This window comes from Bradyrhizobium sp. 141, from assembly GCF_023074055.1.
Classification (GTDB): domain Bacteria; phylum Pseudomonadota; class Alphaproteobacteria; order Rhizobiales; family Xanthobacteraceae; genus Bradyrhizobium.
In genome coordinates, this window is the sequence record NZ_JADPKR010000048.1 from 1 (window position 1) to 98,376 (window position 98,376).

The 98,376-nt window shown below is 63.4% G+C and carries 107 protein-coding genes and 2 pseudogenes; 47 read left to right on the top strand and 62 right to left on the bottom strand.

What is annotated here, in order from left to right; translation table 11 throughout:
• Together IVA81_RS13825 and IVA81_RS13830 are read left to right on the top strand one after the other, a co-directional pair.
• Positions 1-272: pseudogene (locus tag IVA81_RS13825) on the top strand (hypothetical protein); the annotation flags it as partial.
• A gap of 151 nt (positions 273-423) precedes the next feature.
• Entirely contained in the window at positions 424-1,644 is a 1,221-nt protein-coding gene (locus IVA81_RS13830; protein WP_247318448.1) for a hypothetical protein, read from the top strand.
• Here the strand turns inward: IVA81_RS13830 and gmk are convergent.
• The 9 genes from gmk to IVA81_RS13875 form a co-directional block, all read right to left on the bottom strand.
• Positions 1,577-2,236 carry a guanylate kinase gene (gene gmk, locus IVA81_RS13835; RefSeq protein WP_247318452.1) on the bottom strand — a complete coding sequence of 220 codons (660 nt, stop codon included), beginning with the start codon at positions 2,234-2,236 and terminating at the stop codon, positions 1,577-1,579. The genes IVA81_RS13830 and gmk overlap by 68 nt on opposite strands.
• A 3-nt stretch (positions 2,237-2,239) precedes the next feature.
• Positions 2,240-3,127 (bottom strand): YicC/YloC family endoribonuclease, encoded by an 888-nt coding sequence (locus IVA81_RS13840; RefSeq protein ID WP_247318455.1) that lies wholly within the window; start codon positions 3,125-3,127, stop codon positions 2,240-2,242.
• A 115-nt stretch (positions 3,128-3,242) separates the two neighbouring features.
• Positions 3,243-4,523, bottom strand: coding sequence for an endolytic transglycosylase MltG (gene mltG, locus IVA81_RS13845; protein WP_247318472.1), 1,281 nt, complete (start codon positions 4,521-4,523; stop codon positions 3,243-3,245).
• 125 nt (positions 4,524-4,648) lie between these two features.
• Entirely contained in the window at positions 4,649-5,914 is a 1,266-nt protein-coding gene (gene fabF / locus IVA81_RS13850; protein WP_247318492.1) for a beta-ketoacyl-ACP synthase II, read from the bottom strand.
• A 107-nt stretch (positions 5,915-6,021) separates the two neighbouring features.
• On the bottom strand, positions 6,022-6,261 hold the full coding sequence (locus IVA81_RS13855) for an acyl carrier protein (RefSeq protein ID WP_008130699.1): 240 nt from the start codon (positions 6,259-6,261) through the stop codon (positions 6,022-6,024).
• A gap of 314 nt (positions 6,262-6,575) precedes the next feature.
• Positions 6,576-7,313 (bottom strand): 3-oxoacyl-[acyl-carrier-protein] reductase, encoded by a 738-nt coding sequence (gene fabG / locus IVA81_RS13860; protein WP_247318495.1) that lies wholly within the window; start codon positions 7,311-7,313, stop codon positions 6,576-6,578.
• 14 nt (positions 7,314-7,327) lie between these two features.
• Entirely contained in the window at positions 7,328-8,287 is a 960-nt protein-coding gene (gene fabD, locus IVA81_RS13865; protein WP_247318498.1) for an ACP S-malonyltransferase, read from the bottom strand.
• A gap of 189 nt (positions 8,288-8,476) precedes the next feature.
• Positions 8,477-9,502, bottom strand: a complete 1,026-nt coding sequence (locus IVA81_RS13870; protein WP_247318500.1) for a fatty acid desaturase family protein — start codon at positions 9,500-9,502, stop codon at positions 8,477-8,479.
• 3 nt (positions 9,503-9,505) lie between these two features.
• Positions 9,506-10,213 (bottom strand): TetR/AcrR family transcriptional regulator C-terminal domain-containing protein, encoded by a 708-nt coding sequence (locus IVA81_RS13875; RefSeq protein ID WP_247318503.1) that lies wholly within the window; start codon positions 10,211-10,213, stop codon positions 9,506-9,508.
• Positions 10,214-10,552: 339 nt separating this feature from the next.
• Here IVA81_RS13875 and rpsF point away from each other — a divergent pair, with 339 nt between their 5' ends.
• The 4 genes from rpsF to rplI all read left to right on the top strand — a co-directional run bounded on the left by rpsF (position 10,553) and on the right by rplI (position 13,055).
• Positions 10,553-11,056 (top strand): 30S ribosomal protein S6, encoded by a 504-nt coding sequence (gene rpsF, locus IVA81_RS13880; RefSeq protein ID WP_212086282.1) that lies wholly within the window; start codon positions 10,553-10,555, stop codon positions 11,054-11,056.
• Positions 11,057-11,061: 5 nt separating this feature from the next.
• Positions 11,062-11,301: a 30S ribosomal protein S18 gene (gene rpsR, locus IVA81_RS13885; protein ID WP_007592020.1), complete on the top strand. Its 240-nt coding sequence runs from the start codon at positions 11,062-11,064 to the stop codon at positions 11,299-11,301.
• 132 nt (positions 11,302-11,433) lie between these two features.
• Positions 11,434-12,405 (top strand): DUF2232 domain-containing protein, encoded by a 972-nt coding sequence (locus IVA81_RS13890; protein WP_247318506.1) that lies wholly within the window; start codon positions 11,434-11,436, stop codon positions 12,403-12,405.
• Positions 12,406-12,455: 50 nt separating this feature from the next.
• On the top strand, positions 12,456-13,055 hold the full coding sequence (gene rplI, locus IVA81_RS13895) for a 50S ribosomal protein L9 (protein WP_247318508.1): 600 nt from the start codon (positions 12,456-12,458) through the stop codon (positions 13,053-13,055).
• A gap of 37 nt (positions 13,056-13,092) precedes the next feature.
• Here rplI and IVA81_RS13900 read toward each other — a convergent pair whose 3' ends face one another.
• The 3 genes from IVA81_RS13900 to IVA81_RS13910 all read right to left on the bottom strand — a co-directional run bounded on the left by IVA81_RS13900 (position 13,093) and on the right by IVA81_RS13910 (position 15,251).
• Positions 13,093-13,560, bottom strand: coding sequence for a PaaI family thioesterase (locus IVA81_RS13900; RefSeq protein WP_247318510.1), 468 nt, complete (start codon positions 13,558-13,560; stop codon positions 13,093-13,095).
• An 11-nt stretch (positions 13,561-13,571) separates the two neighbouring features.
• Positions 13,572-14,168: a TetR/AcrR family transcriptional regulator gene (locus IVA81_RS13905; protein WP_247318527.1), complete on the bottom strand. Its 597-nt coding sequence runs from the start codon at positions 14,166-14,168 to the stop codon at positions 13,572-13,574.
• 105 nt (positions 14,169-14,273) lie between these two features.
• On the bottom strand, positions 14,274-15,251 hold the full coding sequence (locus tag IVA81_RS13910) for a hypothetical protein (protein ID WP_247318529.1): 978 nt from the start codon (positions 15,249-15,251) through the stop codon (positions 14,274-14,276).
• A 277-nt stretch (positions 15,252-15,528) separates the two neighbouring features.
• On the opposite strand from IVA81_RS13910, the gene IVA81_RS13915 reads away from it, so the two are divergent.
• The 3 genes from IVA81_RS13915 to alr all read left to right on the top strand — a co-directional run bounded on the left by IVA81_RS13915 (position 15,529) and on the right by alr (position 20,374).
• The gene (locus tag IVA81_RS13915; RefSeq protein WP_247318548.1) at positions 15,529-16,779 is read left to right on the top strand and encodes a cyclopropane-fatty-acyl-phospholipid synthase family protein; all 1,251 of its coding nucleotides are present in this window, start codon (positions 15,529-15,531) and stop codon (positions 16,777-16,779) included.
• Positions 16,780-17,541: 762 nt separating this feature from the next.
• A complete protein-coding gene (locus IVA81_RS13920) occupies positions 17,542-19,050 on the top strand; it encodes a replicative DNA helicase (protein ID WP_247318551.1) in 1,509 nt (502 codons plus the stop codon).
• Positions 19,051-19,096: 46 nt separating this feature from the next.
• The gene (gene alr / locus IVA81_RS13925; RefSeq protein ID WP_247318942.1) at positions 19,097-20,374 is read left to right on the top strand and encodes an alanine racemase; all 1,278 of its coding nucleotides are present in this window, start codon (positions 19,097-19,099) and stop codon (positions 20,372-20,374) included.
• Positions 20,375-20,523: 149 nt separating this feature from the next.
• Here alr and IVA81_RS13930 read toward each other — a convergent pair whose 3' ends face one another.
• Complete coding sequence (locus tag IVA81_RS13930; protein WP_247318554.1) at positions 20,524-20,745, bottom strand: cysteine rich repeat-containing protein; 222 nt, start codon at positions 20,743-20,745, stop codon at positions 20,524-20,526.
• Positions 20,746-20,785: 40 nt separating this feature from the next.
• On the opposite strand from IVA81_RS13930, the gene IVA81_RS13935 reads away from it, so the two are divergent.
• Positions 20,786-21,556: an exodeoxyribonuclease III gene (locus IVA81_RS13935; protein ID WP_247318573.1), complete on the top strand. Its 771-nt coding sequence runs from the start codon at positions 20,786-20,788 to the stop codon at positions 21,554-21,556.
• A 16-nt stretch (positions 21,557-21,572) separates the two neighbouring features.
• Here the strand turns inward: IVA81_RS13935 and IVA81_RS13940 are convergent, their stop codons facing one another.
• Complete coding sequence (locus IVA81_RS13940) at positions 21,573-22,388, bottom strand: DUF4886 domain-containing protein (protein WP_247318577.1); 816 nt, start codon at positions 22,386-22,388, stop codon at positions 21,573-21,575.
• A 660-nt stretch (positions 22,389-23,048) separates the two neighbouring features.
• On the opposite strand from IVA81_RS13940, the gene IVA81_RS13945 reads away from it, so the two are divergent.
• Both IVA81_RS13945 and IVA81_RS13950 read left to right on the top strand, forming a co-directional pair.
• Entirely contained in the window at positions 23,049-24,080 is a 1,032-nt protein-coding gene (locus tag IVA81_RS13945; protein ID WP_247318580.1) for an AraC family transcriptional regulator, read from the top strand.
• Between the two features lie 381 nt (positions 24,081-24,461).
• Positions 24,462-26,069, top strand: a complete 1,608-nt coding sequence (locus IVA81_RS13950; protein ID WP_247318583.1) for an ABC transporter substrate-binding protein — start codon at positions 24,462-24,464, stop codon at positions 26,067-26,069.
• Positions 26,070-26,491: 422 nt separating this feature from the next.
• Here the strand turns inward: IVA81_RS13950 and IVA81_RS13955 are convergent, their stop codons facing one another.
• Positions 26,492-26,689 (bottom strand): hypothetical protein, encoded by a 198-nt coding sequence (locus IVA81_RS13955; protein ID WP_247318587.1) that lies wholly within the window; start codon positions 26,687-26,689, stop codon positions 26,492-26,494.
• A 1,372-nt stretch (positions 26,690-28,061) separates the two neighbouring features.
• Here IVA81_RS13955 and IVA81_RS13965 point away from each other — a divergent pair.
• Positions 28,062-28,268, top strand: a complete 207-nt coding sequence (locus tag IVA81_RS13965) for a DUF1127 domain-containing protein (RefSeq protein WP_247318593.1) — start codon at positions 28,062-28,064, stop codon at positions 28,266-28,268.
• Positions 28,269-28,418: 150 nt separating this feature from the next.
• On the opposite strand, the gene IVA81_RS13970 is transcribed toward IVA81_RS13965, so the two are convergent.
• Positions 28,419-29,195 carry an ion channel gene (locus tag IVA81_RS13970; protein ID WP_247318596.1) on the bottom strand — a complete coding sequence of 259 codons (777 nt, stop codon included), beginning with the start codon at positions 29,193-29,195 and terminating at the stop codon, positions 28,419-28,421.
• Between the two features lie 127 nt (positions 29,196-29,322).
• On the opposite strand from IVA81_RS13970, the gene IVA81_RS13975 reads away from it, so the two are divergent.
• From IVA81_RS13975 to IVA81_RS14055, 17 genes are all read left to right on the top strand, one after another.
• Positions 29,323-29,556 carry a hypothetical protein gene (locus IVA81_RS13975; protein WP_247318598.1) on the top strand — a complete coding sequence of 78 codons (234 nt, stop codon included), beginning with the start codon at positions 29,323-29,325 and terminating at the stop codon, positions 29,554-29,556.
• Positions 29,557-29,781: 225 nt separating this feature from the next.
• Entirely contained in the window at positions 29,782-30,522 is a 741-nt protein-coding gene (locus IVA81_RS13980) for a FadR/GntR family transcriptional regulator (RefSeq protein ID WP_247318600.1), read from the top strand.
• A gap of 54 nt (positions 30,523-30,576) precedes the next feature.
• Positions 30,577-31,476 carry an NAD(P)-dependent oxidoreductase gene (locus tag IVA81_RS13985; RefSeq protein ID WP_247318603.1) on the top strand — a complete coding sequence of 300 codons (900 nt, stop codon included), beginning with the start codon at positions 30,577-30,579 and terminating at the stop codon, positions 31,474-31,476.
• Positions 31,477-31,486: 10 nt separating this feature from the next.
• Positions 31,487-32,170 carry an amino acid ABC transporter permease gene (locus IVA81_RS13990; RefSeq protein ID WP_247318620.1) on the top strand — a complete coding sequence of 228 codons (684 nt, stop codon included), beginning with the start codon at positions 31,487-31,489 and terminating at the stop codon, positions 32,168-32,170.
• 7 nt (positions 32,171-32,177) lie between these two features.
• Positions 32,178-32,846, top strand: coding sequence for an amino acid ABC transporter permease (locus IVA81_RS13995; protein WP_247318623.1), 669 nt, complete (start codon positions 32,178-32,180; stop codon positions 32,844-32,846).
• Position 32,847: 1 nt separating this feature from the next.
• A complete protein-coding gene (locus tag IVA81_RS14000; RefSeq protein WP_247318944.1) occupies positions 32,848-33,606 on the top strand; it encodes an amino acid ABC transporter ATP-binding protein in 759 nt (252 codons plus the stop codon).
• Positions 33,607-33,625: 19 nt separating this feature from the next.
• Positions 33,626-34,420 carry a transporter substrate-binding domain-containing protein gene (locus tag IVA81_RS14005; RefSeq protein ID WP_247318638.1) on the top strand — a complete coding sequence of 265 codons (795 nt, stop codon included), beginning with the start codon at positions 33,626-33,628 and terminating at the stop codon, positions 34,418-34,420.
• Between the two features lie 63 nt (positions 34,421-34,483).
• On the top strand, positions 34,484-34,930 hold the full coding sequence (gene rpiB / locus IVA81_RS14010) for a ribose 5-phosphate isomerase B (protein ID WP_246924695.1): 447 nt from the start codon (positions 34,484-34,486) through the stop codon (positions 34,928-34,930).
• Positions 34,931-34,942: 12 nt separating this feature from the next.
• Positions 34,943-35,860 carry a ribokinase gene (locus IVA81_RS14015; protein ID WP_247318641.1) on the top strand — a complete coding sequence of 306 codons (918 nt, stop codon included), beginning with the start codon at positions 34,943-34,945 and terminating at the stop codon, positions 35,858-35,860.
• A 57-nt stretch (positions 35,861-35,917) separates the two neighbouring features.
• On the top strand, positions 35,918-36,646 hold the full coding sequence (locus IVA81_RS14020; RefSeq protein WP_247318643.1) for a sulfite exporter TauE/SafE family protein: 729 nt from the start codon (positions 35,918-35,920) through the stop codon (positions 36,644-36,646).
• Positions 36,647-36,662: 16 nt separating this feature from the next.
• Positions 36,663-38,108, top strand: coding sequence for a DNA repair protein RadA (radA, locus tag IVA81_RS14025; protein WP_247318646.1), 1,446 nt, complete (start codon positions 36,663-36,665; stop codon positions 38,106-38,108).
• A 166-nt stretch (positions 38,109-38,274) separates the two neighbouring features.
• A complete protein-coding gene (locus IVA81_RS14030) occupies positions 38,275-38,904 on the top strand; it encodes a CvpA family protein (protein WP_246926558.1) in 630 nt (209 codons plus the stop codon).
• A gap of 27 nt (positions 38,905-38,931) precedes the next feature.
• The gene (gene purF, locus IVA81_RS14035; RefSeq protein ID WP_247318649.1) at positions 38,932-40,455 is read left to right on the top strand and encodes an amidophosphoribosyltransferase; all 1,524 of its coding nucleotides are present in this window, start codon (positions 38,932-38,934) and stop codon (positions 40,453-40,455) included.
• Between the two features lie 15 nt (positions 40,456-40,470).
• Positions 40,471-40,617: a hypothetical protein gene (locus IVA81_RS14040; protein ID WP_247318654.1), complete on the top strand. Its 147-nt coding sequence runs from the start codon at positions 40,471-40,473 to the stop codon at positions 40,615-40,617.
• 120 nt (positions 40,618-40,737) lie between these two features.
• Positions 40,738-41,478 carry an SDR family NAD(P)-dependent oxidoreductase gene (locus tag IVA81_RS14045; RefSeq protein ID WP_247318657.1) on the top strand — a complete coding sequence of 247 codons (741 nt, stop codon included), beginning with the start codon at positions 40,738-40,740 and terminating at the stop codon, positions 41,476-41,478.
• Between the two features lie 79 nt (positions 41,479-41,557).
• The gene (locus IVA81_RS14050) at positions 41,558-42,706 is read left to right on the top strand and encodes a hypothetical protein (protein WP_247318660.1); all 1,149 of its coding nucleotides are present in this window, start codon (positions 41,558-41,560) and stop codon (positions 42,704-42,706) included.
• 167 nt (positions 42,707-42,873) lie between these two features.
• Positions 42,874-44,100 (top strand): ABC transporter substrate-binding protein, encoded by a 1,227-nt coding sequence (locus tag IVA81_RS14055; RefSeq protein ID WP_247318663.1) that lies wholly within the window; start codon positions 42,874-42,876, stop codon positions 44,098-44,100.
• Between the two features lie 181 nt (positions 44,101-44,281).
• Here IVA81_RS14055 and IVA81_RS14060 read toward each other — a convergent pair whose 3' ends face one another.
• From IVA81_RS14060 to IVA81_RS14090, 7 genes are all read right to left on the bottom strand, one after another.
• Positions 44,282-45,538: a TCR/Tet family MFS transporter gene (locus IVA81_RS14060; RefSeq protein WP_247318665.1), complete on the bottom strand. Its 1,257-nt coding sequence runs from the start codon at positions 45,536-45,538 to the stop codon at positions 44,282-44,284.
• Positions 45,535-46,917: a ribosome biogenesis GTPase Der gene (gene der / locus IVA81_RS14065; protein ID WP_247318669.1), complete on the bottom strand. Its 1,383-nt coding sequence runs from the start codon at positions 46,915-46,917 to the stop codon at positions 45,535-45,537. The genes IVA81_RS14060 and der overlap by 4 nt, the downstream gene beginning before the upstream one ends.
• 49 nt (positions 46,918-46,966) lie before the next feature.
• Complete coding sequence (locus tag IVA81_RS14070) at positions 46,967-47,518, bottom strand: hypothetical protein (RefSeq protein WP_247318672.1); 552 nt, start codon at positions 47,516-47,518, stop codon at positions 46,967-46,969.
• A gap of 27 nt (positions 47,519-47,545) precedes the next feature.
• A complete protein-coding gene (locus IVA81_RS14075) occupies positions 47,546-48,199 on the bottom strand; it encodes a tetratricopeptide repeat protein (protein ID WP_247318702.1) in 654 nt (217 codons plus the stop codon).
• Between the two features lie 165 nt (positions 48,200-48,364).
• Positions 48,365-49,957: a class I adenylate-forming enzyme family protein gene (locus tag IVA81_RS14080; RefSeq protein ID WP_247318946.1), complete on the bottom strand. Its 1,593-nt coding sequence runs from the start codon at positions 49,955-49,957 to the stop codon at positions 48,365-48,367.
• A gap of 72 nt (positions 49,958-50,029) precedes the next feature.
• Complete coding sequence (locus IVA81_RS14085; protein WP_247318705.1) at positions 50,030-50,614, bottom strand: NnrU family protein; 585 nt, start codon at positions 50,612-50,614, stop codon at positions 50,030-50,032.
• A 64-nt stretch (positions 50,615-50,678) separates the two neighbouring features.
• Entirely contained in the window at positions 50,679-51,329 is a 651-nt protein-coding gene (locus IVA81_RS14090; protein ID WP_247318708.1) for a queuosine precursor transporter, read from the bottom strand.
• 135 nt (positions 51,330-51,464) lie between these two features.
• Here IVA81_RS14090 and IVA81_RS14095 point away from each other — a divergent pair, with 135 nt between their 5' ends.
• Positions 51,465-52,421 (top strand): TIR domain-containing protein, encoded by a 957-nt coding sequence (locus IVA81_RS14095; RefSeq protein WP_247318711.1) that lies wholly within the window; start codon positions 51,465-51,467, stop codon positions 52,419-52,421.
• A gap of 48 nt (positions 52,422-52,469) precedes the next feature.
• On the opposite strand, the gene IVA81_RS14100 is transcribed toward IVA81_RS14095, so the two are convergent.
• Together IVA81_RS14100 and IVA81_RS14105 are read right to left on the bottom strand one after the other, a co-directional pair.
• The gene (locus IVA81_RS14100; RefSeq protein WP_247318714.1) at positions 52,470-53,045 is read right to left on the bottom strand and encodes a hypothetical protein; all 576 of its coding nucleotides are present in this window, start codon (positions 53,043-53,045) and stop codon (positions 52,470-52,472) included.
• Between the two features lie 218 nt (positions 53,046-53,263).
• Complete coding sequence (locus tag IVA81_RS14105) at positions 53,264-54,886, bottom strand: peptide chain release factor 3 (RefSeq protein ID WP_247318716.1); 1,623 nt, start codon at positions 54,884-54,886, stop codon at positions 53,264-53,266.
• A 171-nt stretch (positions 54,887-55,057) separates the two neighbouring features.
• On the opposite strand from IVA81_RS14105, the gene sugE reads away from it, so the two are divergent.
• Positions 55,058-55,372 carry a quaternary ammonium compound efflux SMR transporter SugE gene (gene sugE / locus IVA81_RS14110; RefSeq protein WP_247318720.1) on the top strand — a complete coding sequence of 105 codons (315 nt, stop codon included), beginning with the start codon at positions 55,058-55,060 and terminating at the stop codon, positions 55,370-55,372.
• Here sugE and IVA81_RS14115 read toward each other — a convergent pair.
• Both IVA81_RS14115 and IVA81_RS14120 read right to left on the bottom strand, forming a co-directional pair.
• Positions 55,365-56,372: an inorganic phosphate transporter gene (locus IVA81_RS14115; RefSeq protein ID WP_247318723.1), complete on the bottom strand. Its 1,008-nt coding sequence runs from the start codon at positions 56,370-56,372 to the stop codon at positions 55,365-55,367. The two genes, sugE and IVA81_RS14115, sit on opposite strands and share 8 nt — an antisense overlap.
• Before the next feature lie 72 nt (positions 56,373-56,444).
• Positions 56,445-57,089 (bottom strand): DUF47 domain-containing protein, encoded by a 645-nt coding sequence (locus IVA81_RS14120; protein ID WP_247318725.1) that lies wholly within the window; start codon positions 57,087-57,089, stop codon positions 56,445-56,447.
• 32 nt (positions 57,090-57,121) lie between these two features.
• Here IVA81_RS14120 and IVA81_RS14125 point away from each other — a divergent pair, with 32 nt between their 5' ends.
• From IVA81_RS14125 to IVA81_RS14150, 6 genes are all read left to right on the top strand, one after another.
• Positions 57,122-58,309, top strand: a complete 1,188-nt coding sequence (locus IVA81_RS14125; protein WP_247318729.1) for a tyrosine-type recombinase/integrase — start codon at positions 57,122-57,124, stop codon at positions 58,307-58,309.
• A gap of 27 nt (positions 58,310-58,336) precedes the next feature.
• Positions 58,337-58,753: a hypothetical protein gene (locus IVA81_RS14130; RefSeq protein WP_247318731.1), complete on the top strand. Its 417-nt coding sequence runs from the start codon at positions 58,337-58,339 to the stop codon at positions 58,751-58,753.
• Positions 58,754-58,775: 22 nt separating this feature from the next.
• On the top strand, positions 58,776-59,231 hold the full coding sequence (locus tag IVA81_RS14135; RefSeq protein ID WP_247318734.1) for a hypothetical protein: 456 nt from the start codon (positions 58,776-58,778) through the stop codon (positions 59,229-59,231).
• A gap of 25 nt (positions 59,232-59,256) precedes the next feature.
• Positions 59,257-59,424, top strand: coding sequence for a hypothetical protein (locus IVA81_RS14140; protein WP_247318737.1), 168 nt, complete (start codon positions 59,257-59,259; stop codon positions 59,422-59,424).
• A 23-nt stretch (positions 59,425-59,447) separates the two neighbouring features.
• Positions 59,448-59,687, top strand: a complete 240-nt coding sequence (locus IVA81_RS14145; RefSeq protein WP_247318740.1) for a hypothetical protein — start codon at positions 59,448-59,450, stop codon at positions 59,685-59,687.
• Between the two features lie 596 nt (positions 59,688-60,283).
• Positions 60,284-60,499 (top strand): hypothetical protein, encoded by a 216-nt coding sequence (locus IVA81_RS14150; protein ID WP_247318741.1) that lies wholly within the window; start codon positions 60,284-60,286, stop codon positions 60,497-60,499.
• Positions 60,500-60,539: 40 nt separating this feature from the next.
• Here the strand turns inward: IVA81_RS14150 and IVA81_RS14155 are convergent, their stop codons facing one another.
• From IVA81_RS14155 to IVA81_RS14185, 7 genes are all read right to left on the bottom strand, one after another.
• A complete protein-coding gene (locus IVA81_RS14155) occupies positions 60,540-62,327 on the bottom strand; it encodes a glycosyl hydrolase family 28-related protein (RefSeq protein ID WP_247318744.1) in 1,788 nt (595 codons plus the stop codon).
• A gap of 6 nt (positions 62,328-62,333) precedes the next feature.
• Positions 62,334-63,587, bottom strand: coding sequence for a hypothetical protein (locus tag IVA81_RS14160; RefSeq protein ID WP_247318747.1), 1,254 nt, complete (start codon positions 63,585-63,587; stop codon positions 62,334-62,336).
• 2 nt (positions 63,588-63,589) lie between these two features.
• Positions 63,590-63,937, bottom strand: a complete 348-nt coding sequence (locus IVA81_RS14165) for a hypothetical protein (protein ID WP_247318750.1) — start codon at positions 63,935-63,937, stop codon at positions 63,590-63,592.
• A 167-nt stretch (positions 63,938-64,104) separates the two neighbouring features.
• Positions 64,105-64,422 carry a hypothetical protein gene (locus tag IVA81_RS14170; RefSeq protein ID WP_247318753.1) on the bottom strand — a complete coding sequence of 106 codons (318 nt, stop codon included), beginning with the start codon at positions 64,420-64,422 and terminating at the stop codon, positions 64,105-64,107.
• Positions 64,423-64,535: 113 nt separating this feature from the next.
• Positions 64,536-65,111 (bottom strand): hypothetical protein, encoded by a 576-nt coding sequence (locus IVA81_RS14175; protein WP_247318756.1) that lies wholly within the window; start codon positions 65,109-65,111, stop codon positions 64,536-64,538.
• Positions 65,111-65,290, bottom strand: coding sequence for a hypothetical protein (locus IVA81_RS14180; RefSeq protein WP_247318949.1), 180 nt, complete (start codon positions 65,288-65,290; stop codon positions 65,111-65,113). The genes IVA81_RS14175 and IVA81_RS14180 overlap by 1 nt, the downstream gene beginning before the upstream one ends.
• Positions 65,287-66,054 (bottom strand): hypothetical protein, encoded by a 768-nt coding sequence (locus IVA81_RS14185; protein WP_247318772.1) that lies wholly within the window; start codon positions 66,052-66,054, stop codon positions 65,287-65,289. The genes IVA81_RS14180 and IVA81_RS14185 overlap by 4 nt, the downstream gene beginning before the upstream one ends.
• Before the next feature lie 314 nt (positions 66,055-66,368).
• Here IVA81_RS14185 and IVA81_RS14190 point away from each other — a divergent pair, with 314 nt between their 5' ends.
• Complete coding sequence (locus tag IVA81_RS14190) at positions 66,369-68,666, top strand: hypothetical protein (protein ID WP_247318775.1); 2,298 nt, start codon at positions 66,369-66,371, stop codon at positions 68,664-68,666.
• On the opposite strand, the gene IVA81_RS14195 is transcribed toward IVA81_RS14190, so the two are convergent.
• The 27 genes from IVA81_RS14195 to IVA81_RS14320 all read right to left on the bottom strand — a co-directional run bounded on the left by IVA81_RS14195 (position 68,656) and on the right by IVA81_RS14320 (position 94,255).
• Positions 68,656-70,827 carry a hypothetical protein gene (locus IVA81_RS14195; protein ID WP_247318778.1) on the bottom strand — a complete coding sequence of 724 codons (2,172 nt, stop codon included), beginning with the start codon at positions 70,825-70,827 and terminating at the stop codon, positions 68,656-68,658. The genes IVA81_RS14190 and IVA81_RS14195 overlap by 11 nt on opposite strands.
• A 39-nt stretch (positions 70,828-70,866) precedes the next feature.
• Positions 70,867-74,487: a hypothetical protein gene (locus tag IVA81_RS14200; protein WP_247318781.1), complete on the bottom strand. Its 3,621-nt coding sequence runs from the start codon at positions 74,485-74,487 to the stop codon at positions 70,867-70,869.
• Complete coding sequence (locus tag IVA81_RS14205) at positions 74,484-77,669, bottom strand: phage tail tip lysozyme (protein WP_247318785.1); 3,186 nt, start codon at positions 77,667-77,669, stop codon at positions 74,484-74,486. Before IVA81_RS14205 ends, IVA81_RS14200 begins: the two co-directional genes overlap by 4 nt.
• Positions 77,670-77,676: 7 nt before the next feature.
• Entirely contained in the window at positions 77,677-78,117 is a 441-nt protein-coding gene (locus IVA81_RS14210) for a hypothetical protein (RefSeq protein WP_247318790.1), read from the bottom strand.
• On the bottom strand, positions 78,117-80,429 hold the full coding sequence (locus tag IVA81_RS14215) for a hypothetical protein (protein WP_247318792.1): 2,313 nt from the start codon (positions 80,427-80,429) through the stop codon (positions 78,117-78,119). The genes IVA81_RS14210 and IVA81_RS14215 overlap by 1 nt, the downstream gene beginning before the upstream one ends.
• A gap of 6 nt (positions 80,430-80,435) precedes the next feature.
• Positions 80,436-81,062 carry a hypothetical protein gene (locus tag IVA81_RS14220; protein ID WP_247318794.1) on the bottom strand — a complete coding sequence of 209 codons (627 nt, stop codon included), beginning with the start codon at positions 81,060-81,062 and terminating at the stop codon, positions 80,436-80,438.
• Positions 81,063-81,174: 112 nt separating this feature from the next.
• Complete coding sequence (locus tag IVA81_RS14225; RefSeq protein ID WP_247318797.1) at positions 81,175-81,690, bottom strand: hypothetical protein; 516 nt, start codon at positions 81,688-81,690, stop codon at positions 81,175-81,177.
• A 32-nt stretch (positions 81,691-81,722) separates the two neighbouring features.
• The gene (locus IVA81_RS14230; RefSeq protein WP_247318799.1) at positions 81,723-82,226 is read right to left on the bottom strand and encodes a hypothetical protein; all 504 of its coding nucleotides are present in this window, start codon (positions 82,224-82,226) and stop codon (positions 81,723-81,725) included.
• Between the two features lie 29 nt (positions 82,227-82,255).
• Complete coding sequence (locus IVA81_RS14235) at positions 82,256-83,230, bottom strand: major capsid protein (RefSeq protein WP_247318814.1); 975 nt, start codon at positions 83,228-83,230, stop codon at positions 82,256-82,258.
• A 23-nt stretch (positions 83,231-83,253) separates the two neighbouring features.
• Complete coding sequence (locus tag IVA81_RS14240) at positions 83,254-84,054, bottom strand: hypothetical protein (protein ID WP_247318848.1); 801 nt, start codon at positions 84,052-84,054, stop codon at positions 83,254-83,256.
• Positions 84,055-84,255: 201 nt separating this feature from the next.
• On the bottom strand, positions 84,256-85,839 hold the full coding sequence (locus IVA81_RS14245) for a portal protein (protein WP_247318854.1): 1,584 nt from the start codon (positions 85,837-85,839) through the stop codon (positions 84,256-84,258).
• Positions 85,840-85,841: 2 nt separating this feature from the next.
• Positions 85,842-85,976 (bottom strand): hypothetical protein, encoded by a 135-nt coding sequence (locus IVA81_RS40465; RefSeq protein WP_256469337.1) that lies wholly within the window; start codon positions 85,974-85,976, stop codon positions 85,842-85,844.
• The gene (locus tag IVA81_RS14250; protein WP_247318855.1) at positions 85,942-86,424 is read right to left on the bottom strand and encodes a hypothetical protein; all 483 of its coding nucleotides are present in this window, start codon (positions 86,422-86,424) and stop codon (positions 85,942-85,944) included. The genes IVA81_RS40465 and IVA81_RS14250 overlap by 35 nt, the downstream gene beginning before the upstream one ends.
• Positions 86,421-87,914 (bottom strand): hypothetical protein, encoded by a 1,494-nt coding sequence (locus IVA81_RS14255; protein WP_247318856.1) that lies wholly within the window; start codon positions 87,912-87,914, stop codon positions 86,421-86,423. The genes IVA81_RS14250 and IVA81_RS14255 overlap by 4 nt, the downstream gene beginning before the upstream one ends.
• Positions 87,915-88,466: 552 nt before the next feature.
• Entirely contained in the window at positions 88,467-88,931 is a 465-nt protein-coding gene (locus IVA81_RS14260; protein WP_247318857.1) for a hypothetical protein, read from the bottom strand.
• Positions 88,932-88,995: 64 nt separating this feature from the next.
• A complete protein-coding gene (locus IVA81_RS14265) occupies positions 88,996-89,523 on the bottom strand; it encodes a hypothetical protein (protein ID WP_247318859.1) in 528 nt (175 codons plus the stop codon).
• Positions 89,524-89,547: 24 nt separating this feature from the next.
• Positions 89,548-90,093 (bottom strand): hypothetical protein, encoded by a 546-nt coding sequence (locus tag IVA81_RS14270; RefSeq protein WP_247318861.1) that lies wholly within the window; start codon positions 90,091-90,093, stop codon positions 89,548-89,550.
• Positions 90,090-90,299 (bottom strand): hypothetical protein, encoded by a 210-nt coding sequence (locus IVA81_RS14275; RefSeq protein ID WP_247318863.1) that lies wholly within the window; start codon positions 90,297-90,299, stop codon positions 90,090-90,092. The genes IVA81_RS14270 and IVA81_RS14275 overlap by 4 nt, the downstream gene beginning before the upstream one ends.
• The gene (locus IVA81_RS14280; protein WP_247318874.1) at positions 90,296-90,472 is read right to left on the bottom strand and encodes a hypothetical protein; all 177 of its coding nucleotides are present in this window, start codon (positions 90,470-90,472) and stop codon (positions 90,296-90,298) included. Before IVA81_RS14280 ends, IVA81_RS14275 begins: the two co-directional genes overlap by 4 nt.
• 115 nt (positions 90,473-90,587) lie before the next feature.
• Positions 90,588-90,770 carry a hypothetical protein gene (locus IVA81_RS14285; protein ID WP_247318878.1) on the bottom strand — a complete coding sequence of 61 codons (183 nt, stop codon included), beginning with the start codon at positions 90,768-90,770 and terminating at the stop codon, positions 90,588-90,590.
• Complete coding sequence (locus tag IVA81_RS14290) at positions 90,757-91,602, bottom strand: AAA family ATPase (protein WP_247318894.1); 846 nt, start codon at positions 91,600-91,602, stop codon at positions 90,757-90,759. Before IVA81_RS14290 ends, IVA81_RS14285 begins: the two co-directional genes overlap by 14 nt.
• Complete coding sequence (locus tag IVA81_RS14295) at positions 91,602-92,279, bottom strand: hypothetical protein (RefSeq protein ID WP_247318897.1); 678 nt, start codon at positions 92,277-92,279, stop codon at positions 91,602-91,604. The genes IVA81_RS14290 and IVA81_RS14295 overlap by 1 nt, the downstream gene beginning before the upstream one ends.
• Positions 92,280-92,438: a hypothetical protein gene (locus IVA81_RS14300; RefSeq protein ID WP_247318900.1), complete on the bottom strand. Its 159-nt coding sequence runs from the start codon at positions 92,436-92,438 to the stop codon at positions 92,280-92,282. It abuts the gene before it with no gap.
• Positions 92,438-92,893, bottom strand: a complete 456-nt coding sequence (locus IVA81_RS14305) for a DUF1064 domain-containing protein (RefSeq protein ID WP_247318903.1) — start codon at positions 92,891-92,893, stop codon at positions 92,438-92,440. Before IVA81_RS14305 ends, IVA81_RS14300 begins: the two co-directional genes overlap by 1 nt.
• Entirely contained in the window at positions 92,893-93,456 is a 564-nt protein-coding gene (locus IVA81_RS14310) for a hypothetical protein (protein ID WP_247318904.1), read from the bottom strand. The genes IVA81_RS14305 and IVA81_RS14310 overlap by 1 nt, the downstream gene beginning before the upstream one ends.
• 127 nt (positions 93,457-93,583) lie before the next feature.
• Positions 93,584-93,928: a hypothetical protein gene (locus IVA81_RS14315; protein WP_247318905.1), complete on the bottom strand. Its 345-nt coding sequence runs from the start codon at positions 93,926-93,928 to the stop codon at positions 93,584-93,586.
• Between the two features lie 81 nt (positions 93,929-94,009).
• Entirely contained in the window at positions 94,010-94,255 is a 246-nt protein-coding gene (locus IVA81_RS14320; RefSeq protein WP_247318906.1) for a YdaS family helix-turn-helix protein, read from the bottom strand.
• Between the two features lie 47 nt (positions 94,256-94,302).
• Here IVA81_RS14320 and IVA81_RS14325 point away from each other — a divergent pair, with 47 nt between their 5' ends.
• From IVA81_RS14325 to IVA81_RS14360, 8 genes are all read left to right on the top strand, one after another.
• A complete protein-coding gene (locus tag IVA81_RS14325; RefSeq protein WP_247318923.1) occupies positions 94,303-95,070 on the top strand; it encodes an XRE family transcriptional regulator in 768 nt (255 codons plus the stop codon).
• A 160-nt stretch (positions 95,071-95,230) separates the two neighbouring features.
• A complete protein-coding gene (locus IVA81_RS14330) occupies positions 95,231-95,467 on the top strand; it encodes a hypothetical protein (protein ID WP_247318925.1) in 237 nt (78 codons plus the stop codon).
• Positions 95,464-95,628 carry a hypothetical protein gene (locus tag IVA81_RS14335; protein WP_247318927.1) on the top strand — a complete coding sequence of 55 codons (165 nt, stop codon included), beginning with the start codon at positions 95,464-95,466 and terminating at the stop codon, positions 95,626-95,628. The genes IVA81_RS14330 and IVA81_RS14335 overlap by 4 nt, the downstream gene beginning before the upstream one ends.
• Positions 95,615-95,818 (top strand): hypothetical protein, encoded by a 204-nt coding sequence (locus IVA81_RS14340; protein ID WP_247318929.1) that lies wholly within the window; start codon positions 95,615-95,617, stop codon positions 95,816-95,818. Before IVA81_RS14335 ends, IVA81_RS14340 begins: the two co-directional genes overlap by 14 nt.
• A complete protein-coding gene (locus IVA81_RS14345) occupies positions 95,815-95,997 on the top strand; it encodes a hypothetical protein (protein WP_247318930.1) in 183 nt (60 codons plus the stop codon). Before IVA81_RS14340 ends, IVA81_RS14345 begins: the two co-directional genes overlap by 4 nt.
• Positions 95,998-96,208: 211 nt before the next feature.
• Complete coding sequence (locus IVA81_RS14350) at positions 96,209-97,129, top strand: PD-(D/E)XK nuclease-like domain-containing protein (RefSeq protein WP_247318933.1); 921 nt, start codon at positions 96,209-96,211, stop codon at positions 97,127-97,129.
• 2 nt (positions 97,130-97,131) lie between these two features.
• Complete coding sequence (locus IVA81_RS14355) at positions 97,132-97,320, top strand: hypothetical protein (protein WP_247318936.1); 189 nt, start codon at positions 97,132-97,134, stop codon at positions 97,318-97,320.
• A 7-nt stretch (positions 97,321-97,327) separates the two neighbouring features.
• Positions 97,328-98,251, top strand: coding sequence for an AAA family ATPase (locus IVA81_RS14360; protein ID WP_247318938.1), 924 nt, complete (start codon positions 97,328-97,330; stop codon positions 98,249-98,251).
• 28 nt (positions 98,252-98,279) lie between these two features.
• Here the strand turns inward: IVA81_RS14360 and IVA81_RS40660 are convergent.
• A pseudogene (locus IVA81_RS40660) lies at positions 98,280-98,376 on the bottom strand (IS21-like element helper ATPase IstB); the annotation flags it as partial.

Sequence of the window (98,376 nt, forward strand, 5' to 3'; positions counted from 1 at the left end):
GCGGTGGGGGCGGCGGTGGGTTTGACGGCGCCTGGATCGTCACCAGCGTCGGCTGCGGCGGCTCGACGAGCGGCGCGGTTGTGGTCACCTCGGGCAGAGTCATTGGCGAGGGCGTGAGCGGAACCGTCAGCCCGAGCGGCTCGGTCAGCACGCGTGGCCAAGGCCAGGGCGTGACCTTCACGGGCTCCGGACGTCTCGGCGCACGCAGCGGGTCCGGCACCTGGCGCCGCTCCGACGGCTGCGGCGGAACCTGGACCTCAGCCAAGCAATAACGCGGGCAAAACACCGATTTCGCGGCGGAACCAACGCCGCGCAGGCCCGATTCAAGCCACATCCTCTCCGGATTTGCGGCTCATTGCCACCCAAGTGTTTGATGACAAAGGGGTGGTTAAGAGTTGCGTCATGCGTAACCGGGAGACCAGGATGGGCAACCGCACCGCAAAATTCGTATCCGCGCTGGTCGGCAGTGTCGTTGCCGGCCTGCCACTGGCCGCCGTGTCGCAGAACGCGCCGGACACACCGAGCACGGCCAACGCGGCTGCCGACTGTCTCGCCTCGCCGAAGGGCGCCGCGCCGCAGGGGCAGCACTGGTACTATCGCGTCGAACGCACGACCAAGCGGCAGTGCTGGTATCTGCGCGCCGCCGGCGCCAAAGCCTCCCAAACCGCGCAGGCGACGACCGACGCACAAGATACTGATTCAACCGCCCCGCAAGCCGTGCAGAACGCGCGAGCCGAATACGTTGCCCCGCAAGGTGCCGCGCCGGCTGCGCCGAACATGACCGCGCCTGCGCCGGTTGCGGCGGGCGCGCCGCCGGCCGCGCAACAGCCGGCGGCTCCTCTCGCCGAGACGGGGCAGCAGCCTGCCGTCGCCACGCGCTGGCCCGATGCTGCCATGCCGGCCGCCTCCCCCGCACCACAGCCGCAGCCGGCCGCGCCGCCGAGCGCGAAGCCGGCAAAGGCACCCGCCCCGATGGCTCCCGCCGCGGCAGAGAGCAGCGCCGACAAGCCGACCGGCTCGCTGCAGATGCTGCTGCTCGTGATCGGCGGCGCGCTGGCGCTCGCCGGCGTCCTCGCCAGCCTCATCTACCGCTTCGCCGGCGGACGCCGACGCGCCCAAGCCGCCGACCGCCGCGGGCATTGGGACGATTGGACGCCGCAGGACCATGACGCAAGCCGCGCGCCCTGGCTCGGTGCAACGCCGGCCGTCACGCCGCGCGCAGAGCCGCGCCCGGTCGACTTCGATGAAGCTCGGCCGCCGCAGACCGCGCAAATCGCTGCATTCACCAGGGAGATCGGCAGGATCGCGGCCCAATCCACCTCCATTCGCAATGCGGCCGCAGAGCTCGACAAGGCCGACATCTTCAACGCAGAGTTCGAGATCGAGGCATCGCCGCCACGGCTCGCTGCCAAGGACGCCGCCAAGGACGCTGCGAAGCACGCCGATGACCAAAAGCCTGCTGCTCAAGGCCAAACGAAACGCGATGAAGACGGTCAAGTCGAGGAAGCCGTCGACGTCGACGTGATCACCGCGATGCTGGAACGACTGGCGAAGCAAGGACCCCGGCTGCCGCAGCCTAGCCCTGAAGCTGACCTTGCAGACCTCGTACAAAGCCAACGAGCCCAGTCCGCCTCTCGCGCTTGAGGCGCTCGGCCTTCAGGATCGACTGCACCTCGGCGAAGGCTTCGTCAACGTCGTGGTTGATCACGATGTAGTCGTACTCGGCCCAGTGGCTCATCTCGTGGCTGGCGCGGCTCATGCGCTTGCGGATGACCTCGTCGGAATCCTGCGCACGCGAATGCAGGCGCTTTTCGAGATCGCTGACCGAGGGCGGCAGGATGAAGACGCTGACGACATCCTCACGGGCCTTGTGCTTCAATTGCTGCGTGCCCTGCCAGTCGATGTCGAACAGCACGTCCTGCCCGGCTGACAGCGCCGCTTCGACGGGGCCACGCGGAGTGCCGTAGCTGTTGTCGAACACCGTCGCCCATTCCAGCAGCTCGTCGGCCTTCACCATCGCCTCGAACGTGGCCTTGTCGACGAACGTATAATCCTTGCCGTTGACCTCGCCCGGCCGCATCGGCCGCGTGGTCGCGGAGACCGACATTTTCAGGCCGGACATACGGTCGATCAAGAGACGCGACAGCGTCGTCTTGCCCGCGCCCGAGGGCGAGGACAGCACGAACATCAATCCGCGCCGCTCGACACCGTCAGTTCCGTGACCGCCCGTCGTCATCGATCACTCCAGATTCTGGACCTGCTCGCGGAACTGCTCGACCACGTTTTTCATGGCCAGCCCCGTATTGGTCAGCTCGATGTCGTTCGACTTCGAGCAGCAGGTGTTGACCTCGCGGTGAAATTCCTGCGCCAGGAAGTCGAGCTTGCGGCCGATCGGGCCGCCTTTGCCGATCAGCTCGCGCGCCTGCGCGATGTGCGAGGCGATGCGGTCGAGCTCCTCGCGGATGTCGGCCCTGGTGGCGATCAGGATCGCTTCTTGCATCAGGCGGTCGGAATCGAAACGGTCGGAGGTGTCGAGCAGGCTCGCGATCTGTTCAGCGAGCCTGGCCTTGATCGCCTCCGGCTTGCGCCCGGGCGCGGCTTCCGCCTTTTTCGCCAGCTGCTCGACCTCGTCCACCCGCTGGATCAGGATCTGTCCCAGCGAAGTGCCCTCGCGCTTGCGCATCGCGACGAGCTCGTCGAGGGCCTTGTCGAAGGCCTCCGCGGCAGCGATACGCGCGGCCTTGTCCTCTTCCTCGTCGCCGTCGGGCTCGGCGACCTCGACGACGCCCTTGATGGCGAGCAGACCGTCGATGCTCGGGGCCACCGCGTCGACCTTGCCGGCGATCATTGCGGCGGCTTTCAGGACGGCGTTGAGCACGTCCTCGTTGACGCGAACCGTGGCCGCGGCGTTGGCGCGCTTGACGGTGAGATTGGCGTAGACGGTGCCGCGCGAGAGCAGCTCGCCGGCGCGTTTCTTGGCGTGGGCCTCGAGCTCGTCGAACCCCTGCGGCAGCCGCACCCTGAGGTCAAAGCCCTTGGCGTTGACCGACTTCAATTCCCATTCGAACGTGTACGGCCCGCTAGCGCCGTGGCTTCGGGCAAAGCCGGTCATGGACGACAGCGCCATCAGGTCAAATTCTCCAGGAACACAGGATTCGCGAGGCATCAAGCCACGCGAATCTTAAGACTATTTTGCGGGAAAGTGGAATCCGCAAAGTCCCGCAGGCAGGTCTGCAACGCGCCTAGCGCTGGACCACCGGCGGCGAGGGTTGCACCGCGCCTTGCCGCGCCGGTGCGGGATTGGCTGGATTGGCAGGTCGTGACGGCTGCTTTTTCTGCTGGTTGGGCCGCGCCGGCGTCGTCGCTGTCGGCGTATCGGCGGCGCCGGGCGCGGCGGCGGCGGGCGGCGGCGCATCCTCGGCCGGCTCCACCGTGTCGTTCTGGATCTGCTTTTCCATCGCGCGGAGCTTGGCCACGTTCTTCTGATGCGCGTCGTAAGTCTCGGTGAAGGCATGCCCGCCGGTGCCGTCGGCGACGAAATAGAGGTCGCGGGTGCGGGCCGGATTGGCGGCGGCCTCCAGCGAAGCGCGGCCGGGGTTGGAGATCGGGCCCGGCGGCAGGCCCTCGATCACATAGGTATTGTACGGCGAAGGCTGCGTGATCTCGCTGCGCTTGATCGGCCGGCCCAGCGTGCCCTTGCCGCCGACGAGGCCATAGATGATGGTCGGATCGGACTGCAGCTTGATGCGCTGCTTCAGGCGGTTGACGAACACCGCGGCGACGCGGCTGCGCTCGTCGGGCTTGCCGGTCTCCTTTTCGACGATCGAGGCCAGCGTCACCAGCTGCTCCGGCGACTTGACCGGAATGTCCTGATTGCGACGCTCCCAGATCTCGGCGAGCACACGCTTGTGCGCCTGCTGCATGCGCTGGACCACCTGCTCGCGCGGGGTGCCGCGGGGGAACTTGTAGGTCTCCGGCAGCAGCGTGCCCTCGCGGGGCAGCTCGCGCACGCTGCCGGTGAAGATGTCGTTGTCGGAAAGGCGCGCCACGATCTGCTCGGAGGTCAGGCCCTCCGGAATGGTGACCGCATGCTGCACCACCTTGCCCTCGACGATGGTGGCGATGACGTCGCGCAAGGATGCGTTCTTCTGGAACGAATACTCACCCGGCTTGAGGTCCGAGCTCGCCTTCAGCGCGGCGACGCTGGCGATGAACACCCAGGGATTGATGTCGGTGACGCCTTCCCGGTTCAGCGTCTCGGCGATGTCACGCTTGCCGGCGCGCTGCGGGATGTTGACGATCTTGTCGTCCTTGAGCGGCCCGGGCGCCTCAAGCACCTGCCGGCCGTAATAATAGACGCCGCCGGCGCCGAGCATGGCGATCAGCAGAAGGGTGATGATGGCGTTGCCGACGACCACGAAAGGATTGCGCGCACGCTCCGATCGCTTCGGCGGCGGCGGGAGTTGCTCGGGCTCGAGCGCTGCCCGCGGACTCCGGGGCGAAATGGGCGGCCTTTCACTCATCGAAACAACCTGAATCCTGCCGGTTCAATCGCGACCTGACAATCGCTTGCCCTGCCAAATGCACGCGCCCACTTCTATGACTATCGCCGAATACGGCAAAACGGTGGATTCGTCTCAAACGCAAACTAACTGGCCAAACGCCGGACGATTACCGACGCATTGGTACCGCCAAAACCAAACGAGTTCGACAGGGCGACATTGACCTCTCGCTTCTTCGCCGTGTGCGGCACGAGATCAATCGCAGTCTCCACCGACGGATTGTCGAGATTGATGGTCGGCGGCACGACATTATCGCGAATCGCGAGAATGGCGAAGATCGCTTCGATCGCACCGGCGGCGCCGAGGAGATGCCCCGTCGACGACTTGGTCGAGGACATCGCAACCTTGGAGGCGGCGTTGCCGAGCAGACGCTCGACGGCCCCGAGCTCGATCTCGTCGCCGAGCGGCGTCGAGGTACCGTGTGCGTTGATGTAGTCGAGATCGGACGCCGTGAGGCCCGCGCGCTTGAGCGCCGCCGACATGCTGCGGAAGCCGCCATCGCCATCGGGCGACGGCGAGGTGATGTGGTAGGCATCGCCCGACAGGCCGTAGCCGATGACCTCGGCATAGATCTTGGCGCCGCGGCGCCTGGCATGCTCGAGCTCTTCCAGCACGAGGACGCCGGCGCCCTCGCCCATCACGAAGCCGTCGCGGTCCTTGTCATAGGGACGCGAGGCCTTCGCGGGCGTCTCGTTGAAACCGGTCGAGAGCGCGCGCGCGGCGTTGAAGCCGGCAATGCCGATGCGGCTGATCGGCGACTCGGCGCCGCCTGCGACCATGACGTCGGCATCGCCCAGCGCGATCAGGCGGGCGGCATCGCCGACGGCGTGTGCCCCGGTCGAGCAGGCCGTGACCACCGAATGGTTCGGTCCCTTCAGCCCATGTGCGATCGAAACGTAGCCGGACGCGAGATTGATCAGGCGGCCCGGAATGAAGAACGGCGACACCCGGCGCGGTCCGCGCTCCTTCAAGAGGATCGCGGTCTCAGCGATGCCGCTGAGGCCGCCGATGCCGGATCCGATCATGGTTCCGGTCGCACACTTGTCTTCTTCGGACTCGGGGTGCCAGTTGGCGTCGTCGAGCGCCTGGCCGGCTGCGGCCATGCCGAAGATGATGAAGTCATCGACCTTGCGCTGGTCCTTCGGCTCCATCCACTTGTCGGGATTGAAGGTGTCGTTGGTGCCGTCGCCGCGTACGACGGTGCAGGCGTATTTTGTCTGAAGATCGGAGACGTCGAAGCTCTCGATCCGGCGCGCGCCGCTTTCGCCGTTGAGGATGCGTTTCCAGGTCGGTTCGACGCCGCAGCCGAGCGGCGACACCATGCCGAGACCAGTGACGACAACCCGCCTCATATCCGAAAACTCCGCATCGAAAGACTCACGGCCAATAACAAGAAACCGGCTGACCGCTGGGAAGCGGCCCGTCCGGTTTCAATGTTGTCCCCGCGAAATGAAGAGCCTTAGCTCTTCGCGTTCTTCTCGAGAAACTTCGTGGCGTCGCCGACGGTGAGAATCGTTTCCGCAGCGTCGTCCGGAATCTCGCAACCGAATTCCTCTTCGAACGCCATCACCAGCTCGACGGTGTCCAGACTGTCGGCGCCGAGGTCGTCGATGAAGCTCGCAGCGTCGACAACCTTCTCGGGTTCAACACCAAGGTGTTCGACCACGATCTTCTTAACCCGTTCGCCAATGTCACTCATTGCTTAACCTCGTGTTGTTCCCTGTAGACCCGACCCCCCGGGACGATACGAGCCGTCGTGGTCGTTTTACTTGCCTTCGCTTACGAACTTTAGATTTGGCCCCATCCTAACCGATAAAGGGCCCGGCGAACGACGGCCAAGGCTCCGCATCGCCAATATACAGGGTTTCAAAAACCTGCAATGGCGTTCTTTGCCCATCCGTTGAGCGTCCGGTTATCATACTTCAATTGCCTTGACTACAAGCCTCATTTCGCTCCGGAAACGGCCGTTTGCCGCATCTCGCACCGCCCGTATGGGCAGTGCGGAACGTAGCATCAGATCATGGCCATGCCGCCATTGACATGGATAGTTTGCCCGGTGACGTAAGCCGCTTCGTTCGAACTCAGGTAGACGGCGGCCGCTGCGATGTCCTCGGGCGAGCCCAGGCGGTTGGCCGGAACCTTGGTGAGAATCGTTTCGCGCTGCTTGTCGTTGAGCGCATCCGTCATTGGCGTCTTGATGAAGCCGGGCGCGATGCAGTTCGCGGTGACGCCGCGCTTGGCGTATTCGGCACCCAGCGTCTTGATCATGCCGATCAGGCCGGCCTTCGACGCCGTGTAGTTGCCCTGCCCGGGATTTCCGGTGACGCCGACCACGGAGGTGATGGCGATGATGCGGCCGAAGCGCTTGCGCATCATCAATTTGGTCGCGGCGCGCGCCAGGCGGAAGGTCGCGGTCAGATTGACATTGATGACCTCCTCCCAATCCTCGTCACGGAGCTGCACGAAGAGATTGTCGCGGGTGATGCCGGCATTGGCGACGAGGATGTCGACCTGGCCCATCGCCGCTTCCGCAGCAGGCACCAGCGCCTCGACCTCGTCGGCCTTGGAGAGATTGCAGGGTAACACAAAGGCGCGCTCGCCGAGCTTGCCGGCAAGCTCATCCAGCACCTCCTTGCGCGTTCCAGAAATCGCGACGGTGGCGCCCTGGGCGTGCAGCGCCTGCGCAATCGCGCCGCCGATGCCGCCGGTCGCGCCGGTGACGAGCGCCTTTTTGCCTGTCAGATCGAACATCGATAACAACTCCTCTAGGCCTGCTTCGCAGCGGCCAATGCATCCCTGGCGGCGGCAACGTCGTTGGGACCGCCGACCGCGACGCCGACGGCACCGTCCGCAATGCGCTTGACGAGACCCGTCAGCACCTTGCCGGCGCCGATCTCGAAGAAGCGGGTGACACCCTGCCCCGCCATATAGACAACCGACTCGCGCCAGCGCACCGTGCCGGTGACCTGCTCGACCAGTCGGCGGCGGATCTCGTCGGGATCGGTGATGGCGCTCGCCAGCACGTTCGACACCAGCGGGGCGGCCGGCGCCTTGATCGTGACCTTCGAGAGCGCATCCGCCATGGCATCCGCGGCCGGCTGCATCAGCTTGCAATGGAACGGGGCGGACACCGGCAGCAGCATCGCGCGCTTGGCGCCCTTGGTCTTGGCGATCTCGACGGCGCGATCAACCGCAGCCTTGTCGCCCGAGACCACAACCTGTCCGCCGCCATTGTCGTTGGCGGCTTGGCAGACCTGCCCCTGCGCCGCTTCATTGGCGACCTCCATGGCGGCCTCGTAGTCGAGACCAAGCAGCGCGGCCATCGCGCCGGCGCCGACCGGGACTGCCTTTTGCATTGCGAGACCGCGGGTGCGAAGCAGGCGGGCGGTGTCCGAAACCGTCAGGCTGCCGGCCGCAGCCAGCGCCGAATATTCACCGAGCGAGTGGCCGGCGACGAAGGCCGCGTCTCGTCCCACGGAAAAACCGGCCTCAGCCTCCAGCACGCGCAGGGTGGCGACAGACACCGCCATCAGCGCCGGCTGGGCGTTTTCGGTGAGCTGGAGGGTTTCGGCCGGACCATCCCAGATGATGGCCGTCAGCTTCTCGGAAAGCGCGGCATCGACCTCGTCGAACACGGCGCGCGCCACCGGAAAAGCGTCGGCCAGGGCCTTGCCCATGCCAACCGCCTGGGATCCCTGCCCCGGAAATGTGAATGCTGCCGTCATCGGCGCTCCCTGCTTGTCCGGCACGATCCCTCCTAAGAACCGGCAGCCGATTACGCGCGGCCTTGGGCTACGGTTCCTTGAGCCATGGTTCCGGATCATGCTCCAAAGGGGGCCGTAGACACTGTCCGGGGCCGAACTGTCAAGCCGAGATGGGAACTCTGGCCGGCATTCAACTGGGGATACGGCCCCTCAAAACCCGCCGGCGGTCTGGTTGGCGTCGACCTCTGCCCCCGCCTGCGCGCGGCGCGCGCTGTTCACCAACTGACCTGGCCGGTCGTCGCGGTCGGGCTTCGCCGTCGCCAGCCGCAGCACCGCTGCATAGCCCGGCTGCACCTCCATGCGGCCGGCATGCCGGCTCGCGCTCAGCAGCCGATGCACCTTCGGCAGATTGTAGCAAGGCACATAGAACAGCAGATGATGCTCGAGGTGATAGTTCACGTAGTACGGCGCGATGAACAGGCGCTCGAGAACATTGGCATGCGTGGTACGGGTGTTGCGCAAGGGATCGCTGCTGTCGGGGACGACGGCGTGCTCTGCAATATTACGGATGCGGGTGATGACCATCATCCAGGTCAGCAGCGGCAGCAGCCATAGCAGGGGATAGGCCCACCACACGCCGGCGGCCGCAAGCGCGGCGAACATCACGGCATTGACGAGGCATTGCGGGCCGAGCTTGTCCCAGAAATGCGTCAGGCGCCGGCGCCACGGCCAGTCCTTCGAGCCGAGCGCGTTGAGCAGCTGCGCCTTGCGCTGCTGGTAGCCGGTCTGTCCGGTGATATCGCGAATGAACTTGCGGCGGTAGCTCAGCTTCGTGATCGGAAACGGCGCCGACAGCACGAGATCGGGATCATCCTCCTGCTGCGTGCGCGCATGGTGCTGAAGGTGGTAGCGCCGGTAGCTGCGCGTCTCCGCAAACAGCGGATAGGCACAGAACCACTGGCTCAGGGTCAGATTGGTTTTCTCGTCGGCGGACAGGCAGCCATGGGCGCCGTCATGCATCAGGATCGCTAGGCCCAGCTGGCGCGAGCCGATAATCGCGACGGCGAGGACGTAAGTGACCGGATTGGGCCACCATGCGACCAAAGCAATCGCGCCAATGATCAGCGCCCAGGCGTGCGCGATCAACGCAACACCTTTCCAGGTCACACGCTCTCGCACGTCGGCAAGTTGATCGTCGGTCAGGAAATCGCGGGCACGCATGCGAAGCGCGGTCATGGCCTAGCCTTCCTCGTTCGAATTGCCTGATGCGTCGCGCTCCTCGACGAGGCGCAGGCGCGCGGCATCGCCCGTGGATTTCGCCTGCTCGCCGAGCACGCGCAGCATCTCGGCGCACAGCGCCTCGGGCGAACGGCCCATCGCATAGCCTTCGAGGATGACGCCGATGGCGACGGCCCAGAACCGCCGCGAGCTTTCGTCGGGCGCGCGCAGCGAGCGCCAGCCGTGCCGTGCCACCTGGTCGGCGTAAGCGCGCGCGCCTTCGCCGTGCAGGCGCTCGATGGTGCGCTCGACGAGCGGTGCAAGATCCTGGCGGCGCCGCGTCAATGTCAGCGCTTCGGCGAAGAAAGCGACTGAATCGCTCGCCGTCACGGTCTGTGCCAGCGCCTGCGTGTAGTCCCACGGCGTGCGCGCCTTCAAGGCCGCCTGCTCGGTGGCGCGCGCCAGATACAGCAGCTCGCGGCAGGCGCATTCGACGAACAGCGCCTCCTTGGTGCGGAAGTAATAGGTGATCTGGCTTGGGAACGCATCCGCGGCGGCGGCGATGTCGGTGATCGCCGTGCCAGACAGCCCCCGCTCCCGAAATAGCGGGCTCGCAGCATCCAGCAGCAGCGAGCGCATCTTGCGGCCGGCCGATCGTGTGGCGCGCACGGCGTGCTTGGGGTCGCCTGCCGACGCGTCAAACGGAGCCTGGACCGAATCACCCGTCATCAGCACCTCCCGATCCTTTGTTTGTATGGCATACAAACAAAGAGGTCAAGCTGATACGGGAGGATGGGCTTCGGCCGCCCCATGTCGGCATCATCGGGCCGAAAACGGGGCGCTCCAACCTTGCCAAGTCAGCCAAAATCCGTATAAGGCGCGCATCCGCAGACCCCGGCCGGGAGCTGAACGGACGGTCTCAGCAAATCATTCGTGATTTTGGTGTGGCAGGGCCAGTCGGCCCGTCGTCCCGTGTTTCCGCCTTCTGAGCTTAATCCCAGAGTCCTTTCCGAAGGCCTCTTAAGGGCTTGACGCCGGGCGATGCGCCAACATGAGGAAAGGACCACCATGGCTCTTTATGAGCATGTTTTTCTCGCGCGTCAGGACGCGAGCACGCAGCAGGTCGAAGAGCTGACTGCGCAGATGACCGGCATCGTCGAGGGTCTCGGCGGCAAGGTCACCAAGACCGAGAATTGGGGCGTGCGCTCCCTCACCTATCGCATGAACAAGAACCGCAAGGCGCACTTCGTGCTGCTCAACATCGACGCGCCGTCCGCGGCGATCGCCGAGATCGAGCGCCAGGAGCGTATCAGCGAAGACGTGATCCGCTATCTCAGCGTCCGCGTCGAGGAACTCGAGGAAGGCCCGTCCGCGATGATGCGCAAGGCCGACCGTGATCGCGAACGTGACGATCGTGGCGGCGGCTTCCGCGGCGAGCGTGAAGGCGGCTTCCGTGGCGACCGCGAGGGCGGTTTCCGTGGTGGCGATCGTGACGGTGGTGGCTTCCGCGGCGACCGCGGCCCGCGCCGCCCGCGCGAAGAAGCTGAAACCACGACGACGGATGGGGAGTAAGAACAATGGCTGAAGCTGGTGCACGCCGCCCGTTTTTCCGTCGTCGCAAGAGCTGCCCGTTCACGGGCGCCAATGCTCCCAAGATCGACTACAAGGACTCCAAGCTGCTGATGCGTTACGTCTCCGAGCGCGGCAAGATCGTGCCGAGCCGCATCACCGCGGTGTCCGCGAAGAAGCAGCGTGAGCTCGCCCGCGCCATCAAGCGCGCGCGGTTCCTGGGCCTGTTGCCCTACGTCATTCGCTAAGACGACCAATTCGACCGGCGGCCGTTGAGCCGCCGGTCGCCACTTTTTCGAACTCATAAGGCTTCCGGGTCGTCCGGTCGCCGATGGTTGGGGCAAGCCGCCTCTAACCGCTCGAAGGGAGCGGGACAGCTGATGATGGCCTTTGTGCTGATAGCTCTGATCGCCGGCGCTGCGTCGGCCCTGATGTTCGCCTCGATTATTTCGGGCGCGCTGATTTCGCTCGTCCTGTTCTATCTCGCACCGCTGCCGCTGATGGTCGCCGCGATCGGCTGGGGACCGCTATGCGCGAGCCTCGGCGGCATCGCTGCTGCGATCGGCCTCGGCGCCCTGTTCGGCCTGCCCTATTGCATCGCGTTCGCCGTCACCGTCGCGCTGCCGGCGTGGTGGCTCGGCCATCTCGTCCTGCTCAGCCGGCCGGCGGAACATGTCGCGCCAGACGCCTCCACCGAACCGCCCGCCGAGCTCGAGTGGTATCCGGTCGGCCGCATCCTGTTGTGGCTCGCGGGCTTCGCCACACTGACCACGATCGCCGCGCTGCTCACACTCGGAACCGACGCCGAAACCATCCTCGGCACGCTGCGGCGCGGCCTGATGCGTCTCCTCCGGGCCACCGACCCGCAAACCTCCGGCGAAGCCAGTCAGTTCGTCGACGCGCTGGTGCGCATCGCACCGGCCGGAGCCACCATCATCGCGATGATGACGCTGACCCTCAACCTCTGGCTCAGCGCCAAGGTCACGGCGACGTCGGGCCGGCTGCGGCGCCCGTGGCCGGACATGATGACGGCGGAGCTGCCGCCTATGACGCTGGTGGCGCTCTGCATCGCGCTCGCCTTCTGCTTCACCAGCGGGCTGCTTGCGATCGTCGCACAGATCACCGCGGCGGCGCTGATGATGGGTTATGCGCTGACCGGCTTTGCCGTGCTGCATACGCTCACACTGGCGCTGAAGAGCCGCACGTTCTGGCTCGGCTCGACCTACGTCGTCGTGGTCGTGTTCGGATGGCCCGTGATCGCGATGGTGATCCTCGGCCTTGCGGATGCCGTGTTCGGCTTCCGCGAGCGTTTCCTGCGCAGCCGGCAGCCGCCGCCACTGCCGACCCCTTAAGTCAACCCCCGGAACTGAAACCTACAAACCACTTCAAAAGGAGAACGAATATGGAAGTCATTTTGCTGGAACGCGTCAACAAGCTCGGCCAGATGGGCGAAGTCGTAAAGGTTCGCGACGGCTATGCCCGCAATTTCCTGCTCAAGCGCGGCAAGGCATTGCGCGCCACCGCCGACAACCGTTCCAAGTATGACGGCATGAAGGCCGAGCTCGAGGCCCGCAACCTCCAGGCCAAGGGCGAGGCGTCCAAGGTTGCCGAGAAGATCGCAGGCAAGAACATCATCGTGATCCGCCAGGCTTCCGAAGCTGGCCAGCTGTTCGGCTCGGTCACGGTGCGTGACATCGTCATGGCGTTCGAGGCCGACGGCATCCACCTCGACCGTCCGCAGGTGCAGCTCGACGCGCCGATCAAGACCATCGGCAAGCACACGGTCACGGTTGCCGTTCACCCCGAGGTCGAAGTCGAGATCACCGTCACGGTCGCGCGCAGCCAGGACGAGGCCGAGCGCATCAACCGCGGCGAGGACATCTCGACCCGTAACGAGGACCGCGACGCGGCCGCCGAGGCGATCGCCGCCGCCGGCGAGTTCTTCGATCCGGAAGCCGAGCACGACGAAGCCGAGCCGGCGCCGGCCGCGGAAGAGAAATAAGCCTCGCATTCGCGCGAGACCACGAAGCCCGGCTGCCTCAGGCAGCCGGGTTTTTCGTTTTCATGGCCACGTCCTCGCTCAACATCGCGATCGAGGCCAGCGCCGTTGCGGTGTGCTTCTCGACACCGTCGCTGACGCAGAACACGTCGGCCGCAACCACCGACACCTGACGGCCCGGCTTGATCACACGGGCACGGCAGATCAGCTTCTCGCCGACCGCGGGCGACAACAGATTGAGCTTGTATTCCGCCGTCAGCGCCGGCTGGCCGCGCGAGGTGGCGGCAGCGATCGTGGTGGCGTTGTCGACCAGAAAGGCGGTGACGCCGCCGTGGAAGAAGCCGTGCTGCTGTAGCAGCTCCGGCCGGCGATCCACGGCAATCGTGCAGGTGCCGCGCGACAATTCGGACAGCTCGGCGCCGACCAGGTTCATGAAGCCCTGCCGGCCGACATTGGCATGGATGTGCTCGGCGACGGCCGCGAATTCGGGATCTGCTTCGGCACGCATGCAGTCTCTCCTTATTGCTTGTTGATGCGATCGAGTGGCCGTAGCGCACGGATGGCGCAGGCGATCAGCGTGTCGGCCTCGCTGCGCGGATCGGTGCGGTCGCGTCCCGACAAAAAGGCGCGGCAGAAAATCTGCGCCGGGCCGATCAGCTGGCTGACGAACATCACTGGTTTCATCGGCAAGAGTTCGCCGCCAGCAACCAATGGCGCCCGCCAGCGCTCGATACCCTCCGCAAGGCGCGCATTCTGCGCGCGCTGGGCGTCGCGCAAATCCGCACCCCACTCGCTCCGGGAAATCTCGAAGAGGTAGCGCGCCTCACACCGGCTTGTCACGACCCAGTCGAGATGCGCCCGGATCAAGCGATCGATGCCCTGCTCCGCATCGGGCACGGGATCGAGCGCAGCCAGCACCGCGACGTGATAGTGCTGCAAGACCTCCAGGAACAGCGCACCAGCGAGCTCCTTCTTCGAGCCGAAGGCGTGAAAGAAACTGCCATTGGAGGCGCGCGCCCGGGTGCGGATCGCCGCGACCGTCGCAGCTTCGAATCCGACGCGGTCGAACACGATCAGCCCGGCTTCCAACAGGTCGTCTCGCACGCTCGCCGTCATCGACATCTCCTAGAGTATTACTCTAGAGCAATACTCTAACCGTGGTCAATGCGATGCGGGGGCCGCGATGAACGCAGCCCCCGCCTGTCGATCAAAAATAGCGGCTTAGCGCGAGATCGGCGGTGCCGGCGGACCGGACGACCCGGCTGGCGCTGCAGGCGGGGCTGCAGCGGTTGCGGGCGGCGCCGGCTCCTGTGGTTTGGCCGCCGGTTCGGAGCTGGCCGCAGGCGCGGCCGGCTTGGGAGCAGCCTCTTCCGCCGCCTTGGGTGCGGCCGGCTCGGCAGGCTTCGCGGCGGTTGGGGCAGCCGGTGTTACCGGCGGGACCGGATCAGGCCGCAGTGCCGGAGCTTCGCTGCCGCGGGGCTCAACCTTGGCGCTGTCCGGCTTGGCCTCAACGGGCTTCTCGGACGCCTTGCTGCTGTCCGGCTTGGCCTCATCGCGGCCGGGCTCGACCTTGGCCGCGTCGGGCCTTGGCTCGCTCTTCTTCTCTTCAGTGACTGGCGCGGTGGCGTCCACCTTCGGCGCCTCCTCGGTACCGGGCTTGCCGCGGCGCTTGCCTTTGCGACCCTCGGGCGATGCCTGTCCCTCGGGCTTGGCGCTATCCTTCGCTCCCTCCTCGGCCGGCCGCGCAGCACGCTTCTGGCGCGCGCCCTCTGCCGCGGGAGCAGCCTCGCCGTCCGGCCTGGCGGCGTCCTGAGCGCGCGGGCGGCGGCCCTGATGCTCGCCCGCCTGTCCCGGAGCGGTGTTCGCTTCCTTCTCCTTGGCGCCGTCCTTCTTGTCCTTCCCGTCCTTGGCCTGGTAGCGGGTGTCGGTGGCCCCGTTGGAGACGAGATAGGAGGCGAGGATCCCCGCCATGTCCGAGCTCGTGGTGTAGTGCTGGCGCAGGAAGCCCGGCAGCGAACCCGGCGCGACGGACTTCAGAAGTCCGCGCGGGCTCTTGTGGCAGGCATTGCAGGTCTGCGCGAAAAGCTGAGACGGGGTCTTGCCGGCCTCGAGGTTGGTCGCCTGCGCAAAAACGGTATCGGCGGCGCCAAAGCCGATCAGAAGCAATACCGTCGCGAGGCTGAGCGCTCGGCTCGACATTCCCATCATCTCCATTGAATTCCGAGGGGTGCAGCCGGCCTCCGGCGCAGCGGCGGGTCACCTTTTATCCGATTGAGCCGCGAATGGAAGCAGCCTCCATGCGCAAGGATGTGATTAAGCGCTTTTCGAATATCGGCTGTGAACTCAGCGCAATAGCGCAGCCGCCCCTCCCTCCCCAGATTGGATGCAAACGCATAGGAACCGCTGCGCCGCCTGGGCGTCAGATCTGAAGGCCGGGTTAGTCGCATCTTTCGGGTTCGCTCGAGAGGAAATGTCGATGGACCGTTTGTTGCGTAGATTCCTGTCCCAATTCATCCGCCGCGGGTCGATGACGGTGACCGGCGCAAGCGGGGTGAAATTCGCCGTCGGCGACGGCGCCGGCGTTCCGGTTGCGGTGCGCTTCGTTACCCCGGACGCCGAGCGGAAGATCCTCGTCAATCCCGAGCTCGGGCTTGGCGAGGCCTACATGGACGGCGAGTTCGTGGTCGAACGCGGCACCATAGCTGATGCCCTCGCGGTCCTGCTCGATCAACCCGACCTGTTGCCGCAGTGGGCAAAACCCTGGTGGCATCTGCGCTATCTGACGCGGCACCTGAAGCAGTTCAATCCGCGCTCGCGCGCCCGCGACAACGTCGCGCATCACTACGATCTCGACGCCCGGCTCTATTCGCTCTTCCTAGACGCCGACAAGCAGTACAGCTGCGCCTATTTCCAGACGCCAGCGACGACGCTCGACGATGCGCAGCTCGCCAAGAAACGGCACATTGCCGCCAAGCTGCTCATCAAGCCCGGCCAGCGCGTGCTCGACATCGGCTCGGGCTGGGGCGGGCTCGGGCTCTATCTCGCCGAGATGGCCCGCGCCGACGTCACCGGCATCACGCTCTCGACCGAACAGTTGCAGATCGCCAATGCACGCGCCTCCGAAAAAGGCTTGACGGGCTCGGCCAGATTCCTGCTCCAGGACTATCGCGACATCGCCGGCCCGTTCGACCGCATCGTTTCGGTCGGCATGTTCGAGCATGTCGGCGCCCGCTTCTACGACACCTACTTCCAGCGCTGCGCCGAGCTGTTGAGCGAGGACGGCGTCATGCTGCTGCATTCGATCGGCCGTTCGCAGGGCCCGGATTCGACCAATCCCTGGATCGCCAAATACATCTTCCCCGGCGGCTACATCCCCGCTTTGTCGGAGGTGCTGCCGGCGATCGAGCGCGCGGGCCTGCTGATCTGCGATATCGAGATCCTGCGCCTGCACTATGCCGAGACGCTGAAGGCCTGGCGGGAGCGCTTCATGGCGCGGCGCGAGGAGGCCGTGCAGCTCTACGACGAGCGGTTCGCCTTGATGTGGGAATTTTATCTCGCGGCCTGCGAGATGACGTTCCGCAAGCAGAACATGATGAACTTCCAGATCCAGGTCACCCGCCGCCAGGGCGTGGTGCCGACGACCCGCGACTACATGCCGCGTGAGGAAGCCCGGCTGCGGGCTCGCGAAGGCGCGACCAGGCCGAGGCTGAAATTGGCTGGTGAATAGGTCCTAGTGACGCAGGGTCGAAATCTCGGAGGAGCGGAAAAGCGCCGTTAACGCCAATTGCGCCCGCAGTTCGGCCAGGATTTCGGGTGCGACAGGCTGGCGACGCACTTCGGGCCGTTCAGCGTGCTCCATGGCCGCAATCAACCCCGACAGCCAAAGCCGGCTAGCTGCCTCGCTTCGCCCGATCTGGTGCTGCCGTTCTGGCCGCATCGCTTGCCTCGTTCCCTGTTGGCGGACCGCGGGAGACAATTCCCTGCCCGTCCACCTGTTCCGGTCATACCCCCGAAAGAATCCGGGAAGATGTGATCCACTTCACATAAGTCTGGTCGGCCCTGGCTTAGACCGTCGCCATGAGCAAAGAGACCCAAACCTCATTCGACGTGCAGGACGACCTCCGCACCGATTACGCCCTGATCGTTACCGGCGTCGGGGCGGCTCTGGTTGCGCTGGTCTACCTCCTGCTGGTCTGAACCGAGCCGAAAGCTCCCAGGGTTGCGTCAATTCGCGCGCTATCCGGTACGTCTGCGCGCCAATCCATTAGGTTCACGGCTTCAGGAATTTTCCATGGCGCGGTCGCGGCTGCTTCCAGGCCGCACCGGTTCCGCGAAAATCCGTCAAGCGCGGTGCGTGCTGCGACCGCCAATCATCCACCATTTTAACTGAGCGGTTGATAGCGGTCAGCTTTCGCTTCCGCTTTGCACCGAGGCGGCGCTTTATCCCGGCCCCGCATCCGCCCAAGAAAATTGCTAAGCACGTCCGACCATGGCCCTGACTGATTCGAACGTTCTCAAACTCGCGCCCGACGCAGGAACTCCCGCCTATCGGAGCGCGCCGCACAATATCGAGGCGGAACAGAGCCTTCTGGGCGCGATCCTGGTCAACAACGACGCCTTCTACCGCGTCTCCGACTTCCTGGAGGCGAAGCATTTCTTCGAGCCGCTGCACCAGACCATCTTCGAGACCGCCGGCAGCCTGATCCGGATGGGCAAGATCGCGACGCCCGTCACGCTGAAGACGTTCCTGCCCGCCGATACCGATATCGGCGGCATGACCATCGGGCAGTATCTTGCGCGGCTCGCCGCCGAAGCGACCACCATCATCAACGCGCAGGACTACGGCCGCACGGTCTACGACCTGTCGCTGAGGCGCGACCTGATCGGCATCGGCGAGGACATGGTCAACGTCGCCTATGACGCGCCGGTCGATTTCCAGCCGCGGGCGCAGATCGAGGACGCCGAGCGCAAGCTTTACGAGCTCGCCGAATCCGGCCGCTATGACGGCGGCTTCCAGAAATTCTCGCAGGCACTGGCGGTCGCGGTCGATCTCGCCGCAAAAGCGTTCCAGCGCGACGGCAAGCTGTCCGGCATCTCGACGGGCATGCGCGACCTCGACACCAAGATGGGCGGCCTGCAGAGCTCCGACCTCATCATCGTCGCGGGACGTCCCGGCATGGGCAAGACGTCGCTGGCGACCAACATCGCCTACAACGTCGCCCAGGCCTATGTTCCGGAGCTCCAGGCCGACGGCACCATGAAGGCTGCCAATGGTGGCGTGATCGGCTTCTTCTCCTGCGAAATGTCGGCCGACCAGCTCGCCACGCGTATCGTGGCCGAGCGCACCGGTGTTCCCTCCTCCCACATCCGCCGCGGCGGCATCTCGGAAGCCGATTTCGAGAAGATCCGCGAGGTCTCGATCGAGCTGCAGTCGCTGCCCTTCTACGTGGACGCCACCGGCGGCCTGTCGATCGCGCAGCTGATGGCGCGGGCGCGCCGGCTGAAGCGCCAGAAGGGCCTCGACCTGCTCGTGATCGACTACATCCAGCTGCTCTCGGGCTCGGGCAAGCGGAGCGATAATCGCGTGCAGGAAATCACTGAGATCACGACCAGCCTGAAGGCACTGGCCAAGGAGCTCAACGTTCCCGTCATCGCGCTGTCGCAGCTCTCGCGTCAGGTCGAATCGCGTGACGACAAGCGGCCGCAGCTCTCGGATCTGCGTGAATCCGGCTCGATCGAGCAGGACGCCGACGTCGTGCTGTTCGTCTACCGCGAGGAATATTACCTCGCGATGAAGGAGCCCCGCCCAGGCACGCCTGAACACGAGAAGTGGCAGCTTGACATGAGTCTTGCGCACGGAAAAGCCGAGGTCATCATCGGCAAGCAGCGCCACGGTCCGACCGGCACCGTCGATTTGGCGTTCGAAGCCTCGGTCACGCGGTTCGGCGACCTCGCGCCTGACAGTCAGGTGCCGGCCCGCAGCGGCAGCGACTACTGAGTTCCTTGAACCAGAACGGCCTCTTGCGTAAAACGGCGCCATGACAATGGCGTCCGACCCGAAAATGAACCCGCAATCCGGCCTTCTCTCCGCGGAGGCCAATCAGGCCGCCGCGCTCGCAGCCTATGGCGGCGTGCTGACCGTCGATCTCGACGCCATCATCGCCAACTGGCGCAAGCTCGAGAAGACGGCGGTGCCGGCCGAGTGCTCGGCGGTGATCAAGGCCGACGCCTATGGCTGCGGCGCCGCCGAGGTCGCGCGTGCGCTGAGCAAGGCCGGCTGCAGGACCTTTTTCGTCGCCACGATCGACGAGGCGCGCAAGGTGCGCGCGGCCGTCCCGGAGCCCACGATCTACGTGCTCGGCGGCTATTTCCAGAACACCGGCGAGCACTACGCCAAGATCAATTGCCGGCCGGTAATCGGCGATCTCAACGAGCTCGCGGAGTGGGACGTGTTCTGCCGCCGCACCGGCTGGACCGGGGGCGCAGCGGTGCACATCGACACCGGCATGAACCGGCTTGGCCTTACACTATCGGAAGCGCAGGCCATCATCCCCCGCATCAACGCTGGCGATCACGGCATCACGCTGGTGATGAGCCATCTGGTCTCCGCCGAGCAGCTCAACAGCCCGGTGAACGCCAAGCAGCTCGCGGCCTTCCGCGCTATCGCCAGCGAATTCTCCGGCGTGCCGGCGGCGCTCGCCAATTCCTCCGGCATCTTCCTCGGCGCGCCGTTCCAGTTCGACCTGGTGCGGCCGGGGGCTGCGCTCTACGGCGTCAACCCGACGCCGGAGGCCGACAATCCGATGCAGCCGGTGGTCGATCTCAAGGCGCGCATCGTGCAGACCCGCACCATCGAGCGCGGCGAGAGCGTCGGCTATGGCGGCACCTGGACTGCGCGGCGGCCGACGAAACTGGCGATCATCGCAGTCGGTTATGCCGACGGCTATTTCCGCGCCGCCAGCTCCAATGACGGCACCCGCGGCGCCGAGGTCATCGTCGCCGGCAAGCGCTGCCCCGTCGCCGGCCGCGTCTCCATGGATCTCATCGCGATCGACATCACCGATCTGCCGCCGAATGCGGCGCGGCGCGGCCATATGGTGACGCTGCTCGGCGAGGGCATCACCGTCGATGAGCTCGCGCATCATTTCGGCACCATCGGCTACGAGGTGCTGACCAGCCTCGGGCACCGCTATGCCCGGCTCTACAAGGGCGGCAATGTGGAAGAGCCGCTGGTCAAGCCGGCTGCCGCGACCGGAGCCGAGCAGCCGCCCTCACCGCCGCCGGTCGAGCAGCCGCCGGCCCCGCCGCCGCTGCCGGGCTAGTCCCGATGAAGACTCTCGTCCCCCGCACGCAGCGCAGTGCGCCGTGCGTCGCGGCGTAGTGCGCTGCAGAGCCGGGACCCATTTCTCTACATTGCGTCGTGCCGCCTTCTGGGTCCCGGCTCGCGCTTCGCGCGTCCGGGACACGAGACTTACTTCTTCTTCCTGCTGTCCAGCGTCGTCTTGCAGGTCGCGCTGAGCTGGTCGCGCTTGTCGTTGAGGCAGGCAATGACCTTGCCGCCGCCGGGCGCGATGCCGGCGCAGAATTTGTCGTAATCTGCCTTGCACGCACCGCGCGGGTCCGGCGATTGTGCCGACGCGAGCCCGGAGAACGCGACAGCGACGACGATAGCGGCAAAGTTCAACTTGGACATTGTATCTCCGGGTACGGAAGGCAGGAGCCGGTAGCTCTACATGAAGATCGCGACATTCAACATCAACAACATCAACCGCCGCCTGCCCAATCTCTTGGCATGGCTGCGCGCGTCGAAGCCCGATGTCGTCGCGCTTCAGGAATTGAAGGCAAGTGATGGCGAATTTCCGGCGGCCGCGATCGAAAAGGCCGGCTATGGCGCGGTATGGTGTGGACAGAAAACCTGGAACGGGGTCGCCATCCTCGCCCGCAAGGCCGAGCCCATTCTCACCCGCGACCGCTTGCCTGGACGAACTGGCGATCACGAAGCGCGCTACATCGAGGCCGCCGTGCGCGGCATCATCGTCACCAGCATCTATCTGCCCAACGGCAATCCGCAGCCGGGACCGAAATTCGACTACAAGCTCGACTGGTTCGCACGTCTCAGGCGCCACGCCAGGACCTTCATCAAGCAGGATCTGCCAGTGGTGCTCGCCGGCGACTACAACGTCGCGCCTGATGAGATCGACATCTATCCGACGCGCTCATGGGACAAGGATGCGCTGATCCAGCCGAAGAGCCGCGCGGCTTTTGCCTCATTGGTCGAACAAGGCTGGTGCGATGCGATCCGCGAGCTGCATCCGGAGCAGCGCATCTACACGTTCTGGGACTACAAGCGAAACCGCTGGCCGCGCGATGCGGGCCTGCGGCTCGATCATCTCCTGCTCAGCCCTGCCCTTGCCTCACGGTTGGCCAAGGCGGGTGTCGATAAGCAGGTCCGCGGCGAGGATGGCGCCAGCGATCACGCGCCGACGTGGGTGGTGTTGAAATAGCGGCGATTTCCTAAGTTCATCGCCCGTAATATTCCTGCACCGTATCCCATGCCGCCTTCTGCAGCAGCTGTGTCGTCTCGGCATCCAGCCCCATGACGTAGGCATTGCCGACCGGAGAACGTCCCGTCAGCGCGGCGAACGTCACGCATGCCGCCAGATAGGTGCCCGCCGGACTGGGATGTCGCTTGTCCGGCGCGTAGAGATTGAGCTCCGGCTGGAGCTTGCGCACGCGCGCGAAGGCAAGGCCAGCAGGAATGACCAGCGCATCATTGGCATTGCCGGCCGTCGTATAGGCCTCGGCCAATGTCTCCGTCATCTCGGGCTTATCGGCATAGGCCCAAGACATGAACAGCACCGGCCGCATGCCGTGAGCGCGGACGATCTCGCTGTCCTTCCCGGCGAAGGTCGTGAACGCATCCTTCAATTGCGGATGGATCGGACATTGGCTGCAATCCATCATCACGACGGCGTCATACTGCCGGCCAGGCTTGTTGAAGATAACGTTGTTCTGCTCGTCGAAGGAATAGGCGCCGAGGCCGCCCGGCCGCAGCAGATTGTCCATATCGTGCCAGTCGAGGCCGGAGCCGCCGATAGTCACCATGGTGTTGCGATAGGCCGCCTTGTTGGCGGGATCGGCAGCCCGCTCCATGAAGGTGAGATGCCCGGGCATGCCGTTGTTATAGTAAAAGAAGCTGTTACCGACGAACAGCGCGGCCTTGGGAAAATCCGGTCCGAGCGAAGTCACCTTCGGCTTCGTCTGCGCGTGGACATTGAAGCAGGCTGCAACGACGAGACACATTGCGAGCATCACTCGCGCAAAGAGACGCATCATGGTTTCCTCCCCATTTCCAGGGCCGGAACCAAATCAGTTTTTCAAAATGGCCTCAAGAGCACGAACGTGCAGCGGTCATGCGCCTAGCTCACCCCAAGTTCTTGCCGTCGATGAGGTGCAGCGTATCACGCTGGAAAGCGCCTCCGTCACTTCGAAAACCGTCTCACCGCCATGACAAGCTTGCCGCTTGCGGGACAGTCCAAACAAAAACATGAAAAACAACCCCATGCACAGTAGCCGACCACTGCCGGATCAATAAGTTGCGTATATTCCGAAATTGAGTTTGACTCGTCGGGCAAAACACTTGCAGGATGTCACCATCGAAGAATTTCAGTGCGCCGCCGGCAGTACATCGACGGGAGGTCCTGTCGGTGCCTCAAGTCCAATAAAATCGCGCCGTTGAGATGCACGCTTCCCCCTCCTCTTTCTGGCTTCATGCCGCGTGATTTCGCGAATGCATTTTTGCATGCTGGCGCGCGCGACTTTAGTGGCGAGCCCAGCACTGCCCGCAAGACCTGTTCGTGACTGTTCGGCGCGGCCATCCAACCGTGGCGGCAGCTATCCGGAAGTCGCGAAAACGAGAGACTGGAGCCCGGAGGCCTGCTACAAGGTTGAGCCGCGGTGGTCCGGCAACCAGATGAACCGCGAAAGGGGCTGGGAATGCGCGAACCGACCGGAGGCCTTCTCAGCCGCTACGAAATATTTGCCAGCAAGAACCTGGACGAGACGTACGCTTTCATGGAGCGCGGGGCGCATTTCTTCGAAATGTCACCGCGCGATTCCGGCACACTCGACCTCGTTTCGCGTATGGTTTTTTTGCCCAACACCAACATGGGTCGCATCTACTATGGGTCTGCGGTTTTGGCGGGGGCCCGAGATCTTGGGCGGCCGGAGCGTTTCCTGATCAGCATTCCTCTGCGCGGCAGTTCCGAGTTTGCTAACAAAGCACGCAGTCTTGAATGCAGCCCGGCCCGCTCATTCGTCGTCTCCTCGACCGAAGAATATACCATGCGGTCAGCGGCCGAAAGCGACCGGTTAACGCTCCACATCACCAAAGCCGCCGTGATGACGCAGCTGGCAGCGTTGCTTGGCGACCAACCGGGACGAAGGCTGGAGTTTCTGCCAGAGCTCGACTTCGGCACGACGCATGGGCGCAGCCTGCGCCGCCAAGTGCATCTGGCCATCGCCGACCTGGACGAGGCGGGACCGGAGGGGGCCAGTCCCCTTATGCTGAATATGTACGAGCAACTCATTATCACGGGATTGCTGCTCAATCAGGCCAGCAACTACACTGCCGCCCTGAACCGCCTGGAAAACAAGAATGGGCCGGGGGATGTGAAGCGCGCCATCGATTTCATGGAGGCGCATTTGCATTTGCCGATTACGTTGGTGGATATTGCCAAGGCATCTGGCGTCCCTGGACGAACATTGCTCGAGCATTTCAAGGATCATCGCAGCGTCTCGCCGATGCGCTACTTGCGCAACGCCCGGCTTGCCAAAGCTCGCCAGGCACTTTTGGGCACAGACTGCGCTGCAAGCGTTACCCAAATTGCAATGGAGTGGGGCTTCAGTCATTTGGGACGTTTCGCGATCGAGTATCGCAACCAATTTGGTGAAAGCCCGTCGAATACTTTGACACGCAGCCGGGCCGGCCGCCCGATCCCGCCCAAAAAACCCGCCAAGGGTCGATAGCGCCGCTTTAGAAGTCGGCCAGTCGCGTCCTGGTCTAATCCGCCAGGCAGAAAGGTTCAGCCCCCACTCCGCAGCCGCGCCACGAACGGGCTGCCCAGGCCAATTGAATCATCTGCTTGCGTCCTTACGCCGACGTGAACCGGGGGGCTTTCCATGCAGTCCGTGTTTAACGCTCCGCACAAAAGCCCCGCTAAAGGGCCTGTATCGGGGATTGGGTGGGCCGCGCTCGGGCGAGATCAGCGAAGAACAGTGGCGCGAAAAGCACAGGAGCGACGGACAAAACAGCCCGCGCGCCAGGGACAGCAAGGGGTGAAGAGCGTTCATTGTCCGGGATCTTACGTATACACACTTTTCAACTGGGATCTCTTCAGGAGACGTAGGATGTTTCGGATTTCGCGCAGGAAACGTCTCGCCATCACATTGAGTACCCTCCTGTCGGTCCTTGCATGCTCGCCACCGCTTAGTCTCGCGGCGTTCGCCGCCGGTAAGACCATCACGGCCGTGATGCATTCGGATCTGCGCATCCTCGATCCGATCTTCACCCCTGCCTACATCACGCGTGACCACGGCTACATGGTCTACGATACCCTTCTCGCAACCGACGCTAATTTCGATGTCCAGCCTCAGATGGCAGACTGGAAAATCTCCGACGACCGGCTCACCTACACCTTCACTCTGCGCGACGGGCTGAATTGGCACGACGGTACGCCAGTGACCGCAGAAGATTGCGTGGCGTCGCTCAAACGGTGGAGCAAGAGTGACGGGATGGGCCAGAGGCTGATGGATTCCGCCGCGAGCCTCGAGGCTACCGACGCGAAGACAATCACGCTGAAGCTTAGGGAACCCTACGGGCTCGTGCTGCAATCGATCGCAAAGCAGTCGACGCTAGTGCCATTCATGATGCCCAAGCGGCTTGCCGAGACGCCACCGGACAAGCAGATTTCCGAGCAGATCGGGTCAGGCCCTTTCAAGTTCGTGCAAACCGAGTTTCGGCCAGGTGTAAAAGTCGCTTACGAAAAAAACGCCGCCTACGTGCCGCGCAAGGAGCCGCCGAGCGGGACCTCTGGCGGCAAGATAGTGAAGGTCGATCGCGTCGAGTGGATCACGATGCCTGACGCGCAGACTGCCATCTACGCCCTGCAGTCCAACGAAATCGATTTTGTAGAAAGTGCGCCCGTTGACCTGCTGCCAAGCCTTCAAAAGAACAACGATATAGAGATCAGAACTCTGAACAAGGACGGCTTTCAGACATACGGACGTATGAACTTCCTGCTGCCGCCCTTTGACAAGGTCGAGATACGCCGTGCCGCGCTTCTGGCAATCAATCAGAAGGACGTGCTGGACGCGCTGGTCGGAGATCCCAAAAACTATAAGATCTGTGGTGCAATCTTCATCTGCGATACGCCGCTCGCATCCGATGTCGGTTCAGCGAGTTTGGTCAAGGGCGATGGCATTTCGGAGGCGAAGAGCCGCTTGGCAGCAACCGGGTATGACGGCACACCGGTCGTCATCCTGGCACCCAATGAATGGATGCTGAAGCCGCAGCCAACCGTCGTTGCTCAACTGTTGCGCAAGGCAGGGTTCAACGTAGACTTGCAGGCGACTGACTGGCAAACAGTTGTGAGCCGTCGAAACAGCCAGAAGCCCGTCAATGAGGGCGGCTGGAACATGTTCTTCACGACCACGGCCGCTTCCGACATGATGAACCCCCTGGTCAACAATGCAGTCAATACAAGGGGCAAGATAGGCGGTTGGTTTGGCTGGCCCGAGGACGCCAAGATCGAGCAACTCCGCGATGCGTATGCGCGCTCGTCATTGCCCAGCGAGCAGAAGAAGATCGCCGAGGAGATCCAGAAGGAAGTCTACGATCAAGTGATCTATATCCCGCTTGGGCAATATGTGAGACCGAGCGCTTGGCGGAAATCGCTTTCCGGTGTGCTCGATGGCCCCGCTACCCCGCTATTTTGGAATGTCGATAAGTCGAAGTGATGAATGATCGCGCGTCTGTAGGAGTATGCATCCCTGTGGCTTCGGCTCCTGCGACGCATCCGTGAAAACGGGTACGCGCGCCTCTTCTGCCTCCTACTCAGGCGTCCGCTCTTCCGCAAAAGCGACAAGGAATTTAGCTAGACCGATCGCAAGGCTATGCTTCGCAAGCCAGAGTAGGAAGGCTGTTGTGGTACTTCGAGCCCTACCCCTTCCCTCAGCTTCAGCTGCTCAATCGCACAACAAGCATACCGTCTCAGGCCGGGAATTCGCGGTCTCAACTGCTGAAGCGCGTCCCCAGATTGCCAAGGCGACGATGTGAACGATGAGAAATGCGGCTGCTACGGCCAACAGCCAACCCATTTCGCCTCGGGCCTGGGGGCGGCGGACCATCAATCTTCCTTGACCCGTCGAGCTGCCAACGGTCATTCCCGTTCTCCGGAATCCTGTTTGAGTTCGTGTGTGAGCAGGTGCGCATACTGGCGCACGACGCGACTTGCGTGCCGCCGCCGCGACAAGTGTAACGCCGACATGATGAAAGCGAAGATGCGACGCTTGTCCGGTTCGACCAGGCGACCATGAACCTTGGGGGCAGCTTCAGGTGGATAGGAGATGGTGCTCATTGTCCAAACCGATCGGCTAGAAGAATCCGGCGCTGAGATCGAGCCCGTAAGTCGTCGACAAAAGCCAAACGAAGAGGACCGCTCCGCAGAACAACACGAGCTGTTTGAGCGCATAGGCCTGTAATGAAGATGCAGGAAATGCCCGGACAAGAGCGTTCGTAACGGCGGTGGTTGTAAGAGCTCGCATGATAATCTCCAGGCTAGTGACCGGGCTTCAGCGAGCGTCGCGCCTCGTCGACGAGCTCGCAGTGCCGTTGCCGACGCCGGCGAATTTCTTTTTCCCAAAAGGCCCAGGTAAAACAGGCGCCAAGGCAAACTGAAATCAGATGAGCAGAAATGCAGATCCCCCGCGGTCTGGATCATGAATGCCCTATGCAAATAGACTCTCAGCTCCGTGCGAATGGGCGCAACGCAGAATCGATCAGGGAATATTGATCCCCGGCAACGGCCCCGTGGGGTCGATTGATGCTTTTGCGGGTGGCTGCTGCGAGAAAGCCGCGATTGCAATCAATACAAAGCATGGCAGGGCGATGAAAAATCCGAGACGCCATCGGTTGGGCTCCGCCCGGTCGTCGGGCGTCGCGAGGCGGCGCGTGCCAGTTGCGGTAGGCATGGTGGATCTCCGAATGTTGTGACGATGAGAAGGCAGCCCTCCAGACGCATCTCCGGCTCCGCTCCTCTGAGCTCCTGCTTGAAGAATCTCGAACTTGCCAAGATCTAAGTATGCCGTCGCATGCGCGGCTATCCGGTTGTGGCGGCCTTTATCCGGATTTCGCGGAAAACGAGAGACTGTGAAGCCATTCATGCCATGAAGTTCGGACGAACTGGCGTTGGCCAACACAAAACTCAGCTTCGAATGCAGCCCGACGCGCTCTGACGACGGAGCCTACGTCCCTGCGGCATCTCGAGGTCGAGTGAGAACTCCAGCCTCTGTTGCGGTTCATCACCGAGTAGATGCGACTGAGCCTGTTGCTGGCCAGGTTGGCGATGCGTGAAACAATGTGGCGGGCTGCATCTTACGGTCGATTGCAAGAATTGCGCTCAGATCGCACGTTTTCCGCGAATTTCGGATAGTTGGCGCCGAAATCGGATCGCAACATGGGATTCACAGGACTAATTCTTGCGAGCGAGGCGCTCGCTGTTCGCCTCATTGCAAGCCGAGAGAATGCACAAGAGCCTGAACCTGCGGCAGGCGCCACGCTCCGCCCCGAGAGGAATGAACCGGATTGCCGCGCCTTCGGCTTGTTGCGCGGCGACCACGAACGAGTTTTGGGAGTTCTGAGACATGCGATCGCAAGCTTTGCCGATCTCGACGCCCCGATTGGCGCAAACCCCGGTTCTCGAACGGCCAGCCGTCGTACCGGCAACGGGATTGACCTTCGAGGATGACGGCCTTCGCATCCGCGCGATCTTCAGTCTACCCGCCACATGGTGGCGGCGGTCTCGTTTCAGGGCAGAGCTGCGCGCGGATCTCAGAGACAAGCCCGAGTTTCTCCGCGACATCGGCATCGGCGTGTACGAAGCGCAAGCCGAGGTGGCGCGGTATTTCTGGGAAGCATTGATAGTTGAGCGCCGATAGAACACGGATTAGAGAACCGGCTCACCGCATTGACAGCTTGCCTCGATCGGCGTGACCCCTCCCCGTTTGTCAGGAGAGGGTCATAGCCAGCCCCTGCTGGAACATGCTGTCAGCAGCGACGTCCACCTGCGTCGCCGGCCCGAGAGCTCCTCAGGTGGCGCCCTCGTCAGGAATATTGAGAACGGTGCCACAGGCCTTGCAATGCACGGCGTCGGCATCGTGCCTCTGGAGCCCGCAAGCCGGGCAAGAAAATCGCACCTTGTGCGGACTGAGCAGCGCGCGGGCGAGATTGAAGAACAGAGTTACGCCGAAAATCATGATCACGACGGTGATCAAACGACCGACCGTGCCCGGCAAGGTAATGTCGCCAAAGCCTGTCGTTGTCAGCGCCGTGACGGTGAAATACAGGGCATCGGCGTAGTTCCGGATCTGATCGTTGCGAAACTTCTGGGTCTCGTAAACGATCCCAGTCATGACGAATATGAACACCGCCAGGTTCGTCACGGCGAAGATGACGTCTTCGTTGCGCCGAAAGAACGGAGAATCGATACGCAACCTCACCAGCATCTGGTAGTCGCGCAGCAGTCCCAACGTTCGCAGGATCCGGAGAAAGCCTCCCGCCTCTCCGGCTAGCGGTGCCAGGAAGGACACGATCGCAACCATGTCAGCCCAGGTCGCGAGTTGAGTAAATTTTCGAAACGGATGCCGATCGACGAGGAGCCGTGCCGAGAAGTCGGCAAGTAACGTTACGCCGAACAAGACATCGAGCGTCTCAACAATCTCGCTGGGCTGCAGGAAGGAGGTTGCGATGATGAACAGCACCGTCACGATATCGAAAGCGAGCAGAGCGTAGCGGAAGCGGACGCCGCTCGGCGTGGCGCCCTCGTAAAGGCGGCGGACGTTGCTTCTGAGAGACGTGAAGGTCACTGAATCATGATCGCGGTTTGCATGGATGATTGCAACTCGGACAGCGCGCCGCAAGATCCGACCAAGTCCTGGCCTCTCTGGCTGGACTCGTCCGTTGGACAGACGATCTAGGAACGAGGATCGCCACGTGGCGTTCAGTTCTCTTTCTTTGGGGGCTGAAATGCTCAAAGCCGAGGAATGCCGGGAGTTCGCCGAGCAATATCGAGCGCGCGCCAACGATGGAAGATCGGCGACTCGCCTCGCCAATGTTCTTCTGAGCGTTTCCAATGCCCCTCTCGCTCTGGCGAGACAATTGGACCTCCTCGCGTCGGTCGAAAGCCAGGAGAGCGCGAGGATTGCCAACCAGGCCATGCCGGGCTGAGCCGTGTCCTGAACAAGAGTGCCTGTCGGGCGCGCGACGCCGACATCGCCCCACGCGGAGCTGAACCGAGAGCGAAGCTCAGCGGCGACATTCGCGCGACCGGCGTCCTGTCATGCAGCCATAGAGCCGTTTGGGATCTTGTCCAAACTGTCCGATCCAAGCCTCTTGACGTCCGCGCATTGGTCATCATACTGGTCTGACCACGATCAGACCAAAGAGACAGGGATGGAACTCAAGCGGGCCACCGACGGCGAAAAAGGGTTCGAGAAGGTGTTTGCCTTCTTGCGCGAGCGCCTGCTTGCGGGCTCGCTCAAGCCTGGCGATCGCCTGATCTCCGAGCGCGAGCTCGCTACCCTGCTCGGCGTCAGCCGACCCATCGTCCGCGAGGCGCTGCGCGCCCTCACCGTGCTCGGCATCGTCGAGATCCGCGACCGCATCGGCACCGTGGTGACGCGGCCGGACGTGTCGGTGCTGAACGACTTCTTCACCTTCGCGCTGGCCCAGCACGCGGACATGCTCGACGACGTCATGCAGGCGCGCGTCGCGATCGAATGCCAGGCGGTCCGCCTCGCCTGCGAGCGCGCCAACATCGCCGATTTCGAACGGCTGCAGCGCGCGCTCGCGAAGATCGGGGAGACGATCGACGAGGCAGATGCGGGCGGCATGGCCGACTTCGACTTCCATCGTGCCATCGTCGTCGCCTCGCATTCGGAGACGCTGACGGTCCTGCACGCTTCGTTGGCGGGCCTGTTGACGCATTCGCACCGCAGCCGCCGCGAGCTGGTGCAGGCCTTCCCGTCGGTGAAGACCTATCTGATGGACGATCACCGCCGAATCTTCGAAGCGGTCATTGCGCGCGATCCGGAGCGCGCGGATGCGACGCTACGCAAGCATTTTGCGATCGGCGACGAATACCGCAGACGCGCCGTCGTCGGCGATATCGACAAGACCAGCGCTTCGGGCTGATCGCGGACTTCCAATCGATCAAGAAGCCGATCAAACAAGAAACGGACTGATGACATGGGACGGAACGACAAGGGCAATGTCGGCTTCATCGGCATCGGCACGATGGGCCGGGAGATGGTGCGCAATCTGCTGGTGGCCGGACACGCGGTCCGCGTCTTCGATCTGAACGAAGCCGCGCTGGCCGACAGTATCAAGGAAGGCGCGACGCGCGCCGAGAGTCCCGCCGATGCCGCGCAAGGCACCGATATCGTCATCACCATGCTGCCCGACACGCCCCATGTCGAGGCGACCATTTACGGTGGGCACGGCCTGCTGAAATCCCCGCCTCCCGGCAAGCTCATCGTCGACATGAGCACGATCTCGCCGGTTGCCGTTCGCCGCATCCATGCCGATCTGCAAAAAGCCGGCGTCGGCTTCATCGACGCGCCGGTCTCCGGCGGCCCCGTGGGCGCCCAGAACGCTGCGCTCTCGATCATGGCCGGCGGCGATGCTGAAGCCTTTGCCAAAGCAGAGCCGTTCTTCCGTGCGATGGGTACGACCATCACGCATGTCGGCGCATCCGGCGCCGGCCAGACCGTCAAGCTCTGCAATCAGCTGATCTGCGGCATCAACATTCAGGCGATCTGCGAGGCGCTGGCGCTCGGCCGTGCCTCCGGCCTTGATCTCAATCTGCTGCGCCGCGTGCTGCTCGGTGGCTCCGCGGCCTCCTGGATGCTCGACAAGCTCGGCTCCGCGATGATCGCGGGCGACGTCTCGGCCGGCTTCCGCATCGATCTGCAGCTCAAGGACCTCCGCCTGGTGCAGGAGCACGCGCAGGCGCTGAGCGTGCCGCTCCCCGGCACCGCGCTTGTCACCAGCCAATATGTCGATGCGCGTGCCCACGGCGAAGGCAGCAACGGCAATCAGGCGCTGTTCCGCGTCTATGACCGCATGACCAACCAGGTAACCGGCTGAATCTAACACGATGAGCCTCCAACTCGACTTTCCCGCGGTGCTGGAGCGTTGGCCGAGTTTTCTCGCCGGCGCCGCTCTCACGCTGGAGCTTGCGGCCTTCGCGACGGTGCTCGGAGCCCTGTTCGGCACGCTCGCGGCGGTCGGACGCGGCACGCACAACGCGCTGATTGCAGGCGCCTGCAAGGTCTATGTCGAGACCATCCGCAACACGCCCCTCTTGGTCCAGATATTCCTGGTCTATTTCGGCCTCGCCAGCCTCGGCCTGAAGTTCTCCGCCTTCACCGTGGCCGTGGCCGCGCTGACGATCAATGTCGGCGCCTACACCGCCGAGATCATGCGTGCCGGCTTCGAGGCGATCCCGCGCGGGCAGATCGAGGCGGCCGAAGGCCTGGCGCTGTCGCGTCTGCAGATCTACTGGCACATCATCCTGCTACCGGCGATCGAGAAGGTCTATCCGGCGCTGACCAGCCAGTTCGTGCTGCTGATGCTGGCCTCCTCGGTCTGCTCGCAAATCTCGGCCGAGGAGCTCACGGCCGTTGCCAACTACATCCAGTCGGACACCTATCGCGCCTTCGAGACCTACATCATCGTCGCCGTGCTCTACGTGATCCTGTCGCTGGTGATGCGCGCCGGCTTCTGGGGCCTCGGCCTCGTGCTGTTTCCGCGCCGGCGCCGGCTCGGCACGCCATTGTGAGATGATCATGGGCGGACATCTCAACATCAATCATCTGATGTTTTTGGGCCAGGGCGCGCTGTGGACCATTGGCCTGTCGGCGATCGCGCTGATCGGCGGCGGCATCGTCGGCTTCGTGATCGCGCTGGCGCGGATCTCGCCGCTCAAATCCGTGCGGATCGCCAGTGCCCTCTATGTCCAGCTCATCCAGGGCACGCCGCTGCTCGTCATCCTGTTCCTCGGCTATTTCGGCCTTGCCGCCATCGGTTTGCAGGTCTCGCCGTTAGCTGCCGCCGGCGCCTCGCTCACGCTCTACGTCGCCGCCTATCTCGGCGAGATCTGGCGCGGCTGCATCCAGTCGGTACCGAAGCCGCAATGGGAGGCCGCGGAGGGCCTCGCGCTGAGCCGGACCCAGCGCATGATGAAAGTGATCCTGCCGCAGGCGATCCGCATCGCGACGCCGCCGACCGTCGGCTTCATGGTGCAGATCATCAAGAACACCTCGCTCGCCTCCGTCGTCGGCTTCGTCGAGCTGATGCGCTCTGGCCAGATCGTCAACAACTCGCTGTTCGAGCCGTTCGCCATCTACGCGATCATCGCCGTCACCTATTTCGCCATGTGCTATCCGCTGTCGCTGTTCAGTCAAAGATTGGAACGGCGGATGGGGCGTGGCCGATCCAACCTGGCGCCAGCCTGACATGCAGCAGAACGCACCCTCCTCCGAACCGATCGTATCGCTCCGCAACGTGCAGAAGAGCTTCGGCCCGCTCCGTGTGCTCGACGGCGTCTCGTTTGCCGTCGAACGCGGCGAGGTGCTGGCGCTGATCGGCCGCTCCGGTTCCGGCAAGAGCACGGCGCTGCGCTGCATCGACCGCTTCGAGAAGGTCGACGCCGGCGAGATCGTCGTCTGCGGGCACCGTGTCGACCGTCCGGATGTGAACTTGCGCGCGCTGCGCCAGGATGTCGGCATCGTGTTCCAGAGCTACAATCTGTTTCCGCACCTCACGATCGAGCAGAACATCACGCTGGCCCCCTGCGCCGTGAAGGGCTTGTCCGGCTCGCAGGCCAAGGATCTCGCACAAAAAGTGCTGGCGCAGGTCGGACTTGAGGAGAAGCTGCATGCCTATCCCGAACAGCTGTCTGGCGGCCAGCAGCAGCGCGCCGCGATCGCCCGTTCGCTGGCGATGCAGCCGAAAGTGATGTTGTTCGACGAGGTCACTTCCGCGCTCGATCCCGAACTCACCGGCGAAGTGCTGAAGGTGATCGAGCAATTGGCGGCCGATGGAATGACCATGGTGATGGTCACCCACGAGATGGGCTTTGCCAAGGGGATCGCCGACCGGATCGTCTTCATGCATCGCGGAAAGGTCCACGAGACCGGCGCCGCTTCGATCCTGACGTCGCCGACGACGCCAGAGCTCACGCAATTCGTGGGCACTGGAAACTTAAAATCATAACAGGAGAGGAGAACTAGGGATGACCAACAAGACATTGCTGGGGACAGCGGCCGCGCTGTGCTGTTTCCTCATGATGGCCGCCACGCCGGCATCGGCGGACCTGCTCGACGACATCATGAAGGCGAAGAAGATCCGCATCTCGACCGACCTCGCCATCCCGCCCTCCGGCATGATGGATAGCACCATGAAAGCCACCGGGTCCGACGTCGAAGTGGCGCAGCTGCTCGCCAAGGACTGGGGGCTCGAGCTCGAGTTCATCCAGACCACCGGCGCGACCCGCATCCCGAACGTCCTGACCGGCAAGGCCGACATCATCATTTCGACCCTGTCAGTGACGCCGGACCGCGCCAAGGTGATTGACTTCACCAAGCGTTACGCAACACTGCAATCCGATGTCGGCTGCCTGAAATCATCGACCGTCAAGGACTGGCCCGACCTGAAGGACAAGTCGATCGGCGTCTCCCGCGGCACCACGCAGGACACGACCCTGTCCAACATGAAGGACAAGGACCTCAAGATCGCCCGTTACGACGACGATGCCACGATGGTGACCGCGGCCGTCTCCGGTCAGGTCGACTGTGTCGCCTCGTCCGCGACGATCATCAACCAGATCGGCGTGAAGAACCCCTCGCGCGTGTTCGAGTCCAGGATTCCGCTGGCGACGTTCGACCTCGCCATCGGTCTCAAGAAGGGCGAGCAGCACCTGATGGACAAGCTCAACGCCTGGATCACCGAGAACGTCAAGAACGGCAAGCTCAACGCAATCTACAAGAAATTCCACGGGGTCGAGCTGCCGCCCGACATGCGCAGCTGAACCAAGAGCCGTGACAGCCGCACGCGGCTGTCACGGTCCATGCAAGATCAAGAAGGACATTACATGCGTCTCGTCATCGGATCCGACCACGCCGGTTGGCCGCTCAAGCAGACCGTCATCGACCACATCCGCAAGCTCGGCCACGACATCATCGACGTCGGCTCCTATGACGACAGGCCGGTGGATTTCCCCGACATCGCGCGGGCCGTGGCGCAGAAGGTAACATCCGGCGAAGCCGCACGCGGCATCATGGTGTGCGGCACCGGCGTCGGCGCCTCGATCGCCGCCAACAAGATGAAGGGCATCCGCGCCGCCGTCTGCCACGACGTCCATTCCGCCCATCAGAGCGTCGAGCATGACGACGTCAACGTCATGTGCATCGGTGCTCAGATCGTAGGCGCCTGGCTCGCGGTAGATCTGGTCTCGTCCTACCTCTCCGCCGAATTTTCCACCGACGAGGATTTCCGCCGCCGCGTTGAGAAGCTGCGCGTCATGGACGAGCAAGGCTGACGCCTGCCCGCCATGATCCTGGTATTCGGATCACTCAACATCGACCTGGTCGCGCAGGTGCCGGTCATTCCCGGCCCTGGCCGGACGGTGCTCGCGCCGTCCTACCGGACGCATTTCGGCGGCAAGGGCGCCAATCAGGCCGTCGCCGCCGCGCGGATCACGGGACCTGGACGCGTGCGCATGGCGGGCCGCGTCGGCCGGGACGGATTTGGTGACAGCGCGGTCGAGAACCTGCGGGCGCACGGCGTCGACACCGGTCTCGTCGTCAGGACCGACGAGCCGACCGGCTGTGCGTTCATCACGGTCGATCAAGCCGGAGAGAACGCAATCACGGTGGCGAGCGGTGCCAACATGACTGCGAGCGCCGGAGATCTTGCTGCCGCGCTGCCCCATTCCGGCATCGTGCTGGTGCTTCAGATGGAAGTGCCCTTTGCGCAGGCGCTGGAAGCTGCGCGCGGAGCCGCATCGGCCTCCGGCACCGTGATCTGGAATCTCGCGCCCGTGCCGGACAAGATGACCCGGGAGATGGTGACGGCGCTTCTCGCCGTCACCGATTATCTCCTGGTCAACGAGCACGAGGCGCTCGACGCGGCCGCCGCCATCGGCCTCGCCTTCGCCGACTACGAAGCTGCAGCCGCCGGGCTCGCCAGAGCCGGCAACCTCACCTGCATCGTCACTGCCGGCGCGCAAGGCGCGCTGGCCGTGACGGCCGACGGGACCCGCCAGCGCGCCCCCGCTCCGCGCATCACGCCGGTGGATACGACCGGAGCTGGCGATACCTTTGTCGGCGCGTTTGCGGCCATGCTCAGCGAAGGCATGTCGCTGCACCGCGCGCTCGAGGTGAGCTGCGAAGCCGCCGCATTGAAATGCCTCAAAGCCGGCGCCCAGACCGGCATGCCGATGCGCAGTGCGATAGGTTCCCTCGCCTAGCACGGATCGCCCGCATCGCTGGCCACGGCTAAACTCTCCCGATTCGTGGAGACTGCCTTGGCCTTCCTCTTCGTCCTCGCCGTCGGCCTCGTCGCCGGCACCATCTCAGGCATCGTCGGCACGGGATCGTCGATCATGCTGATGCCGGTGCTGGTCTATGCTTATGGGCCGAAGGAAGCCGTGCCGATCATGGCGGTCGCCTCCGTGATGGCGAATTTTTCGCGCATTCTCGCCTGGTGGCGCGAGGTCGACTGGCGGGCCTGCGCGGCCTATTCGGTGACGGGGATTCCGGCCGCGGTGCTGGGCGCGCGCACGCTGTTGGCGCTGCCTGCGCATACCGTCGATCTCACCATCGGCATCTTCCTGATCGCGATGGTGCCGGTGCGGCACTGGCTGGCGCGGCACGACCTCAAGGCCAATCTCTGGCACCTCGCCGTCGGCGGCGCCATCATCGGCTATCTCACCGGCATCGTGGTCTCGACCGGCCCGCTTAGCGTGCCGCTGTTCCTGTTCTACGGGCTCAGCAAGGGCGCGTTCCTCGCAACCGAAGCTGCCTCGTCGCTCGGTCTCTACTTCGCGAAGTCCGTGACCTTCGAACGTTTCGGCGCCCTGACGGGCGATGTCTTCATCAAGGGCCTGGTCGCGGGTTCCTCGCTAATGTCGGGCGCCTTCATCGCAAAGCGCTTCGTGCTGCACCTCAAGCCGGAAACCTTCCGGCTGGTGATGGACGCGATCATGGTCGCGGCGGGACTCTCCATGCTATGGAACGCGACACACTCCCCCTGAGCACGATTGACGCCCGATGGCCAAGAACACCCTCTCCTTCGTCTGCCAGAACTGCGGCGCGGCCTATAACCGCTGGCAGGGCAAGTGCGAGTCCTGCGGCGAGTGGAATACGCTCGCCGAGGAGGACACCAGCGGCAGCGTGCCGGTGTCGATCCGCTCCAAGCGCAAGGGGCGAACGTTCGCGCTGGAGAGCCTCGCCGGCAAGAGCCCGGACGCCCCGCGCCTGTCCTCGGGAATGAGCGAGCTCGACCGCGTCACCGGCGGCGGCTTCGTCCGCGGCTCGGTGCTGCTGGTCGGCGGCGATCCCGGCATCGGCAAATCGACGCTGCTGACGCAGGCGACCAGCCTGCTGGCGCGCGCCGGCCACCGCGTCGTCTACATCTCCGGCGAAGAGGCAGTCGCGCAGGTGCGCTTGCGCGCCGAACGGCTCGGGCTGTCGGACGCGCCAGTGCAGCTCGCCGCCGAAACCTCTGTCGAGGACATCGTCTCGACGCTGTCGGAGGGCGCGGTGCCCCGGCTGATCGTGATCGATTCGATCCAGACCATGTGGACCGACACGGTGGAATCGGCGCCCGGAACGGTGACCCAGGTGCGCGCCTCGGCGCAGGCGCTGATCCGTTTCGCCAAGAGGACGGGCGCGGCCATCATCCTGGTCGGCCACGTCACCAAGGACGGCCAGATCGCCGGTCCCCGCGTCGTCGAGCACATGGTCGACGCGGTGATGTCGTTCGAGGGCGAAGGCTCGCAGCAATTCCGCATCCTGCGCGCCGTGAAGAACCGGTTCGGGCCGACCGACGAGATCGGCGTGTTCGAGATGACGGGCCTGGGCCTGCGCGAGGTCACCAACCCCTCGGAGCTGTTCCTGTCCGAGCGCGATCTCGGCACGCCCGGCACCGCAGTCTTCGCGGGTATCGAGGGTACGCGGCCCGTTCTGGTCGAATTGCAGGCACTGGTGGCCCCAACCTCACTCGGCACGCCGCGGCGCGCGGTGGTCGGTTGGGATCCGAGCCGGCTGTCGATGGTGCTGGCGGTGCTGGAGGCCCATTGCGGGGTCAAGCTGTCCGGACACGATGTCTATCTGAACGTCGCCGGTGGCCTGCGCATCCACGAGCCGGCGGCCGATCTCGCCGCCGCGGCGGCGCTGGTGTCCTCTCTGGTTAATGCGCAGTTGCCGACCGATGCGGTCTATTTCGGCGAGATCTCGCTCTCCGGCGTGGTACGCCCGGTGGCGCAGACCCCGGCCCGGCTGAAGGAAGCCGCGAAACTCGGCTTTCAGCGCGCCGTGCTGCCCGAATCAGCCCGCGGTGAGGCCGGCGGCGATGCCGGATTGACGCTGAATGCGGTCAACAGCCTGACGACATTGGTGGCCGAGATCGCCGCCCGCGGCTCCCGCCGGGGCGAATCGAACGCGCCGGCCGAGAAAAATGCCACACCGGCAAGATTCCGCCGTGGAGAGGGTTAGGTGGAGGTGACGCCGGAGGCCCCCGCCGCTATACAGCCGTCACAAAAGCAGCATGGGATTGCGTGGTTGCGGCCTTGCCGGGAACGCCGTCTGCCCCTCTTTTAAGGCAGCGGCCAAACACCGATTCGCTGAGCACCTTTGAAGTACGAGCGGACCAGACCAGCCGATGCCAGTTACCATCCTCGACCTGATCCTGCTCGGTGTGATGCTGATTTCGGGCCTGCTTGCCTTGGTCCGCGGCTTCATGCGCGAAATCCTGTCGATCGCAGCCTGGGGCGCCGCGGCGATCGTGACGCTGTATTCGTTCTCGAAGCTGCTGCCGACCGCAAAGACCTACTTCAATAACGACACCGTCGCGACCGTGGTCGTGATCGCCGGCGTGTTCGTCGGTACCTTGGTTGTGGTCTCCGTGATCACGGTCCGGATCTCCGACATGATCCTGGATTCGCGCATCGGCGCGCTGGACCGAACCCTGGGTTTCCTGTTTGGCCTCGCTCGCGGCCTTTTGATCGTGGTCGTCGCCTACCAGTTCTTCATCTGGCTGGTTCCCGACAAGCAGCAGCCGGATTGGGTCCGCGGCGCAAAGTCCCGAACGGTGCTTGATTCGACGGGAGATTGGCTGAAGTCGCTCTTGCCGGATGACCCCGAGAACACCATCTTGAAGAGATTCAAGAAAAACAAACCAGATGATGATCAAGCTGATTCCGAGCAGCAGCCTTCGGGCAGTGGCGACGGATACAGTAAACCTGCTCGTGACAGTTTGAAGAAACTGATCGAGAAACCTGCGGCGCGTTGATTGCCCCTAAAGAGAGGCGTGGACGAGATGCGACACCCTGACCAGGACGCCCAACTTGATCTCGCCTTGAACCGGCCCTCCGGGCCTGCCGCGATCGAGCTACAGGACGACCTGGAGGGGGATACGCTGCGCGAGGAATGCGGCGTCTTCGGCGTCTACGGTCACCCCGACGCCGCCGCCATCACCGCGCTCGGCCTGCACGCCCTTCAACACCGCGGCCAGGAAGCCGCCGGCATCGTCTCCTACGACGGCAGCCGTTTTCACTCAGAACGCCGGCTCGGCCTCGTCGGCGACACCTTCTCCCGCCGCGAGGTGATCGACCGCCTGCCCGGCAACATGGCCGTCGGCCATGTCCGCTACTCCACCACCGGCGCCACCATCCTGCGCAACGTGCAGCCGTTGTTCGCCGAGCTCAATGCCGGCGGCCTCGCGGTCGCCCACAACGGCAACCTCACCAACGGCCTGACGCTGCGCCGCGAGCTCGTGAGGCACGGCGCGATGATGCAGTCGACCACCGACACCGAAGTGATCCTGCACCTGGTTGCGCGCTCCCGGCGCGGCCGCTTCATCGAACGCTATGTCGACGCGCTGCGCGAGATCGAAGGCGCCTATGCGCTGGTGTCGCTGACCAACAAGAAGCTGGTCGGCGCGCGCGATCCGCGCGGCATCCGTCCGCTGGTGCTCGGCGACCTCGACGGCTGTCCGATCCTGACGTCCGAGACCTGCGCGCTCGACATCATCGGCGCGCGCTTCGTCCGTGACATCGAGCCCGGCGAAGTCATCGTGTTCGACGAGAACGGCCAGGACATCCACAAACCATTCCCCCCGATGGCGCCGCGCCCCTGCATCTTCGAATACATCTACTTCTCGCGTCCGGATTCCATCGTCCACGGCCGCTCGGTGTATGAAGTGCGCAAGGCCTTCGGCGCGCAGCTCGCGCGGGAGAGCCATGTGCCGATCGACGTCGTGGTGCCGGTGCCGGATTCCGGCGTGCCCGCCGCGGTCGGCTACAGCCAGCATTCCGGCGTGCCGTTCGAGCTCGGCATCATCCGCAACCACTATGTCGGCCGCACCTTCATCCAGCCGACGCAGGCGATCCGCGAATCCGGCGTGCGCATGAAGCATTCGGCCAACCGCGCCGCGATCGAAGGCAAGCGCATCATCCTGATCGACGACTCGCTGGTGCGCGGCACCACCTCGAAGAAGATCGTGCGCATGATGCGCGATGCCGGCGCCAAGGAGGTGCACTTCCGCCTCGCCTCGCCGCCGATCCTCTATCCCGATTATTACGGCATCGACCTGCCCGACCGCGGCGGTCTTCTGGCGGCGACGCATTCGCTGGAGGAGATGCGCGAGATCATCGGCGCCGACTCGCTCGCCTTCCTGTCGATCGACGGCATGTACCGCGCCATGGGCGAGCCCGGCCGCGACCCCGCCAATCCGAAATTCTCGGATCATTGCTTTACCGGCGCCTATCCGACCCACCTCACCGACCAGACCCAGACCGAGCAGCAGCCGCGGCAATTGTCGCTGCTGGCGGAAGCGAGCTGACGCGAGGGCGCGACGATGCAAGCCATCTTCGCAATCGTTGGCGGTCTGATGTTGGTCGGATTTATCTGGTTTGCCTTTCGCCAAGGCAGCAAGGTCACCCCGGACGATCGCCCGGATCGAAGCGGGCAAACCAACTATGGCGGCGGTGGCGGAGATAGCTAGCGCGGCCTTCGATCGAGACAGTTCCGGAAAATGCCGACTCTCGCCAGCGCTGGATTGAGAGAGCCTAAATTCCGTCATGGCCGGGCTTGTCTCGGTCATCCACGCCTGTAAAACCCCGCCATGACAAAACCCCTCTCCGACCGCATCGCTCTCGTCACCGGCGCCTCGCGCGGCATCGGCTATGCCACCGCGCGTGCGCTGGCCAAGGCCGGGGCGCATATCGTGGCGGTGGCGCGCACACAGGGCGGGTTGGAGGAGCTCGACGACGAGATCCGGAAGGACGGCGGCAGCGCCACCTTGGTGCCGCTCAACCTCACCGATTCCGACGGCATCGCGCGTCTCGGCGCCGGCCTGCACGAGCGCTACGGCAAGCTCGACATTCTCGTCGGCAATGCCGGCGTGCTCGGGCCCTCCTCGCCGGTCGGCCATATCGAGCTGAAAGCCTTCACCGACGTGATGGCGATCAACGTCTCCGCGAACTTCCAGCTGATCCGCTGCATGGAGCCGCTGCTCAAGCAGTCCGACGCCGGCCGCGCCGTGTTCATCACCTCGGGCGCCGCCAACAAGGCCACCGCCTATGTCAGCCCCTACGCGGCGTCCAAGGCCGCGCTGGAGACGCTGGCGCGCGCCTGGGCGCAGGAGACCGCGAACACGAAGCTGCGCGTCAATCTGTTCAACCCCGGCCCGGTCCGCACCCGCATGCGCGCCACGCTGATGCCGGGCGAAGACCCGGCGACGCTCGATCTGCCCGAGCAGGTCGCCGAATTCATCGTGCCGATGTGCGCGCCCGATTGGACCGAGACCGGCAAGTTCTACGACTACAAGACCCGCAGCCTGATGAGCTTCCGTTCGCCGGCCTGATTGACTCGACTGCCTCCCCGCGATTGACTGCCCGCGCTTAGGCGGCAGCAAGCCGTAAAGCCAAAAATGGGAGGTCGCCATGGCTCCGTGGCACGATCGCGCAGACCTTGCGCGTGCGCTCGCAACTGTCTCTCACGCCGCCTCCATCCTGATCGCAGCCATCGCGTTTGTGCTTCCTGGCACGGCGAGCGCGGGTGACGTGCCGACATTTGCGGTCGATGCCGCCTGGCCAAAGCCGCTGCCCAACAACTGGATCCTCGGCCAGGTCGGCGGCATCACCGTCGACTGGCAGGGCCACATCTGGGTGATCCATCGCCCGCGCTCGCTCACCGACGACGAGAAAGGCGCAAGCCTCACCCCGCCACGCTCGAAATGCTGCGTGTCGGCGCCGCCCGTACTCGAATTTGACGTCGACGGCAACCTGCTGCGGTCCTGGGGCGGTCCAGGCCAGGGTTACGAATGGGTCGGCCGCGAGCACGGCATCGAGGTCGACGAACGCGGCTTCGTCTGGGTCGGCGGCAACGCCGACAACGACAATGCGATCCTGAAATTCACGCTCGACGGCAAGTTCGTCGCCCAGATCGGCAAGATCGCGCCGAGCCTCGGCAGCAACGATACGACACAGCTCGGCAAGCCCGCCGAAACCGCGATCGACAAGGAGGCCAACGAAATCTACGTCGCCGACGGCTATGGCAACCGCCGCGTCATCGTGTTCGATGCGACCACGCTGGCGTACAAGCGGCACTGGGGCGCATATGGCAACAAGCCCGAGGACACCAAGCAGGCGCCTTACGACCCTAAGGCGCCGGTGTCGCAGCAATTCGGCAATCCCGTCCACTGCGTGAAGCTCGCCAATGACGGGCTCGTCTATGTCTGCGACCGCATCAACAACCGCATCCAGGTGTTCAAAAAGGATGGCAGCTTCGTGAAGGAGTTCTTCTTCGAGAAGAACACGCTTGGCAACGGCGCGGTATGGGACATCGCGATCTGGCCCGATCCGAAGCAGACCTATTTGCTCAGCGCCGACGGCGAGAACAACGAGATCAGGGTCATCAAGCGGGAGGACGGCAGCGTGGTCGGCAGCTTTGGGCACAGCGGCCGCAACGCCGGTCAATTCCACTGGGTGCACGCCATGGCGATCGACGCCAAGGGTAATGTCTATACCGCCGAGGTCGACACCGGAAAGCGCATCCAGAAGTTCAAGCTGACGTCCGACGCGCTCAAATAGCGTCTGGACGCATTTTGCCCAAAAGTTAACCGAAGGATGACGCTTCGACGCAGCGTCATCCGGCTTTAGGCGCATTGCCGCCTGCCGTGGGACAGGCTAGAGCCATCGGAAGGACCAAGGCTCCGCAAGAGAGCCGTCCGCATATTTGACAATGGAGGAAACCTTTGATGACGACGACGTTCGCACGCCGCTCCGCGGCCCTTCTGGCCTGTGCCGCTTTCAGTTTTGCCACATCCGCCTTTGCCCAGGACAAGACCGTCAAGATCGGCGTGCTCAACGACATGTCGAGCCTCTATGCCGACATCGGCGGCCCGAACTCCGTGGTCGCAATCAAGATGGCGGTCGAGGATTCCGGCCTGCTCAAGAAGGGCTGGAAGATCGACGTGCTCAGCGGCGATCACCAGAACAAGCCCGACGTCGGCGTCAACATCGCCCGGCAGTGGATCGACAACGATAAGGTCGATGCGATCGCGGACACGCCGAGCTCCGGCGTCGCGCTGGCAGTCAGCAACCTCGTCAAGGAAAAGAATGCGGTGCTGCTCAATTCGGGCGCGGCCACCGCGGACCTCACCGGCAAGGCCTGCACGCCGAACACGGTCTCCTATACCTACGATACCTACATGCTCGCCAACGGCACCGGCAAGGCGCTGACCAAGGCGGGCGGCGACAGCTGGTTCTTCCTTACCGCCGACTATGCGTTCGGTCACGCGCTGGAACGCGATACCAGCGCCGTCGTCACCGCCAATGGCGGCAAGGTGCTCGGCGGCGTCAAGCACCCGCTCAACACGGCGGACTTCTCGTCCTTCCTGCTCCAGGCGCAATCGTCGAAGTCCAAGATCATCGGTCTCGCCAATGCGGGCGGCGACACCACCAACGCCATCAAGCAGGCGGCCGAGTTCGGCATCGTCCAGGGCGGCCAGAAGCTCGCCGCGCTGCTGCTGTTCATCAATGACGTGCACTCGCTGGGCCTCAAGACCGCGCAGGGCCTGACCTTCACCGAATCCTTCTACTGGGACCTGAACGACAAGACCCGCGAATGGTCCAAGCGCTTCTCGGCGCTGGCCAGCAAGAACGCGATGCCGTCAATGACCCAGGCCGGCAATTACGCGATGGTGCTGCACTATCTCAAGGCAATGGAAGCGCTCGGCGGCAATCCCCATGACGGCGCCAAGGTCGTCGCCAAGATGAAGGAGCTGCCGACCGACGATCCGCTGTTCGGCAACGGCCCGCTGCGCCAGGACGGACGGCGCCTCATCCCGGCTTATTTGTTCGAGGTGAAGAAGCCCGAGGAGTCGAAGGGACCGTGGGACTATTACAAGCAGATCGCCACGATCTCCGCGGAAGACGCCGCCAAGCCGCTCAAGGATAGCGATTGCCCGCTGGTGAAGAAGTGACCGCATAGCGGTCGCGCGCTATCTCCGTAACATCATGCCCGGGGCTCGCCCCGGGCATTTGCGTTTTTGCAACGGAAAACGCTGCCGTAGGGTGGGCAAAGCGAAGCGTGCCCACGATCCCTTTGAATGCGGAACGAGATGGTGGGCACGGCGCAAGGGCGCCTTTGCCCACCCTACGAGACTACGAGACTGTCCTTATCCCACCCAGCGACCGCACCGCGATCGCCACGCAGACCACCATCAACGCCGCCGCAAGCAGGAACGGCGCGCCGGGCAGATGCAGCGGCGCGCTCGCGCCGATGAAATAGGAAAAAGTCAGCGTGAACAGGAACGGGCCGACGAGCTGTGACACGCTCTGCACGCTCGCGGTCGCGCCCTGCAGCTGACCCTGCTGATCGGGCGCAACCAGCCGCGTCATCAGCGCTTGCGACGCGGCACCCGAGATGCCCCACAGCGCCAAAATGGGAATCCCGATCCAGGATAGCGGTCCGGTCGGCGCCGCGCCGAGGACCACGAAGCCGAGCGCGCCACAGCACAGGCCCAGCAGCAGCGCGTTCCGCTCGCCGAGCACGCGCACGATCGGGCCGATGGCGAGCCCCTGCACCACCATGGCGCAGATACCGACCATCGCCAGTGTCAATCCCACGGTCTTGGAATCCCAGCCGTAGCGGTAGGTCGCATAGAGCACGAAGGTCGAGGGCAGCACGACATGCGCAACCTGCGCGATGAAGTTGACGACCGACAAAGCGGCCAGCAGCGCGTTGGATCGCAACAGACGCAGCGCCCCGACCGGACTGGCGCTTCGCCAGCGGAACGGCGCGCGCTTGTCGGGCGCGAGCGATTCCGGCAGGACGAAGAGCCCGTAAAGCGCATTGGCGAAGCTGAGGGCTGCCGAGGCCCAGAACGGCAGGCGCGGATCGATGTCGCCGAGCAGGCCGCCGAGCGCCGGCCCCAAGATGAAGCCCGCGCCGAAGGCCGCGCCAATCCTGCCGAAGACCGCCGCGCGCCGCTCCGGCGGCGTGATATCCGAGATGTAGGCGAATGCGGTCGAGATGCTCGCCGAGGTGATGCCCGAGATCACCCGGCCGATGAACAGCCAGACCAGCGACGGCGCTAGCGCCATCAGCACGTAGTCGGCAGCAAGCCCGAAATTCGACAGCAGCACCACCGGCCGCCGTCCGAAACGGTCCGACAGCGCGCCGAGCAAGGGCGAGAACACGAACTGCATCAGCGCCCAGGCGGTGCCGAACAGGCCGAAGATGCGGGCTGCATGCGCGGTGTCGTTGTCGACGAAGCTCTCGATCAGCTTGGGCAGGATCGGCATGATCACGCCGAGCGCGAGCATGTCCAGCAGGATGGTGACGAAGATGAAGGCCACCGCGCCGCGCCGGACCGGCGGCGCGCCTTGCGCTGTCGCCTCGCCGGCCTCGTTGCTCACGACGGCCGCTTGCGCTTGTGCGCGAAGGGATTGGCCTTCTCGCGCAAGGTGATGCGCACCGGCGTGCCCGGCAACTCGAACGTCTCGCGCATGGAATTGATCAGGTAGCGCAAATAGGACTGCGGCACCGCGTCCGCGCGCGAGCAGAACAGCACGAAGCTCGGCGGGCGCGCCTTGGTCTGCGTGATGTAGTTCAGCTTCAGCCTGCGGCCGGACACGGCGGGCGGCGGATTGGCCTGCACCGCCTGCTCGAACCAGCGGTTGAGCGCCGAGGTCGACACGCGCCTGTTCCAGAGCGCATAGGCATCCTGGATCGCCTGCATCAGGCGATCGATGCCCTCGCCCATCAGGCCGGAGACCGCCACGATCGGCACGCCCTTGACCTGCGGCAGCAAGTGATCGGCATCGCGGCGCAGGCCCGAGATCGCGCCGCCCCCCTTGCTCTCCATCAGGTCCCATTTGTTGACGGCGAGCACGACAGCGCGGCCCTCGCGCTCGATCAAATCGGCGATGCGAAGATCCTGCTCCTCGAAGCGGTTCTGCGCATCCATCATCATCACGACGACTTCGGCAAAGCGCACCGCGCGCAACGCGTCGGCGACCGAGAGCTTCTCCAGCTTCTCCTCGATGCGCGAACGCCGGCGCAGGCCGGCCGTGTCGAATACGCGAAAATCGCGGCCCTTCCAGTTGATCTCGACCGCGATGGAATCGCGCGTGGTGCCGGCCTCCGGGCTCGTCAGCAGACGCTCCTCGCCCAGCAGATGGTTGATCAGCGTCGACTTGCCAGCGTTGGGACGGCCGACAATGGCAACCCGGATCGGGCGCGTCGCGGCCTCTTCCTCCGAGAGCGGCTCGTCGTCCTCGGTCTCGTCTTCGTGGACGGGCTCCGGCATCAGCTTGGCCAGTTCATCGTAGAGCTCGCCCATGCCCTCGCCGTGCTCGGCCGAGATCTGAATGGGATCGCCGAGGCCCAGCGCAAACGCCTCCATCGCGCCGGCATCGCCGTGCTTGCCCTCGCTCTTGTTTGCGACCAGCAGCACCGGCTTGTTGGCCTTACGGGCGAAATCGGCAAAGGCGCGATCGGAGGGCGTGAGGCCGACGCGGGCATCGATGACGAAGAACAGCGCGTCCGCCTGCGCGATCGCGGTCTCGGTCTGCTCCTGCATGCGCGCGGTCAGCGAGCCCTTGGCGCCCTCGTCGAGGCCGGCGGTGTCGATGATGGTGAATTCGAGATCGCCGAGCCTGGCCTCACCCTCGCGGCGGTCGCGGGTAACGCCCGGCAGGTCATCGACGAGCGCGAGCTTCTGTCCGACCAGGCGGTTGAACAGCGTCGATTTGCCGACATTGGGCCGGCCGATGATGGCGATCGTGAAGGACATCGGTCATTCGTGCGCTGCCGGGGCGGCGCCTGTCAACGTAAGGGAAAAATCAGCGCGAGAAGCTGCCGCTCGGCAGCGGCGCCGGGAAACCACCCTGCGACTGCTGCTGGGTGGTCTGGGTGGGTTGCGCCTGCTGGACCGGCTGGTCCGGCGGCGGCGCAGTGGTGCGCTTGCGGACGATCTTGTGCTTGGGCGGCGGAGCGGCCGTGGCCGGCGCCGCCTCCGGCTGGGCCTCGCCGTCAACTTCGCCCGCAGGCGCCTCAGCCGGCGCGACTGCTGCGGCAGCGGGCTGCCTGGTCTTCTTGGCATGGGCCCCCTTCGCCGGCTTGGCCGGCTCGGGCGGCGGCTCCGCAGGCAAAGCCGCGACCGCAGGCGCGTTCGGATCGGGCTGCTGCTGCGCGCCCTTGTACATGTCCTTCGGGACGCCCTGCTCGAGGCCGGGCACCCCCTCCGGGAAGACCGGCTTGCGGTCGCCCGGCAGCTTCTTCTTGGTGTCGAGGAAGTCGAGCATGTCGCTTGGATCGAAGCTGGAGCAACCGCCCAGGACGCCCGTGAAGGCGATCAGGACGGCGGCTGCGATCAAGCGTGGCGTGCGGCGCATCTTGTGTCTCGTTCTAGAGGGCCGTCGTCAGCTCTTGGCGACGGGCGGCAGCAGGGCCTGGAGAGCCTCGGCGCGCGAGCGCAGGCCGGGCGGCGTTTCGCCGTCTTCGCCAATCGCGTCGAGCCATTTGCGGGCCGCCGTCATGTCGTTGTTACGCCAGGCGGACAGCGCGAGCATCTCGCGGGCGCTGTGGCGGAAGGTCGACTTGGGCGCGGCGGATGACTCCAGCCGCTGCTGCATGTCGGCATAGCTGGCGCTGTCGAGCAGCAGGCCGGCGGCGCGGATCTTCGCCAGATCCTGCCACTCACCGCCCACGCCACGGTCGGCAGCAAGGTCGTCATACATCTTGGCGGCGGCTTTGGGATCGCGGTTAGCGGCCTCGGCGGCGGCGCGCAGCCGCGCCAGGGTGCGATAGCCCGACGGCGCCTTGGCGGCGAGCTCGGTGAAGGCGGCCTCGGCCTCCGCGTGCTTGTCCTGCTCGGACAGCTCGGAGGCCTTCTCGAAGGCGGCGCCGGCCTCGGCGGCCTTCCTGGCCTCCAGGTACCTATAACCCTGCCAGCCAGCGGCGGCGGCTACGACCAGCACCATCAGGGCGATGAAGACAATCGAATACTTGTCCCACAGCTTCTTGAACTGTTCGCGACGTACTTCCTCGTCGACTTCGTCAAATAATTCAGACACTTATGCTAATCCCATGCCCATCCGGGTGCGCGCGCCGAAGCGTCCGCGTCAGGAATCCCGTCCCCGCGTGGCGGCGAGGTACCCTAACGATATGGCGCTGGCAAGGCAAAGCGAGCCCGATCAAGGCGTTAACTACCCGGGAGAGCCCGGGTGCGCCTGCCCGGTTCAGGCTTCCAGGAGCTCCCGCAGTTGCCGTTTCAGCACCTTGCCGTTGGCATTGCGCGGCAGTGGGTCCGCCGTGATCGCCATGGTCTCGGGAACCTTGTAGTCGGACAGGCGCTCCGCGCACCAGGCACGCAGTGCCTCGCCGGCGACCGGCGCGCGCGTCACCACCACGGCGTGAACGCGCTCGCCCAGCACCGGGCAGGCCTTGGCGATGATCGCGCTCTCGACCACGGCGGGGTGGCTGGCCAACACGGATTCGACCTCGGCCGAATAGATCTTGAGGCCGCCGCGATTGATCATGTCTTTCTGCCGGTCGAACACGCGGACGAACCCTTCCGCATCGACCGAACCGAGATCGCCGGAGTGCCAGAAGCCGGCGGTAAAGCTCTCGGCGGTCGCCTTCGGGTTGCTCCAATAGCCCTTGATGATGGAGGCGCTCTGGATCCAGAGTTCGCCGATCTCGCCGTGAGGCAGTTCGCGCCCATTCGGATCCACCGCCACGATGCGCGCGCCTGGACACGGCAGGCCGACGCTGTCGATGTGGCTCTCGGTCAACTCGCCGGGCATGATCGTCGAGGGCGACGTCGTCTCGGTCGCGCCGTAGCAATTCATCAGCTTCAGGCCGGGAATCTTCGCCTTGAGCTTCTCAATGGTCGCGACCGGCATCGGCGCGCCGCCAAAACCGCCGATGCGCCAGCTCGACAGATCGTAGCTGTCGAAATCAGGCTGCAGCAGGCAGAGATTGTACATCGCCGGCACCATCACCGTGTAGGTGACGCGCTCGCGCGCGGCGAGCTTGAGGTAATCGACCGCCCTAAACTCGGGCATGATGATCAGCGCGCCACTGCTGCGGATCATGGTCGTGATGTTGGCGACGACACCGGTGACATGGCCGAGCGGCACGGCCGCGATCGAGCGGTCGGCCGCCGTCAATTGCAGGCAGGACACGAACACCATCGAGGAATGGACGATGTTGCAATGGGCCAGCATCGCCCCCTTCGGCTTGCCGGTCGTACCCGAAGTGTAGAGGATCATCGCGGTGTCCTCCTCGCTCACATCGACCGGTGCCGGTGCCGGAGCGTTGTCGGCGAGCGCGGCGAAGCGCGCGCGGGCCGGATCGTCGTCGATGGCGATGCGGTGGATCAGATCGGGCACGTCCTGCGCACCGGGCAGCCGCTCGGCGAGCGCCCCCTCATGGATCAGGATCTTCGCGCCGCAATCGGCGAGGACATAGGCGATCTCCGGCTTCTGCTGGCGCGTGCTGAGCAGCACGGTCACCAGCCCCTCATGCGCGGCGGCGAACAGGAGTAGCGGAAATTCGATGCGGTTGCCGAGCAGGATCGCGACGCGATCGCCGCGCTGCAATCCCAGCTTGCGAAAACCCGATGCGATCCGCGTCGCCTGCTCCACCGCCTGCCGCCAGCTCAGCCGGGCATTGCCCGCGATCAGCGCCTCGCCATCGGCGTTGCGGGCGCAGGCGTCCGCAATCATCGCCCACAGGTTCGCCGGCCGGTCGCAAAAGGCCGGCACCATCCGATCGCCAAAGCGCGCCTCGAGCCGCAGCGGCGGGATCTGAGATTGCGACCAGTCCATCGGAACGTCCTCGGCTTGTCGTTTTGTCACCTTCCGCGCACGGATAGCTGGATCACGTCTTGTGCTGACCGGCTAAACGCCGATGACGGGAACGCCGATCACGACCGGATGGAACGCGAAGGCCAGCGCGAGATAGGCGACCAGACCGACTGCGACGGCGATCAGATCGTTGGTGGCGCCGCCCACCGGAATCGGCGGGCCGCCGGCGTCGGTGCGATGCTTCAGCGAGATGCGATCGAACACCGCCCAGCCCAGGAACGAGCCGAACAGGATGATAGATCCGAGATCGCCATTGGCGAGCAGATGCGCCGCCGCCCACAGTTTGACGCCGGCCAACATCGGATGCTTCAGCGTCGCATAGATGCGGCCGCGCAAATAAGAGGCGACCACCAGGATCACCGCGGGCAGCATCAGCGCGACCGCGATGTGCTTCATCGCCTTCGGCGGATACCAGACATCGATCCAGCCGGAGCTGCGGTAATGGGCGAAGCCCCAGATGATCAGCGCGAGCCCCGCGAACGAGACCAGGGTGTAGAGGATCTTGTAGGTCCCCTCGCCCAGCCTCGCGATTGCCTGCGCGCGCGCTTCACGCTTGGTCGTGAAAATATGGGCCGCAAAGAACAGCACCAGCCCCAGGACCATCACCAGCAGACCCATGACATCCCCTTGCGTCAGACCGTACTCAATCAGCTATCATCTTCACCCCGCGAAACGCAATGCATCAGTCCTTCTCGGCCAGCTTGCCGCTTCGCGCTTCGATCCAGTCTCGTCCCATCGAGATGCTGAACTTCACCAGAGGCGCGGCAATTGTGGAGAAGAGCAGCTTGATCAGATACTGACCAACGATTGTCGGCATGACGACGCCGGTACCGTAGAATGCAATCGACACAAATATGACGGTGTCCAGCAGCTGAGCCAACATCAGGCTGAGCCATGCCGACAGCACCACGGACCTCTTGCCGAATGCCGTCTGGCGCAACCGGAGGAAGAACGACAGGTCGAAGTGCTGGCTCACCATGTAGGCGATCCAGCCTCCGATCCAGATTCGAACGGACGAGCTGACGACCGCTTCGAAATCCTGCTGGTGGTGCCAGCCTGGAGCTGGCGGGAGATAGGCGGCAAACTCGAAATAGACGGCAGACAAGGCCATGCTGAGCAGGCCGAGATTGATCACCCGCCTGGAATACTCCCTGCCGAACAGCTCAGCGATCGTGTCGACAATGATGAATGTCAGCAGATAGCTGAAGACCGTCGCACTGGCGTCCAGGCCAAAAGGCAGCGCGAACAGTTTCGAGCCGGCGACCGTGCTGGTGATCAGCAGCGACGAATGGAGTGTGAGCAGAAATAGGAAATAGCTGGTCCTGGCGTCCATTGAATAACGGCCCCGGGGCAATCAGGCGTTGATAGGTCAAAGCTACGAGCCACAACCCCGAAAGACAACTTCTTGTTGAATTCGGCGTCCGGCGGAATATGATCTCGACATTGCAGATAGATTGGGCGGTTTATTATGGCCGACAAAATCAGTTTCGACGCCAGAATACTGGATTTTCTTCGAGCCTCCCACGGCCGTTCGCAGGAGGCCATTGTCGTCAATTTCCTGGAGACGGCAATCGCCATCAGCCCAGCAGCCGATGCGGGATCGGTCCTGATCGACCATCCCAAAATGGAGAGGCTGGTGCTCTTCAACGAGGACGATTTCCTGTTCGACAAGGAGCTGCTGGATCCCCGGCAGCGGAACAGCTTTCCACCGACGCTGGGCTACCGCGGCACCATCGCCGGCAGTTGCTTCCGCACGGGCACGCCGACTGTCTTTTCGCGCGCGCAAGGCGGAGAGTTCTTCGGCGACAGCCCCATCCAGAACATGGTCTGCTTTCCGATCAAACTAGGAAAAGGCCGCGAACCGTTTGGTGTCGCTTGCTTCCATAACAATATCCAGGAAAAGGTGTTCTCCTCGGAAGATATGCGCGTTCTGGAAGCCTATACCGACATTCTTGCTCTGGCCCTGCATACGCCGCACCCGGAGCTTCAGCTCGATCGTAACGTCTTCATCGTGCATGGACGGGACGAGAGGAGCCGGCAGAAACTGGAATCGATCTTGCGGCAGAACAAGGTCAATCCGAAGGTACTGCTGCGGGAAGACAAGAATGCAACGACGATCCTGTCAGCCCTGGAAGAGCTGATCCGAACATGCAAGGCAGGCTTCATCCTTGCCACGCCCGACGACGAAGGACGCCTGGGAAAACCCAACGAGCAACTCGCGGCGCGCGCGCGAGAGAATGTCATCTTCGAGATGGGGATGCTCTTCGCCAAATTCCGCGCGTTCGATCGGGTCGCCGTCCTGCTGAAGAAACCGCTGAGACTGCCATCCGATCTCAACGGGCTGACCTACGATGAATTCGACAGAATGGAAGAACTCGAATCCACCATCGTGCGCAAGCTGGACAACTGGAAATTGCTGAACTGACAAACCTGCCACGGTGGCCATGCCGCTGGGGCTGAACTTGATGGCGGGTCAGTTCGGGAATTGCCTGTTGTCGACATAGCGGATCGCAATCGGCCGGCCCGCCAGCGCGCCGCCAAGGCCGCTGGTGAACTTCAGCGGCAGACATGCGTTCAACGATGCGTTGATGGCGTTGAGATAGGTCGTGCGGGTCTCAGAGGGCACGCCTGCGGTCGCGTATGTGAGGCGCGGCGGGCCGATCAGGCCACCCGCCTTGTTGAAGCTGAAGCGCACCGACATCTGCATGCCCGCGCGAGCCTTGTCAGATGGCGGCGACCAGCAGCTTCGCAGCTCGGCGAAGAGATCGCCGATCGTGTCGAGATCGTGACCTGGCTTGCGGTATTTGGCGCGGTCGGCATCGGACGGCACGCTCTCGATCGTAAGCTGGAGGTTCTGGCCGTAGGGGTAGTCGATCTCGGGAATGCAGGGGCCGGGCTCGAGCGGGCTGCAATAAGACGGCGTGCAGGGCCGGCCGTCGAGCACGCTGCACGGCTCGTGCGAGAATGGAATCGGATTGATCTGGCGGGGCCGCGCGTCGGCGGCAACCGGGACCGCCAGCAGGAGAAGGACGAAGATGCCGCGCGACATTGAGTGAGCTCATAACGCCCCAGGAAAAGGTGGCGTTGTCCATGAACGCGTCAAGCCCACGCGTGTTCACATGCCCGCCTTCAACTCCGGTGTCGTCGTCCGGCTTGACCGGACGACCCAGTATTCCAGAGACGACATTGATTGAGCCGAGAGGCCGCGGCGTACTGGATGCCCCGCCTGCGCGGGGCATGACAGCGGGGAGTGTGGCTGTAGGCGCCCTACCCCTTCTTCTTGACGTCCTTGACGTTGGTGAACTCGATGCCCTCGGCGCGCTCCCTGGTGTAGCCGAGATAGAACTCGTTCCTCGCCAGATAAACGGGATCGCCGTCGACGTCGTCGGCGATGCTGGAGGTGTTGGCGGCGATGAAAGTATCGAGCTTCTTGCGGTCCTCCGAGGAGACCCAGCGCGCCAGCTGGAATTCGCTGACCTCGAACTCGACCGGCAGGGAATATTCCGCTTCCAGCCGCGCCTTCAGCACGTCGAGCTGCAGCGCGCCGACCACGCCGACCAGCGCCGGTGCACCGTCGCGCGGGCGGAACACCTGCACCACGCCCTCTTCCGACATCTGCTGAAGCGCTTCCTTCAGCTTCTTCGCCTTCATCGCGTCGGTGAGACGGACGCGACGGACGATTTCCGGCGCGAAGCTCGGCACGCCGACGAAGTTGAAATCCTCGCCCTCGGTCAGCGTGTCGCCGATGCGCAGCGTGCCGTGATTGGGAATGCCGACGACGTCGCCGGCGAAGGCTTCATCCGCGACCGAGCGATCCTGCGCGAAGAAGAATTGCGGACTCGACAGTGGCATGCTCTTGCCGGTGCGCACCAGCTTGGCCTTCATGCCGCGGCTGAGCTTGCCCGAGCACAGGCGCGCGAAGGCGATGCGGTCGCGGTGGTTCGGATCCATGTTGGCCTGGATCTTGAACACGAAGGCGCTCATGCGCGGATCGGTGGCCTCGACCTTGCGCTGGTCGCTGTCCTGCGCGCGCGGCTCGGGCGCGAACTTGCCAAGGCCTTCCAGGAGGTCGCCGACGCCGAAATTGCGCAGCGCGCTGCCGAAATAGACCGGCGTCAGATGGCCCTCGCGAAACGCTTCCAGCTCGAACGGTTTCGAGGCCTCGGTGACGAGCTCGAGCTCGTCCTTGACCGCGGAGACATCGAGATTGGCGTTGAGCTTGGCGAGCTCGGCGATCTCGATCTGCTGCGCCGCGCCGGTCTTGGCGCCGCCGCCTTCGAGCAGGCGCACACCGCCATTGGCGACGTCGTAGGTGCCGAGGAAGTCACGGCCGCGGCCGACCGGCCAGGTCATCGGCGTGGTGTCGAGCGCCAACGTCTTCTCGATCTCGTCGAGCAGCTCGAACACGTCGCGGCTCTCGCGGTCCATCTTGTTGATGAAGGTGATGATCGGAATATCCCGAAGACGACACACCTCGAACAGCTTTCGGGTGCGCGCCTCGATGCCCTTGGCGGCGTCGATCACCATCACGGCGGAATCGACCGCCGTCAGCGTGCGATAGGTGTCTTCCGAAAAGTCCTCGTGGCCCGGCGTGTCCAGCAGGTTGAACACGAGGCCCTCGAATTCGAAGGTCATCACCGAGGTCACGACCGAGATGCCGCGCTCGCGCTCGATCTTCATCCAGTCCGACCGCGTGTTGCGCCGCTCGCCCTTGGCCTTGACCTGGCCGGCGAGATTGATGGCGCCGCCGAACAGCAGCAGCTTTTCGGTCAGCGTGGTCTTGCCGGCGTCGGGATGGGAGATGATCGCAAAGGTGCGCCGCCGCGCCACTTCAGCGGCAAGCGGGGAACGGGCCGGCGATTCGGCGGTGCTGGTGGCGATGTCGGACATGGCGGGAGCGTGTGGCAGGGAAACTGGGCCTGATCAAGCCTCATTTGGTGATTGCGGAGCTCCCCGGCCAGCCCCATATCGGGCCCTGACAAGATAGTCTGGGGAGGGACGGCCCTCCCGCTCATCAGCCTATAGCCGCGGGGACGACCCTGCCTTGAACGGAGGGTCGTCATGGCCTGGAGCATCCTGTTTGTCGCCGGTCTTCTCGAGATTATCTGGGCAATCGGCCTGAAATATACCGAAGGCTTCACCAGGCTTGTTCCGTCCGTCGTCACGCTCGCGGCCATGGCCGGCAGCGTCATCCTGCTCGGACTTGCTCTCAAGTCACTGCCCGTCGGAACCGCCTATGCAGTCTGGACCGGCATCGGCGCCGTCGGCACCGCGACGCTGGGCATCGTCCTGCTTGGCGAGCCGGCCACGGCCCTCCGTCTTGCCAGCATCGCCCTGATCGTCGCCGGGATTGTCGGGCTGAAGCTCGTTACTTGACAAAGATCTTGACCACCCACCAGGTCAGCGCCGCGACGATGGCCGAGGCCGGGATCGTGATCACCCAGGCGTAGACGATCGAGCTTGCGACGTTCCAGCGGACCGCCGAGACGCGGCGGGCGGCGCCGACGCCGACGATGGCACCAGTGATAGTGTGGGTGGTCGAGACGGGAACCCCGAGATAGGTCGCCATGAACAGGGTCACGGCGCCCCCCGTCTCGGCGCAAAAGCCCTGCATCGGCGTCAATTTCGTGATGCGCAGGCCCATGGTGCGGACGATGCGCCAGCCGCCCATCAGCGTGCCCAGCGCCATCGCCGCCTGGCAGGATAGCACCACCCAGAACGGCACCGAGAACTCGCTGCCGAGATGGCCCTGCGAGTACAGCAGCACCGCGATGATGCCCATGGTCTTCTGCGCGTCGTTGCCGCCATGGCCGAGCGAATAAAGCGAGGCGGAGGCGAATTGCAGGATGCGGAAGGCGCGATCGACCGCGAATGGCGTCGAGCGCACCGAGGCCCAGGACACGATCGCCACCAGCATCATCGCGAGCAAAAAGCCGACCAGCGGCGACAGCACGATCGCCAGCACCGTCTTGGTCAATCCGCTCCATACCGCGGCCGAGATCCCCGCCTTGGCCATGCCGCCGCCGACCAGCCCGCCGATCAATGCGTGCGACGACGAGGACGGGATGCCGAGCGCCCAGGTCACGAGGTTCCAGACGATAGCGCCGACGAGCGCCGCAAAGATCACCTGGGCATCGACGATCGAGGGATCGATGATGCCGGTGCCGATGGTCTGGGCAACGTGCAGCCCGAACACCATGAAGGCGATGAAATTGAAGAACGCGGCCCAGAATACCGCGAATTGCGGCCGCAGCACGCGGGTCGAGACGATGGTCGCGATCGAATTGGCCGCGTCATGCAGGCCGTTCAGGAAGTCGAACAGCAGCGCGACGGCGATCAAGCCGACCAGGACGGGAAGACCCAACGCAGCATCCACGGCGCGGCCCCTGCCCTAAAGTTGGCGCATGATCGGAACGGAAAACCGCTGCACACTTTTCCGGATCATGCGCTAAACCTGCTCGATGACGATGCTGTTGATCTCGTTGGCAACGTCGTCGAAGCGATCGGCTACCTTCTCGAGGTGGTCGTAGATCTCGGCGCCGACGATGAAGTCCATCGCGTTGCCGTCGCGATGCTTGAGAAACAGCTCCTTCAGCCCGATGTCGTGGAGATCGTCGACGCGGCCCTCCAGCTTGCCCAGCTCTTCCGTGATGGCGGTCAGCATGGCCACGTTCGGGCCGATCGATTGCATGAGGGGCAGCGCACGGCCGACCAGATTGGCGCATTCGATCAGAAGCCCGCCGATCTCGCGCATCGGCGGCTCGAAGCTGCGGACCTCGAACAGCATCACGGCCTTGGCGGTCTGCTGCATCTGGTCGATGGCGTCGTCCAGCGACGTGATCAGGTTCTTGATGTCGCCGCGGTCGAACGGGGTGATGAAGGTGCGACGCACCGCCGTCAGCACCTCACGGGTGATATTGTCGGCGTCGTTCTCGAACTGGTTGACGCGCTGGCAATAGACCGGCGTCTCCTCACCCCCGTTCAGCATGCCCTGAAGCGCGATCGAACCCTGGATCACGGTCTGGGCATGCCGGTCGAACAGGTCGAAGAACCGTTCTTCCTTGGGCAGGAAAGCGCGAAAGAGCCGAAGCAACGAAATTCTCCTTTAGATCAAGGGACTAAGACATGACAGATTCTGAACAAGGTGCAAGCGAATGCATGAACGACTCGCGAACATGCACCGAAAGTGGTGCAAAACTGACGCACGGTTGTTCAGGGGATGTTCTCGATTATGCCGAGCTCATCGCGTGGCAGCCCTTCCCGCCCTATCCCCTCTACCTGCAAGATCTTCCGCCGGCGATCCAGCCCTTCCCGGCTGACACCTTGGGCTGGCTCATCGAGCAATATCAGACGCACCCCATGTCCTCGTTCCACGAGTGCCGCTACCACACGCGGCAGGGCCGGCTGGGGCTCATGAAGCGCCTTCAAGGGCAGTACGGCTGGTTCCTGCTGAGCGAGATCGGCGGCCCTGAGTTCAAGCGCTGGCACGCCCGCTGGCGCGGCGACGGCAAGGTCTCGATCGCCCACGCCTTCATCAGCCAACTCCGCACGGTAGCGGGGTTTGGTATCGCCATGCTGGCCAACCGCGAATGTGAGCGCTTGGCGTTGGTGCTGAGCAAGCTGAAGTTCGAGCAGGGCTCGCCTCGGACGGAGATCCTGACTGCGGAGATGGCCGAGGCCCACCGGGCAAAGGCCCATGAATTTGGCTGGGAGGCAATGGCAATGGCCCAGGCCTTTCAGTTCGAGCTGATGCTCAGGCAGCGCGATGTATTGGGCGAGTGGGTGCCGTTCTCGGAGCCCGGCATCTCCGATGTCGTCTACCCGAAGCTCGGGAAATGGGGCCGCGGGCTACGCTGGGAAGAAATCGACGACAACATGATCCTCCGGCACATCACCAGCAAGAAGCAGAAGAAGATCGAGGTCGATCTCCGCAATGCTCCGATGGTGATGGCAGAGTTTTCCATCTACTGCGAAGGCAAGCCGGCCGACCAGATCACGCGCGCCGATCTACCCCGCACGGGGCCTTGTATTTTGAACGAGCAGACCGCTTTTCCATTCAGCGCCAACGAGTTCAGGCGAAAATGGCGGATCGTGGCCAACGCCTGCGGCATCCCGAAGACCGTCCGCAACCAGGACAGCCGAGCTGGCGCGATCACCGAGGCGACGGAAGCCGGGGCGGACATCGAGCACGTGAAGCACGCGGCGACGCACAGCGACATTTCGCAGACGCAACGCTACAGCCGCGGCGCCGCGAACAAGATCGCAGGAGTCCAACAGAAGCGCCTGGCACACCGCTTCCGGACGGCCGGCTAGTCCGATGTGAGGAATGAGGAACCCACCATGAAGAAGCATTTCGTTACGTTCTACAGCCCCGGCACCTTCGTGTCTGAGGAGTCGAGTAAGCCGATCGAATCCTGGGACGTGAATAAGGCCATGGAGATGGCCCACGATGTCGTGGAGCGCTACGGCGCCACCCCTTACGGCTTCCGGTTCACCACCCGCGGACGCGGTGACGCCGACATGGACAGCAATCGGATTGGCGAAAGCCAGTTCTATCATCTCGGCGGGAAGGTCGAGACCTTGGCCCAGGTCGAGGCGCGGAACGACCCGAAGGAAGAAACCCTTCGCTGGAACATGCGCACCAATGGCTATGACAAGATCGTGGTCAACGACAACTCGTACCGATCGGTCCACCCTCTCGGTAAGGACGACGTAGTGCTGGATTGGAAGCCACGCCGCAAGAAGAAGACGGCCTGATGTTCCGACGAGGAGAACGATGATGCCCAATCTAGACCTTATCGAGCACCAGCCTCACTGGCGCATTTGGCTGGTGGCCAAATTTTCACGACTGATGGGAGTGACAGTCCATGTCGAAGGTATCCCGTTCGGTTCAGGGCGGCTTCGCAAGGAACGAGAGAAAGCTGAGGGATTGGTGGGATCGTCAATCGGGGAGACCATCCCACGCGACCGCCTCGCCATCGAAACTGCGCGCGCCGACGACAACGGTAGAAGCTGCGCTGAGTTCTGCCGGGCACTCCAACGGATCGCCCAAACCACGAGCGAAGACCAAACCCGCGAAATCGCGCTGACTGCGCTGCGCATGCCATGGCTCTGGATGGGGCCTGGAGAACGCATTGGTGAAAGGAACTTGGAGTGGATAAAGGCCAACAAGGGCGCCCATCCCGAGAACATCGCCAAGGTCGCAGACGAGGCGTTGGCGACAATTAGGGGTTAATCGTTCTGGCGGGGAGAGAGAGACGATGACGCTGACAACATCGGACCAAACCGAACAGGATCGGCTGTTCAAAATTAATCTTGAGAAGGCAATCGACAAGCTGGATCTCGGCATTGTCCGACGAGCCCGCATGCCGCCTCTCACGCTCGACGAGATGAAGGCGCTGCGGCAATTTTACCGCCAGCACGGGTAAATGGTGCGGCAAGGAGAATCAAAGTGACGAAGAAAGACGCGCCGTTGCCGTGGACTGTCACGGCGAACAGTTGGCAGTACACGACGATCTACGACGGCAATGGCGATGTAGTTTGCCGGCTGGATCTGGAGGATTGGGGCGTTACCGAGGACAATCAAGACGAGCTCGAAGCGCTTCAAGCTCAAGTCGCGGCCCTGATCGTCGCCGCCGCGAACCAATCTGGGGGTGTTTCCGTGCCGAATGGGGAACATCGTGGCGGTTGATTGCGGCCCCGTAAAGCGATGGCAGGAAGGCAATATCCTTTGGGCATCCAACGACTTTATCACGATGGCTTACGTTGAGGCGGACGATCCGCGCAAGGTAGGCCATCTGGGATGGGAGGGGCCGGATGAGATTTGCGTTCAATACATCGGCCCGAAAGAAGCCGCGCTTTGGCGCAGATGACCGACAACCACCGGAGCCCCCCATGAGCAACTGGCCTATTGGATGTCATTCGCCGAACTCCTGTGCCCGGCATAGGCAGTGCATGTACGTTCGTTGCAGACACGAGGCGGATGAAAATCTAAAGTCAGACATCGACAAGGCCGTAGCAACTGAAGAAGCACTGCGGGCCATTGAGCGGCGGCTTCAGAGTTCTTGAGCAGGGACCGACTATGCGCTTCCGATTATGGCTTGCACGGCAGATCGCACCAGACGGCTACGTTGTGGTGCCGCAAGAGGCTACCAAGGCAATGATCAAGGCCGCCTGCGCGTCCATGTCGCCAGGGAAGCGGCCGACGCAGGAATGGGTGCCGGTAACGATGAAGCACCAGATCCGGTACAAAGCCATGATTGCTGCTGGGCAAGGAGGGAAAGTGCCATGACGGACGAGCAGACACGGCAGCTCGCGGACGAACTGTTCAAGCACGTGGCGGCAAAGGCCGAATGCATGATGTGCGGCAAGACGCAGCCTGCGCTCGGATGGTTTTGGATCGGTCACGGCGAGGAAGATATCGAATTCCTGTGCTCGGAGGAGTGCTACGAACAGCACACCTTCGACTCGTGCGAGGACGACCCACTTCCACGCTCCCCCTGAGCCACTACCGATCCGATCCCTTGAAGGGAGTGGACGGGCTTTAACCGTACTGCCCGCCAGTCGCCGTAGACCCGGCAGTGCTACCCGGCAGATAGGACGTGTTGCCCGTATAGGTCTCGATAATCCCGCCCATCGTCGCGGAATACCTTGAACCTGTGACGGTCCCCGTGAAGGTGCCGTTGACCTCGATCTGTCCTGCGTCGGACGCCTGGAACGTCGTCGTATAGGTGCGCGTACCGAAAGCCAGGGTACAGAAGAACGAGATGTACCCGCCGAAAGAGGCAATTGCGAACTGCGTGGCGTTCCCCGTCACTGTGATGGTCTGTCCGCTGCAATCGATGAACCCGCCCGCATTGGCAAAAAGCTGACAGCCGTTAGCGACGGCGCCGAGCGTAAGACCCGAGCCAATGACAACGCGGCCACCACGCACCGAGATGCCACGAGCGGCAGTCGCCCCGGTATTGGTGGTCGTGATGTTCTGGATCGTGAACTGCGTGCCCTTCGGACACTCGATCGTGCCGCCGGAGGAAGTTGCGGACGTAATGGTGGCGGTGCCGCCGCCGTCGAGGACCAGCTTTGCCGCGCTCGTCTGCCCCGTCGTGACAGGAATCGTCACCTGCTCCGAGAACGACCCGCTGCAACTGACGGTGATGCCAAAGCCGTTGAAGTCGAGCGTGCCGATAACCGACATGGCCTTTGCGATCGTCAGGAACGCAGAACCGGAAGTCAGGCCATTGTTGCTGTTCGAGCCGGTCGAGGAATTGACGTAGTAGGTCCGATCCGCAGCGAGCACTTCCCGCGCCTGCCCGGTCATCACCGTGCCAGAGCCGGCGGTTCCTATCGTCAGATACGGGCCGATGACATAAAGCTTGGACTGCCACGCCGCCGGCAGGCTGATCCATGTCGTGTTGACAAGGGTCGGGAACTGGCTCGCCGAGGCCGTGTAGTTCGCACCAAACACGATGTCAGTCGCAACGCTTTGCGTGCCGGCCGAGTCAATCCACGGGCTCGTGAAGGTGCATCCCTGAAACTTGCCGTTCAGATAGAAACCGTTATTCCCTGTCGCCCCGCTCTGATTGTAGAATCCGCCGCAGCTAATGAAGACGCTATTGGTGTGCGCCCCCTCAAGGTTGAACAGTTTGGCGTTGTTGACCGTACCGTTGCCGGTCAGCATCTCATACTGACACCCGAGGAACGAACTCGCCGCAACTGCCGTATTCGTCTTACAATACAGGCCGTTCAGGCATGCGTAGAAATTAATGTTCGATAGCAAGCCAAACTCGCACCAAGTGGACTGGTTAGTGGTGGAGATGAAAAGCTGGAGTCCATCGCCGGCGTTATACCCAACGAAATTGAGGTCGCGGGCAACGAAGCGCACGCAATCAGAGAAACGGACGCCGCCAGATGCCGCACTGTTCGATGTCTGGATCATCGCCCCGCCGCCATTGATGATCACCGGCTTGGTATTGCCGGAGTTATTGGCGCCGAAGAAGTTGGTGGCAACATCGAAGCACCAACCGGCATGGCTCGGCGCGATCTTGTTGCCGTTCAGTTCGATAGTGATCCCGCCGTTGCCGGAGAACTGCCCAACATCGACCGAAACGGCGGTCCCGAGCTTATAGCCCGCAGTCTTGTACGGGAAGACGAGCGTGCCGCCCTTGTTGGTGTAGATGTCGGCGAGAGCCGCGGCGACCGCTGCGTAATCATCGGTCGTACCGTCACCGACCGCTCCGTAGTCGAGGACGTTGAACCAACGCTTGATCGTGTTGTTGAGAAGCGTGCGGACGGATGAGCCGAGCTGTCCGTTACTGATTGAAGGCTGCGTCATTGATGATTACCCGTTCCAAGTTGCTGTGTTGACCCACGCGCCCGCGTCGTTCCACAACGAAGCCGCCAATATCCAATTACTGACAATCACTCCCATGCCATAAAGGAGCACAGGCTTGAGAAGCCCAGCGCGCCATGCTTGACCGGCGATGGTGTAGTGGACGAAATCCGATGCGCGCGTGTAGCCGGCGGTGTCTGATGCTGTCTTGCTGCCGAGCGCCTGTCTGGTCTTGAAGATGGCACATCCCTTCGCGAGGCAGGATGCATTTACTGCATCGACATATTGCTGCTGGTTCGCCGTGTTCCCGGCCGAGCCGCTGTCAAAGGGTGGCTCTGTAAAGATGAAATCCCCGCCGGCCGCATGAACGGCATCAATCAGGGCCTCGCATTGCGTTTTGACGGTCGCAACGGCTATGTTATTCCGCCAACTGTTCACAAGCCCCAGATCACCAATCACACAATCGACGGGGTAAAGAGAGAGTTGGTTGAGGCGGCCAGCGCTGGGAGAACCAGTGTTATCGATCATCTGGGATGCAGTGCCGCCGGATTGCGCCCACTGCCTGATGGTTACTTCCTTGCGCGTACTGTCGTAGCAATCGATGCCAAACAGCGCGTTCGAGCCGGACACCCAATTGATGGTGATCGTGTGGGCTCCGACAGAGCCAAGCGAAACCGTCGTTTTGCGAATGGTGTTGGTGGCATTCTGCGTGATGGTCGCCGTCGATACGCCATCGACCAAGACAGCGAGTTGCGCGCCGTTGAAAGCCGAGTTCTGAAGAGTGTAAATGTCCGCCGTATTGCAATTCTGCTGCGGCGTGAACGTCATGGTTGCCGTCGCGCTCGACATGGACAGGCCGGCGCCGCCCTGCACCACGGACGAGCCCATAGCCGAGGTTCCTCCGACCGTAATGCGGCTGTCACGGATCACGTAGTCGTTCAGCGATGTTCCGGAAATGCCGTACCAATTGTTGGCGCCAGAGGCGATGCCGTCGCTGCGGAACACGGCGGCGAGTTGTTCGGCCAGCGATAGCGGATACTGCGTATTGTAGGGCGAGGCGCCTTCATCAACACCGCGATCGGTGCTGTTGCCCATGATGGCGATGTTCATATTGCGGGTGCCGGCCTGCATGGCTTGGAAGCCGGCGAGGAGCTTGGTCGTGGTCGCGGCGGTCAGGTTCTGGGTAAATGGAATCCCCCCCGCCACTCCCCCAAGGACACCGCCGAGGTGGCTGAAACCTGCGCCTTGCTTGCCGACGGCCATGGCTACGGCCTCAGAATGAAAGCGGCCTTCTGGCCCGGAATCACGTTGAAATATTCAGGCACGCCGGCTGACAGGGGCATGTTGTTCGTGGTCGCCGTCGGGTTCGATCCAAACGCCACCGCCGACTGCGTGTCGCACCATGCGCGGATCATCTTGGTGTCGCCGCTAAAGGCTGCGGACTGCGCCGATGTGCCAGACGTCGTCACCGGGCTCTGGTCGACGAGAGGCGGCACCTGCGCGACCTGCACGCCGCTCGGCGCGTTCAGCGAGAACTCGGTGACATTGCAGGAGGACGCGAGAGCCTGCGCGGGCAGCAGCAGGATGGCAACAGCAAGCAGGAAGCGCTTCATGGCAAGATCCCCGTGGGTTTGGAGTATCCTGCCGCCGGACGACACTGCCGCAACGCACTAGGTCATCTGGCGATTAGCACCCATCCGAGGGTGGCCACCAGCAGGAGGGCTAGGACCATCCAAGCAATGAACCAGCGGCCAACCCGCTGCATCTGCTTCACTCCGGTCTAGTCCCGCTTGTACATGCCATCAACGTTCGCCCGACGCGGCCCCTGGATGAACCCCTCGCCGTGCCGGAGCTCGTCGTACCACTTCATCAGGAGCTCAATCTTGGTTTCCTGCACAGCGATCTTCTGCAGCGTCTCGCTGAACGCCTTGAACTCGGTTTGCATTTTGCCGAATTCCTTGGAGAGGGCTCGTAGGGTCATCTGATCACCGGCCTCTTTGCCGCCTCTGTTGTAGAGGAAGGCAGCGGCAACCATAATCGCCCCTCCCATCGTGAGGATGTCACCAAGTTTGACCGTCCACTCGAAAGTCAGTCCCATTCCATTAAGCCCCTAGCTACCATTCTTCGCTAGGACGGAGCCCAGCCTGTGCCTGGTTTGCGCCAGGCGCGGGTTAGGGACGTCGGCATGTTCGCGCATGCCGGCGATCCCGCTTATCGTCTAACGACGGTCGGCGGCTTCGCCGGCGCCGCTGCTGCGATCGCCGCGAGTTTATCGTCCTTGTTCGCGGATCCAGCCGACGAGCCGAGCCAGTAATTCAGAACGCTCGTGAACGCCGCACTCCACACGCCCAGCAGATACATCAGGATGTCGCGGTCAGCTCCGCTGGGACGCACGATCACGATGTAGGAGAAGATGCAGAAGCCCGAAACGGCGATGACAGAGACGATCGACGCCGCCCAGCGGATCGAGGAGCCCTGCTTGTCGTACTCCAGGCTCGTGCGGCGTGCGTCCTGAACGTCGGCCACAGACGCCTTGAACGTCTCGACCTCGGCTTGCATTTTGGCCTCAGCCTCGCTCAGCTTCGCCTGGATCACGGCCGGGTCGCCGGATTGGATGGCGCTCGCGACCGCGGTCGGCGTCGGCGGAACGCCCAAGGCCTCGGCCAGGACCTTGCCAGCCACCTGACCAAGAATAGCACCGCCAGGCACCGGAATGAGACCGCCAAGAATGCCGCCAATGGTCGGGGCAGCCTGGCCGACGAGCTGTCCAACGGTTGACCAGTCCATCAGATTTTGCTCCGGATCTTGGCCTCGAGCTCCTCGGCCCGCGCGCGCAGCCGACGGGCTTCAGTCAGCGCGCCGTTGAAATGTTCCTTGATCCACTGCCAGCTGTAGATCGAGGCGGCATAGCCGGCGGCGAAGGTGACGATCAGGATGAGAATGAGGTGCCAGACTTGCATGGTCACATGACCTTTCGGGTGAGGAATTCGACGACTTCGTCCCAGAAGCCGTGATCCGGCTCGGGCTTGGGCTCAGCGGCCGGGGGCGCGCCGTGAGGCGCTTCCGGCAGGCCGAACTTGATGGTGGGGTCGAGCGCCATCATGCGCGCGAGCAACGGCGCACAGCCGAGCTGCACGTCGACCTCGTCGGGATCGTAGACGTGATCGCGGACATATTTTCCCGAGACGTATTGATCTGACCCGGACCAGACATAGGCCGATGGCTGTGGCGGCTTCATCGCGGCATAGCCCAGGCCGTTGTACATCTCGAACAGCGTCATGGTGCCGCCCGGCGACCAGTCCGACCATTTGGCGGCATGCGGCGCGCAGTCGATCAGCGCGTCGAGGCAGCCGCGTGTCCAAGCGTCGTTGCCCGGCTTGACGTCGCCAGGCCGCGGAGTGAAGTCGCCGGGATGTGACAGGAACGGTCCACGGCCGGCTGGAACGATGGTCGACACTTGGTCGAGGCGCTGGCCCTGCGCGAGCTGCTTGTTCCACGTCGGCGGGCCGCCGTACTCGCGCACCGAGACGACCGCGATGAACCACCATGGCACGGGCTTATAGCCCTCTTGGCGCAGCCGCTCCTGCACGCCGATAAATCGAGCCCTGGCGCCTAGATCGAGCAGCCTGCGGGCCGTGACGTCGAACGCCGGCACACGCTTGGGATCCACGTGCATCGCGGCCCAGCGGCTTCCGTTCTTCAGTTTCAGGGCATCGAGATTGACTGCCACGACCGGCCTCCGTTCGAATGCGGAGACATTCGCCTCAGGTGTGGCATAGCCGCAACGCACCCGGTCTTTACTCGGATCGGTTGCAGGGGTAACAAATCGCAGATTTTAATCCGAGCGCGATATGTGGAACGAAATACTTGCGCCTGTCGTCATTCTGGCTCTGATTGTCGCCCTAAGCGTCAAGCTTCGGCTATGGTATGCGAACCGCCTCGCAAACATGACGCCCGCCGAACGACGCGCCGAAGAGAAATCCCAAGACTCGGAGCAGTGGTGGTAAAAGCTGGAACGAAGTTCCAGGGTGGCTGGGGCAGGAAATGACATTAAGCATTTTGATAGCTCCCCTTTTCTTCGGGGTGCCATTGGGTTGCGGAATTTTGCTCTTGTGGCGGTGGCGCCCAGAGCCGTCCGGCGTTGCATTGGTAACCGCGCTCCTCCTCGGCGTTGTTGTTATAACGAGAACATTCGAGGTCGCTGAGCGGTTGTATGTGCTCGATCAGATCTACAGGGCGCTCGTTCGCGCGACTGTATTGCTTGGGGTCCTGGGCAGCCTTGTCGGCCTGATAGCCCTGCGGGTATGTCCCCCGCCGCGGATCGCCATTCTATTGGCGGCTCTCGTTGCCGCACCTTCCTATGTCTATGTCTTCTTCTGGCTTTCAGCTTTTCCGTTCACCGACCTGTTCGCTGAGATTCATTCAATGAAGCTCGCCGAAGAACTCGCGCGGTGGCATGTTTTCAATAACATTGATGCGGCGTCCTACATCCAGATGAAGCCGGTCCTTAGCGCCATCCTGATCAGCGCATTCGGATACGATATATTACAAGGTGCGTGGACGATTGCGCTGTGGGCTGCAGCATTTAAACTTCTGGTGGCCTGGCAGGCTTCGCGACTCGTCTCCATCCATGAAAACAGCATGCTTGCGTTCGCTCTTTTGAGTAGCGTTTTGCTAAGTTTCGAGATCGGGAACAGTACGTTTTGTGCTTTCGGCGCCATCACACTGATGATTTCGCTTGGCGACTTCAGCGCTAAGATCGAAAACTCTTGGGCTTCTGCCGCAGCGGTTCTTGTTTTAAGCGCTTGTTCTCTCCTATTTTGGCGGGCTCTGAATCAAGATGCGTTAGCAGCCTTACTCGACCTGGTCGGAGTTGGGCTGGGCGCGACTATCATTGCGGCGGTGGCCAGAACAAACGCTGAAAAGTCGCTGTTGCTTTTCGCCCTCTTCATTTTTGTGCTGATCGGCTGCTTGGTCCCGCTGCACCGCGGCAGCGTTCTCTACATTCCCATCGCGACCGGGGCTGCTGCAATCTGGCGGCTTCGTAACGTGCCGAGCTTTCTCACGGCCATGGCATGGCTAGGACGTGCTGGGACAATTGCGGCGGCGGCAATTCCTTTGCTAGCTATAGGTCTGTCGGTCCTTAGTACCAGAACTTCGCTCTCTCTTGATGATGCGTTCTTCGCAATTGTAAAACTTCTCGGTGGCAACATAAGCCCTGAGTTGTTGCTTGGTCTCGGAGTTAAGAACGCGGTGATTGAGTGGGGCGCCGCCACTGGGATCATATTCGCCGCACTCGTTGCCTGCGTTTTCCTATTTTCTGTTTTGTCGCAGGACGGGCGGACACTCTGGAAAGAGCCACTGTTCACTCTGTATTGGGCGCCAGCCGCCATCCTGACATGCTTTATCGTGACGGGGTTCCCCTTCGCTTATCGCGCAATGCCGTTCGTTTGTGTGTTCTTCGCTCTCGCATTGAGCGTGGCGTTGCCGCGGCTCTGGCTGCAGCTTCGGCACCCGAACTACATCGCAGCAGCGGTTCCGATCGTACTAGGTCTCGCCTATGCAGCTATTATGATGCTGCCACAGTTCGGTGCCTACACCCGGTTCTATCCACCACTTGCATGCGCCCTCGCCATCGCGGGAATTGCCACTTTCGTAGGATCTCGCAGATCAATGTGGACGGCAGGTAGCGTCGCTGTATTGCTGGCGTTCACGCTCGTAGCTGACCGGCTGAGCATCAAGCTGCTTTTATCAACTCATTCCTACGGCAAACCGAGTAGCGAAATCTCGGCCATATCGCACTACAGCAAGGATGAAATCTATATCGCAAATCAAATGAGGATGTTGCCGCCGAGCGTAATGGTCGTATCAGACCCCTTCACAACAAGCATCATTCGCGCGCGAACTGGTCTCAACGCCCCGTATCCATATTCGAACCTAGACACCTTGAACACAGCGGCAGAGCAAAACCTCCGATCGGCCTTGAAAGCAGCATCAGCTGGCGACCAAGACGGATTCTGCTATTCCCTTGCAAAAATGACGCTTACTGCTGGCGAATTCGACTATTTGTCAAAGCGCCTTCATCAGAACACAGGTGAGGTCACCGCAGTGGTCGTCTATTCAGCGCGCACTAAAGCCTGGCAAGAAGCCGCGCCAGGACAGCGTGGAAGTTACTTCCCACAAGAGAATGCGCTGGATGTTCCTTCAAAGCGTCGAATCGACAGCATGGATAATGTCTTTTGGAGCAATGAAACGGCAATCGTACCATTAACATGCGGCATCAATGGGAATAGAGATGGACTGTATCTCTCGCGAAGCTCAGTACAGCCGCTCACGGATTGAAGACCCTTTGGGCAAGGATGTGTCCGGTCACGTTGGAGCCGGAGGCGTGGCCGTTCAAGACCGTGGCAGTTGAGCAGCTGCTCTCGATATTCTCCACCAGCACGGTGTTGTTAGGGTTGGTGTTCTGCAACGTGATGCCATTGACGCACCCGCTTACGATCGTTCCGTTCCTGATAGAGGACAGGCTTGAGGCGCCGGTTGTCGCAACATTGATCCCGTTCACGTGCTGCTCGATGTGGAAGTTCTCGACGATGAAATTCCCGTTAGCCATGTTGATCGCGTAGCTGCTTGCCCCGCAGCTGCTCGGAGCGCAGCCGAAGACCCAATTCCGAAGCACAATCTGAGTGCTGGAACTATTGCCGTAGAAGGCGGGATTGATAGCCGAGTCTGACTGCTCGCAGTCGACATTCTCAAATATCGCGTTCGAGGCCCCGCCTTTTCCGATCTCATAGAAGATGCAGCCGCGAGTCGTCGGCTGGATGTAAACGTTGTTGACCAACGGAAATTGCTGCCCGGAATTGGAATAGATCGCAGCAATGAGGCTGTTCGACGAGCCGGTCATGACCAACGCGAGGCTGTCCAACTTGCATCCGAACTGTCCGAACTGAACGTTGGGATCGCATAGCGATACGAAATGCTCGGTGGCTGCCGCCGACGTGCATTGCTTGAAGGTGGTGCCGCCGAGCACGCCAACGCCCTTGATGGCGACGCCGTTCGGAACTTGAAGTGTGGCGAATTGCGACGGCGACGCGCAGAAGTAATACGCTCCCTTCGGGAACACGATGGTCCCGCCGTTGACATAAGCGGTGGCCGAGCCATAAGCGGTCGACATGAATGCCATGGCCGACTTGAAGCCGGCAAGGTCGTTAGTCGCCGAGGCATCCACACCGTTCCAGTCGCCCTTCATTCCAAACTGACGAGCATTCGCAACCCCACCTTCGGACACCACGTACTGCCACAACGTGCCGGCGCTATCGGTGAACGAAGCCGTCGGTGAGCTGATCGTGCTGACGGTATAGGCGGCGCCCGACCCGGTGCCACCAATATCGCTAACCGTTGGCGTCAGGACGTTTCCCACGGCGTAACCGTTGCAGAAATTGCCGGAGAGATCGACGGCAGTAACGACTCCACCTGCCACGGTGACTTTCGCCATGCAGCCCTGCCCGACACCGCCAGTCATGCGAACGCCGAGATATGTGCCGTTGGTATAGCCAGACCCTACGCCAGTGAGTGATCCGGCTGTGATGTACGTGTCCTTGAACGGAGCGCCGACGACTTTTGTGAACGTAGCCTCTCCGCCGTCGCCGGCCGTGGCGTAGCCTCCGGTCTTTACGACGCTGTAGCTGCTGAGGTCCAAAGTAGCTGCCGTCGCTCTCGACGCGACAAAGATGGCGGACGTTGCTGAAGCCGGCGACGTGTTACAGGTCGGGCAGCCTATGATTAGCGGGTTAGTCCCGGTAATTGTGATAGGACCGCCGGCTTGAATGTTGTTGGTGATAGTCTTCGGATTGGTGCCGGTGATGGCGATGCCGTTGCCAGCAGTGAATGTGGTGCTCGGGATCGAGACGCAGGAGACGAGATTGCCGCCTGCGTCGAAGCAGGCTCCGGAATTGGCGCGCGAGGAAGATGCCGACAAGACCGCCAACGTTTCACCGGGAGGCGCAAGCACTGCCCGACCGGTGACGTCATTCAGCTTGTCCCAGGTCTCGCGCTGTGTCGCGACAATGTCGCTGATGTCCTGGTTCAGGTTGCGAGCTGGCACGCCTCGGTTTTCGGCGTATTGGGAGACGCGCCGGGGGCGGCGAGCTCCGACGATTTGCACCGTTCCGGTTTGCGCCTGCGTAAAGGTGAGGACAGCGTCGGTGATCGGCCGGGCTGCGATGCTCAGCGATCCCGCTGACGGGCTCGAGATCGTCCAATTGCCGGACTGGGAAATTTGGGTACCGTTGACCCACACCTCGATCCAGTTCGCATAATCACTCCCGTCTCCATACAGCGCGAAGCCGACGGCGCAGCTGCACGTGCTGTTGCTGATCGTGTAGCTCGTTCGCCGTTCGGTGTCGGGTAGCGGCGGGACCGGCGTGGGGGACTGGGCGACGGCCGGGGCAATCCCGGCCATCAGGGCGAGCGCGATGATGAGACGGCGAATGATATGGGTCATGGCTGCGAGGGTGGCGCAGCACCCCGCAGCCGCAACGCACTACCGATTTTCCGGCTTCGCCTTCATCTGGATGCCGAAGCTGTTGTTGCTGGCGGACTCGACCTGGTTGAACAGCCCACGCAGATAGAACACGTTCTGACCGGCGATGAGCCGGCGCACCGCCTTGCTGTCACCTTCATTCCATTCCGACGGCTTAGACACCGCCGCGGCCGTGCCGATGATGCTGCCGATCTTGCCGGCGGTCGGCCCGAGGATCTGATCCATGGCCGATCGCGAGGCGTAACGGGTCAGAGGTTTGTCGGCGCCGATCAGGCGATAGATGTCGACTCCGCCGCGGGTCATCTTGGAGGCCATTGCGTTGCCCTCCTCGAACCAGCCGAGCATACCGCCGCGGCTGATCGCTTCCTTCACCCAGTCCTGGGGCTTGTCGCTGGTTGCGGTGCCGCCGGTAAGGCTGTTCAGCTTGTAGGACAGCATGCCCATGCCGAGCGAGAAGATCAGGCCCTGCAGCACCTGCGCGTCGCGGCGCTGGATGTTGGAGATGAGCACGCGCTCGGTCGCGGCCGCGGTGAACGACTTGAACTGGCCGATGACCGACAGGATCGGATGCGACATCCACAGCGGCTTCTCCTGGCCGGGCGTGATGACGGAGATGTCGGCATCGCGCGCGACCGCCCCCTCGAACACCCGGCGGGCCTCGGCGTCGGCCCAGTCGGCCGTGTTCGGCAGGTGCACGCCATCCCGCACCTCCCCGCCCTCCTCGAACGCCTTGGTGATCCGGGCGGCCATGTGTGGCTCGATGCCGCTTTCGCCCAGCGTGCGCAGCTGGCGCGCGGTCGCCTTGCCTTCAGCGGCCGCCTTGGTTGCGCGCAGGATCTCCGATCCGGCCACCATCGAGGCATTGATCTTGGCGAAGTCGGTCCACGGGGCCAGCATGTTGACAAACTGGAACTTGCCCGTGGCCCACTGCATGGTGCGCTCGACCCGGGATTGCGGATGGTAGGTGTCGAGCGTGTCGGTGATCCCGTGATGGCGGCTCGCGGTCACCATTTCCGTCGCGATGCCCATGGCGCGGTACTCGCGCGCAGCTGCCGTCCATGCGTCCGACTGCCGGGTCAGGAAGGAGAAGAACGGCGTCCAAGCGTCGCGGAAGGTCGTGGTCAGGCCGTGCCGCAGAACCACGCCGGCCATGTCAGGCAGCGACGACAGGGCTGCCGAGCCCATGGAGGTCAGGACGTTGTACTGCTTGAAGACGTTCGCGGCCCGCGCGACATTGCGCAGGGGCGCCTCGGGCGAGATGGCATAGGTGCCGCGGATGCGGTCGCGAATCGAGGAGAGGTCGCTGATTACGCCCTGCCGCTCCTTCTCAAGCCGGGTCCGCTCCTTCTCCGACTTCGCGGCGTCGATCAGCCCGGCATACTCGTCGTTGACCTTCCGGAAGGCCTCCGTCATCCGGGTGTCGCCGAACTTCTCGGTCAGCAGGATGTCGGGCACGATGGTCCGCAGGTGGGCGCCGACCAGGTGCTCGACGTCGTTCTCAAGGTAATCCCGGATCATGGCGTCGGGGATGTTGAACTCGCGCGAGGCCAGCGCGCCGCGGGGCTGCTCGCCGCCGCCGCCGTGGGCCGTGCCGTGCTCCATGCCGAGGTCATAGGGCAGCCGGCCGTCGGGAGAGCCAAGGATGCGGTCGGTGATCTCCTGGGCTCGCGAGCGGAGCTCGGCCCGGGGTAGGTCCCTATCCGATTTCAGGATGCGGGCCACAGCGCGGTCCACAGCCTTGTCAGCGCTGCCGAGCCGCTCGCCCTTGGTCTTGGACTCCCCGGCCGCGACAGCCGCCTCACGGGCCCGCTCTGCCTCGCTGCGGGCCTTCAGGGCGGCTTTGGCTTCGGAGGCAGACTTACCCTCCCATCGGCCGATCTCCTCCTCGATCTTGGCGCGCATGCTGTCCCGGTTGGCGGTCTCGCGGGCGAGCTTCTGCTCGAGCGCCTCGATCTCGGCCAGCTTTGCTGATGCGCGGTCGGCCAGCAGGTTGCCGCGGTTGCGCGCCAGGGTCTCAAAGACGGCGCCTCCGCGGGCGTTCTCCAACGGTAACGTGTCCTGGTCGGCACCGGTGCGCAGCTTCTCGGCGCGACGGTTGGCGGCCTTGTTGAACCTGGTGGTCTCCTCCTGCCGCGCAGCGATGACGTCGGCGTCCCGCTCGAGCGTCGCGATCCGGCCCTGGATCTTATCGATCTGGTCGAGGGCGACCTGCATGGAGCCGTGATAGGCGCCAAGCCGCTGCTGAGCCTCGGCCTTGGCTTGCTGGTCGGAGGTCAGCCAGTCGGTCACCCGGTCGACGAACTCCGGTCGCTTCGCCGCGATCGCTTGCTTGTTGTAGAGCCGCTGCAGGTAACTATCGGCCGTCTTGACGTCCACGTCCTCGCCGAAGATGCCAGCGTCGATCGCCCGTTTCTTCCAAGGCTCGAAGACGCGGCTGCGGATGGCCTGGGCCGCCATCTGCACTTGGGGCACGTCGTGAGCGTCCCCGTTGCGCAGGGCGTCCGAGACGGCCTCCTTGTACTCGTCGAAGGTCATCTTGCCGTCGGGCCGCCGGCCGGTCAGGTCCTGCGCAACTGCCCGCGCGCGCGGCGCGGTGACCTGATCGCCAAACCGGTATTCCGAGAATAGGCGGGACAGCTCGTCACCGACGCCCACTTGCCCTTGGTTGATCAGCAGACGTGCCTCGCGGTCGAGTGCCGGGCCCGCCGTAGTGACGCCACCCTCCAGGTTCTCCTTGAACAGGAGGGACGTCTCGGCCAGGTCGGCGCCCACACGTCGCGCCGTCGGGCTGTCGGCACCGAACACCCGCTGCATGGGGGAGGTCTTCTCGACCACCGTGCGCACGCCAGGGATCTGGTTCAGACCGAAGTCGACGAGCTCGAGCTGTCGGGTATCTGAGGCGGCGGCGCCGGCGGCGACAGGATAGGCCACGCCGGTCGGGTTGCCAGCGTGCGCGTTCATCTCCGCGCGGTCGACATGCAGCCGCGCCTCCATGGCCGCGCGCTCGGCCGGCGCCAGCAGCGAGACCGCGCCGCCGCCGAGCAGCGCCGTCAGGAGCGTGCCGGTCGCTACGTTCACAGCGGATTCGGAAAGCTCCCGGGTGTCCTGCGTCGCCTGCAGGATGGCCTCCTGGCTGACCGTCGCCATGAAGCCGGCCTTGCCCATCGCGGTGGCTGCCTTGGTGAAGGTCAGGCCGCCGCGCGCCGCGTCGATGCCGACACCGCCGGGCAGCAGCATGGTGGGGTCGAGCATGCCGGCCATGGTCTGGGCGATGAAGCCGATCTTGCCGTTAGCGGACAGCAGCCGCTTGTCGGCCTCCTCCTGGTCGATCTGGTCCTTGATCGCGCTGGTCTCGGTCGGCGACTGGGCGCCGACGAACCTGTCGCCGTGCTCGAGGAAGTAGCGCGGATCGCCCCAGCCCTTGATCTCGCCGATCGGATTGTAGCCCGGCACCGGCGCGAACTGGCCGGAGTTGCGCAGATACTGCATTGCAGAAACGAAGCTGTTCGTCTGGCGGAAGGCGGCGCCGAAAACGTCGCCCTCCGGCGGCGCCGGCGCGGGGCCGCCCTGCTCGGTGCGGAGGCCGAAGTCGGGACTGGCGGGGACGTCGATCGCGGTCATGGCAAGGGCATCGCGTTGGAGAACTGGCCCGCACGCAGGAAGTCGGTGGCCTGCTGCCGATGGTCGAGGCGGGCGCCGTGCTCGGCAACATGGTTCGTCGGGTCGAACGCCACGCGGCTGTCGAGGATCTGCGACGTGCCGTCGGCCTTCTTGATAGAGACCATGTAGGACGGCGGCCGCCCCGCGGAGACCTCGGCGGCGGTTTGGCCGTCGGCGATCAGACCCTCGACCGTCCAGTTCTCAGTGCCGCCGGCGCCGGCAAAGCCAGCCTCCAGCGTGCGGTTGCCGGAGCGCTGCGGCCCGAACCGGCCCGCGATCCAGGCGCTCAGGTCCTGCGCGATCCAGTCCTGCGAGCCGCCGATCGCCGGGTAGTATTTTTCGGGCGGCATCTTCATGACCTGGTTGCCGCCAGCTGCCGACACGCCCCATGTCGACTGCAGGCGCTGCACGGCGAGGTCCAACGCCTTGTCGGCATCCACCCCATAGGCCCGCAGCGCAGCATAGGTGGTCCGATAGTCGGCCACGAGCTCGCCGCCCTTGATGCCGTCGAATGGTGCCGCCGGGGTCGAGCCGGTCAAACGGCCGATGCCGGGCCAGCCGGAGCCAATCTTGTAGGCCATGTCAGCCGGCGACATCGCCTTGGTTTCTGTCTCGGCGCTCTCCCGCGCTTCCTCGAGGGCCTTGCGGGTCGAGGGGTCATCGGAGGCGTTCAGCCGCTCCGCGATCTCGGCGGCGTTGAAGGTGCCGCGCAGGCCCTGCCAAGCCTGCAGTTTGGTCAGCGCGGCTTTGCCGAACGTCGCCTCGGCATCGGCCGGGCTGTCCCGCCACAGTTTGTCCACAGCCTGCATGGCGGCGGACATGCGCACCGGATCCTTGCTGCCCATCATGCCGGTCACGGCCGTAGCGACAGGCTTCTGCGCCAGGGTCGCCTGGTAGATGTCAGTCGGCAGGCTGGACAGGCCGCCCAGCGCCTGCGCCGCCGCCGGTCCCTCGCCGTTGTCGAGGACGTTGGCGAAGGCGTCGGCTTCCTTCCCCTCGAACACAGACATCGGACCCGTGCGGTCGTTTGAGGCGATCGTGGCCTGCGTGCCCGCGCGGGCGCGCGCGACGGCGCCGACGGTGTCCGGCCGCTCGAAGTCATAGGCGACCGGGGGCTTGCCGCTGGTGCGCGCCGCCCAGGTCGAGTAGGGCTGCTCCTGCATCGCCTTGGCGGTCGCCTCGATCTGGTTCGACATGGCCTCGTGCACTTGGAACGCGACGACGTTGTCGCGGGCCTGCGGCGCGCTCTGGGTGACCCATGACCGCCGCACCGACTCCGGCAGCTTGTCGAGCTCCTGCACGCCGTAATGCGCCATCAGCGCGGTGTCGACCTTCCGCCGCAAGTCGTCGCGACCAGTCTCCCGCAGCACGTCTGCGACGTTCTGCAACACCTCGTCCGGAACGTCTCCGGCGCGGTTCAGCATCTTGACGGTGGTGTCGACATACTCTCCGGCCTGGCCCTTCAGGTGCTCGCGAAACCGATTGACCTGCTCGGAGCGAGCCTCCTCGAACCAGGCGCGGCCAGCACCAGTGCTGCCGCCGGCGAGCGCGACCGCATTGGCGACCCGGTTGGCGTAGCCGTGGCCCGCCTCAGGGGTTGCTGCTGTCCATCCCTGCGGCCGCTCGAAATTGACGAAGGCAGCGGCCGCTTCCTGCGGCGTGCGGGCAGCGCGCAGCTTGGCTCCTGCCGAGCCTTCACTGCTCTGGAGCTCGTGGTTCACGAACTCCAATTGAGTCTGAAAATCGGTCGGAGACTTGCCGCGGGCCTGTGCAAAACTGATCAGCGCGGCGCGGCGGCCGGACGCCGGATTGTTCGGATCATCCCGCCAGCCCGCGATCCCGAGGCCGGTCGGCTGCCCTGTCCTGGGATTGATGTCGTGTGTCGCGGACGGGTTCAGTCCGCTCTCGTGCACGAGGTTGCCGACGATGCCGGCGGCCTGCTCGCGCGTGTAGCCCTTGGACTGGAAGAACTCCATCGCCTGCTGCGATGAACCGGTATAGACGCGCGCGGTGTCGAGCGCCCGGCCGGCCGCGATCTGCTGCGGCATCGGCAGCGCCCGAACCGTCGCATCCCAGTCATGCATGCCCTTGGCGAAGGTCAGTTTGTAGTAGCTCTCGGCGTCCCCGATCCGAACCGCGGTCTGAAGCGCATCGTTGACCGTGATTTCGTTGTAGGGCTGGCTGCTCCGGAGGTTAGTCAGCAGCGCGTTCACCTGCCCCTTGTTCGCGTCGATCAGCGCCTTGTTCTCGGACGAGCGCGCCTCCATCAGGCCCATCGCCGTGGTCACAGCCTGGTGCCGCTGCGCCATCGACAGGTTCAGATCCTTGTCGCCGTAGATCTTCTCGATCAAAAACTTCCGCGCATCGGCGCGCGCAGTGAGGCTGTCGCTGTCCAGCAGTTTCATCGATTGGCCTGTCAGGGCCATGATCTTGTGCTGCGACGCCATCTGCGACAGTTCGGAATCGACCCGCGCCTTGGGATAGCCCATGCGTGGATCGCTGCTGAGCTCGCCATACATCGCGGCGACGTTGCCCTGCAGCGTCTTGTATTCCTCGGTGTCGACGCCGCCCTGAAACGCCAGGTCAGCGAGCTTGTTCGAGGCATCACCGATCCGCGACTTCAACGCGGTCTGCGTGTTCGAAACGTTGGTCTGGTCTGCCTGAGCGAGAAGGCCACGGTAATGCTGTCCGCTGGTCTGCGAGATGACCTTGTCGACTGGGCCGCGCAGCGTCGGATCGCCGAGATTGCTGAGATATTGCTCGCGGTAGGCCTTTGCCGCGCTCTGGAACATGGCCGGATTATTGGCATGTTCAATCCGCAGCTCCGTCAGCTTGTTCTCGATCTCGGGCTCGGCCTGGGCGAGGTACGCCATACGCGAGGCGCGCGCATAGACCGGTGCCGCGGGTCCGATGATCGGCTGCTTGTCGACAACGATCGAGCCGTCGGGCCCGCGGGTGACGGAATTCGCGCCGGCCTCCTCGGCCATGTTGACGGCGGCCGTGTCAGTAACCTCGCCAACCTTGTCGAGGTTGCGCGCCAGCTGCATGTAGGGCGATGCGATGTCCTGCGCCGTAACGGCGCTCTGCGGCGCCTTCGACGTGGCGATGCGTTCATTGGTGGGAACGAGGCTCACCGGCGCCATTATGCCCTCACTTCATCTGGGCGAACTTGCCCGCCGCGCCGGAGATGCCGCTCATGTAGCCCATCTTCAGCGCGAAATCGCCCGCCTCATGGAAATACTGCGCATCGGCTTCATCCTGCGCCGCCTGCGCCATGATGTTGCCGACCTGGATATTCCGAGATCGATCGCCGATCATGCTGGTACGATCCTTGATCGCGATCGACGTCGGCGAGTTCGGGTCAGCGTGGCTTGCCGCCCGGATCGCATCAATGTTCTCCAGCTGCACGTTCAAGTTTTCGCGCATCTGCGCATCGGTCTGCGTCGCTGCCGTGCGTGCATATTCCGCGGCCTTCTTGGCTTTCGCGGACTTGTACTCGTCGGCGGCCTGCTCGCCTTCGCCCTGCATGATGCCTGACGCAAGCGAGGTGACGGCAGATACGCCGGACATCGCTGTTGCTGCTGCGCCCATCAGATGGTGACCTCCACTGCAATTTCCGCCACGAGCAGAGGCCCAGGCGAATCCTTGATGACTGCGACACGGGGGTCGAACGTTCGGCCCGATGGCCTCCACCGTTCGACCGTCTCTCGCGATGGCGGCGGCTTGGTTGCATCGTCATCGATGTTGTAGGCCGGGACTGTCCTCTGATTGACAACGTCGCCGAGGTCGGGGGACGTCGTCGTGATGCGGCCAGAGAACAGGCGCGCCATCACGAACCCGGTCGAATGAATCACATAGATGGCAAACCGCGCGATCTTGCGCCGCTTCATACGCTGACCGACGTCCGCACCTGGAGCGGCGTCCGGCGCAAATGGCTCGAGCACAGAGGTCCACGGCTGCCCAGCGACAAGCGTTTCCGCCGTCAGATCCTCCCCGCCCTGGTTCTGGGGAATGATGAAGCCGTCGGCGTCGATGTTATAGGTGCCCATCGGCCGCGTGCCCTGATCCATGAGCGTCACGGTCGAGCCGGGGATCCACCACAGTGGGCCCTTGCCGACCGGTGCAGCCATCGCAGCAGGAAGGTTATTCACGTACAAGGCTGCATCGAGATATTGGCTGTCATCAAGCAATTCACAGAGGGTCACGCCAGAATATGCCGTCGTGAAAATAACGTCGGCTCCAAGCGCGCAAACCCATTTGAGCGACCCCTCACCGGACCACGGGCCCCATCCAACCTTCGTATTCCCCGACACAATGTCCCCGAGATTATACTTCCCGACGACAAGGCTCCCATCTTCGTTGAGGACGTAGGCATAGCGTTCATCGAACGTCCCGTCGGCGGTCGGAACGGCTATTGCCCTGATGTCCTGAAACAGATGCGAATGCAGCTCTGAGAGGTTTTTCGTGTTGAACGGCCGATAATAGGCGCCACTCGCCACGATCGCCATCATGCTGCTGCGGCCCGCGTTCGCGTAGAGAATTAGCTCCTGAGAGGCACGCGGCTGCACCTGCGCGCAACCATCGCTCGACAGGACCTGAAAACCCACGCTGCCAGGCGTCAGGGGCGTATTGGCATCGATCTTTATGTAATAGAGTTTGCTGTCGCAGAAGACGAACTCAGAGCTTTCAGGACCTGGAACGACGTAATAGACCTGAACTTTGTCTGGCGTTACTTCGAAGATGGCGTTCGATGGATTGGCCCCGACATAGAGGTCAGTCGGGCTATTGATCGCAGACCACGAGATGCCACCAGGCACGGATGGAAAGTCGCAAAAGCCGAGACGAAACTGATCAACGAAAACGGATGCAGGATAGCCTTGATGATCGTTCATCACCTCCTCGTCCCAGATCGTGACAGGGCTCGGCGTGCCAACGGCACTGACGCCACTGTTCACAAGAGAACCACCTGGGCCAACGACAGTCTCGCTGAGAACGAAAGCAAATATGCTCGTAGACAAGCCTTCGAAACTGAATGTCGTTTGTGTCGTTGTAGTCGTCGACAAAAGCTGAATACCGATATTCTTTGCGACGGCGTCCCTGGTTACAACGATTCCTTTTGCTCCGGTCTGTGATCCGATCACTACGTCGCCAATGCCAAACGTGGCGCTCGGATCGACACTAAATGACAGGATCTGAGAACCGGGTAGCGGCTCTTGCACCGTGCCAGTCACATGCAAAGCGTCGGTGTATCCCGTGATCAGGATCTGACGCTCGACAAATCGCATGCGCGTGCCAACCCAAGCCGGCGTAAAAAGCGGAGAGACCGCCGTGACAGTAACGGTGCCGGTCTGAGCGCTAATGCCTATAGCGATGTTCTGTGGGCTGATGCGATAGAAAGGCGTTTTCTTCTGGCCGCCCGAGACGAGCTCGGTGTAGTCGGCGATCGACCACGCGGAGACCCCATCCCATGTAAGGACCTGCGGTCGCATCGCATGCCCGAACGTAATGTAGATCGACAGATTAAGCTGGGCAAAAACGATCTGATCGAGATTGCTCGCATTCCATGGGAGCAGAGTGCCGCTACCCTGCGTGGCGAAGTACGCGACCTGCGCCCCAGCGCTGTCGAAAATCCTGATCTCGCCGAAAGCAACAGATGCGCCGAATGCGATCTTGAACACGTTGCCAGGAGACATCGCGACTTCTTCGATGCGTTCAGTGTTCTCGGCAACGAACAGCGCCGAGCGGCCCGGCCTGTTCTGGACCGGACCGCTGTTCAGAATACGCATGTTCGACATCTGACGCAGCCCGGCTTTGCGTGCCGGGTGTTCGTCCAGCCGCTTCAGGGCGACGTCGACCTCTCCGAAGGAAAAGTCACGCTGCGCTCCGAGGATCTTCTGAGCCATGGCGCATCAGTTCGGGACATCAGTGCCGGACCACCCGGCGGGGGAATTGACGAACGGCCTGCGCACGCGCCGCGCCGCGATCGCGCGCGAGTTGAACAGGGCGCGCTTTGGCTGCTCCTGGTCATTGCGTGCGCGTGCGTCGTCAAGCGCCTGCTGAGCAGCGCGCTCGTACAGCAAGCCGCTCTGGATGTCCTCGTGCAAACCGGAATAGATCGCAGCGCGAACGTGGAGACGGATGACCTTGGTGAACAGCGCGGGCCAGTTTGCCATGCCGGGGTCGACGACATACTTTGCCGTCACCGTACCGCCGCTGGCGGTCAGGCAAATCTGGTTGTTGATGATCTTGTAGTCGACGGTCTGGTCGTTCAGGCGGACCCAGATCAGGTGCAGCGCCGAGTTTGGGCGCGCGAAGGCGTCCTCGTAGAGGTCGTCGGGGGAGTCCCCCTGCCTCACCAGCGTGGCGACGTTCGTGCTAAAATTCCAGCTGTGCGCTTCGTAGGTCTCCTGCACCGCAGCGTCGAACGCCGGCGAGCAGACGTTCCATTCGTCCGACCCGTCGTCGGCGGTCGCCGGCGCGTCGTTGCCGGTGCGGGCGAGTTCGTCAGCAATGATGGAAAGTTTTGAAACGGTCACGGGGCCCTCCGTCGATGTCGGAACCGTAGGCCCGCGTTATGCCTGCGCAACGCACCACAGCCGCGGCTTGGGTCCGCGGCCGTGTAAGTCTTGGGAGGTCTCTGAAGTATCCCTAGTCCGTCTTCTTGTCGCCGTCGGGTTCGGAAGACGGCTTGGGATTGCGTTGAGGCGGGTTCTCGATCTCGTCCTGGCGGCGGTCGACCTCGGCCTGGATGACCTCGTCGGCCTTGGCTGCGATCAGACCCTTGCGATCGGCGCCGAGCTTGGCGGCAAGGTTGATGCGCTGGAGCGCCGGCAGGTTCTGCCAGTTGTCGGGAATGACAATCGCCGTCTCCGGACGGGGTCGGGGCTGTTCGGTAAAGTTCTTCAGCCGGCGCTCGTTGCGACGCTTGACCTCGACCGCGCGGCGCTTGTCCTGCGGATCGCCCGTGATCTCAGCGGTCTGCTCAGCGTCCTCGATCTCCTTGCGGAGATAGGCGTCGGCCTCCTCCTCGGTGAAATCGGGCTGCGTGCGCCACTGGTCCCGAAACTGCAGGGCGTGACGCGCGTCGATGTGGTACATCTTCCTGGGCCCGTCGACGACGTGATAGATGGTCGTCATCGCGTTGCCCGTCTTCAAATCAGCCATCGCTGTCTCCTACCTTTGGCGCGGTCGCGCGGTCAGACCTTCATCTCGATCGGCGTGATCCACGCCGTCATCGTGATGCTGGGTGAGGTGCCGCCGAGCACGCCGTAGAGCTTGGCGTACTTGTAGACGAAGCCCTGCATCACATTGGTGAACGGGATTGCGATGATCGACCCGGCTCGGCCGGTCGGCGGAATGGTCGGCGACGGAGCCAGAATAGTTGCGACCTGGCGACCCGCGCTCGCCGCGGCGAAGTCGTGGAACGCCAGCATGTCGACGTTACCGTTGCCGAAGGCGTTGTCGTTCGAGCCGAACAAGCAGATCTTGTAGGTCTCGTCACCGCTCGCCACGTCGAGCGCGGTGATGTCGAGGGCCAGCATGCCGGTGAACCGACCCTCGCCCAGTGTGACGACCGCGTTCTCGTCGTTGAAGTAGCCCGTCGCCGTGATCGTCTGCGCCGAGCAGAACTGCGTGAGATTGTCGAGCGGCAGCGTGAACTCCGGCACGATCGACGGAAGCGTGTTGTTCGTAAGAGCCATTGAAATCTCCTCTCAGGCGGTTGCTTCCGTCAGGCGACGATGGTCGCCGCGGCGATGGAGTCGAGACGGGCGACAGCGCGCGGATGCTCGCGGGCGACACCCCAGTCCCATTTGACGTGGGTCGACCAGAAGGGCTGACCGGTGATCAGGCCTTCGTCGATGACCGAAAGCGGCGTCTGCTCGATGGCGTAGATGCCACCTTCGCGCAGCGACACGCAGTAGATGGAGCCGGTGACCGCCGAGCCGCCGCCGGAGGCGACTTCGTTCATCGGCAGGAGGTCCGGCGTGTCGTCCGGCTCATAGCCGAACAGGATCGGAAGGCCCTTGTACTTCACGAGGCGCTTGCCGATGCCGACGTTCACGTCCTCGCCGTAGACGAAGCTCTGGTTGGTCAGCGTCGAGCTGCGGGCGGCCACGTCTGCGTAGGGCATCAGCGCGCGGGGGAAGATCCAGTGGGTCGGCTTGTTGACGGCCCAGTACAGCGCGTCGAGTTGCGCCAGGGACAGCGCGGCGCCACCGGAAGCTGCCGAGTTATGGAACCAGTTCGTTCCGACGTTGAGGCAGCGCACCTGGAAGCCATCCGGTCCGCTCGGGTTCGAGGAGCGGTCGCCCTTGATCAGCTGCTGGCTGAACATCTGCGACAGCGCGGTGCTCATCAGCTGTTCCTGCCGGGCCCGGTGCTCCATGCCCAGCCGATCGACCACGGCGCGGTCGACCTTGATGTATTCGTCGATGAAGAACGTGTCTTCCTCGCGGAGGTTGAAGGTGCCGCTCGCCTCGGGGGCTGCGGTGTTGATCGCCCGGAAGCCGACGCTCGGCAGCGATGCGATGTCCATGAAGGCCCGCTTGCCCATCTGCGCCGGCAGGATCGGGATTGCTGCCATCAGGTCGGACTGAGCGACCATGTTCTCGACGAACGTCCGGCTGGGATCGTTCTGCGGCAGAGTCTGCGCGTACTGCGCAAGCGTGATCGGCGAAGTGATGGAGACGTTAATCGTAGCCATAGTGGGTAGCTCCCCTCGTCAGGTCAGCGGCTGCCGCCGTATTGCCGGTTCATCTGCGCCGCTCGGCGCTGTGCGAAACTCATGCCCTCGTAGCCTGGGATTTCTCCCTTCTCGTCCGCTCCTTCACGGTGCGACTGCGAGAACTGCGTACCTCCCTGCGAAGAAAACAGCCGGATCACGGTCTCGAGCGCCTCGACATTGGCGGCGACCGGATAGGCCTTGAGCGTGGAAACCAGCACGTTCGCCTTGTCGCCGACCTTGGCCTTGAACCAGGTCTCGATGGCGTCGAGCCGCTGCGCGCCGGTGGCACCGAGCTTGCCCATCTCGGCCTCACGCGCGGTGTTCGTCGCCTGCAGCTCCGCGACCTTGGTCGATGCGAAGATGCCGAGCGCCTCGGAGAAATCCTGCTGCGACCAGCCCTTCTGGTGCGCGAGGTTGCGAGCCTGCGCCAGCGCCGGATCGTCCGCGTTGAATTCGAAGGCCATGCCCTCCGGCGGCTTGAAACCTTCCGGCAGCTTGATCTCGTACTTGTCGGGCGACGGCGGCAGGGCCTGCTTGCGAACGTCGGACTCGGCCTTGAACGCGGAGAGGTCGTTGAAGTCCCGCGTGAAGTCGTCGCCACGGACTTCGCCCTTCTCGGGATTCCAGTATTTCTCGGGAATGTAGGCCGGGCGCTGCGGTGCCTGCTGCTGACCGCCGCTATTCTGCGTCTGCTGCTGGCCCTGGTCCGACGCGCCGCCTTGCGCCCCGCTGGCCTGAGACTGCTGCTGGCCGCTGGAGCTGGAAGACGATTGGCCGCTCGCCTGACCCGATTCCGTCGTCACTCGTGTTCTCCGTCATCACTTCGGCCATCACGGCCATCAGTTCCGACGCGAACCTGCGGCGACCCAAATTCTCTCGCAACGCACCTTCCGACGTGTCGGACGGCACGCCCATCAAAACCTTCTGCAAACTGACGTAAAAATTGCGGCCGTCCGGCGTGCGCGCGAAGCGCTGCAGGCCTTCATTGACGAGGTCCTGATCGATCATCCGAGCCCCGCTGCGGCGCTCTGATCACCCTGCGGAGCGGCCTTGTTCAGCAGTTGCGCAATCATACCGACGGCCTGCTTCACGTCCTCCTCAGGGCGGAATTTGAGCAGCGTCACGCGCATCTTCTCGATGAAGGCTGTCATGGTCGCCTTGCCGTCGATGTAGGCCTTGAACTCTTCGGGGAACGCCTGGCCGAGGATCTGGATCGCGCGCACGGCTGTGGCGACCTCCTGCTGCTCGGCCGCCCGCTGCGCCGGATTGCTCGGCACCAGCGCGATGGCTTTGCCGTTCACCTTGACCGGTTGGATCACGCCGCGCGCCTCGAGCAGATACTTGAAGCGCAGGAAAATCTTGGCCGGGCCCTCCCACCAGAACGTCAGGCCGGGGGTGCCGATGCGGCGCTGCGCGCGCGCGAGCTCGTCCATCCATTGGCCCAGCGTCGGAGGCGTGTCGCCGCGCTGCTCGGGGTAATCGACGTAGAACAGCTTGCGCAGGTGGCGGACCTTGTCCTCGACCGCATAGATGCCCGCCTCCGGCGATCCCGGGTCGTACAGCTTCTTGATAGCGCCTTCCGATCCGGGGCGGATCGGGTAGGCCATGCCGGGCTCGAGCCCTTGCTCGACCGCGGCAAAGCTGTCGTCCGGGATGCCCATCGGCGGGGTCAGGTTGAGCTCGATGTGGCTGATCTTCTGGCCTTCGAGCTCGTCGACCTGGCGCAACTCGGGCAGCGCCTGCAACAGCACGCCGAGGCCATAGGCCCAGTCCGCCGTCGCGTTGAAGCGGATCACCAGCAGCGGGCAGCTGCCCTCGCCCTTGATCTCCGCCGACTTCACGACGCGGTTCTTGACCATGACTACGTGCTGCCAGTGCTCATCGCCGAGCCGGTCCCATTGCCGCCACCAACCCCAGCGAATTTCAGTCTTCTTGTCGGGACCGGCGTCGATCTCCTTCGCCATGTCCTCCGGAAGCGGGATGCCCTTGAGCAGCGCGCGCACATGCCGGTTGCGGGTGTGGCGCACGATGAAGCGATCATCGATCTCGCCGTAGGGCCCGAGGTTGATCTCTAGCTCGCGTAGCGGCACGGCCTGCACGCAGATGTTCTCGCCGGGCCGCTCGTCGTCGACCCACAGTCCCATCGTGCCAATGCCGAGATCGGGATAGGCCGCCTTGGCAAACTCTGAATAGAAGTTGCAGCCCTTGATCGCGGAGAAAATCGTGACGTCGTCTTCCTTCACCCGCGCCTTGATCGAGTCCCAGTCCGCCTTGCTGACGAAAATGCCCTTCGTCCGCTCGCACCACTGCTCGGCCTGCGGCATGAAGGTGTTGAGGATCTCGGTGACGTAGTCGCCGGCGAGCTCGAAGCCGGCGCTGGTCTGCAGATAGCCGTCGTCGTGGATCGGGGTCGATGACGGCGCCGACTGCGAATTGATCTGGCGCGAGCGCAGCGGCGCGGTGAAGAAATAGCACTCGCGCATGTCGAGCTCGAACGGCTGCTTCTGCCGACGAGCATCGCTGACGCGGCGGTTTGCTTCCTCGTCCAGCGGGTGCTTTTCTGGTTCGTTCTTCGGCTTCTTCGCCATGCTCAGCCCTTCGCGGCCTGGGCCAGCGCAGCTAGCGAGCCGAACCGGGCCATTAGGCTCGCGGTATCGGCCTGCGCCGTCGTCTTGATCGCGTCGACCTTGTCAAGCTCCGCCTGCTGCTTCAGCTGGGCTTGCATCGGATCGTCCTGGATGACGGGCGGGCTCGGTCCATTCATGGCTGATAACTTCGGCTCCTTGGCGGATGCAGTCTCGCCACAGAGCATCCGGACGCAACGCACCACCGCGCACGCCGACCAGATGCTTGATCATCGGCACGCACCACCAGCCGACCCGGAAGCCGGAAACGATCTGCCGCGGCTCCATGCCCAGCACGTCGGCATTCGCGGTGTAATAGCCCATCAGCCGGTCGGCCTCGCTGCCGCGTGCCACGATCACGTCGATCGTCGCAAAGCGCCAATCGAGGAAAACCCAGTGGTCGACCTCGCGGATGTAGGCGATGGCGGTGACGTGCTTGTAGGTCCCGCAGGCGAGCAGTCGCACCAGCCACGAATCCGTCGTGCGGTGAAATGCCAGGATCCAGCGCGTCGGCTGTCCGGCCGCGCCGCTGGCAACCAGGCGGATCATCCCGCCACCCGTCGCATCGACCGGCGGCCGCGGTGCACTCGCACCGGTCCCGTTCCGACGCCCGCGCGTGCACGGCCGACCATCGCGTCGCCCTCGCCCATGCCAATCACCAGATACTGCAGCGCATCAGCCGGGTTCGAATAGCGGTCCTTCTTCGGCCGGAGCTCGCCGTCCTCCTCGCGGGTCAGGTGGTAGCGGCCCTTCATGCCGACGTTCAGCGTCCGGCACAGCGGCGAGAACACGCCGCGCGGTCGCCCTTCCCGGTCGAGGCTGGTCAGCACCGACGTCACCGCCGACACCCGCGTCGTGATGTTGTTCTGCAAGAGGCCCGGCGGCGGCCGCACCTTCATGCTGTTCGCCTCGAAAATCTCGTAGCTCGTCCGCTCCGACTGCTGGCCTTTGTCCCGCCCCTTCGGGTCGCCCCAGAACAGCACCTCCGATAGCTCATGATCGGGATAATGCTCGGCGATGAACCGCTTGACCTTCGGCGCAAACGTCACCGAGCTCTCGTTCAACCCGAGCAGCTCGAACTGGAAATAGTCACGGTTGCCGATGTTCTGGCCGAAGATCGCCGCCGGCTGCCGGCCGAAGTCGAGCCCGACATGCAGCGCCGCCCCCGCCACCGGCCGCAGCACCTCGCGCGAGACGTGAAGCTCCTTCCGGAACATCGGGAACACCGGCGAGCCGTCCGTCACCAGCACGCACACGTTCCGCAGGCGCGAGTCGATCCAGGCCTTCGACTTGCCCGGGATCATCTTCTGGTAATAGCCCTCCGGCAGGTTCGCGAGGTTCTCCGCGGCCGGGTTGACCTTGTAGCCGAGGATCCGCCCCGTGTTGTCGAGGTTCTCGAGCACCGCCGCCGGCTGCATGTAGAAGCCCCACCCCTCCGGCCACGCGAACTCGAGCTTCTCTTCCTCGGTCAGGTTCGGTGGCAGATCGACCTGACCGGTCATCAACGCCAGCCAGTGCTCCTCATCCGGCGCGTTCGTGTCCGCGATGACCCCATGCCACGCCGACCCGCCATGCTCCTTGCCCGGATAGCGCAATCGCGAATGGCTCTCGTCGAACAGCTCCTTCTCGAAGATGAACGACAACTCGTTCCACGCGATCCCGGTGTACTCGGTCGAGCGCAGCTTGCCGACATCGTCCGCCTTGTCGAGCGCGAAGAAGTCCACCTGCAGGTCAACCATCGTCCCGTCGCCCGACGGATGCGGAAACTTCAGGTGATGAAACGGCGGCTGGCCCCAGTTCAGCCGGCCATAGATGTCCTCGGGGAACATCTCGACCCAGGTCCGGATCGTCGTGCGCTTTAGGTCCGGGTACGTGTTGCGGATCAGCGCCCAGCGCGACAGCCGCGTCCCCGTGATTTTCGAAACCCGCTGCTCCTGCGCGTGCCGCATGATCCGCGCGCACAGCGCCCGCGTCTTCCCAGACCCCAGCGGCCCCTCGATGACATCGACCTCTTGGCTCGAAAGGACGAACTTCGCCACCTCCGTCCCGCCAACCAGCCGAAACTGCCGGACCCCGCTCATGAGAGGTGGCGGCCTTTCTTCCCGCGGTGGCCGCCATACCGCGCTTCGGGCCGGAAGGCGTGCCCTGGAAGCTCAATCCTCACCAAAACGCCGCAACCACAATCGCCATCACCAGCGCAACACCCACGCTGCCCCAGATCACCAGCAACTGCCCCCGCGTCGCATCCCGCTCCCGAGCCATCCACCACTCCCGAAATTTTCCGAGACAAAACCTTTTCCAGCATGACCGAATGTCTGAGAGGGGAAATGCGTGTGGGGATTACCAGCGACAGGTTCGGCCGCCGATTTTTCCCCCCGGGGGTCGCCTGGGCGCGCGCGCGAAACGCAGGCCCCCACCCCCTCCCTCGACTCGTGCAGCCGGACGCGCTATGAAGGTGCAGCGCCGACGCCCATTCCGGTGCACATCTCACCCGCACATCACACAACGCATAACTGTCATTATGGAATATTCCGCTCTTACATGAGCAATTCCAATGACTTACGCGGTTCCACGAGTGTGACGACGCGCGCTCAATCAACATCTGGTAGGTCCTGAGCCGGCGTTACGTCGATAACGGGCGGATTTGGACCGTTGGTCTGGATGACGATCTGCAGGCCTGGCATCGACGCGGCACGGCCAACAGCTGCTTCATCGCTCGGTGCAAGCCGCTCCAGGGCGAGGATGGCATTCACCGCGGCCTGCTTGTTGTCGTCCTGCTCGGACATCTGCTCGAGCCTGTGAAGTCGGCGAGCTCGTCCGCTGGTACGCAACACCTCGCACTCACTCAGATAGAACGCGCGCACATCAGGCTTTCTGAGTGCGACGTAAAGTGAATTGTCTTTCATGCCAACGCGTTGCGCTGCATCATCGCGTTTCAGGCCTTCCCAGACCATGAGGCTGATAGCGTCGCGGACCTTGCGCGTAATCTTGAGGATTCGCGCCTGTTTGCGAGGCTGATCGGGGATAGACGCGGTTGCAACGGCAGGGACTGTCATGGATGAGAACATGCCGCGCCGGCTGGGCGAGGCAACGCACCGCGTCAACAGCATATATCTCAGTCTATATGGTGTTGACGCTGGCGGCCTTGCGGCGGGCTCGGAGGGCGCGTTGTAGCTCGGCTTGGCGGGCCTTGCGGCGTGCTGCTCGCTGTTCCCTGGTAAGGTCGATGGCGCCGATGGTGGTGATCTTGAGGCGGGTGCGCTGCTCGTCGGTGAGGCGGATGCGCCAGGCGAGCTTGTCGGCTGACCAGTGGATCGGCTTACCCATGGCGTTGGCGATGAGGCGCTCCTGCTCTCGTGGAGGGATGCTGGGGACGTAGAAGGCAAGCCATTGGCTTATGCGGCGCTCGGGGTTGGCGAGGCCGGCGAGGTGATGGGCGAAGACCTCGGCGATCCTGATGGTGTCAGGGCCCGGCTCGAGCTCGACACCCGCGCCGTGCGTGTCTTCGAGCCATCGGGTGAGCTCGGCTAGGCGGATGGCGGCCATGGACTTGGTGCGCTTTCCGACCTTCGTCTTGCGCTCGTAGCGGCGCTTTATCTCCCACCTTTTGGCGGCGATCTGCTGGGGTGTTGGCCGGTGCGGTCTCATGCCTCGACCATGCAGTGGTTCGCGCTAGCGCGCGACGCACTCACTGGCCTGCTTGGCGGCCTCGTTTGCCGCGCGATGGGCTGCGGCCCTGGCCTTGGCGTTCGAGGCCTTCCGAGCGCGTCGCTTCTTCTCGCGCGCCATGACCATCAGCTTGCCGTGTGCGGCGCGCTCAGCCTTCGATTTGCCGGCCCATCGCGCCTTTCCACCGAGCCGCCCGACAGGCTTCAAAATACGGGTCAGAACAGCTGAACTAGGCAGGCTAGATGCGTGCTTCGGGCGGGACTGGCTGGCCTGCCTTGGATTGTAGTTTTGAGCGATCCGGGATCGCATCTTGGCCTCTTGATCTGGGTCGACTTCGAGCCGCATTCGGAGCCCGGCCGCGCGCAGTGCGTCGAACAGCTTCTCCGGCCCGAGCCGCTTGACCTGCAGCATGCCGAACACCTTGCCGCTGAGCCCCGACGGGAAGCCGGCCAGGTCGTCGAAGTCGGTGAGCTTGAGCCCGAGCGCCTCGACCTGCGCCTGGATACCGGCCATCATCTCGGTGTAGCTCGTGACGATGTGCTCGGTCATCGCAGCATCTCCTCGACCATGATCTGCCACATCCCGACCAGCCTAGTGACGTCGGAAGGAGCGACGCCCAGGCGATCGGCCGTGCGCGCGATGACGGCTGGGTCCGGCTCGCTGATAGCTTCCAGGACGCTTCTAGCCGTCGTCTGATAGTCCTTGCCCTCGCCGTCGATCATCGCCTTGGCGATGCGCTCCACTGTGATGCTCATTCCTCGACGCTCCCCTGCCCTTGTGCGCACTGCTGCACTAGCTTCCAGATGCGCTCCTGCTCCGTGAACCTGGCGATGCAATCCAAGTCGATCGCCGGCGGCTCAGGCGGTGATGGCGGCCGCGCGCCGATTTCAATACGCTTCAGAGGCGTGCGGTGCTCGACGACAATCATGACCGGCACCAGCTGATGAAACATACCGCGGCGATAAGCACCACAGCCCCAGCAACTGATGTCACCGCCTCGCCTGCCCTCTCGAATGCCAGCAGTCCCACCCCATAAGCCCCATTCATGCTGCGGTGTCCTTCGCGTGCGCAGCCAGCTTGCGCTCGATGCGGTTGAGGATGTCCATCGCCTCCATCCGGTCTTCGTCATCGATCTCTGCATCGCCGAGTACGGCGCGGCGGTGATTGATCTCAGCCAAGGTCGCCGAGATCGAACTGCGCACTTGGTCGAGATCAGCCTGCGACATCGAAATCGCTCCCGTATTGAGGGGTGAACTGCCCGGTGGATGGATCGACGGTGAAGCTGCAAGAGCCGATCTTGCCGGCTCCGATCTCGCGCACCTTGGCGCTGATGACCTTGGACGTGTTGCCGGCCTCGCGCACAACGATCAGGCCGTTGTCGCACTTGTTGTACCAGTTCATGGAGCCTTCGATGTCGGCGAGGCTGACGACCTTGTTGCCGGTGTTGACGATGGCCTTGGTCGGGTGAGCGGCGATCACCACGATCGCGTTCATGGTGCGGCAGAAGTCCTTGATCAGCATCAGGCAGCGGCCGATGTAGTCAGTCATCATCTCGTCGCGTTTTCGGGCGCGGTCGAGCTCATTCCAGGGATCGATGAACACGACCTCGACATTGCGGTGCTGCACGGCCCAGGCGGCACGATCGAGCACCCAGTCGATCGTATGAGCCGGTTCATACTGTGCGTGCGGCACCGCGGACTGAATCGTGCACTGCGAGCGGCAGAAGTGCTCAAACTGCTTCTCGGAGCCGCGCCAGATCAGCCGCAGTTTCTCGCGCAGATGGCCCTCGTTCTCGGGAACGTAGAGGAACGATCCAACGCCCTTCTCGAGCGCCATCTTCAGCAGCACGTTCAGCATGAACGTCGACTTGCCGTGGCTCGCGATGCCGGTGAGCACAACGAACTGGCCAAGGTAGAACTTGAAGATGGCATCGAGCTCGGCCCAGCCGGACCCAAATGCCTGCTTCGCGACGGATCCCCGCTGCGGCAGATCGGACAGCGAATACAGCCCAGGCGGGACAGACTGGTCAGGCAGTTCAAGAATCTCCGCGCTCTGCATCACACCACCCCCGGAATGCCAGACCAGCTGGTCAGCTCAGGCTGGGCCGGCTTCTCGCGCACGGCCTTGACCTCGCGATTACGCTTCGCGAGCGCGCCCTTCACAGCATGGAACCAGTTCTTTCCCTCACTCTCAGCCCACTTGCTGAGGGACATCAGCTCTGCGGCGAGGTCGAGATTGCTGAAAGCTTTCGCCCAGGCGTCGAAGTCGCGCTGGTTGAGCTTGATAACGCCGTCCTCGAAAGCGTACGGCTTCGTCGTCGTCGACACGGCGCCAGCCGTCTCTTCTCTCTCTCTCTCTTTCTCTCTCTCCGTCGCTACCATTCGGCTAACGTTCGGTGAGTCCTCCGGTGGAGGTGCTGGATGACGAGGCTTCTGTGGCTTGTCGATCTTCTGGTGGTGCCAGCCTGTAATCAGCAAATACTCTTTCCCATCAACAGTGTATGGTCGGACAAGACCATTCTCCGACAATTCGCCGACCATTCCGCGAATGGCTTCGGTGGTGATGTCGTCGCCCGGGAAAACCTGGGCTTTGATTGTCTTCGGCGAATAGGAGTAGCGGCCGGCGTCATCGGCGAAATTCCAGAGCCCAATGAACATGAGCCGAGCGATCGGCGAGCACTCCATGACCTGCTCGCTCGACCAGAACTCGGGCTTGATTGTGCGGTAGCGGGCCATCTATTGCGCCTCCATTGCGCGCTGGTCCTGACGGCGGGCGAGCTCGCTGGCGAGGTCGTCGGTGCGCTGGCTTGCCTTCAGGCGCTCGGCGCGTAGAGCTGCCTGCAGCAGCACCTCATGCAGCCCGGCCCTTGCTTCGATTGAGAGTGGTCTTGCCATCAGAATTCCTCGACCTCCCGCCCGCCGCCGTTCTTCTGCGCGCGCGGCTTGAGCCCTAGAAAGCGGAACGGGTACAGCGACGCTGCAACCTTGATCTTCACGCGCGCGTCGTCCTCCCAGAACCCCTTGGTCTCGTGCATCTCCATGGTGCCGTCGGCGAGCATCACGGCGAAGTCCGGCGTGTAGAACGTGTTATCGGCCAGCCGCAGCTTCACGCCCTCGAACTTGTGCCAGAGCACGTCACCAGTGCGCCGAAGATCCCAAAGGTGGGAATCGTACTTCGCCTCGGTCTTGTTCATCTCACCGGTCTTGAGCCGCCCCAGCGCCAACCGTCCGCCGCTAGGCTTGTCCGGCGGGACGGCGAACGGTGGCTGGCTGGTATCGACATGACGGGCGTTGGACGGCACGCCATGACGAGCCAGATGCTGGGCAAGCTGTTCTTCGGACCAGCGCATCAGTGAGTGGTGTTCTGCTCGAGGTCGGTGCGCTCGCTGAGATCCATCTGGTCCGGATCGACCGCGGGCGGTTGTTCAGCTTCGGAGGCCGGCTTGCGCTTCTTGGTGAAGGCTCTCATGAGAACGGTCTGGCCCTCGTGCCAGCCCGCGATCCACATCTGGAACTGGTCCTGGGGCAGCGACAGCGGCGGCTCGCACTTCTCGCCCTGCATGCCGGCGACCTTGCCGTTCTCGAAGTGATCCGGAGCGGGCTCAAAGAGCTGAGGCTGTGAGCCGATCGGCAGACCAGCCCACCGTGCGAGGCGCTGGACGCGCTCGACTACGGCCTTCATCTTCGCCGGCGTGTTGGCGGTAAGTAGGTCGATGATGTCAGCCTTGGCGCCGCGGCCGAGGTCAGCCTTGGCGAGGTCGACCACCGCCGCGCGATCCTTCTTAGCCTTCTCGACCAAGGCATCGGCGATCTCATACGCCTTCGCGTGGTGGAAGGTCAGTGCGCGCTTCTCTTCGTCTGTGAGTGTGGAATTGTGCCCGGGGCCCGGAGCTCCGCCGTTCTTCTTTGCCATATTGGCCTCTGCTTGACGCGCCGGACGCTCTCCGGCCAGAGACGCACGGAGTTACTGACGTTCGTTGATCCAAGGGGCGATCCACTCAGCGAGGTCCGCGCAGCGCGAGCTCAGACGAATGAGACGCTCAGCGACGAACGTTCGGATTGCCCTGCAGAACGAGCGCGCTTTCGAGTTTTGCGAGGCGGGCCCGGAGGTCGTGGTATTCATTTGCGACGGCTTTCTCTCGCTTGAGGCGCAGGGCTTCGTTGATTTGGGCGGCTTCGTGCGCGTCGATGCGGCGAGCTTTGCGGTACCAGATGTCGAACGCGCGCCAGTAGCTCAGGCCTGCCGCGCGCGCCGCTCGCTCAATGCGACGCTTCAGCTTGTCGCCTTCGGGCCATGGTCTGGCGAGCTCTTGAAGCGCTTCGGAAAACTGGCTCCCAACAGAATTGGGAGAACTCCCAACGCTACCGGCAAATAAAAAATCCATCGCTCAGGCCTCACTCGCTACTGGATGGGACAATGAAAATGTCGATCGAACTCGAAGCTCTGCTGAGGAACGTCTCGTGGCTCATGACGCAGCGACATCCTGGTCAGCGCACGGATACAGATCAGGACGGAGCCGGTGCCGCGGGATCCCCGTGGCCTTTTCAACTTTCAAGACACGCTCGGCCGGGACTTGCTTCCACTGGGCGATTGCCTGGGGCGTGATTTCACCGGCCAAAGCCCGGGAAAGGCCAGTGTTGCCCTTCACGGCGCGTTTTGCCTCATCCAAGGCGGCTGCTTTCAATTCGGCTATACTGGCTGCGTCGCTCATCCCAAATTGAAAGCATGGCTTTCATACAATTGCAAGTATCTCTTTCGATGAAAGATGCGGAAAGTCCGGCCATGTTCTTCCCCATGGGGAAATTGGCCAACAGAATCAAATTCGTCCGGAAGCGTGCGAAGCTTTCGCAGGAGAAATTCGCGGAGGCACTGGGCACCGTTGAGGGCGTCAAGGTGTCACGCGGAGCTGTCGGAAACTGGGAACTCGGCAAAGGTATCAGCCGAGCGAACATCGCCGCGATCGCAGACAAGTTTGGCGTGTCGCTCGACTGGCTTGAATCAGGTCGTGGAGATTTGCCTCAAAGTGTCGAAACATCTGCTGATGAGTTTCACTTGACGACCGGGCAAAAGCCCCACAACCTCGGAGGACAAATTAAAGCGAACGCGCGTGTGGGCGACGCTGTCAAAGGGTTCGTTAGAATCCCGATACGGGGGACCGGCATGGGCGGTCGGGAAGGTTATTTAATACTGGGAGACCAGTACTTGGGTGATGTTTTGGCCCCGCCGGCTTTGGTCGATGTTCCCGATGCATATGCGGTGTACGTCATCGGCGACTCCATGCTTGAACGTTATCAGCATGGTGAAATTGTCTACGTCCATCCTTACGCACCTGTACGAAAGGATGATGACTGCGTTGTGCAGATCAGCATGGGCGATGGCGAGCCGCCGCATGGGTTCGTTAAGCGCTTCGTCTCAATGGACGATCATCAATTGAAGGTCCGCCAGCTCAATCCAAAGAAGGTTTTGACCTGGCCGCGCAGCCGAGTGATCGCCGTACACCGCGTCATTATGGGCGGCCCTGCCTAACCGCCCTCACCTGACAGCAATGTTCCTCAACTAGGAACCGGGAATCGCTAGATTCGCTCCGGAAAGCGCCCCTTGCAATATTTCTGAAAGTCGCGCTTTCTTTTCACTTGCTTTCAATTGAAAGTGGTGCTTTCATTTGCTCCATCACTGGAGCGAACCGATGTCCTCATTCGACCGCCGCTACACTCCCGAATATCACGACCACCAGCGCGACCTGCGCAAGCATGACAGCTTGCCGCACCGCCTCGACCGCAAGATCAGCTGTGCGATCGATATCGTCCTGCTTGTCCGCGCCATGGACAACATCGAGGACGCGGCAGCCCTCATCGACATCTATGCAGCCAACAGGGCATCCGAAGCCCGCATGGAAGCCGTGCGCGCGGGAGCTGGCGCATGAACAACGTCCCGCAAGATGCCGCCGAAATGGCGCGGCTGGTCCGCCAGGCTGACGAGCTCACTGCCGTCCGACTCCTGCAGGCGTGGGGATCCAAGCAGCGCCTGATTGGTGGCCGCGATGAGCTCGTCCGCCGGATGGAGGCCAGCCATGCGGAAGCCTGATCCCGTCGAAATCAAAGCCGTCGCCATTCCGGTGCTCGCCGAGGCGGTTGCCGTGCTTCTGTTCATCGGAATGCTCGCAGTCTGGTCCGGCATCGCCGTGGAGTGGAGAAATGAGCATTTATCAGTGCGTGATGGCGTGGCTCATTTTCAACGAACTGATGCTGCTGGCGCTGCTGTGGTGCGCCGATGAGTGAGCCCATCGTCATGGGTGCCATCTGCAAGCGCTGCGAGAACGCATTCCGCTTCATCAAGCGATCCGCAGGTCGGCCCCGCCTCTACTGCGAGCCGTGCCGCGAGCTCGAGGCGATCGATAGCAGCAAGGTCTACTACCTGCTCAAGACCAAGCCGGACAGGGAGCGCGCAGCATGAGAGTCCGTGGCAAGCGCCAGCGCGTCATCTCTGCCCTCCTGTCTGGCTACTGCAACACGTCGCAGGACGTGGCGGAGGAGACCGGCCTCACAGTCCATGAGAGTTCCAAGGTTGTGTCCGCGCTACTCGCCGACGGCGTCCTGCGCGACACCGGCCGGCGCCTCCCTGCCAACCGCCCAAACCGCTTTTTCAGAGTTTTCGAGGTGGCCACATGAAGATTGAGCAACCCGGCATCTATCGCGACTTCCCGACGGCTGCGTACTTCGGCGACCCCACGCCAACCCCATCATTTACGCAGTCACTCGCGAAGGTCCTCATCGAGCAGAGCCCGTTACACGCGTTCCAGGCGCATCCGCGGCTGAATGTGAAGCCTGCCGATGAGGACGACGGCGAGGCCTACAGCAAGGCCAAGGCGATCGGCAACGCGGCTCACAAGCTCATGCTCGACCGCGGCAAGGAGATGTCGGTCGGAGAGTTCGAGGACTGGCGCTCCGGCGCCGCCAAGGCGTTCAAGGTGGCATCCATCAACGAGGGCAAAGAGCCGATCCTGCGCAAGCACTATGACACCGCCGGCGAGATGGTCGAGGCCGCGCTCGAGCAGCTCAGCCGTATCCACGGCACCCAGAACGCTTTCACGAACGGCGACGCCGAGGTGGTGATCGCGAACTGCGAGGACGGCATTTGGCTGCGATCCATGCTCGACTGGATCACGCCCGACCTGCGCGAGATCTGGGACTACAAGACGTCGGGACAATCAGCTTCGCCTTACGCGGTGGGGAAGCTGATGGCGTCGGCGGGCTGGCACATCCAGGCGGCTATGCATGAGCGCATATTGGATGCACTGGACCCCGCCGGCGCCGGCCGCCGCCGCTTCTACTACGTCGCGCAGGAGAACGAGGCGCCCTACGCGCTGACCGTCAATCAGATCGGCGAGGCAGCGCTGACGATCGGCCGCAAGCAGATCGACTATGCGGTGAAGACGTGGGCCTTCTGCATGCGCCGAAAGACCTGGCCGGCATACCCGAACAAGATCATCCGTCCCGAACTCCCGACCTGGGCCGAAAGCTCGTGGCTCGGTCGCGAGATCGAAGAAGCGTCCGAGAACGACCCCTCTCTCATCTTTGCAGGCTGACCATGACCGACGAAATCACCTTCACGGTTGAGCACAGCGAGCCCGGATACAACCACGTTCGCCTTACCGGCACGTACACAGGCCCCGCGACAGTCGAAGACGTGAAGAAGCGGTTCTATCACGAATATTTCGGCGGCCGAGAAGCATGGTGCCGCGATGGCCGGTTCGGCTGCGTCTACCACATAGATTGAGGCTAAAATGACCTTCCAATTCGCTCCCGCAAAGCGGGAACAGGTTTCGCTTCTGATCGCGCTCGCTGGCGCCTCCGGCAGCGGCAAGACTTACAGCGCACTGCGCCTAGCGCGCGGCATGTCTCCCGACGGCAAGATCATGTTCATCGACACCGAGGCCCGCCGCGGTCTGCATTACGCCGAACACTTCAAATTCATGCACGCCGACATGCGGCCGCCGTTCACGCCAGCGCGGTTTGTCGAAGGCATCCAGGCTGCGGAGGCTGCCGGCGCCGAGGTGGTCATCATCGACAGTTTCAGCCACGAATACGACGGCGTCGGCGGCATCATGGACTGGGCCGATCGGCTTGCGTCGGAAGGCGTGAAGTCGCCCGGCAACTGGAAGGAGCCAAAGGGCGCTCACAAGAAGCTGATGAACGCCCTGCTGCAGTGCCGCGCCTCGATCATCTTCTGCCTGCGCGCCGACGAGAAGATCGAGATCCTGCGCGAGAACGGCAAGACGGTCGTGCGCCCGCTCGGTTGGATGCCGATCTGCGAAAAGCGCTTCATGTTCGAGATGACCGCCAGCTTCACGCTGACGCCGGATCGTCCTGGCGTCCCTCATTTCGACCTGCCGCACAAACTGCAGCAGCAACACCGCTCCATGTTCTCCGATCGAGATCCGATTGGAGAGGATTCCGGCCGCCTCCTCGCTGAGTGGGCCGCCGGTGGATCAGCCGCCCCGACGACCAGCCCCGGCGGGGCGGCTGATGAGAAAACCGCAGCCGAGTGGGACCTCGAGCTCGGCGAGGCCGCGAAGCAAGGCAACGTCGCCCTGGTCGAGATGTGGGCCAAGGTCCCGCGCGAGCACAAGTCCACGCTGAAGGCCGCGCTCGATCGGCGCCACAAGGTCACAGCAGCCGAGGCCGACCAAGCGAAGGAAACAGCATGAGCCTCGTATTCGCAGCAATGATCGAGTGTCAATCGGCTTGCAAATTTGACCCCTCATCGGCGTCCAATTTTGACCCCTTAGCACGGCGGGCTTTGCTGGTAGCGCTCGTCTCGTCGGAGCTGGCC

Bases quoted from the DNA above. Each gene is read 5' to 3' on its own strand.
- IVA81_RS13830 (WP_247318448.1), top strand. From the start codon at position 424: ATGGGCAACCGCACCGCAAAATTCGTATCCGCGCTGGTCGGCAGTGTC.
- gmk (WP_247318452.1), bottom strand. From the start codon at position 2,236: ATGACGACGGGCGGTCACGGAACTGACGGTGTCGAGCGGCGCGGATTG.
- IVA81_RS13840 (WP_247318455.1), bottom strand. From the start codon at position 3,127: ATGGCGCTGTCGTCCATGACCGGCTTTGCCCGAAGCCACGGCGCTAGC.
- mltG (WP_247318472.1), bottom strand. From the start codon at position 4,523: ATGAGTGAAAGGCCGCCCATTTCGCCCCGGAGTCCGCGGGCAGCGCTC.
- fabF (WP_247318492.1), bottom strand. From the start codon at position 5,914: ATGAGGCGGGTTGTCGTCACTGGTCTCGGCATGGTGTCGCCGCTCGGC.
- IVA81_RS13855 (WP_008130699.1), bottom strand. From the start codon at position 6,261: ATGAGTGACATTGGCGAACGGGTTAAGAAGATCGTGGTCGAACACCTT.
- fabG (WP_247318495.1), bottom strand. From the start codon at position 7,313: ATGTTCGATCTGACAGGCAAAAAGGCGCTCGTCACCGGCGCGACCGGC.
- fabD (WP_247318498.1), bottom strand. From the start codon at position 8,287: ATGACGGCAGCATTCACATTTCCGGGGCAGGGATCCCAGGCGGTTGGC.
- IVA81_RS13870 (WP_247318500.1), bottom strand. From the start codon at position 9,502: ATGACCGCGCTTCGCATGCGTGCCCGCGATTTCCTGACCGACGATCAA.
- IVA81_RS13875 (WP_247318503.1), bottom strand. From the start codon at position 10,213: ATGACGGGTGATTCGGTCCAGGCTCCGTTTGACGCGTCGGCAGGCGAC.
- rpsF (WP_212086282.1), top strand. From the start codon at position 10,553: ATGGCTCTTTATGAGCATGTTTTTCTCGCGCGTCAGGACGCGAGCACG.
- rpsR (WP_007592020.1), top strand. From the start codon at position 11,062: ATGGCTGAAGCTGGTGCACGCCGCCCGTTTTTCCGTCGTCGCAAGAGC.
- IVA81_RS13890 (WP_247318506.1), top strand. From the start codon at position 11,434: ATGATGGCCTTTGTGCTGATAGCTCTGATCGCCGGCGCTGCGTCGGCC.
- rplI (WP_247318508.1), top strand. From the start codon at position 12,456: ATGGAAGTCATTTTGCTGGAACGCGTCAACAAGCTCGGCCAGATGGGC.
- IVA81_RS13900 (WP_247318510.1), bottom strand. From the start codon at position 13,560: ATGCGTGCCGAAGCAGATCCCGAATTCGCGGCCGTCGCCGAGCACATC.
- IVA81_RS13905 (WP_247318527.1), bottom strand. From the start codon at position 14,168: ATGACGGCGAGCGTGCGAGACGACCTGTTGGAAGCCGGGCTGATCGTG.
- IVA81_RS13910 (WP_247318529.1), bottom strand. From the start codon at position 15,251: ATGTCGAGCCGAGCGCTCAGCCTCGCGACGGTATTGCTTCTGATCGGC.
- IVA81_RS13915 (WP_247318548.1), top strand. From the start codon at position 15,529: ATGGACCGTTTGTTGCGTAGATTCCTGTCCCAATTCATCCGCCGCGGG.
- IVA81_RS13920 (WP_247318551.1), top strand. From the start codon at position 17,542: ATGGCCCTGACTGATTCGAACGTTCTCAAACTCGCGCCCGACGCAGGA.
- alr (WP_247318942.1), top strand. From the start codon at position 19,097: ATGGCGTCCGACCCGAAAATGAACCCGCAATCCGGCCTTCTCTCCGCG.
- IVA81_RS13930 (WP_247318554.1), bottom strand. From the start codon at position 20,745: ATGTCCAAGTTGAACTTTGCCGCTATCGTCGTCGCTGTCGCGTTCTCC.
- IVA81_RS13935 (WP_247318573.1), top strand. From the start codon at position 20,786: ATGAAGATCGCGACATTCAACATCAACAACATCAACCGCCGCCTGCCC.
- IVA81_RS13940 (WP_247318577.1), bottom strand. From the start codon at position 22,388: ATGATGCGTCTCTTTGCGCGAGTGATGCTCGCAATGTGTCTCGTCGTT.
- IVA81_RS13945 (WP_247318580.1), top strand. From the start codon at position 23,049: ATGCGCGAACCGACCGGAGGCCTTCTCAGCCGCTACGAAATATTTGCC.
- IVA81_RS13950 (WP_247318583.1), top strand. From the start codon at position 24,462: ATGTTTCGGATTTCGCGCAGGAAACGTCTCGCCATCACATTGAGTACC.
- IVA81_RS13955 (WP_247318587.1), bottom strand. From the start codon at position 26,689: ATGAGCACCATCTCCTATCCACCTGAAGCTGCCCCCAAGGTTCATGGT.
- IVA81_RS13980 (WP_247318600.1), top strand. From the start codon at position 29,782: ATGGAACTCAAGCGGGCCACCGACGGCGAAAAAGGGTTCGAGAAGGTG.
- IVA81_RS13985 (WP_247318603.1), top strand. From the start codon at position 30,577: ATGGGACGGAACGACAAGGGCAATGTCGGCTTCATCGGCATCGGCACG.
- IVA81_RS13990 (WP_247318620.1), top strand. From the start codon at position 31,487: ATGAGCCTCCAACTCGACTTTCCCGCGGTGCTGGAGCGTTGGCCGAGT.
- IVA81_RS13995 (WP_247318623.1), top strand. From the start codon at position 32,178: ATGGGCGGACATCTCAACATCAATCATCTGATGTTTTTGGGCCAGGGC.
- IVA81_RS14000 (WP_247318944.1), top strand. From the start codon at position 32,848: ATGCAGCAGAACGCACCCTCCTCCGAACCGATCGTATCGCTCCGCAAC.
- IVA81_RS14005 (WP_247318638.1), top strand. From the start codon at position 33,626: ATGACCAACAAGACATTGCTGGGGACAGCGGCCGCGCTGTGCTGTTTC.
- rpiB (WP_246924695.1), top strand. From the start codon at position 34,484: ATGCGTCTCGTCATCGGATCCGACCACGCCGGTTGGCCGCTCAAGCAG.
- IVA81_RS14015 (WP_247318641.1), top strand. From the start codon at position 34,943: ATGATCCTGGTATTCGGATCACTCAACATCGACCTGGTCGCGCAGGTG.
- radA (WP_247318646.1), top strand. From the start codon at position 36,663: ATGGCCAAGAACACCCTCTCCTTCGTCTGCCAGAACTGCGGCGCGGCC.
- IVA81_RS14030 (WP_246926558.1), top strand. From the start codon at position 38,275: ATGCCAGTTACCATCCTCGACCTGATCCTGCTCGGTGTGATGCTGATT.
- purF (WP_247318649.1), top strand. From the start codon at position 38,932: ATGCGACACCCTGACCAGGACGCCCAACTTGATCTCGCCTTGAACCGG.
- IVA81_RS14040 (WP_247318654.1), top strand. From the start codon at position 40,471: ATGCAAGCCATCTTCGCAATCGTTGGCGGTCTGATGTTGGTCGGATTT.
- IVA81_RS14045 (WP_247318657.1), top strand. From the start codon at position 40,738: ATGACAAAACCCCTCTCCGACCGCATCGCTCTCGTCACCGGCGCCTCG.
- IVA81_RS14050 (WP_247318660.1), top strand. From the start codon at position 41,558: ATGGCTCCGTGGCACGATCGCGCAGACCTTGCGCGTGCGCTCGCAACT.
- IVA81_RS14055 (WP_247318663.1), top strand. From the start codon at position 42,874: ATGACGACGACGTTCGCACGCCGCTCCGCGGCCCTTCTGGCCTGTGCC.
- der (WP_247318669.1), bottom strand. From the start codon at position 46,917: ATGTCCTTCACGATCGCCATCATCGGCCGGCCCAATGTCGGCAAATCG.
- IVA81_RS14070 (WP_247318672.1), bottom strand. From the start codon at position 47,518: ATGCGCCGCACGCCACGCTTGATCGCAGCCGCCGTCCTGATCGCCTTC.
- IVA81_RS14080 (WP_247318946.1), bottom strand. From the start codon at position 49,957: ATGGACTGGTCGCAATCTCAGATCCCGCCGCTGCGGCTCGAGGCGCGC.
- IVA81_RS14085 (WP_247318705.1), bottom strand. From the start codon at position 50,614: ATGGGTCTGCTGGTGATGGTCCTGGGGCTGGTGCTGTTCTTTGCGGCC.
- IVA81_RS14090 (WP_247318708.1), bottom strand. From the start codon at position 51,329: ATGGACGCCAGGACCAGCTATTTCCTATTTCTGCTCACACTCCATTCG.
- IVA81_RS14095 (WP_247318711.1), top strand. From the start codon at position 51,465: ATGGCCGACAAAATCAGTTTCGACGCCAGAATACTGGATTTTCTTCGA.
- IVA81_RS14100 (WP_247318714.1), bottom strand. From the start codon at position 53,045: ATGTCGCGCGGCATCTTCGTCCTTCTCCTGCTGGCGGTCCCGGTTGCC.
- IVA81_RS14105 (WP_247318716.1), bottom strand. From the start codon at position 54,886: ATGTCCGACATCGCCACCAGCACCGCCGAATCGCCGGCCCGTTCCCCG.
- sugE (WP_247318720.1), top strand. From the start codon at position 55,058: ATGGCCTGGAGCATCCTGTTTGTCGCCGGTCTTCTCGAGATTATCTGG.
- IVA81_RS14125 (WP_247318729.1), top strand. From the start codon at position 57,122: ATGACAGATTCTGAACAAGGTGCAAGCGAATGCATGAACGACTCGCGA.
- IVA81_RS14130 (WP_247318731.1), top strand. From the start codon at position 58,337: ATGAAGAAGCATTTCGTTACGTTCTACAGCCCCGGCACCTTCGTGTCT.
- IVA81_RS14135 (WP_247318734.1), top strand. From the start codon at position 58,776: ATGCCCAATCTAGACCTTATCGAGCACCAGCCTCACTGGCGCATTTGG.
- IVA81_RS14140 (WP_247318737.1), top strand. From the start codon at position 59,257: ATGACGCTGACAACATCGGACCAAACCGAACAGGATCGGCTGTTCAAA.
- IVA81_RS14150 (WP_247318741.1), top strand. From the start codon at position 60,284: ATGACGGACGAGCAGACACGGCAGCTCGCGGACGAACTGTTCAAGCAC.
- IVA81_RS14155 (WP_247318744.1), bottom strand. From the start codon at position 62,327: ATGACGCAGCCTTCAATCAGTAACGGACAGCTCGGCTCATCCGTCCGC.
- IVA81_RS14160 (WP_247318747.1), bottom strand. From the start codon at position 63,587: ATGGCCGTCGGCAAGCAAGGCGCAGGTTTCAGCCACCTCGGCGGTGTC.
- IVA81_RS14165 (WP_247318750.1), bottom strand. From the start codon at position 63,937: ATGAAGCGCTTCCTGCTTGCTGTTGCCATCCTGCTGCTGCCCGCGCAG.
- IVA81_RS14170 (WP_247318753.1), bottom strand. From the start codon at position 64,422: ATGGGACTGACTTTCGAGTGGACGGTCAAACTTGGTGACATCCTCACG.
- IVA81_RS14175 (WP_247318756.1), bottom strand. From the start codon at position 65,111: ATGGACTGGTCAACCGTTGGACAGCTCGTCGGCCAGGCTGCCCCGACC.
- IVA81_RS14190 (WP_247318775.1), top strand. From the start codon at position 66,369: ATGACATTAAGCATTTTGATAGCTCCCCTTTTCTTCGGGGTGCCATTG.
- IVA81_RS14195 (WP_247318778.1), bottom strand. From the start codon at position 70,827: ATGACCCATATCATTCGCCGTCTCATCATCGCGCTCGCCCTGATGGCC.
- IVA81_RS14200 (WP_247318781.1), bottom strand. From the start codon at position 74,487: ATGACCGCGATCGACGTCCCCGCCAGTCCCGACTTCGGCCTCCGCACC.
- IVA81_RS14205 (WP_247318785.1), bottom strand. From the start codon at position 77,669: ATGGCGCCGGTGAGCCTCGTTCCCACCAATGAACGCATCGCCACGTCG.
- IVA81_RS14210 (WP_247318790.1), bottom strand. From the start codon at position 78,117: ATGGGCGCAGCAGCAACAGCGATGTCCGGCGTATCTGCCGTCACCTCG.
- IVA81_RS14215 (WP_247318792.1), bottom strand. From the start codon at position 80,429: ATGGCTCAGAAGATCCTCGGAGCGCAGCGTGACTTTTCCTTCGGAGAG.
- IVA81_RS14225 (WP_247318797.1), bottom strand. From the start codon at position 81,690: ATGGCTGATTTGAAGACGGGCAACGCGATGACGACCATCTATCACGTC.
- IVA81_RS14230 (WP_247318799.1), bottom strand. From the start codon at position 82,226: ATGGCTCTTACGAACAACACGCTTCCGTCGATCGTGCCGGAGTTCACG.
- IVA81_RS14235 (WP_247318814.1), bottom strand. From the start codon at position 83,230: ATGGCTACGATTAACGTCTCCATCACTTCGCCGATCACGCTTGCGCAG.
- IVA81_RS14245 (WP_247318854.1), bottom strand. From the start codon at position 85,839: ATGGCGAAGAAGCCGAAGAACGAACCAGAAAAGCACCCGCTGGACGAG.
- IVA81_RS40465 (WP_256469337.1), bottom strand. From the start codon at position 85,976: ATGCAAGCCCAGCTGAAGCAGCAGGCGGAGCTTGACAAGGTCGACGCG.
- IVA81_RS14250 (WP_247318855.1), bottom strand. From the start codon at position 86,424: ATGATCCGCCTGGTTGCCAGCGGCGCGGCCGGACAGCCGACGCGCTGG.
- IVA81_RS14260 (WP_247318857.1), bottom strand. From the start codon at position 88,931: ATGACAGTCCCTGCCGTTGCAACCGCGTCTATCCCCGATCAGCCTCGC.
- IVA81_RS14265 (WP_247318859.1), bottom strand. From the start codon at position 89,523: ATGAGACCGCACCGGCCAACACCCCAGCAGATCGCCGCCAAAAGGTGG.
- IVA81_RS14270 (WP_247318861.1), bottom strand. From the start codon at position 90,093: ATGACCGAGCACATCGTCACGAGCTACACCGAGATGATGGCCGGTATC.
- IVA81_RS14275 (WP_247318863.1), bottom strand. From the start codon at position 90,299: ATGAGCATCACAGTGGAGCGCATCGCCAAGGCGATGATCGACGGCGAG.
- IVA81_RS14280 (WP_247318874.1), bottom strand. From the start codon at position 90,472: ATGATTGTCGTCGAGCACCGCACGCCTCTGAAGCGTATTGAAATCGGC.
- IVA81_RS14285 (WP_247318878.1), bottom strand. From the start codon at position 90,770: ATGTCGCAGGCTGATCTCGACCAAGTGCGCAGTTCGATCTCGGCGACC.
- IVA81_RS14290 (WP_247318894.1), bottom strand. From the start codon at position 91,602: ATGCAGAGCGCGGAGATTCTTGAACTGCCTGACCAGTCTGTCCCGCCT.
- IVA81_RS14295 (WP_247318897.1), bottom strand. From the start codon at position 92,279: ATGGCCCGCTACCGCACAATCAAGCCCGAGTTCTGGTCGAGCGAGCAG.
- IVA81_RS14300 (WP_247318900.1), bottom strand. From the start codon at position 92,438: ATGGCAAGACCACTCTCAATCGAAGCAAGGGCCGGGCTGCATGAGGTG.
- IVA81_RS14305 (WP_247318903.1), bottom strand. From the start codon at position 92,893: ATGCGCTGGTCCGAAGAACAGCTTGCCCAGCATCTGGCTCGTCATGGC.
- IVA81_RS14310 (WP_247318904.1), bottom strand. From the start codon at position 93,456: ATGGCAAAGAAGAACGGCGGAGCTCCGGGCCCCGGGCACAATTCCACA.
- IVA81_RS14315 (WP_247318905.1), bottom strand. From the start codon at position 93,928: ATGGATTTTTTATTTGCCGGTAGCGTTGGGAGTTCTCCCAATTCTGTT.
- IVA81_RS14320 (WP_247318906.1), bottom strand. From the start codon at position 94,255: ATGAGCGACGCAGCCAGTATAGCCGAATTGAAAGCAGCCGCCTTGGAT.
- IVA81_RS14325 (WP_247318923.1), top strand. From the start codon at position 94,303: ATGAAAGATGCGGAAAGTCCGGCCATGTTCTTCCCCATGGGGAAATTG.
- IVA81_RS14330 (WP_247318925.1), top strand. From the start codon at position 95,231: ATGTCCTCATTCGACCGCCGCTACACTCCCGAATATCACGACCACCAG.
- IVA81_RS14335 (WP_247318927.1), top strand. From the start codon at position 95,464: ATGAACAACGTCCCGCAAGATGCCGCCGAAATGGCGCGGCTGGTCCGC.
- IVA81_RS14340 (WP_247318929.1), top strand. From the start codon at position 95,615: ATGCGGAAGCCTGATCCCGTCGAAATCAAAGCCGTCGCCATTCCGGTG.
- IVA81_RS14345 (WP_247318930.1), top strand. From the start codon at position 95,815: ATGAGTGAGCCCATCGTCATGGGTGCCATCTGCAAGCGCTGCGAGAAC.
- IVA81_RS14350 (WP_247318933.1), top strand. From the start codon at position 96,209: ATGAAGATTGAGCAACCCGGCATCTATCGCGACTTCCCGACGGCTGCG.
- IVA81_RS14355 (WP_247318936.1), top strand. From the start codon at position 97,132: ATGACCGACGAAATCACCTTCACGGTTGAGCACAGCGAGCCCGGATAC.
- IVA81_RS14360 (WP_247318938.1), top strand. From the start codon at position 97,328: ATGACCTTCCAATTCGCTCCCGCAAAGCGGGAACAGGTTTCGCTTCTG.